This is a genomic window from Stenotrophomonas sp. Steno-C17, assembly GCF_056393165.1.
In genome coordinates this window covers 1-94790 of record NZ_JBWJPD010000019.1, presented here as the reverse complement: position 1 = coordinate 94790, position 94790 = coordinate 1, and the positions used below count along the sequence as shown (strand labels likewise).

The 94790-nt window shown below is 67.7% G+C and carries 79 protein-coding genes and 1 riboswitch; of the genes, 34 read left to right on the top strand and 45 right to left on the bottom strand.

The window, feature by feature from the left end; genetic code table 11:
* The first annotated feature begins 138 nt into the window (after positions 1–138).
* On the top strand, positions 139–984 hold the full coding sequence (locus AC06FA_RS16215; protein WP_478069206.1) for a SirB1 family protein: 846 nt from the start codon (positions 139–141) through the stop codon (positions 982–984).
* 35 nt (positions 985–1019) lie between these two features.
* On the opposite strand, the gene AC06FA_RS16210 is transcribed toward AC06FA_RS16215, so the two are convergent.
* Positions 1020–1244 (bottom strand): rubredoxin, encoded by a 225-nt coding sequence (locus tag AC06FA_RS16210; RefSeq protein WP_478069205.1) that lies wholly within the window; start codon positions 1242–1244, stop codon positions 1020–1022.
* A gap of 34 nt (positions 1245–1278) precedes the next feature.
* On the opposite strand from AC06FA_RS16210, the gene thiE reads away from it, so the two are divergent.
* Complete coding sequence (gene thiE, locus AC06FA_RS16205; RefSeq protein ID WP_478069204.1) at positions 1279–1905, top strand: thiamine phosphate synthase; 627 nt, start codon at positions 1279–1281, stop codon at positions 1903–1905.
* A 24-nt stretch (positions 1906–1929) separates the two neighbouring features.
* Entirely contained in the window at positions 1930–3219 is a 1290-nt protein-coding gene (hemL, locus tag AC06FA_RS16200) for a glutamate-1-semialdehyde 2,1-aminomutase (protein WP_478069203.1), read from the top strand.
* A gap of 69 nt (positions 3220–3288) precedes the next feature.
* Here hemL and azu read toward each other — a convergent pair whose 3' ends face one another.
* The gene (gene azu / locus AC06FA_RS16195; RefSeq protein WP_478069202.1) at positions 3289–3738 is read right to left on the bottom strand and encodes an azurin; all 450 of its coding nucleotides are present in this window, start codon (positions 3736–3738) and stop codon (positions 3289–3291) included.
* Positions 3739–3841: 103 nt separating this feature from the next.
* Here azu and AC06FA_RS16190 point away from each other — a divergent pair, with 103 nt between their 5' ends.
* Positions 3842–4450 (top strand): HAD-IA family hydrolase, encoded by a 609-nt coding sequence (locus tag AC06FA_RS16190; protein WP_478069201.1) that lies wholly within the window; start codon positions 3842–3844, stop codon positions 4448–4450.
* Positions 4451–4514: 64 nt separating this feature from the next.
* Here AC06FA_RS16190 and AC06FA_RS16185 read toward each other — a convergent pair whose 3' ends face one another.
* A complete protein-coding gene (locus AC06FA_RS16185; RefSeq protein WP_478069200.1) occupies positions 4515–5741 on the bottom strand; it encodes an acetylornithine transaminase in 1227 nt (408 codons plus the stop codon).
* Between the two features lie 63 nt (positions 5742–5804).
* On the opposite strand from AC06FA_RS16185, the gene AC06FA_RS16180 reads away from it, so the two are divergent.
* Positions 5805–6677, top strand: a complete 873-nt coding sequence (locus AC06FA_RS16180) for an ion transporter (RefSeq protein ID WP_478069199.1) — start codon at positions 5805–5807, stop codon at positions 6675–6677.
* A 45-nt stretch (positions 6678–6722) separates the two neighbouring features.
* Here AC06FA_RS16180 and AC06FA_RS16175 read toward each other — a convergent pair whose 3' ends face one another.
* The 3 genes from AC06FA_RS16175 to AC06FA_RS16165 all read right to left on the bottom strand — a co-directional run bounded on the left by AC06FA_RS16175 (position 6723) and on the right by AC06FA_RS16165 (position 9664).
* Positions 6723–7724 (bottom strand): YiiG family protein, encoded by a 1002-nt coding sequence (locus AC06FA_RS16175; RefSeq protein ID WP_478069198.1) that lies wholly within the window; start codon positions 7722–7724, stop codon positions 6723–6725.
* Between the two features lie 76 nt (positions 7725–7800).
* Positions 7801–8748: a DUF3829 domain-containing protein gene (locus AC06FA_RS16170; RefSeq protein WP_478069197.1), complete on the bottom strand. Its 948-nt coding sequence runs from the start codon at positions 8746–8748 to the stop codon at positions 7801–7803.
* Positions 8749–8845: 97 nt separating this feature from the next.
* On the bottom strand, positions 8846–9664 hold the full coding sequence (locus AC06FA_RS16165) for an SDR family oxidoreductase (protein WP_108763472.1): 819 nt from the start codon (positions 9662–9664) through the stop codon (positions 8846–8848).
* Positions 9665–9771: 107 nt separating this feature from the next.
* Here AC06FA_RS16165 and AC06FA_RS16160 point away from each other — a divergent pair, with 107 nt between their 5' ends.
* Positions 9772–10452, top strand: coding sequence for a hypothetical protein (locus AC06FA_RS16160; RefSeq protein ID WP_478069196.1), 681 nt, complete (start codon positions 9772–9774; stop codon positions 10450–10452).
* Positions 10453–10581: 129 nt separating this feature from the next.
* Here AC06FA_RS16160 and AC06FA_RS16155 read toward each other — a convergent pair whose 3' ends face one another.
* Complete coding sequence (locus tag AC06FA_RS16155) at positions 10582–11088, bottom strand: DUF2867 domain-containing protein (RefSeq protein ID WP_478069195.1); 507 nt, start codon at positions 11086–11088, stop codon at positions 10582–10584.
* The gene (locus tag AC06FA_RS16150) at positions 11085–11747 is read right to left on the bottom strand and encodes a serine/threonine-protein kinase (RefSeq protein WP_478069194.1); all 663 of its coding nucleotides are present in this window, start codon (positions 11745–11747) and stop codon (positions 11085–11087) included. Before AC06FA_RS16150 ends, AC06FA_RS16155 begins: the two co-directional genes overlap by 4 nt.
* A gap of 85 nt (positions 11748–11832) precedes the next feature.
* Between AC06FA_RS16150 and AC06FA_RS16145 the strand changes: the two genes are divergently transcribed.
* The gene (locus AC06FA_RS16145) at positions 11833–13833 is read left to right on the top strand and encodes a bifunctional DedA family/phosphatase PAP2 family protein (protein WP_478069193.1); all 2001 of its coding nucleotides are present in this window, start codon (positions 11833–11835) and stop codon (positions 13831–13833) included.
* Positions 13834–14059: 226 nt separating this feature from the next.
* On the opposite strand, the gene AC06FA_RS16140 is transcribed toward AC06FA_RS16145, so the two are convergent.
* From AC06FA_RS16140 to AC06FA_RS16130, 3 genes are all read right to left on the bottom strand, one after another.
* Entirely contained in the window at positions 14060–14638 is a 579-nt protein-coding gene (locus AC06FA_RS16140; protein ID WP_478069192.1) for an LON peptidase substrate-binding domain-containing protein, read from the bottom strand.
* Positions 14635–15999 carry a UDP-N-acetylmuramate:L-alanyl-gamma-D-glutamyl-meso-diaminopimelate ligase gene (mpl, locus tag AC06FA_RS16135; RefSeq protein ID WP_478069191.1) on the bottom strand — a complete coding sequence of 455 codons (1365 nt, stop codon included), beginning with the start codon at positions 15997–15999 and terminating at the stop codon, positions 14635–14637. The genes AC06FA_RS16140 and mpl overlap by 4 nt, the downstream gene beginning before the upstream one ends.
* Positions 16000–16329: 330 nt before the next feature.
* Positions 16330–16893, bottom strand: coding sequence for an adenylate kinase (locus AC06FA_RS16130; protein ID WP_108750628.1), 564 nt, complete (start codon positions 16891–16893; stop codon positions 16330–16332).
* A gap of 136 nt (positions 16894–17029) precedes the next feature.
* Here AC06FA_RS16130 and AC06FA_RS16125 point away from each other — a divergent pair, with 136 nt between their 5' ends.
* Positions 17030–18286 (top strand): 6-phosphofructokinase, encoded by a 1257-nt coding sequence (locus AC06FA_RS16125; RefSeq protein ID WP_478069190.1) that lies wholly within the window; start codon positions 17030–17032, stop codon positions 18284–18286.
* Between the two features lie 59 nt (positions 18287–18345).
* Here the strand turns inward: AC06FA_RS16125 and AC06FA_RS16120 are convergent, their stop codons facing one another.
* Positions 18346–18849 carry a hypothetical protein gene (locus AC06FA_RS16120; protein WP_478069189.1) on the bottom strand — a complete coding sequence of 168 codons (504 nt, stop codon included), beginning with the start codon at positions 18847–18849 and terminating at the stop codon, positions 18346–18348.
* 277 nt (positions 18850–19126) lie between these two features.
* Here AC06FA_RS16120 and AC06FA_RS16115 point away from each other — a divergent pair, with 277 nt between their 5' ends.
* The gene (locus tag AC06FA_RS16115) at positions 19127–21154 is read left to right on the top strand and encodes a sodium-translocating pyrophosphatase (RefSeq protein ID WP_478069188.1); all 2028 of its coding nucleotides are present in this window, start codon (positions 19127–19129) and stop codon (positions 21152–21154) included.
* A 136-nt stretch (positions 21155–21290) separates the two neighbouring features.
* Here the strand turns inward: AC06FA_RS16115 and AC06FA_RS16110 are convergent, their stop codons facing one another.
* The 5 genes from AC06FA_RS16110 to AC06FA_RS16090 are packed head-to-tail and all read right to left on the bottom strand — an operon-like array spanning position 21291 to position 24217.
* Positions 21291–22010 (bottom strand): energy transducer TonB, encoded by a 720-nt coding sequence (locus AC06FA_RS16110; RefSeq protein ID WP_478069187.1) that lies wholly within the window; start codon positions 22008–22010, stop codon positions 21291–21293.
* Positions 22007–22432: a TonB system transport protein ExbD gene (exbD, locus tag AC06FA_RS16105; protein WP_478069186.1), complete on the bottom strand. Its 426-nt coding sequence runs from the start codon at positions 22430–22432 to the stop codon at positions 22007–22009. The genes AC06FA_RS16110 and exbD overlap by 4 nt, the downstream gene beginning before the upstream one ends.
* A gap of 7 nt (positions 22433–22439) precedes the next feature.
* On the bottom strand, positions 22440–23147 hold the full coding sequence (gene exbB / locus AC06FA_RS16100; RefSeq protein ID WP_478069211.1) for a tonB-system energizer ExbB: 708 nt from the start codon (positions 23145–23147) through the stop codon (positions 22440–22442).
* Positions 23134–23598: a YbaN family protein gene (locus AC06FA_RS16095; RefSeq protein ID WP_478069185.1), complete on the bottom strand. Its 465-nt coding sequence runs from the start codon at positions 23596–23598 to the stop codon at positions 23134–23136. The genes exbB and AC06FA_RS16095 overlap by 14 nt, the downstream gene beginning before the upstream one ends.
* A 31-nt stretch (positions 23599–23629) precedes the next feature.
* Entirely contained in the window at positions 23630–24217 is a 588-nt protein-coding gene (locus tag AC06FA_RS16090) for a biliverdin-producing heme oxygenase (protein ID WP_478069184.1), read from the bottom strand.
* A gap of 105 nt (positions 24218–24322) precedes the next feature.
* Between AC06FA_RS16090 and AC06FA_RS16085 the strand changes: the two genes are divergently transcribed.
* The gene (locus AC06FA_RS16085; RefSeq protein ID WP_478069183.1) at positions 24323–24580 is read left to right on the top strand and encodes a DUF2789 domain-containing protein; all 258 of its coding nucleotides are present in this window, start codon (positions 24323–24325) and stop codon (positions 24578–24580) included.
* 66 nt (positions 24581–24646) lie between these two features.
* Here the strand turns inward: AC06FA_RS16085 and AC06FA_RS16080 are convergent, their stop codons facing one another.
* The 5 genes from AC06FA_RS16080 to AC06FA_RS16060 form a co-directional block, all read right to left on the bottom strand.
* The gene (locus AC06FA_RS16080) at positions 24647–27565 is read right to left on the bottom strand and encodes a TonB-dependent receptor (protein WP_478069182.1); all 2919 of its coding nucleotides are present in this window, start codon (positions 27563–27565) and stop codon (positions 24647–24649) included.
* A 183-nt stretch (positions 27566–27748) separates the two neighbouring features.
* Positions 27749–28690, bottom strand: coding sequence for a FecR family protein (locus AC06FA_RS16075; RefSeq protein WP_478069210.1), 942 nt, complete (start codon positions 28688–28690; stop codon positions 27749–27751).
* Between the two features lie 103 nt (positions 28691–28793).
* Complete coding sequence (locus AC06FA_RS16070; protein ID WP_478069181.1) at positions 28794–29294, bottom strand: RNA polymerase sigma factor; 501 nt, start codon at positions 29292–29294, stop codon at positions 28794–28796.
* Between the two features lie 79 nt (positions 29295–29373).
* Positions 29374–29850: a hypothetical protein gene (locus AC06FA_RS16065; protein ID WP_478069180.1), complete on the bottom strand. Its 477-nt coding sequence runs from the start codon at positions 29848–29850 to the stop codon at positions 29374–29376.
* A complete protein-coding gene (locus AC06FA_RS16060; RefSeq protein ID WP_478069179.1) occupies positions 29847–30341 on the bottom strand; it encodes a hypothetical protein in 495 nt (164 codons plus the stop codon). Before AC06FA_RS16060 ends, AC06FA_RS16065 begins: the two co-directional genes overlap by 4 nt.
* 183 nt (positions 30342–30524) lie before the next feature.
* Here AC06FA_RS16060 and ppa point away from each other — a divergent pair, with 183 nt between their 5' ends.
* Entirely contained in the window at positions 30525–31061 is a 537-nt protein-coding gene (gene ppa / locus AC06FA_RS16055) for an inorganic diphosphatase (protein ID WP_108754069.1), read from the top strand.
* Positions 31062–31212: 151 nt separating this feature from the next.
* Positions 31213–32334 carry an HDOD domain-containing protein gene (locus AC06FA_RS16050; protein ID WP_478069178.1) on the top strand — a complete coding sequence of 374 codons (1122 nt, stop codon included), beginning with the start codon at positions 31213–31215 and terminating at the stop codon, positions 32332–32334.
* Between the two features lie 62 nt (positions 32335–32396).
* On the opposite strand, the gene AC06FA_RS16045 is transcribed toward AC06FA_RS16050, so the two are convergent.
* The 7 genes from AC06FA_RS16045 to ggt all read right to left on the bottom strand — a co-directional run bounded on the left by AC06FA_RS16045 (position 32397) and on the right by ggt (position 43835).
* Positions 32397–32606, bottom strand: coding sequence for a hypothetical protein (locus AC06FA_RS16045; RefSeq protein ID WP_478069177.1), 210 nt, complete (start codon positions 32604–32606; stop codon positions 32397–32399).
* 213 nt (positions 32607–32819) lie between these two features.
* Positions 32820–35684 (bottom strand): TonB-dependent receptor domain-containing protein, encoded by a 2865-nt coding sequence (locus AC06FA_RS16040; RefSeq protein ID WP_478069176.1) that lies wholly within the window; start codon positions 35682–35684, stop codon positions 32820–32822.
* Between the two features lie 49 nt (positions 35685–35733).
* Positions 35734–36633 (bottom strand): helix-turn-helix transcriptional regulator, encoded by a 900-nt coding sequence (locus AC06FA_RS16035; protein WP_478069175.1) that lies wholly within the window; start codon positions 36631–36633, stop codon positions 35734–35736.
* A 115-nt stretch (positions 36634–36748) separates the two neighbouring features.
* Complete coding sequence (locus tag AC06FA_RS16030) at positions 36749–39052, bottom strand: winged helix-turn-helix domain-containing protein (protein WP_478069174.1); 2304 nt, start codon at positions 39050–39052, stop codon at positions 36749–36751.
* A 259-nt stretch (positions 39053–39311) separates the two neighbouring features.
* Positions 39312–39983: an ion channel gene (locus AC06FA_RS16025; RefSeq protein WP_312707346.1), complete on the bottom strand. Its 672-nt coding sequence runs from the start codon at positions 39981–39983 to the stop codon at positions 39312–39314.
* Between the two features lie 82 nt (positions 39984–40065).
* On the bottom strand, positions 40066–41910 hold the full coding sequence (gene thiC / locus AC06FA_RS16020; protein WP_478069173.1) for a phosphomethylpyrimidine synthase ThiC: 1845 nt from the start codon (positions 41908–41910) through the stop codon (positions 40066–40068).
* A gap of 83 nt (positions 41911–41993) precedes the next feature.
* A riboswitch (TPP riboswitch) is annotated at positions 41994–42094 on the bottom strand.
* A gap of 22 nt (positions 42095–42116) precedes the next feature.
* Positions 42117–43835: a gamma-glutamyltransferase gene (gene ggt, locus AC06FA_RS16015; RefSeq protein WP_478069172.1), complete on the bottom strand. Its 1719-nt coding sequence runs from the start codon at positions 43833–43835 to the stop codon at positions 42117–42119.
* A 778-nt stretch (positions 43836–44613) separates the two neighbouring features.
* Between ggt and ilvC the strand changes: the two genes are divergently transcribed.
* The 9 genes from ilvC to leuB all read left to right on the top strand — a co-directional run bounded on the left by ilvC (position 44614) and on the right by leuB (position 54264).
* A complete protein-coding gene (gene ilvC / locus AC06FA_RS16010) occupies positions 44614–45588 on the top strand; it encodes a ketol-acid reductoisomerase (RefSeq protein WP_478069171.1) in 975 nt (324 codons plus the stop codon).
* A gap of 38 nt (positions 45589–45626) precedes the next feature.
* The gene (ilvG, locus tag AC06FA_RS16005; RefSeq protein ID WP_478069170.1) at positions 45627–47363 is read left to right on the top strand and encodes an acetolactate synthase 2 catalytic subunit; all 1737 of its coding nucleotides are present in this window, start codon (positions 45627–45629) and stop codon (positions 47361–47363) included.
* On the top strand, positions 47347–47598 hold the full coding sequence (locus AC06FA_RS16000; protein WP_108750606.1) for an ACT domain-containing protein: 252 nt from the start codon (positions 47347–47349) through the stop codon (positions 47596–47598). The genes ilvG and AC06FA_RS16000 overlap by 17 nt, the downstream gene beginning before the upstream one ends.
* Positions 47599–47694: 96 nt before the next feature.
* Entirely contained in the window at positions 47695–48789 is a 1095-nt protein-coding gene (locus AC06FA_RS15995) for a threonine dehydratase (RefSeq protein WP_478069169.1), read from the top strand.
* Positions 48786–50369, top strand: coding sequence for a 2-isopropylmalate synthase (locus tag AC06FA_RS15990; protein WP_478069168.1), 1584 nt, complete (start codon positions 48786–48788; stop codon positions 50367–50369). Before AC06FA_RS15995 ends, AC06FA_RS15990 begins: the two co-directional genes overlap by 4 nt.
* Before the next feature lie 10 nt (positions 50370–50379).
* Complete coding sequence (locus tag AC06FA_RS15985; protein WP_478069167.1) at positions 50380–51156, top strand: class I SAM-dependent methyltransferase; 777 nt, start codon at positions 50380–50382, stop codon at positions 51154–51156.
* Positions 51157–51216: 60 nt separating this feature from the next.
* The gene (gene leuC / locus AC06FA_RS15980) at positions 51217–52635 is read left to right on the top strand and encodes a 3-isopropylmalate dehydratase large subunit (protein ID WP_478069166.1); all 1419 of its coding nucleotides are present in this window, start codon (positions 51217–51219) and stop codon (positions 52633–52635) included.
* Positions 52635–53213: a 3-isopropylmalate dehydratase small subunit gene (leuD, locus tag AC06FA_RS15975; RefSeq protein WP_006390726.1), complete on the top strand. Its 579-nt coding sequence runs from the start codon at positions 52635–52637 to the stop codon at positions 53211–53213. Before leuC ends, leuD begins: the two co-directional genes overlap by 1 nt.
* Entirely contained in the window at positions 53203–54264 is a 1062-nt protein-coding gene (gene leuB, locus AC06FA_RS15970) for a 3-isopropylmalate dehydrogenase (protein ID WP_478069165.1), read from the top strand. The genes leuD and leuB overlap by 11 nt, the downstream gene beginning before the upstream one ends.
* A 236-nt stretch (positions 54265–54500) precedes the next feature.
* Here the strand turns inward: leuB and AC06FA_RS15965 are convergent, their stop codons facing one another.
* The gene (locus AC06FA_RS15965) at positions 54501–55235 is read right to left on the bottom strand and encodes a hypothetical protein (RefSeq protein ID WP_478069164.1); all 735 of its coding nucleotides are present in this window, start codon (positions 55233–55235) and stop codon (positions 54501–54503) included.
* Between the two features lie 139 nt (positions 55236–55374).
* On the opposite strand from AC06FA_RS15965, the gene AC06FA_RS15960 reads away from it, so the two are divergent.
* Positions 55375–55704: a hypothetical protein gene (locus AC06FA_RS15960; protein ID WP_478069163.1), complete on the top strand. Its 330-nt coding sequence runs from the start codon at positions 55375–55377 to the stop codon at positions 55702–55704.
* Positions 55705–55834: 130 nt separating this feature from the next.
* Here the strand turns inward: AC06FA_RS15960 and AC06FA_RS15955 are convergent, their stop codons facing one another.
* Positions 55835–58996: an efflux RND transporter permease subunit gene (locus AC06FA_RS15955; protein WP_478069162.1), complete on the bottom strand. Its 3162-nt coding sequence runs from the start codon at positions 58994–58996 to the stop codon at positions 55835–55837.
* A 3-nt stretch (positions 58997–58999) separates the two neighbouring features.
* Entirely contained in the window at positions 59000–60121 is a 1122-nt protein-coding gene (locus tag AC06FA_RS15950) for an efflux RND transporter periplasmic adaptor subunit (protein ID WP_478069161.1), read from the bottom strand.
* Between the two features lie 121 nt (positions 60122–60242).
* On the opposite strand from AC06FA_RS15950, the gene AC06FA_RS15945 reads away from it, so the two are divergent.
* From AC06FA_RS15945 to AC06FA_RS15935, 3 genes are all read left to right on the top strand, one after another.
* A complete protein-coding gene (locus AC06FA_RS15945; protein WP_478069160.1) occupies positions 60243–60920 on the top strand; it encodes a TetR/AcrR family transcriptional regulator in 678 nt (225 codons plus the stop codon).
* Between the two features lie 140 nt (positions 60921–61060).
* Complete coding sequence (locus tag AC06FA_RS15940) at positions 61061–61708, top strand: protein-L-isoaspartate O-methyltransferase family protein (RefSeq protein WP_312707331.1); 648 nt, start codon at positions 61061–61063, stop codon at positions 61706–61708.
* 16 nt (positions 61709–61724) lie between these two features.
* A complete protein-coding gene (locus AC06FA_RS15935; RefSeq protein ID WP_478069159.1) occupies positions 61725–63083 on the top strand; it encodes a TolC family outer membrane protein in 1359 nt (452 codons plus the stop codon).
* A gap of 90 nt (positions 63084–63173) precedes the next feature.
* On the opposite strand, the gene AC06FA_RS15930 is transcribed toward AC06FA_RS15935, so the two are convergent.
* Together AC06FA_RS15930 and waaA are read right to left on the bottom strand one after the other, a co-directional pair.
* Positions 63174–64385, bottom strand: a complete 1212-nt coding sequence (locus AC06FA_RS15930; protein ID WP_478069158.1) for an amino acid transporter — start codon at positions 64383–64385, stop codon at positions 63174–63176.
* 204 nt (positions 64386–64589) lie between these two features.
* Positions 64590–65888, bottom strand: coding sequence for a lipid IV(A) 3-deoxy-D-manno-octulosonic acid transferase (gene waaA, locus AC06FA_RS15925; RefSeq protein ID WP_478069157.1), 1299 nt, complete (start codon positions 65886–65888; stop codon positions 64590–64592).
* A gap of 60 nt (positions 65889–65948) precedes the next feature.
* Between waaA and AC06FA_RS15920 the strand changes: the two genes are divergently transcribed.
* Complete coding sequence (locus AC06FA_RS15920) at positions 65949–66866, top strand: LpxL/LpxP family Kdo(2)-lipid IV(A) lauroyl/palmitoleoyl acyltransferase (RefSeq protein WP_478069156.1); 918 nt, start codon at positions 65949–65951, stop codon at positions 66864–66866.
* Positions 66867–66939: 73 nt separating this feature from the next.
* Here AC06FA_RS15920 and AC06FA_RS15915 read toward each other — a convergent pair whose 3' ends face one another.
* From AC06FA_RS15915 to AC06FA_RS15905, 3 genes are read right to left on the bottom strand one after another with little or no spacing between them, the layout of a single operon-like run.
* On the bottom strand, positions 66940–68271 hold the full coding sequence (locus tag AC06FA_RS15915) for an O-antigen ligase family protein (protein WP_478069155.1): 1332 nt from the start codon (positions 68269–68271) through the stop codon (positions 66940–66942).
* A complete protein-coding gene (locus AC06FA_RS15910; RefSeq protein ID WP_478069154.1) occupies positions 68252–69367 on the bottom strand; it encodes a glycosyltransferase in 1116 nt (371 codons plus the stop codon). Before AC06FA_RS15910 ends, AC06FA_RS15915 begins: the two co-directional genes overlap by 20 nt.
* A gap of 15 nt (positions 69368–69382) precedes the next feature.
* On the bottom strand, positions 69383–69580 hold the full coding sequence (locus tag AC06FA_RS15905; RefSeq protein WP_108750589.1) for a zinc-finger domain-containing protein: 198 nt from the start codon (positions 69578–69580) through the stop codon (positions 69383–69385).
* 393 nt (positions 69581–69973) lie between these two features.
* On the opposite strand from AC06FA_RS15905, the gene AC06FA_RS15900 reads away from it, so the two are divergent.
* Together AC06FA_RS15900 and AC06FA_RS15895 are read left to right on the top strand one after the other, a co-directional pair.
* Entirely contained in the window at positions 69974–73318 is a 3345-nt protein-coding gene (locus AC06FA_RS15900; protein ID WP_478069153.1) for a GH92 family glycosyl hydrolase, read from the top strand.
* 4 nt (positions 73319–73322) lie between these two features.
* Positions 73323–74057, top strand: a complete 735-nt coding sequence (locus AC06FA_RS15895; protein WP_478069152.1) for a basic secretory protein-like protein — start codon at positions 73323–73325, stop codon at positions 74055–74057.
* A 433-nt stretch (positions 74058–74490) separates the two neighbouring features.
* Here the strand turns inward: AC06FA_RS15895 and AC06FA_RS15890 are convergent, their stop codons facing one another.
* Together AC06FA_RS15890 and AC06FA_RS15885 are read right to left on the bottom strand one after the other, a co-directional pair.
* Positions 74491–76782 carry an NADP-dependent malic enzyme gene (locus AC06FA_RS15890; RefSeq protein WP_312707310.1) on the bottom strand — a complete coding sequence of 764 codons (2292 nt, stop codon included), beginning with the start codon at positions 76780–76782 and terminating at the stop codon, positions 74491–74493.
* Positions 76783–77010: 228 nt separating this feature from the next.
* Positions 77011–78366 (bottom strand): dicarboxylate/amino acid:cation symporter, encoded by a 1356-nt coding sequence (locus AC06FA_RS15885; protein WP_478069151.1) that lies wholly within the window; start codon positions 78364–78366, stop codon positions 77011–77013.
* Positions 78367–78687: 321 nt separating this feature from the next.
* On the opposite strand from AC06FA_RS15885, the gene AC06FA_RS15880 reads away from it, so the two are divergent.
* From AC06FA_RS15880 to AC06FA_RS15870, 3 genes are all read left to right on the top strand, one after another.
* Complete coding sequence (locus AC06FA_RS15880; protein WP_478069150.1) at positions 78688–79857, top strand: OprO/OprP family phosphate-selective porin; 1170 nt, start codon at positions 78688–78690, stop codon at positions 79855–79857.
* Between the two features lie 80 nt (positions 79858–79937).
* Positions 79938–82586, top strand: coding sequence for a hybrid sensor histidine kinase/response regulator (locus AC06FA_RS15875; protein WP_478069149.1), 2649 nt, complete (start codon positions 79938–79940; stop codon positions 82584–82586).
* 105 nt (positions 82587–82691) lie between these two features.
* Positions 82692–83528: an ankyrin repeat domain-containing protein gene (locus tag AC06FA_RS15870; RefSeq protein ID WP_478069148.1), complete on the top strand. Its 837-nt coding sequence runs from the start codon at positions 82692–82694 to the stop codon at positions 83526–83528.
* 113 nt (positions 83529–83641) lie between these two features.
* Here the strand turns inward: AC06FA_RS15870 and AC06FA_RS15865 are convergent, their stop codons facing one another.
* Genes AC06FA_RS15865 through AC06FA_RS15850 form a run of 4 tightly spaced genes read right to left on the bottom strand, consistent with a single transcriptional unit; the run spans position 83642 to position 87468 of the window.
* Positions 83642–84289, bottom strand: a complete 648-nt coding sequence (locus AC06FA_RS15865) for a response regulator (protein WP_108754101.1) — start codon at positions 84287–84289, stop codon at positions 83642–83644.
* A gap of 59 nt (positions 84290–84348) precedes the next feature.
* Positions 84349–85404 carry an ABC transporter substrate-binding protein gene (locus AC06FA_RS15860; RefSeq protein ID WP_478069147.1) on the bottom strand — a complete coding sequence of 352 codons (1056 nt, stop codon included), beginning with the start codon at positions 85402–85404 and terminating at the stop codon, positions 84349–84351.
* The gene (locus AC06FA_RS15855; protein WP_478069209.1) at positions 85401–86786 is read right to left on the bottom strand and encodes a sensor histidine kinase N-terminal domain-containing protein; all 1386 of its coding nucleotides are present in this window, start codon (positions 86784–86786) and stop codon (positions 85401–85403) included. Before AC06FA_RS15855 ends, AC06FA_RS15860 begins: the two co-directional genes overlap by 4 nt.
* Positions 86779–87468 carry a response regulator transcription factor gene (locus AC06FA_RS15850; protein ID WP_312707302.1) on the bottom strand — a complete coding sequence of 230 codons (690 nt, stop codon included), beginning with the start codon at positions 87466–87468 and terminating at the stop codon, positions 86779–86781. The genes AC06FA_RS15855 and AC06FA_RS15850 overlap by 8 nt, the downstream gene beginning before the upstream one ends.
* A gap of 272 nt (positions 87469–87740) precedes the next feature.
* Between AC06FA_RS15850 and AC06FA_RS15845 the strand changes: the two genes are divergently transcribed.
* From AC06FA_RS15845 to phbB, 3 genes are read left to right on the top strand one after another with little or no spacing between them, the layout of a single operon-like run.
* Positions 87741–88877 (top strand): OprO/OprP family phosphate-selective porin, encoded by a 1137-nt coding sequence (locus AC06FA_RS15845; RefSeq protein WP_478069208.1) that lies wholly within the window; start codon positions 87741–87743, stop codon positions 88875–88877.
* Positions 88878–88929: 52 nt separating this feature from the next.
* The gene (locus AC06FA_RS15840; RefSeq protein WP_478069207.1) at positions 88930–90258 is read left to right on the top strand and encodes a CitMHS family transporter; all 1329 of its coding nucleotides are present in this window, start codon (positions 88930–88932) and stop codon (positions 90256–90258) included.
* 25 nt (positions 90259–90283) lie between these two features.
* Positions 90284–91024, top strand: a complete 741-nt coding sequence (phbB, locus tag AC06FA_RS15835) for an acetoacetyl-CoA reductase (protein WP_108757118.1) — start codon at positions 90284–90286, stop codon at positions 91022–91024.
* Between the two features lie 117 nt (positions 91025–91141).
* Here the strand turns inward: phbB and AC06FA_RS15830 are convergent, their stop codons facing one another.
* Both AC06FA_RS15830 and AC06FA_RS15825 read right to left on the bottom strand, forming a co-directional pair.
* Positions 91142–92137 carry a DUF4274 domain-containing protein gene (locus AC06FA_RS15830; protein WP_478069146.1) on the bottom strand — a complete coding sequence of 332 codons (996 nt, stop codon included), beginning with the start codon at positions 92135–92137 and terminating at the stop codon, positions 91142–91144.
* A 109-nt stretch (positions 92138–92246) separates the two neighbouring features.
* Positions 92247–94538: a TonB-dependent receptor gene (locus AC06FA_RS15825; RefSeq protein WP_478069145.1), complete on the bottom strand. Its 2292-nt coding sequence runs from the start codon at positions 94536–94538 to the stop codon at positions 92247–92249.
* Positions 94539–94790 lie beyond the last annotated feature (252 nt).

Below are 94790 nucleotides of genomic sequence, written 5' to 3'. Positions count from 1 at the left end.
GCGCAACGGGCTCCGACCCCAGATGAATTTCGATATCTGACAAGTAGATGCACGCCATGCGTGGATGGCGGAACAACGACAAGCGGAATTCACGCCACACCGCTTGAAACCGCCTGCGATTGCCGCCAGTCTGTGGCCATGCAGGACCGGATCACACTCCCCGACTGGGATGCACTGGCCGACCTCGACGACGAGGCGCTGCCACTGTTGCCGACCGCGCTGCTGATCGCGCGCGATGAATACCCCGATCTTCAGCCAGGCGTGTACGAGGCACTGGTGCAGAGCCATGTCGATCACCTGCGCGCCGAGGTGGACACCATCGAGCGCTGGCCGTTGAAGATGGCCGCGGTCAACCGCCACCTGTTCGACGAACTGGGCTACAGCGGCGACCATCAGCAGTACTACGACCCCCGCAACAGCTACCTCAACCAGGTGTTCGAGCGGCGGCTGGGCAATCCGATCTCGCTGGCGCTGGTGCAGATGGAAGTGGCACGGCGGCTGGGCATTCCGCTGGACGGGGTGTCCTTCCCCGGCCATTTCCTGGTGCGGCTGCCGGTGGACGATGGCGTGCTGGTGATGGACCCGTTCAATGGTGGCCGCCCACTGGACGTGGACGAGCTGCGTGAACGCGCCAAATCACACCTGGGCGGGCAGGCGCCCGACGATCAGGTACTGGCACAGATCCTGGACCCGGCGCCGAGCCGGGCGATCCTGATCCGCATGCTGCGCAACCTGCATGGCGTGTACGCCGAGGCCGGCGAATGGGATCGGGCCGCGCGCAGTGCCGATCGCCTGCTGAAACTGGCTCCGGAACAGGACGATGCACTGCGCGACCGCGGCCTGGCCTATCTGCAGCTGGAGTACCTGGCTGGCGCACGCCACGACCTGGGGCAGTATCTGAAGCGCAACCCGGAGGCCAGTGATGCGCAGTGGCTGCGCGAGAAGCTGATCGACCTGGGCGGGCCGATGCCGCGGCTGCATTGACCGGTAGCGCCAGGCCACGCCCGGCGGGCCCGATCTCAATCGATTTCGACCATCTCGAAATCGTCCTTGGTCACCCCGCAATCCGGGCAGGTCCAGGTCTCGGGAATATCCTCCCAGCGCGTGCCCGGGGCGATGCCCTCTTCCGGCAACCCCTCGGCTTCGTGGTAGATGAAGCCGCAGACCACGCACATCCAGGTGCGCAAGGTGGTGGGGGTGGCATCGCTCATCGGATAATCAACGCTGGATTCACTGGCCGCCATTGTCCCACTGCGGCCCTTTCACCGGTAGCCATCCATGAACGCAGCTTCCCCGGCGCCCCGCGGCGTCTACCTGATCACCCCTGACGATGCGGACACCGCCCGCCTGCTGGCGCGCACCGAACCGCTGCTGGCGGCCGGCCCGACCTGGCTGCAGTACCGCAACAAGACCGCCAGCGACGCGCTGCGCCGGGAACAGGCCACCGCCCTGCAGGCGCTGTGCGCCGAGCACCGCGTGCCGCTGATCATCAATGACGACCCCGTGCTGGCCCAGGCCGTGGGCGCAGCCGGCGTGCATCTGGGCGGCACCGACGGCGACATTCCCAGCGCGCGGGCCCTGCTGGGCGATGCCGCCATCATCGGCGCGTCCTGCTACGACCAGGCGGTCAACGCCGAAAAGGCCGTCGCCGCAGGTGCCAGCTACGTGGCCTTCGGCGCGTTCTTCCCCACCACCACCAAGATCACCAGCAGCCGGGCCCACACCGACCTGCTGCGGCAAACCGCCGCACTGGGCGTGCCGCGGGTGGCGATCGGCGGGCTGACCCCGGACAATGTGGGTCCCATCATCGACGCCGGCGCCGATCTGGTGGCCGTGGTCAGCGGCATCTATGCCGCCCAGGACCCGGTCGCCACGCTGCAGGCCTACCTTGCCCGGTTCCGCTGAACCCGGCTCGCCCCAGGAAACCGCATGAACCACGATCAATCCCACGCCCTGTTCTCCCGCGCCCAGCAGCTGCTGCCCGGCGGCGTCAATTCGCCGGTGCGCGCGTTCAAATCGGTGGGCGGTGAACCGTTCTTCGTCGAGCGCGCCGACGGCGCCTACCTGTACGACGTGGACGGCAACCGCTACATCGACTACGTGGGCTCGTGGGGCCCGATGATCGTCGGCCACAACCACCCGGCCGTGCGCCAGGCGGTGAAGCGCGCGATCGACAACGGCCTGTCGTTCGGCGCGCCGTGCGCGGCCGAAGTGACCATGGCCGAGACCATCACCCGGCTGGTGCCGTCGTGCGAAATGGTGCGCATGGTCAATTCGGGCACCGAGGCCACGCTGTCGGCCATCCGCCTGGCGCGCGGCGCCACCGGCCGCAACCGCATCGTGAAGTTCGAAGGCTGCTACCACGGCCACGGCGATTCGTTCCTGGTGAAGGCCGGCAGCGGCATGCTGACGCTGGGCGTACCGACCTCGCCGGGCGTGCCCGCAGGCCTGAGCGAACTCACCCTGACCCTGCCCTACAACGATTTCGACGCCGCCACCGCGCTGTTTGACGCACAGGGCAGCGAGATCGCCGGCCTCATCATCGAACCGGTGGTGGGCAATGCCAACTGCATCCCGCCGCGCGACGGCTACCTGCAGCACCTGCGCGCGCTGTGCACGCAGCATGGCGCACTGCTGATCTTCGACGAAGTGATGACCGGTTTCCGCGTGGCCCTGGGCGGCGCGCAGGCGCACTACGGCATCACCCCGGACCTGACCACCTTCGGCAAGATCATCGGCGGCGGCATGCCGGTGGGTGCCTATGGTGGCCGCCGCGACCTGATGCAGCAGATCGCGCCGGCCGGCCCGATCTACCAGGCCGGCACGCTCAGCGGTAATCCGGTGGCGATGGCCGCCGGCCTGGCGATGCTGGAACTCGTCTCGCAGCCGGGCTTCCACGCCGACCTGGCCGAGCGCACCGCACGCCTGTGTGCCGGCCTGGAAGCGGCCGCCGCCGACACCGGCGTGGCCGTGACGACCACCCAGGTGGGCGCGATGTTCGGCCTGTTCTTCACCAGCGAGAAGGTGGAGACCTATGCCCAGGCCACCGCCTGCGATATTCCGGCGTTCAACCGCTTCTTCCACGCCATGCTGGAACAGGGCGTGTTCCTGGCCCCGTCGGCGTACGAAGCCGGTTTCATGTCCAGCGCGCACGACGACGCGGTGATCGAGGCAACCCTGGCCGCCGCACGCGTGGCGTTCAAGGCCGCCAAGGGGTAAGCACCCCGGGGGGGTGCCAACCTTGGTTGGCACCCTGCAGTCGAGCATGGCTCGACTCTACAAACGGCATCAACCGAAGACGAAGCTGCCCTTCATCATCGCGAAGTGCCCCGGGAACGAGCAGAAGAACGTGTAGTCACCGCCCTTCTGCAGGCCCTTGGTGGAAAACCGTACGCGCGTGCTCTGCCCGCCGCCAATCACCTTCGTATGCGCCAGCACCCGCTTGTCGGCCTTGGGCAGGTAACTGTCGGCCAGGCTCATGCGCATGCCCGCCAGCGCCACCGGCTGGTAATCGGCGGTGCGGGTCAGCACCCAGTTGTGGCCCATGGCGGTGGCCGCCAGCTTGCCGGTGTGGCGCAGGGTCAGGTCCACTTCGCTGCAGTCGGCGGCGACCTTGATCTGCCGGCTGCTGAAGGTCATCTGGTCGGTGCTGTCGATGCTGACCGCACAAACCCGCGCCATGGCCGACGGTGCGAACACCAGCGCCGCCAGTCCGATTGCCACTCCCCAAGCTTTCATCAACACGTCTCCTGCAGGTTCACCTTCATTCTAGGCAGTGACCGTGCGCACCGGCTGCGACAGGGTGTCGCATGCCGTGCGCACGCTGAGGCATGCTGCAGGCATGGAGATACGATTGTTGCTGCTGGATGTGGACGGCGTGCTGCTGCAGTACCAGCGCGCGCAGCGCGTGCTATACCTGGCGCAGGCCCTGCACCGCAGTACCGCACAGGTGCAGGCCGCGCTGTTCGACAGTGGGCTGGAAACCGCCTACGACGCCGGGCAGGTCAGCACCGATGACTATCTGGCACAGCTGGGCCGCGCATTGGATGTCAGCGTGGATGTGCCGACCTGGATTGCGGCCCGCCAGGCCGCGTGCCGGCCGCAGACCGCCGTGGTGCAGCGCCTGCTGGCCTTGGACAACGCTCTGCCGTTGGCGGTGCTGACCAACAACGGGCCGTTGATGGCGCAGGTGTTGCCGGCGTTGCTGCCGGAACTGCACCCGCGCCTGCAGCCGCGTGTGCTGTGCAGCGGCATGCTGGGCGGGCGCAAACCGGACCCGGCCGTGTTCAAGCGGGCCCTGCAGCGGCTGGATGCCGAGCCGGGCCACACGCTGTTCGTCGATGACCTGTTCACCAATGTGCGTGGCGCACGCGCGGCCGGGCTGCACGCCGAGACCGTGCGCGACGGGCGCGGGTTGGGGAAAGTGTTGAAGCGGTACCAGGTCAGGTAGCGCCGGGCCATGCCCGGCGTCCCTGTACCGCTGCGCTCGCCGGGCATGGCCCGGCGCTACCAGCTCAGCGCGCGGCGACGAACGCGGCGATGGCCGCGCGCAGGCGCTTCAGGCCTTCGGCCACTTCTTCATCGGTAATGTTCAGCGACGGCACGAAGCGCAGCACGTCCGGGCCGGCCTGCAGGGTCAGCAGGCCCTGGTCGGCGGCGTGGTCAAGGATCGCGCCGGCCTGGCCAGCGAAATCCTTGTTCAGTACGGCGCCCAGCATCAGGCCACGGCCACGCACGTCGCTGAAGATGTTGAATTCTTCGTTGATGCGGGCAAAGCCATCGCGCAGCGCCTTGGACTGGCGGCTGACGTTGGCGGCAATCTCGGCCGACCCCAGCTTGCGCAGCGCCACGCGGGCCACGGCAGCGGCCAGCGGGTTGCCACCGAAGGTGGTGCCATGCGCGCCGAACTGCATGGTTTCGGCCACCTTCGGGCCGGCCAGCATGGCGCCGATCGGGAAGCCGCCGCCCAGCGCCTTGGCCAGGGTGACCATGTCCGGCACCACATCGTCCTGCCAGTGCGCGAAGAGGGTACCGGTGCGGCCCATGCCGGCCTGGATCTCGTCCAGCACCAGCAGCGCGTTGTGCTGATCGCACAGCTCGCGCACGCGCTTGAGGAAGCCGGACTTGGCCGGCATCACCCCGCCCTCGCCCTGGATCGGCTCCAGCATCACTGCGGCCACGTCGCCGGCAGCCATCGCGGTTTCCAGCTGCACGTCATCGTTGAAGTCGATGTAGCGGAAGCCACCGGGCAGCGGCTCGTAGCCTTCCTGGTACTTCGGCTGGGCGGTGGCGGTCACCGCGCCCAGGGTGCGGCCGTGGAAGCTGCCGCGGAAGGTGATGATGACGCGCTTGTCGGCCGGGCGGCCCTGGCTGGATGCCCACTTGCGCACCATCTTGATCGCCACTTCATTGGCTTCGGCGCCGGAATTGCACAGGAACACGCGCTCGGCGAAGCGGCTGGCCTTCACCAGTTCTTCGGCCAGGTGCAGCGGCGGGGCGCTGTAGAACACGTTGCTGGTGTGCCACAGCTTGCCGGCCTGTTCCACCAGCGCGGCGGTCAGGTCGGGGTCGTTATGGCCCAGGCCGCACACGGCGATGCCGGCGGCCAGGTCGATGAATTCACGGCCCTGGCTGTCCCACACGCGGGCGCCCTGGCCTCGCTCCAACACCACCTGGCGGGGCTTGTAGACCGGCAGGTAGTAGTGCGAAAGGGAGATCAGCGGATCGGTAGCGGCGGTCATGGCAGTGGGCAGGATTCAGGAACCCCCATTCTCGCCCCCCAGCCCCTGCGGCACAATGCACTGATGCGACCGTTTTCCGCCCCCCAACTGAACCCCGCCACCGCCTCCGGCTGGCGCCGCACCTGGTTCGACATCATCTACCGGCACGACACCCGGCCCTCGCGCAATTTCGACCTGATCCTGGTGGTGGCCATCATCGCCAGCATCCTGGTGGTGATGATCGACAGCGTGCAGCACTTGCACGTGGCCTGGGCCAAAGGCCTGTACGTGCTGGAGTGGGGCTTCACCGCCCTGTTCACGATCGAGTACCTGCTGCGCCTGGCGGTGGTGAAACGCCCGCTGCGCTATGCCGTCAGCATCTGGGGAATCATCGACCTGCTGTCGATCCTGCCCGCCTACCTGTCGCTGTTCGTGCCCGGCGCGCAGAGCCTGCTGGTGGTGCGCGCGCTGCGCATCCTGCGCGTGTTCCGCATCCTCAAGCTGACCCGCTATATCGAAGAAAGCGGCATCCTGCTGCAGTCGCTGTGGCGCAGCCGGCGCAAGATCCTGCTGTTCCTGTTCACGGTCATCACCATCACCATCATCGCCGGCACCCTGATGTACGTGATCGAAGGCCCCGAGCACGGCTTCAGCAACATCCCGGCCAGCATGTACTGGGCGGTGGTGACCATGGCCACGGTCGGTTTCGGCGACATCGTGCCGCAGACCGTGCTGGGCCGTTTCGTCACGTCGGTGCTGATCCTGATCGGCTACAGCATCATCGCCGTGCCCACCGGCATCTACACCGCCGAACTGGCCAGCAGCATGCGCGAAGCCGAACTGGCCGCGCGCCGCGATGCCCGTGGTTGCCCGCACTGCGGGCTGGAAGGGCACGAACCCGACGCGCGGCACTGCCGCCGCTGCGGCCACGCCATTCCCGACAGCTTCAACACCTGACCCAAGCATGGGCTCCCGGCGGTCTACGCCGGGAGCCGGCCGCACTTACTGCCGGTTGCTCTCGCCCACCAGCACGTTGTAGGCCTGCAGCAGCTTGCCCGGCGAGCCGCTGGGAATGTCAGAGCCCTGCGCCAGCCACTTCTTTTCGATATCGGTGAAGGGGCGCTTGCCGGACACCCGCTCCAGGCGCCACTTCGCATCGCGCCGGAACGCTTCAGCATCGCTCTCGAAACTGGCCCACTGCATGCGGTCGGGCTCCTGCTCGCCCACCGCGGCATGCGCCTCGTCGGAGATGCGGTTGAACGTGTCCAGGCGCGCCTGCGCCTGCGCGATGTCCACCGGTTCTTCCAGCAACGACTGCAGCAACGCTTCGGCGTCGCGCATCATTGCCATGCGGTAGTACTCGCGGTTCAGTTCACCGCGCTGCTTCATGTCCTCGATCGCAGCATCCTGCTGGGCCTTGTTTTCGGCCTCCAGCGCATCGCTGAACGCCTGGCTGCGCTCGGCGAACGTGGACAGCGCGGCCATCAGGGGCCCATGCATGGCCTTGCCGCGCGCGAACGCGTCATCCTGGTAGTCCTCGCGGTCGTAGTAGTCGCTTGCCGCATGGGTGAGCGGCTGCAGCGCATGCAGGCTTTCCAGGTACGCCTGGGCGGCGGTGTCCAGCTCTGGCAGCGGCGGTCTCGCCGCCCGGGCGCTGGCGATATGCGCATCGCAGGCCTTCAGATCGTCGGCGGTCAGGTCGGGCGGCCCGATCGGACGCTCCTCGCGCCCACTGGGCCCGGCCTGCGGATCCTTCATCCAGCCGCTGTAGTACTTGATGCCCGCATGGATCCCACTGTCCACATCGTTGTAGCAGTCGATGTAGGCGTTGAGTTTGGCGGTCAGCGCCTGCTCGGCCTCATCGGCCGCCGAGCGGGTTGTGTCCTCGGCGGGCTTGCCCGCCGGGTCGCTGGCGGCGGCATTGCCCGGCGGCTTGCTGCACGCGGCCAGACAAAGGAGGACTGCGGCGGCCAGCACTGTGGTATGCAAAGGGTGCGTGTTCATGTCAGTTCCTTGCTGAAGGTAATGGGGGCGATCCCGCCCCGTGGGGTGCACGGTGCACCTGGATCTGCGTGGCACCTTACTGCGCAGCAGCGGCCTGCAGCGCCTCGTAGGCCTGCTCCACGGCATGCGCCGAGCCGCTGTCGAGCATCGTGGCGTCCAGCAGGGGCTGCTGTTCGCGGGGAAGACGCGCGCGCGCCGTCATCAACTGCAGTCGCACGTTCGCTTCCTGCAGGTACGCTGCGGCAGGCACGCCGATGACGTCCCATTCCTGCCCACCACCCTTGATGTGCGGCATTCTTCTACGTGCTTCATCGACCAGCGCGGCAAATGCGGCCACGCGCGGGCCGGCCACCTCCACGTTGAACTCTTCTTCCTCGGTGATGTCGTTGCGCAGGATGCGCGCCTCCAGCAGCAGGGCGATCCGGTAATACTCGCGGGTACGCCCGCTGCGGGCTTCCATGCCGCTCAGGCGAGCACGCGTGGCATGCTCGACTTCAGCGTCCAGCGCCTCGCTGAAGTGCATGCTGACCAGCATGAAATCGGTCAATGCATCCGAAAGGGGGACGTGCAACGCCTTGCCTCGGGCGAACGCATCGCGCCGGTATCCGCCGCTTGCGTAGTAGGCCGACGCCTCGTGGGCCAGGGGTTGCAACCGGCGCAGCGCGGCAAGATAGGTCTTGGCCGATGCGTCCAGCGCCGGCAGGGCCGGCTGCGCGGCGAAGCCGGCAGCAAAGGATTTTTCGCAGGCCTTCAGTTCGCGCGGGGTGATGTCCGCCGGGCCGACCGGGTCGGTCTCCAGGCCCGATGGGCCGACGCTGGGATCATCCATCCAGTACATGTACGGCCGCGTTCCAAGCAGGATGCGCGTATCGAGGGCATTGAAGCAGCCCACGTAGTGTTCAAGCTTGCGCTCGGCGGCCGCGCCCGCTGCATCGGCGCCGGCCGACGTGCCGCGACACGCCACCAGCACCAGCGCCAAGGCGACAGGCAACCCGAAGGCTGCAATGCGCAGCATCGTATCCATACGACCACATCCCTGTTGAAATCGGTTCCAGCCGAACATTCTAACGATCCGTGGCAGGCGCGGTCCTTGACGCCTGCCGCAGATCAGCGGCCGCACATCAGTCCAGGAACAGGTCCGGCAGCAGCGCGCGCGAAGGGTCGACGGCGTAGCCGGACAGATCGGTCACGCCCGCTTCGGCCAGCACCTCGTCGTCCAGCAGGAAGCGACCGTGGAAACCCGCCGCTTCGCGCACCAGCACCGCGTGCGCGGCGTCGGCCATGATCTGCGGGGTACGGCAGCCCGCCGCATCCACGCCGGGAATCATGTTGATCGCATCGGTGGCGATGACGGTACGCGGCCACAGCGCATTGACCGCCACGCCCTGGGGGCCGAACTCGGCCGCCAGGCCCAGGGTGACGAAGCTCATGCCCATCTTGGCCAGGGTGTAGCCGGTATGCGGTGCCCACCATTTCGGGTCCAGGCTGGGCGGCGGCGCCAGGGTCAGGATGTGCGGATTGGGCGCCTGCAGCAGGTACGGCAGGCAGGCCTGCGCGCACAGGAAACTGCCACGCGCGTTGACCTGCTGCATCAGATCGAAGCGCTTCATCGGCGTGTCCAGGGTGCCGCGCAGCCAGATCGCACTGGCGTTGTTGACCAGGATGTCGATGCCGCCGAAGGTGTCCACGGCCGCGGCGACGGCCGCCTGCACCTGGTCTTCTTCGCGGATGTCGCACTTCAGCGCCAGGCCCTGCCCGCCCGCGGCGGTGACCGCTTCGGCGGCGCTGTGGATGGTGCCGGGCAGCTTCGGGTTGGGCACCGACGATTTGGCCGCGATGGCCACGTTGGCGCCATCGCGCGCCGCACGCAGCGCGATCGCCAGGCCGATGCCACGCGAGGCGCCGGTGATGAAAAGGGTTTTGCCCTGCAGACTGCCCACGTTCCACACTCCAGCGTATGCAATGAGCCGCTAGTATGCCGCGCCGACGCCGGGTTCACCGCACGTTGACGATACTGGCGCCCCGGTCAACGCACGAGGTGTACGCCATGCGCCGTTCCCGTCTGCTGCTGCCAACCCTGAGCCTGGCCCTGCTGGCCGCCTGCCAGGGCCGCCCTCCGGAACCTGGCACCGACGCGGCCGGCGGTGATGCGCCTGCGGCATCCAAGGCCGCCGATGGGTCGTTGCGCTGGAGCGAAGCGGTGGTCTGGGATGGCGACCTCAACGCGTGCCGACAGGGCGACAGCGCGGCCACCCGAGACTGCCTGGCCAAGGCCATGCGCGATGGCGGGGCCAGCGCCGATGCCGTTGCCGCGGCGGGCCAACTTTCCAGCGCGGGCGAGCTGGCCTACGTGACCGCCTGGCATGAGCACGATGGTCTGGGTGTGGCCACGGTGGCCTATCCGTTCCGCGCCAATACCAACGAAGGCACGCGTCTGGTCGATGCATCCGGCAAGCGGATCGACGTGGATGCCGTGCAGCTGGATGACACCCTGCGTGCCGACCCGGCGGTGCAGGCGGTGCTGCAGGCCAACCCGCAGGCCACCCCGTTCCCACCGGCACAGGCCGCCGGCACCGCACCGCTGGATGGCGATGGCATCCGCCTGCTGTACCGCACGCCGCTGCGCGACTGCCATGCCTGCCCCGACGTGGGCCACCTGCAGATCGGCTACGACTTCGATGGGCAGCGCAACTTCATCGGCCAGCAGCTGGTGCCGGCCGCCCCGTGACGGGGCGGTAGCGTCGAGCCTGCTCGACGGGTGCTGCATCCACGCGTGGCGTGGATCTACTGTGCCGCCGGGCATCGCGTGGATCTACTGTTCCGCCGGGCATGGCCCGGCGCTACCGGGGGTTTGTCGTCAACGGTACGCCTGCACCTGCCGGCGCAGCAGGTGCGGCACGATCAGGCGGTGTATTGGCGCCACCGGCAGCATGTAGACGCGGCCGAACGCATTGTGGGTATGCACCACCGTGGCCACTTCCAGCAGATCGCCCCGCCACTGCAGGGCCAGCTGCACGCGCAGGTGGCGGTCGTCGTCTTCCAGCACGATGGCATCGTCGTCCAGCGACTGCAGGGTGAAGATGCCCAGGCGCTGGCCAGGCCGCGGGGCCACGGCCGCCTGCACCGCGCGCAGCGAGCCCAGGTCCTTCATTCCCAGCAAGGCCATGCCGCGGTTGCGCAGGCCCATCAGCCCATCGAACCACCCTGGGATGGTGGCCGCCATGTCGCGGTAGGCCTGCAGGGCGGTGCGTCCGTCGCGCCGGGTCTGCACCTGGCAGGCATGCACGAAGTCGGCACCGGGCAGCTGCGCGTGCAGCACACTGTCCGCGCCGGGCACCCGGGTCCGCACACGCGCTGCGGTCACGGCTTGGGCCCCTGCCCCTCGTTGTCTTCCCACTTCAGGATGCGCCGGGTGACAAACCGATATACCGGTTTGCCGGTGGCGAACCACAGTTCGCGTACCCACGAGGTGCGCTTGAGCACGCGTTTTTCCACCGGGGTCAGCGCTTCACGGCAGTACATGCGCTTGTGCTTGAGCAGGTGGCGCAGGTCTTCGCGCGCCAGCAGACGCATCCAGCGCGATCGCGGGTGGCCGATCACCGCCAGCTGGAAGTCGATCAGCGCCGGACGCCCATCTTCGGTCACCAGCCAGTTCGCTTCCTTGGCCAGGTCGTTGTGGGCCACGCCGCGGCGGTGCAATTGCTGCAGCAGGCGCCGCGCGGCATGGAACCAGGCCACATCGCCGCGTGGCGGGCGCTGGTACATGGCATCGCCGGCCATGAAGCTGCGGTCCAGGTGGTGGCCGTTCCAGGCCAGCAGCTGCGGCACGTCGGCCATGCCGTGGATGTGCTGCAGCGCGCGCGCTTCGCGGCGGGCCAGCCACCAGGCGGGCAGCCGCAGCCACAGCGGCGTGGCGCCCAGATCGCGGCGTACGAAACGGCCGTGCGGGCCTTCTACCAGCAGGATGCGGCCGAAGCTGTCGGCCTTCAAAGCGTGAAATGGAGCGTCGGGCGTGTACGGCATGAGGCCATTCTAGGCGATGGCGGCCGTTGCAAACGGTCACGAAGCGGCTGGGAACCAGTCACCTTCACGCCTCTATAATCGTGCAATGGACTCTTCATGGATCGACGCCACGCTCGCGTGGATTGCCGCTCACCCCGTTCTGGCGGGCGCGGTCATTTTTCTGATCGCCTTCTGCGATGCGGTCATCATTCTGGGCGCGATCGTGCCGGCACTGCCGTTGCTGTTCGCGGTGGGCGTGTTCATCGGCCTGGGGCAGATTTCCGGGCCGTATGCGGTGGCGGCAGCGGCACTGGGTGCCTTCGCCGGTGATGGCATCAGCTACTGGATCGGCCGCCGCTGGGGCGATCGCCTGCGCGGGGTGTGGCCGTTCAGCCGCTACCCGCAATTGCTGGACCGCGGCGAGAACCTGTTCCGCCGCAATGCGTTCAAGAGCATCCTGGTGGCCCGCTACGTCGGTGCCATCCGGCCGTTCGTGCCGGCCATCGCCGGCATGATGAACATGCCGGCCAGCCGCTACGTGCAGGCCAGCGGCATCGCCAGCATTTCCTGGGCGCTGCTGTTCCTGGCGCCCGGCTGGGTGCTGGGTGAAGCCTATGACGCGGTCGCTGCGGTGGCCGGGCGGCTGGTGGTGGTCATCGGCTTGCTGGTGGTGCTGATGGGCGTGGTCTGGGCGCTGGTGCTGTATGGCTACCGCTGGTCGGCCGCGCGCATGGACCATTGGCTGGCACGGCTGCTGGACTGGTCCAACCGCCACCCCACGCTGGGCCGCTATACGGTGGGCGTACTGGACCCGAAGCGCCGCGAATCGGTGCCCCTGGCAATGCTGGCGCTGATGCTGCTGGTGCTGGGCTGGGGCTGGTTCGCCCTGCTGACGGTAGTGGTGGCGCACGGCGAACCGCTGGCGGTCGACCTCTGGGTGCACCAGGCCATGCTGGCGCTGCGCAACCCGCTGGCCGACTACCCGATGGCGGCACTGGCCTCGCTGGGCGCCTGGCAGGTCCTGCTGCCCGCTACTGCTGCCGGCATGGGCTACCTGGTGTGGCGCCGGCGCTGGATGGCCGCCGCACACTGGCTGGCCGCGCTGGCCTTCGGCCTGGCCCTGACAATGCTGCTGGGTGCCACCGTGGACGTGGTGCGCCCGCTGGATGCCAGCAGCGGCTTCGGCTTCCCCTCGGTGTCGGTCACCATGGCCACCATCACCTTCGGCTTCTTCGCGGTGCTGATTGCGCGCGAGATGCCGGGGCGCACGCGCGTGTGGCCGTACCTGGTGTCGGGCATCGTGGTCAGCCTGATCGGCTTTGCCCGCCTGTACCTGGGCGCGCACTGGCTGAGCGATGTGATCGGCGGCATGTTGTTCGGCACGTTCTGGCTGCTGGTGCTGGGCATCGCCTACCGCCGCCGTTTCAACCGCTCGTTCTGGGTGAAGCCGGTGGCCTGGCTGTTCTATGGCGTGTTCGCGCTGGCCGCCATGTGGTACGCCCCGCGCAACATTCCGGTGAAGCTGCAGCGCTTCGAGCCGACCTTGCCTGCCCCGCTGGCGATGGATCTGCAGGCCTGGTGGCAGCGCGACTGGGCAAGCCTGCCGGCGCGCCGCAACGAATTCGACGATGACCAGCGTTGGCCGCTGGATGTGCAGGTGGCTGGCCCGCTGGCGCCGCTGCAGGCGCAGCTGGAAGCCCGCGGCTGGCAGGTGCAGGCGCAGGCCGGCTGGGAAGAAGCGCTGCTGATGCTGGACAAGAACACCGGCGCCGACGAGTTGCCGGTGCTGCCGGCCACGCTGGACACGCGGGTGGAAGCGCTGCTGATGGTGCGCCAGGGTGCGCGACCGGATGAGCGCTATGTGCTGCGTCTGTGGCCGGCACCGGTGCGGTTGCAGCCCGGTGCCGTGCCGCTGTGGATGGGCAGTGCGCAGACCCTGCGCTACGAGCGGCATTTCGAATGGATCGGCATGTGGCACCCGGTGCGCGGCGTCGATCCGGCCTTCAACGCGGTGAAGGATGCCGTGCAGGGCCTGCCACAGCGCGAGGACGTGCAGCGCGAGACCGGGCTGCCGGTGCTGCGGTTGCAGACCGCGCCGGCGGAGTAGATCCACGCCAAGCGTGGATGGCACCGCGAGCGTGCGCACCAAGGTGCGCACCTACCAAACGCAGGGCGGCGTAGATCCACGCCATGCGTGGATGGCACCCCGAGCGTGCGCACCAAGGTGCGCACCTACCAAACGCAGGCCTCTACGGCATCCGGTAGATCCACGCCATGCGTGGATGGCATGCCGAGCGTGCGCACCAAGGTGCGCACCTACCAAACGCAGGGGTTTACGGCATCCAGCCCAGCAGTTGCTGCAGGCGCTCGTGTGGGTCGTCCAGCTGCAGCAGCTGCAGGCGCTGCTGCTCGGCCAAGGGCAGCAGTTCGGCCAGGCGCCAGCCCACCCAGCTGGCCTGGTCCAGCAGGGCCGGGTTGGCCGGCGCATAGGCTTCGCCAGCCTGTTCGATGATGTGCCCCAGCACGGTGGCCAGCAATGCATGCTGCGGCCGCAGTTCGTCGTCAGGATCTTCGTCGCACCAGCGCACGTCGGCCACCACCAGGCCGTTGTCGCGCACCCGCGTGCGTTCGACATGGAAGCGGCGGGTGCCACGCAGGCGCAGCTGCAGCACGCCATCGGCGCCGACGTCGAAATCCTCGATGCGCACCTGCACGCCGTAGGCGGCCGGGGTGGCCGGCTCCCCCACTTCCTGGCCCGCCAGGATCAGGCACACGCCGAAGCCTTCGCCGCTGCGCCCGCAGTCGCGCACCAGATCCAGGTAGCGCCGTTCAAACACGCGCAGGCCGAGCACCGCGCCGGGCACCAGCGCGGTGTGCAGCGGGAACAGCGGCAGGGTCGTATCGGTGCTCATCGGTCCTGCAACGCGGCCAGCAGCCGGCGCGGCGCGGCGTCGAAGCCACCGTTGGACATGAACACCACGTGGTCGCCGCTGCGCACGTCGGCCTGCAACCGCGCCAGCAGGGCATCGGTATCGGGCACCGCGTGCGCCGTGCCGCGTACCGCGGCAATGACCGCGGCGGCATCCCAGGCCAGCTCCGGGCGGTGCAGGAACACGACCTCGTCGGCCAGTGCAAGCGAGGGCGCCAGTGCCTGCGCGTGGGCGCCGAGCCGCATCGAATTGCTGCGCGGCTCCATCGCCACCACGATGCGCGCATCACCCACCTTGGCGCGCAGGCCTTCCAGGGTGGTGGCGATCGCGGTCGGGTGGTGGGCGAAGTCGTCGTAGACGGTGATGCCGTCATGGCTGCCGATCACTTCCATGCGGCGCTTGACGCTGCGGAAGCGCGCCAGCGCAGGAATCACCTCGGCCGGGGCCACGCCCACGGCATGCGCGGCGGCCAGCGCGGCCAGACCGTTGAGCACGTTGTGGCGGCCCAGCAGCGACCACTGCACATCGCCCAGCGCCTGCCCGCGATGGTGCACGCGGAAGGCGCTGCCATCGGCGGCCAGCAGTTCGGCATGCCACTCCAGCGACGGATCGAAACCGAAGCGCTCGACCGGGGTCCAGCAGCCCATGGCCAGCACTTCGGCCAGGTACGGGTCTTCGCCATTGACGATCAGGCGGCCACGCGCGGGCACGGTGCGCACCAGGTGGTGGAACTGGCGCTGGATCGCGGCCACGTCGGGGAAGATGTCGGCGTGGTCGTACTCAAGGTTGTTGAGGATGGCCACCAGCGGCCGGTAGTGCACGAACTTGCTGCGCTTGTCGAAGAAGGCGGTGTCGTACTCGTCGGCCTCGACCACGAATTCGCGGCCCTGGCCCAGCCGCGCGGACACGCCGAAGTCCTCGGCCACCCCGCCGATCAGGAAGCCGGGCGCGCGGCCGGCGCTTTCCAGCAACCAGGTGAGGATGGTGGTGGTGGTGGTCTTGCCGTGGGTGCCGGCCACGGCCAGCGTGTCGCGCCCCGGCAGCACCTGTTCGGCCAGCCACTGCGCGCCGGAGATGTAGCGCTGGCCCTGGTCCAGCACCGCTTCCACCGCCGGATTGCCGCGCGAAAGGGCGTTGCCCACCACCACCTGGTCGGTGCCGGCCGGCACGCTGTCGGCCCGGTAGCCCTGGTCCAGGGTGATGCCCAGCTGTTCCAGCTGGGTGGACATGGGCGGGTAGATGGCCTGGTCGCTGCCACTGACCGCATGGCCCAGTTCCCGCGCCAGCGCGGCCACGCCGCCCATGAAGGTGCCGGCGATTGCAAGGATATGTACGTTGCTCATGAGCGGGGATTGTGACCGATCACGGCTGTATCGGGCCATTGTCAGCATCAGGGTCAGACAAGTCCTACATCCACTATGAGAAAAGTCCAATCGTCTGTCGGGGAATTCCTGATAGCGATGTTATGTGAACCCGTACACAATTCAGAACGCCAGCCGCAGTACCCGAACCGGTCCTACTCCCCAAGAGGCCATCCCCAAGGGAGCTCATGCTGCGGGGCCTTGAGCAAGCCTTTCGCTGGCGCCTATGAAACGACACAGGCCTGATCCGCAAGGATCAGGCCTGTGTTTTTTGTACCCGAAGGAGCCGGCAGCATGGCCGGCCCGCCGGACTCAGTGCTGGATCGCCGCCAGGATGCGGGCTTCGATCTCGTCCAGCTCGCCCACGCCATCGACGCGGGCCAGGGTGCCGCGGCCGGCGTAGAAGTCGACCACCGGGGCGGTCTGGTCGTTGTAGACCTGCAGGCGCTGGCGCACCGATTCGGGGTTGTCGTCGGCGCGGCCCTGCTCCTGGGCACGACCGGCAATGCGCTCGACCAGCAGCTCGGTGGCCACGTCCAGCTGCACCACCGCGTCCAGCGGCTTGCCGATCTTGGCCAGCAGGCCGTCCATCGCGTTGGCCTGGGCCACGTTGCGCGGGTAGCCGTCCAGGATGAAGCCCTTGGCGACGTCGGCCTGGGTCAGGCGCGACTCGAGCATGCCCAGCAGGATGTCATCGGACACCAGGTTGCCGGCATCCATCACCGCCTTGGCCTGCTTGCCCAGTTCCGAGCCCGCGGCGATTTCCGCGCGCAGCATGTCACCGGTCGAAATGTGGGCGATGCCCAGCTTTTCCTTCAGGCGCGTCGCCTGCGTCCCCTTGCCCGAACCGGGCGGTCCCAACAGAACCAATCGCATTGACCTGACTCCAACGTGTTGAAAACAAAGAAGGTTCGCGCACCGGACGGGCCGGTATCGCTGCACCGCAATAGCGCCACTTTACCGCATCCGGGTAATGTCCCTGCAATGTCCCCTCGTACCAGCAGGTAGAAGCATGCGCAATGGCACCCTCCTCTACGCTCAGTCCGGCGGCGTCACCGCAGTCATCAATGCCTCGGCGGCGGCCGTCATCGAACAGGCCCGGGCCAAGGGCATCAAGGTCCTGGCCGCCCGCAACGGCATCCTCGGTGCCCTGCGCGAAGAGCTGATCGACACCAGTAAAGAGAGTGCCGCGGCCATCCGCGCGCTGGCCCATACCCCGGGCGGCGCCTTCGGCTCGTGCCGATTCAAGCTGAAGTCGCTCGAGGCCGACCGTGCCCGTTACGACCGCTTGCTGGACGTGCTGCGTGCGCACGACGTGCGCTGGTTCCTGTACAACGGCGGCAACGATTCGGCCGACACCGCGCTGAAGGTTTCGCAGCTGGCCAAGGCGTCGGGCTACGAACTGACCTGCATCGGCGTGCCCAAGACCATCGACAACGACCTGGCCGTGACCGACACCTGCCCGGGCTTCGGTTCGGCCGCCAAGTACACCGCCGTTTCCGTGCGCGAAGCGGCATTGGACGTGGCAGCCATGGCCGAGACCTCCACCCGGGTGTTCATCTACGAGGCGATGGGCCGCCACGCCGGCTGGCTGGCGGCCGCCGCCGGCCTGGCCGGCAATGGCGACGACGAAGCCCCGCACATCATCCTGTTGCCCGAACGCGCCTACGACGAGGCCGCCTTCCTGGCCAAGGTGAAGGCGGTGGTGGAACGGGTGGGCTACTGCGTGGTGGTGGCCTCCGAAGGCATCGCCACTGCCGACGGCCGCTTCGTGGCCGACGCCGGTGGCAGCAAGGATTCGTTCGGGCATTCGCAGCTGGGCGGCGTGGCCGCGCACCTGGCAGGCCGGGTGAAGGACCAGCTGGGCCTGAAGGTGCACTGGGCGCTGCCCGACTACCTGCAACGCTCGGCCCGCCACCTGGCCAGCAGGACCGACTGGGAACAGGCGCAGGCGGTGGGCAAGGCCGCCGTGCAGCTGGCGCTGAAGGGCCAGAACGGGGTGATGCCGGTGATCGTGCGCAGCAGCGATGCGCCCTACCGCTGGAAGATCGAGGCCGCGCCGCTGTCGAAGATCGCCAACCACGAGAAGAAGATGCCGGCCGGCTTCATCCGCCGCGATGGCTTCGGCATCACCGCCAAGGCGCGCGCCTACCTGTCGCCGCTGATCAAGGGCGAAGCACCGCTGCCCTATGGCAGCAATGGCCTGCCCAAGTACGTCACGCTGAAGAACGTGGCGGTGAAGAAGAAGCTGCCGGCGTTCGAAGGCTAGACGCCCGTTCCGAACCGGGGTCGGATCCCGTTGCCTGCAACGGGCTCTGACCCCGCGGTCTACGGGCAGGCCTTGCCTTCCATCTGCAACTGCGCGGCGAACATCGTCACCTGCGGGATCTTGCCGGCGGCCGCCTGCTTCTTCGCTTCTTCCAGATAGATGCGCGACTGGCCCTGGCCATCCAGCGCCTGGGTGTTGTTCACCGGCAGCCGCCACACGCGCACCACCGCCTGCTGCGCCGGGCAGGCCGCGTTGGGTACGCGGATCACATCATTGAGCTTCCAGCCCTTGGCCGCGCTGGGCTGGGCCTTGGCGTAGTCGACGAAGCGCGCGCGCGGCTGGCACTGCTCGCTGGTGCGCACGGCGGCGAAGCGGTAGGGCTCGGCTGCCTGGCCGGTGAAAGCGCCTTCCAGGCGTGCGCAGGCTTCGGGAATCTGCCGCAGCGTGTGCGTGGCGCCTACCGCCTGCGGCGCACCGACGGCGCGCTGCAGCTCCGGGGTTTCGGCCGCCAGCGCCGGCAACGCCGGGGCGAGGACGGCGATCATCAACAGGGACAGGCGCATGGGCGTTCTCCTACGGGACTGTGCGCAGGCTTGCAGAGCGTGGCTTAACGGGGTGCAAAGGGGGGCGTCACGCTCGGTGGCAAGGGGTAGTCGAGCATGGCTCGACTCTACAAGTGGTGGGACGCATACTGCGGGCACCAGGGAATGCTGAACACCGCCATACGTTGGACGACCGTCATGGTCGGCACGGGTTGGTTCCAGGCTGCAGCCCGTCGTCCCCTTCGTGGTGAAGTTCATCGCCACTGGATGCTCACCATCCAATCTGCGGAGGGGTCTAATGCTGGAACGTCATGGGCTGTCACTGGCGCTGGGCTGCGCTGTCCTCGCCATCCTGTTTGGCATCGTCTCGGCGCGCTGGATCCTGCGCCAACCCACCGGCAACGAACGCATGGTCGCCATTGCAACGGCGATCCAGGAAGGCGCGCGCGCCTATCTGAACCGCCAGTACCTGACCATCGGCGTGGCCGGCGTGGTGCTGTTCGTGCTGGTCGGCGTGTTCCTGAGCTGGTACACGGCCATTGGCTTTGCCGTCGGTGCGGTGCTGTCCGGCGCGGCCGGCTACATCGGCATGAATGTGTCGGTGCGGGCCAACGTGCGCACGGCCGAAGCGGCGCGCCATGGCATCAGCGCGGCGATGGACGTGGCGTTCCGCGGCGGCGCGATCACCGGCATGCTGGTGGTCGGCCTGGGCCTGCTGGGCGTGGCCGGTTACTACGCGCTGCTGCTGCGGCTGGGGCTGTCGATGGACCAGGCCCTGCACGCGCTGGTGGGCCTGGCCTTCGGCTCGTCGCTGATCTCGATCTTCGCGCGACTGGGCGGCGGCATCTTCACCAAGGGCGCCGACGTCGGCGCCGATCTGGTCGGCAAGGTGGAAGCCGGCATTCCCGAGGATGACCCGCGCAACCCGGCGGTGATCGCCGACAACGTCGGCGACAACGTGGGCGACTGCGCCGGCATGGCCGCCGACCTGTTCGAAACCTATGCGGTGACGGTGATCGCCACCATGCTGCTGGGCAGCCTGATGCTGAGCGAAGCCGGCGCCAACGCGGTGCTGTATCCGCTGGTTCTGGGCGGGGTGTCGATCATCGCCTCGATCATCGGCGCGCTGTTCGTGAAGGTGAAGCCAGGCGGCTCGATCATGGGCGCGCTGTACAAGGGCGTGATCGTGTCCGGCGTGCTGGCGGCCATCGCGTTCTATCCGATCACCACCGGGCTGATGAGCGACAACGTGCACGGGCCGATCGCCCTGTACGGCTGCGCGCTGATCGGCCTGGTGCTTACCGGTCTGATCGTGTGGATCACCGAGTACTACACCGGCACCCAGTACAAGCCGGTGCAGCACGTGGCGCAGGCCTCGACCACCGGCCACGGCACCAACATCATCGCTGGCCTGGGCATTTCGATGAAGTCCACCGCCCTGCCCGTGGTGGCCGTGTGTGCGGCGATCTGGGGCGCCTACGCGCTGGCCGGCCTGTATGGCATCGCCATCGCCGCCACCGCCATGCTGTCGATGGCCGGCATGATCGTGGCACTGGATGCCTACGGGCCGATCACCGACAACGCCGGTGGCATTGCCGAGATGGCCGAGCTGCCTTCGGACATCCGCGACATCACCGATCCGCTGGATGCGGTGGGCAATACCACCAAGGCCGTCACCAAGGGCTATGCGATCGGCTCGGCGGCGCTGGCCGCGCTGGTGCTGTTCGCCGATTACACCCACAACCTGCAGGCGGCCAATCCCGGCCAGGAATTCCGCTTCGACCTGAGCGACCACACGGTGATCATCGGCCTGCTGATCGGCGGGCTGATTCCCTACCTGTTCGGCGCGATGGCGATGGAAGCGGTCGGCCGCGCAGCAGGCGCCGTGGTGGAAGAAGTGCGCCGGCAGTTCCGCGACATCCCCGGCATCATGCAGGGCACTGGCAAACCGCAGTACGACAAGGCCGTGGACATGCTGACCCGCTCGGCGATCCGCGAAATGATCGTGCCTTCGCTGCTGCCGGTGGCGGTTCCGGTGGTGGTCGGCCTGCTGCTGGGGCCACGCGCGCTGGGCGGCCTGCTGATCGGCACGATCGTGACCGGGTTGTTCGTGGCCATTTCCATGACCACCGGCGGCGGCGCCTGGGACAACGCCAAGAAGTACATCGAAGATGGCCACTTTGGCGGCAAGGGCAGCGACGCGCACAAGGCCGCAGTGACCGGCGATACCGTGGGTGATCCCTACAAGGACACCGCCGGCCCGGCGATCAACCCGCTGATCAAGATCATCAACATCGTGGCGCTGCTGCTGGTGCCGCTGCTGTAACGCCATGCGGGAACCGATGTGTAGAGTCGAGCTTGCTCGACTGCTTTTGGCCTTGCAAGAGCAGTCGAGCAAGCTCGACTCTACCGGCGGAAAGGGAGCCGACCCTGCAGTAGATCGACGCCATGCGTGGATGCGGTCAGCGCCCGCGCAGGAAGAACGACACCGGCACCATCACCTGCACCGGGTCGCCCGACACTTCAGCCGGCGGCGCCGGCACCGGGCTGGCACGCGCAACGGTATCCAGCGTTTCCTGGTCCAGCAGCGCATGGCCACTGCCGCGTTCAATACGCGCCGCCGAGACCCGTCCATCGCGGAACACCGCGAAGCGGACATACGCAACGCCCTGCTGGCGCAGGCGCTCGGACTGCCGTGGATAGCGCCGGTGATGCTGCAGGTGTCCCAGCAGCAGGGCCTGCCAGGTGGCATTGGCCGCGCTGCGCTGCCCCGCCGTGGTCTGCGCCGCTGCGTAGCGTTGCGCCGCCTCGGCAGCGACCTGCGGCGGCGCGCTGGTCTGCGCAACGTTGGCATCGGCGGTGTCCGCCGTAGGCGTCGGCTGCGGCGCACGCGGCGGCGGCAGATCGCCCTGCGGTTGCGGCGGCGCCTTGGGGTGTGCGTGCTGCACCGGCTTCGGTGTCTGCCGCTGCTGTTGCTGCTGCAGCGGCCCGGTGGCGACCTCGCGCGGCGGTGCAGGCGGCGCCTGTGCCATCGGCGCCAGTTCCAGCATCAACGCGGCCGGCGGCGCCACCGCAGCCACCGCTGGCGCGCGTGCATGCCAGCACCACACCGCGCTGATCAGCAGCGCGTGCACCAGCAGCACGATCGCCAGGCTGGTCGCCCAGCGCCGCAGTGTGCTCATCGCGCGCCCTGCTCCAGGCCCACCAGTGCCACCTTCAGATAGCCCGCCGCACGCAATGCATCCAGGGTCGCCATCAGTTCACCGTAGGCGACCTGCGTGTCAGCGCGCAGGTAGATGCGTTGTGCGGCATCACCATGGGTGGCGCCCTGCAACGCGGTGGCCAGCCCGTCGCGGGTGACCGCCTGCTCGCCCACCCGCAGTGACAGATCGGCCTGCACGGTCACATAGACCGGCGCCTGCTCGCCGGGCGTCGCCTGCGCGCTGCTGGCCGGCAGCTGCACCGGCACCGATACCGTGGCCAGCGGTGCGGCCACCATGAAGATGATCAGCAGTACCAGCATCACATCGATGAAGGGGGTGACGTTGATTTCATGCGCCTCTTCCGGCGTGTCGTCACGCTCGGACGCGGTCCTGATCGCCATGCCTGCCTCAACCGATGGCGCGCTGTGCAGCGCGGTCCAGGTCACGCGAGACCAGCTGCTGCACGCCCGCCGACAGATCGCCCAGCAGGCCACGCAGACCCGCCAGCACGCGACTGAAGTGGTTGTAGACCAGCACCGCCGGAATCGCCGCCACCAGACCCAACGCGGTGGCCAGCAGCGCCTCGGCGATGCCCGGTGCGACCACGGCCAGGTTCGTCGTGTTGCTGTGGGCGATGCCGATGAAACTGTTCATGATGCCCCACACCGTGCCGAACAGGCCCACGAACGGTGCCACCGCACCGATGCTGGCCAGCACGCCGATGCCGCGGCGCTGCACGCGTGCCGCCTCCAGTTCGATGCGGTCCAGGCGCGAAGCCACGCGCTCCTTGATGCCTGCGCCTTCGCCCAGACCGGCAGACAGCTGCAGTTCGCTGCGCGCTGCGGCCAACATGGCCGCGGCCGTGCCCTGCCCCAGCATGCCGCCCTCCTCGTGCGCAGGCAGCTGCGGCGCAGACAGCAACAGCGCGCGTGCCGCGCGCAGCGCACGCGCCTGGCGTTGCAGCTCCCAGCCCTTGGCCAGCAACACGGTCCAGGTGGCCAGCGAGGCCAGTGCCAGGGCGATCATCACGCCCTTCACCACCACATCGGCGGCCAGATACATCGCCCAGGGCGTCAGAGCGGTGGGGGCCATCGGAGCCAGGTCAGCAGGCAGCATCATCGTTACGTCCATCATCAGCAGCAGGGGCGGCGCGGCGGCGGCCGGCGCGCAGGTCGGCCGCGTCCATCTGCAGGCGCGGCGTGGGATCGGGGCGTGGCGCCGGGCGGCTGAGCACGTAGCCGGCGCTGAGCGCGAAGAACAGCCCGACGCCCAGCAGCAGGCGCCAGGACGGGTGCGCGCCCCAGCAGAACAGGGCGAAACCCAGCGCCATGCCCGCGCTGGCGAATGCCTTGCCCTTGCGCGATACCGCGCCCTGTTCGCGCCACAGGCGCAGCGACGGGCCATAGCGCGGGTGCGCCAGCAGGCGCTGCTCGAACTTCGGCGAACTGCGCGCGAAGCAGCCCACGGCCAGGATCAGGAAGATGGTGGTGGGCATCACCGGCAGCAGCGCGCCGATCACCCCCAACCCGACCATCAGCCAGCCCAGCACGAACCACAGCCAGCGCATCAGGCGTGCGCCTGCAGCGGCCTGTCAGCCATCAGCAGAACTCCCGCTCGACATGGCCATGCACACTGCGGAAGGCCGTATCGGCCGCGTCGATCACCTGCTGCTCCTGTTCAGCGGTCAGCACCACGGCATCCAGCGCAGCGGTGAATTCGCGCCAGTGGCGCGCGGCGCCATCGGGGTGCGCGGCCAGGTGACGCGCGCCGAAGTCGCGGTCCAAGCCCAGCGCCGCGGCCATCTTGTACAACACCGTGCCGCCCAGGTTGGAGCCTTCGGCCACGTACAGCCAGCCCAATGCGGCCGGCAGGGACAGGTCATCGCCCAGCGCGGCGATATCGGTACCGGGCAGGCTCTGCTCCAGGTCCTGCAGGTCGCGCCGTACCTGCTGCAGGCGGCGGCGCTCGTGCAGGTCCGGCAGCAGCGCATCCAGCGCCGGGTTGGCGTACAGCGCGTCGATGCTGCGGTGGAACCGGTACTGCACGCGCAGGAAGCGGGCGAAATTACCGCGGTTGGCGAAGATATCGCCGGCCATGATGCGCTTGTCCAGTGCGCCATGGCTGTCACGGGTGGCGGTCTTGAGCCGCACGCTGCGGCTGGTTTCGGAAGTCACGGAGGCGGTCATGCAGGGGAACCCGGGAATGCGTCGTGCAGTAGACGTCTGAACGGGGGATTTCCCCAAGCCCGCCAGCGTCGATAATGCAGGTTCCCAACCCGCCAGGTAGCGACCATGATCACCACCGAACCGCGCATGACCAACCTGTTCCTGCAGCTGGGCCTGGATGCCAGCGCCGAAGGCATCGCCCAGTTCATCCGCAGCCACCAGCTGGCCACCGAAGTGGAAGTGGCCGACGCGCCGTACTGGACCGATGCGCAGCGCCAGTTCCTGGCCGAATCGCTGGAAGCCGACGCCGCCTGGACCACCGTGGTGGATGAGCTGAATGAAGCGCTGCACGAAGATGCGGTGAAGGCCGCGCGCGGCCTGTAACGGCGCAGTCCGGGGTCAGAGCCCTTTCCGCAGGAAAGGGATCCGACCCCGGTGCCGGTCGGCCGATCAGTACCGCCAGGTCACCGCCAGGCGTGCGGTGCGGCCCGGGGCCGGCATCACGCCCAGTGCAAGCGGGTCCAGGTAGTAGCGGTCGGTCAGGTTGTCCACGTTCGCTTCCACCGACAGCTGGTCGTTGAAGGTCCAGCTGGCGAACACATCCACCAGCGTGGTCGGACGGTACAGCTGCTGGATGGCCGACAGGCCCACGTTCCATTCCTTGTCCAGCTTGCTGATCGGCCCGGCGTTGTGCACCACGCGGGTACCGAAGGTCAGGCGTTCGTCGAACAGGCGCGAGCCCAGGGTCAGGTTGACCATGTAGCGCGGCGGGTTCTGCGTATTGGTGTAGGACCCTTCGAAACCGCCGTCCACGCAATCGGGGGTGGCCGCCAGTTCGGCGTTCTTGCGCTGCACGCCATAGGCACGGCGTTCGGCCGCGATGTCCGGTGCGCAGGTCTTGGCCTTGAAGTAGTAGTGCGCGGACAGATCGGCAAACAGCATGCCGCTGTCATAGCTGGACTGGAATTCCAGGCCGGACACCTTGAACCGATCGATGTTGCGGATCAGCCCGGCCGACAGCGTGCGGTAATCGCGGGTAATCAGGTCGTCGATGCGGGTATCGAAGTAGGCCAGCTTCAGTGCCAAGCGATCGCCGGCGGTGAACAGGTCGTGGTGGATGGTGCTGGCGCCCAGTTCCCAGCTGTGTGCGGTTTCCGGCTTCAGTTCGGCCACCGGTCGTGCGGCGGTGAACAGCCCCAGGGTGGTCTCGAACAGGCTGGGCAGCTTGGTGCCTTCGGCGTACTTCAGGTAGACCATGGCGTCTTCGCTGAAGCGGAACGCCACGCTGGCGGTGGGCGAGAACGCGCTGTCGCGACGGCGGATCGGCTGCGACCAGGTCCAGCTGACCGGCACTTCATTGTCTTCCGGGGCATCGGCGTCGTAGAAGTTCCATCCGCCGATGTCGGCCACCGTGCCCTTCTTGTACGGCGAGGCCAGCAGCGAGGCCTGGGTGAAGTTGCCGTTGGCGTCGGGGTACCAGTTCAGCAGGGCGATGCGCTGTGCGCGCCACGACGGCAGCGCCGGGTTGCCGTTCAGCAGCTCGGTGTAGCGGTACTGGCCCTGCACTTCATAGGCGTCCACCGTGGCCAGGCGGTTGCGGTCGTGCACGTCCACGCGGTTCCAACGGCCACCGGCCATCAGTTCCCAGTGTTCGTTGGGCTCCCACTTCAGCGCGGCCACCGCGCTGTATTCCTTGCGCCAGGCGTTGCGCAGGAAGCGGTTGTTGACCAGGTCATCGTGCATGATCGGTCCGGAGCTGCCCGGCGCGATGTCTTCATCGCTGTAGGACAGACCGTAATCGAGGGTGAAGCGGCCGGCGCTGGTGTCGAAGATCGACGTATTGCTGGCATCCAGGCCGAAGCGCTTCTGTCGCAGCGGGTTGCGGTAGGCGTCCTTGTAGCCGGGGTTGCCGCTGAAGCTGGGCGCGTCGTACCACTGGGTCGGGCGATCGAAATACCACGGGGTGATGCCGGTCAGGCTGTTGTACATCACGCTGTCGGCGTCGGTGTACCAGGCATTCACGCGCAGGTCGATCAGTTCGCTGTCCGGGTTGAAGCGGTAGCGTGCGCTGTAGCTGTCCATGTCCACGTGGCCCGGGTCCCACTGCGGCACACGGTCGCGGTCCACACGGATGATCTGCGAGGCCATGATCTCGCCGGCCGTGCCTTCGTAACGGCGATAGCCCAGTTCCAGGGTCTGCGCGTCATTGATGCGCCAGGTGCCCTTCAGCAGGGCCGATTCCGAGCGCGAGGAGGTATTGAACACTTCGGTGCGCGGCGGGTTCAGCGGCGCCAGCGTGCGCCGGGTCTGCGGAAAATCGTCGTAGCCGTGCTTGCCGGAAAAGTAGTTGCCGTTGTCGCGGTAGGCGTAGGCCGCCACCAGGTCGAAGCGATCCCAGTGCCCAGCAGCGGCCACGTTGAAGAACTGGCTGCCGGTGGCGCTGCGGTCGGTGCGCGGCGCGGCATCGTAGCCGGGCAGGTTGTTGGCGCTGCCGTTGGCCAGGCCGCCGCGCACACGCACGCCCACGTCGCGGCCTTCGCGCAGCACGTCATCCACGTTCAGCGTTTCCATCTCGACCACGCCACCAATGCCGCCGGAGGCGTTGGCCTGCAGGCTGGGGCCCTTGGTGATGGTCAGGCGCGAGATCAGGTCGGGGTCGAGGTAGGTGCGCTGCGACTGGCCGGCGTAACCGCGGTAGGTATCCATGCTGGACTGGCCGCCGTCGATGATGACCGGAACCCGGCTCTGGCCCTGGATGCCACGGATGTTGACGTCGAAACCGTTGCCCACGCGCGGATCGCTCGCGGTGACACCGGCCACGCCCTTGACGATGTCGCCGGTGGACGTGCCGCGGAAGCGCTCCAGCGTGGTGCGGTTGAGCGTGCTGGTCGAACCCACCGTGCGGTAGCTGTCGAGCAGGCGCGCTTCGTCACTGACCGCACCGCCCTGCATCTGCTCGCCGGCCACGCTGAGCGTGTCGGTGACGATCACATCATCGCCGGCCTGCACCGGTGCGCCGGCTTCCAGCGTGACCGCATCGGGGCCCACCGGCCGCGCCAGCAGCCCCGTGCCCTGCAGCAACTGCGACAGCGCCTGGCTGGGCGACAGGGTGCCATCGACCGCCTGCGACGTGCGCCCGGAGGTGAGCGCGGCGGCATAGGCCACCTGCACGCCGGACTGGCGCATGTAGCTGCGCAGTGCTTCATCCAGCGGTTGCGCGGGAATGTCGAAGCGTTGCACGGCGGCGGCGCTGCGCGGCGTGGACTGGGCGAAGACGGCAGGTGCGGTGGCGGCCAGACCGGCGGCCAGCAGCGCGATGCACAGGCGGGACGGGCGCGGCGCACGGCCACGGCTGGGGAAGTCGTACATGGGAAACCTGTCAGGAGAGCGTTACCGCAGACGCGGCGTCATCCGCACGGAGTGCGGACACAACGACGTACGTGGCGGCGGCGGGTACGTTCGTGGAGTAAGACGGATGGGATGAGCGGAACCCCAAGGTGAATTCACCCACGCATGGCGTGGTCAGCGGATTCATCCACGCATGGCGTGGATCTACTGATGGACGATGGCCACGCCCAGCGGCCAACGGGTGACCCGCAGGCCGGCCGTGGCCGCCAGCGTATCCAGCGCCTGCTCGGGGCGGTCGATGCGCAGGGCGGCGCTGACCGGCGGCAGCGACGACAGATCACCACGCACCCAGGTCGGTCCACTGCGGTAGCGGCCCAGGCGCTGTATCGCTTCGGCCACCGATGCCTGTTCCAGCAGCAGTTCGCCGCGGCGCCAACTGCCGACCCCGTCGGTGGCGACATCCGGCAGACGCTGCACCCCGCTATGTGCGCCGTACGACGCACGCTGGCCGGCACGCAGATAGGTCCAGCCGCCGTCAACCGGGCTGGCTACGCGCACCTGCCCCTGCCCGACCTCGGCCTGCGCGCCCTGCCCTTGCCGTTCCACGGTGAAGGCGGTGGAGATGTCTTCGACCACGCCGTTGCCGGCCGACACGCTGAAACGGCGTTGTGCATCGGCAGCCACTTCGAACCAGGCGCGGCCGCGCAGCAGTTCGATGTGCCGTGCATCCGCGTCGAAACGCACGGCGATGGCGCTGTCGGCGTCCAGGACGGCGCGACTGCCATCGGGCAGGCGCACGTCCTGCACGAACTGCTGGCTGCGGTGGTCGGCCTGCAGGCGCAGCCAGGCGTCGGGCCACACCACCAGCAGCGCCACGACGGCCGCCGCGGCCATTGCCCAGCGCAGGCGGCGTGGGCGACGGCGCAGGGCGACCGCGGGCGCCGATGCCGGGCGCGGCCCCAGACTGCGCCATACCTGCCGTTCGTACTCGAACGCACGGCGGTGCCCGGGCTGCGCCAGCCAGTCTTCGAACGCCTGCATGCGCGCATCGCTGAGCTCGCCGGCCGCCAGCCAGGCGATCCAGTCACGGGCCTGCTCGGCCAAGGCAGCATCGGGGGCGGGTGAGGTCGGCAGGTGCGGGCTCATGGGCTGGCGGGTGGGCGCGTTCAATCGCGTTGCGGGGTGCGGGGACGCGTCTGCGCCCCCCTCTTCAAGACGTCTGCGGGCAGGTCGGCCCCAAGCTCGGCCATCATCGCCCTTCGCGGGCCCAGGCCAGGCGCTGCAGGGCCGCGCGCATGTGGTTTTCCACGGTGGTGACCGACACGCCCAGACGCCGTGCGATCTCGGCCTGGGTGAGACCCTGCAGGCGGTTGAGGCGGAAAATGGTCCGGGTGGGCTCTGGCAGATGGCCGGCGGCATCGAGCACACGCTGCAGTTCGTCCTGCGCCATCACCTGGGATTCGGTGGACACCTCGTCCTGTTCCTGCCACAGATAGTGGTCGGCCAGCAGGCGGTTGCGCCGCGTGGCCTCGCGGCCATGGTCGGTGGCCAGGTTGATCGCCAACCGGTACAGGTAGGCGCGCGGATTGTCGATCTGCTGCTGGCTGTCGACCCCGCGGGCCTTGAACCACACCGCCTGGATCACATCCTCGGCGCTGCTGTCGCTGCCGAGGATGCGCTGCACGCGGCGCAGCAGCGCCGGCCGTTCGCGGATCAGCAGTTCGGTCAGGGTGGCGGCATTGGAGGGCATGCGCGGTGGGGGCAGACAAGGGCGGCGCGCATGCTACTCCGTTGATGCGAATAAATCACGTTTGCATTGTCATCCGCCGTTACAGGCAGTCCGTCAGCCCGTCGTACACACTCTGGCCGCTCCCCGGCAGCGGCACATGCAGGACATCGTCGGCGGCGCTGGACTCCCATAGCGCCAGCAGCGCGTCCATGCGCGTGCCGGGGGCCACCGGCAGCACGCAGGCATAGCTGCCCTGATCGACGGCGATCCGGCCGGTGTGGCGCACCCAGGTTTCGCTGCCGGCAAAGGTCCAGACACAGCGGCCCACCACCCCGCTGTCGCGCTGCACCGAACAGCGCAGGCGCATCGGCCACAGGTTGTAGTACTGCCCCTCGCAGAAGGTGTCGCCGCAGACATTGTCGAACCCACGGCCAAGCAGGCGCTCGGCGGCCAGGAACCGCTCGTGCCCCAGTGCGGACGTCGGGTAGTCGCGTGCGTCAACGAAGGCGGGGCTGGCGTGGGCGGGGCCGGCAAGCAGCAACATCGCCAGCAGTGTTGATCCTGTCAGCGGCCTCATGCGCCTCTCCCCCGCGGCGTGCGCAGGCAGTCCGGCAGCGCGTCGAACAGGCCATGATCGAGGCCCGGCAAGGGCGCGGTCAGCCCCCCGGGCGCGTCCAGCGCGGCATGGAACGCTTCGACCGCCACCCCGGGCTGCAGCGGCACCGTACAGGCCCAGCGCGCGCTGTCCACCTCGACCACGCCCGTGTCGGCCTGCACCCGCAGCTCGCTGGCCGCGATCACCCAGACGCAGCGCTGCACGGTGCCGCGATGGGCCAGCACCGCGCAGCGGAACTCCATGACCCGGTAGTTGCTGTAGTCGCCTTCGCACCAGGTGTCGGCGCAGAGCGCACTGAACTGGCGCGCCAGCGCGTGCTCCAGGGCATAGCCTCGGTCCCAGTTGGCTTCGGAACGGGGGAAATCGATCAGATCCACGTGCAGCCCGCGCGCCAGTCCGGGCAACGAGGCAGAGAGCAGGAGGGCGCCGCAGCACCCGATCTTCCATCGCATGTCAGCACTCCAGGGGAACGAAGGTCCAGCCTGCGCCCGCCGCTGCGGGCGGCCCATCGGGGAACCCCGTGCCGGCCGGTGGGCAATGCGCGCCGCAGGGGGTGGGAACCGCCCCGCTGCACAGCGCCCGGCAAAGGCATAAAATGGGGGGCTAACCGTCTATACCCCCACCTGGAGCACACCATGGGTCTGGAACTCGTCTCGCCCGGCAAGAACCCGCCGGAAGAAATCAACGTCATCATCGAGATCCCGAAGGACTCGGAGCCGGTGAAGTACGAAGTGGACAAGGAAACCGGCGCGATCTTCGTCGACCGCATCCTGTCCACCCCGATGCGTTACCCGTGCAACTACGGCTACGTGCCCAGCACCCTGTGCGGCGACGGCGATCCGGCCGACGTGCTGGTGGTCCTGCCGCTGCCGCTGGTGCCCGGTTCGGTGGTGCGCTGCCGTCCGGTGGGCGTGCTGAAGATGAGCGATGAAGCCGGCAGCGACGAGAAGATCCTGGCCGTGCCGGTCTCGAAGATCTTCAGTGGCTATGCCCACGTTGAAGACATCGCCCAGGTGTCCAGCCACTGGCTGGAGCGCATCGGCCACTTCTTCGAGCACTACAAGGATCTGGAGAAGGGCAAGTGGGTCAAGCTTGACGGTTGGGGTGGCGCGGCCGAGGCCAAGCAGATCCTGATCGAGGCGCACCAGCGCCACCTGGACAACAAGGCCTGATCCTGAACAGGATCGCTCCGGCGCAGCCCGCAGGAGCGATCCTGATCACGTTTCATGACGGCGGTCCATCACTGTTGGCGCCGTATTAGGTAAATTGCGTCACTTCACACGTCTTCGACGCCCATCGTCGAGACAGCCAGGGGAATGTGTCGTGCGTATTCTGCTTGTAGGGGATGCAGCCAGCCTGCCGGCTGAGCTGTCCGAGTTCATTGCCGATCTTGGGGAAGACTGGCAGCCGTTGACCGCCACCGATGGCCACAGCGCGATGAGCGTGGTGGCCGCGCAGGGCGTGGATGCGGTGATCGTCTGCCCGCAGCTGCCCGATCTCAATGCCACCACGCTGCTGGGGCAGATCCGCACGCTGCGCCCGGAAACCATCCGCATCGCGCTGGTCGACGCCCAGCATGGCAACCGGCCACCGCCGGCGCGCCTGATCGGCGTGGCGCACCGCTTCCTGCCGCTGCCGCTGGCGCCGGAAGTGCTGCTGGAAGCGCTGACCAGCCTGGAAGAGCTGCGCGAGGTGCTGGACAGCCCGCGCCTGCGTGATGCCATCGGCCGCATCGAAAAGCTGCCCTCGCCGCCGCACCTGTACCTGAGCCTGACCCAGGCGCTGGAACACGACGACGAGACCGACAGCGCCGACGTGGCCAAGCTGGTGGCCGCCGACCCGGCGATCGCCGCCAAGGTGCTGCAGCTCTCCAATTCGGCCTTCTTCAGCCAGGGCCGCACCATTGCCGACCTGCGCACCGCAGTGACCCGGCTCGGCCTGGCCACCCTGCGTGACCTTGTGCTGGCCAGCGAAGTGTTCTCCGCGCCCACGCTGTCCGGGGCCGAACGCAACTCGCTGCAGCAGCGTGCGCTGATGGCCTCGCGCCTGGCGGCACGGCTGCTGCCCGAATCCAGTGCCGAGCTGGGCGCCACCGCCGCATTGCTGGCCGATATCGGCCTGCTGCTGCCGGGCGTGCGCAACGAACGCACCGAGCCCTCGCTGGGCGGCGATCCCCTGCCCGGCCATGCCGAGGCTGGGGCCTACCTGCTGGGCCTGTGGGGCCTGCCGATGCCGATCATCGAGGCCGTGGCCTTCCACCTGCAGCCGCAGCGCTCCACCACCCGCAGCTTCTGGGTGACCGGCGCGGTGCATGTGGCGTTGGCACTGGTGAACGGCGACCCGGTGGATGAGGACTACCTGCAGCGCGCGGGCGTGCTGAACAAGCTGCCGCAATGGCGCGAGCATGCCAACAGCCTGATGGGGCTGGTACCTACCGAAGCGTAAGGCCAGCACGCACAAAGGAAAGCGATCAGGGTGGCGCGTCGCGTGGACGCGCCACGTGCGCGTCAGCGCTGCGGGCAGGCATCCAGCACGCAGGCGCGCCACTTCAGCTGGCAGAGCGTTGCCGAACCGCCGGCAGCCAGGCATTCCTGGCGCACTTCTTCGCAGTAGACGCCGCCACCGCAGATGATCAGGTTCTGGGCAAAGGCCGAACCGGCCAGCGTGGCATAGATCAGCATGGCTGCAGAGAGCTTGTGCAAGAGCGTGGCTTTCATATCCATCTCCAAGCGTCCGTCATTGGACCGCCTCAATGTGCCGGATGCGACAGAGTGCGACCGTGATCGGACGCACCGTCTCTCCCTGCCCAGAATTCCCCTACAGAAGATTCAGGGAAATGCTGCTCACCCATGCCATGCATGCCGCACAAAGAAGAAGGGCGGACCTTGCGGTCCGCCCTCCTTGTACTGCGTGTTCCAGACTTCGATGGATCAGAAGCGCTGGGTGTACTTCAGGTAGTAGTAACGACCGATGTCGAAGCCGCCGTAGTACGAGAAGCTCGAGTTCGGCTGGCTGTACATGACCGGACCTTCGTGGTCGAACACGTTGTTCGCGCCGATCGAGATGGTGGCATCCCACGGTGCGTTGTAGCGCACCTGCAGATCGTGGAAGGTGTTCGAACCGACCTTGCGGCTCGGCTGGGCCAGGGTGTACGACGAGCTGAAGTCCGGCAGGTTGCACTCGCGGCCGCCTTCCAGATCGTACGAGCAGGCTTCCTTCATGCCGGAGTAGTAACGCACGCCCCAGTTCACGCCGAAGTCGCCGAAGCTCCAATCGACATTCAGGTTCGAACGCACGCGGAAGTTGCCTTCCCAACCGGTGAACTGCTCGACCGGGGTTTCAGCTTCGTTGTCAGCCTTGTATTCCAGGTAGTCAACGTAGGTGGTCTTCCAGTCGATCAGGAAGTTACCGAACGAGAACTCCGGCAGACGGTACTTGACGCCCAGGTCGTAACCGGCGGTTTCCTGGTAGCCACCGTTGACCAGGGTACGGGTCACGTCGACCACCTGGTTGGCGGTACGGCCGCTGGTGCCGCGCGAGAAGCGGTCGCAGGCGCCCTGGATGCCGAGCACGTAGCAGTTGTTCAGGATCGAGGTGACCGACTCAGCCGCGATGACGTCGTCGATGCGGATCTTCCACCAGTCCAGGCTGATGTCCAGGCCCTGCACGAAGTTCGGGCTGTAGACGAAGCCAGCGGTCCAGGTCTTGGAGGTTTCCGGCTTCAGCTCGGCGTTGGAACCGGACTCGAAGGCGCTGTAGGACTGGGTGCCCGGGCCGGTCGAGACTGCACCACCGGAGGTGATCTGGCGGAAGTCCGCCGGCACGCCAGCGGCGCCGCAGGCAGCAGCCACCGACGGGTTGCGTGCAGCCGAGCCGAAGGACGAATCACACGGATCGGTGTACGAGTCGTAGGTCTGCGACACGCCGCCGTACATGTTGGAGATGTTCGGTGCGCGGAAGCCGGTGGCGTAGGTACCACGGATCAGCAGGTCGTCGATCGGCTTCCACTTCAGGCCGAACTTCGAGTTGACCGTGTCACCGAAGGTGTTGTAGTCCGAGTAACGGCCCGCAACGTCCAGCGACAGTTCCTTGGCGAACGCAACGTCAGCCAGGATCGGCACGTTCAGTTCGAGGTAGAACTCGTCCAGCTCGTACTCACCCTTGGTCGGTGCGCCGGCCAGGTCGGTGCTCAGACCGGACTGCAGCAGCGCATCGGGGTTGTACTCGCCGCTTTCTTCGCGGTGCTCGTAACCTGCAGCGAAGGCCAGGTCGCCGGCCGGCAGGGTCGCGATGCTGCCCGACAGGTTGGCGCTGTAGACCTTGGTGGTGTTGGTGTAGGTGTCGTGGCTCGGCAGGAACAGGTAGTTCTGCAGGGCCGGGTCAGCCAGCGAGCCGGCTTCGGTCGAACCGTACGGTGCCAGCGGGTTCCACGGGGTGCAACCGGCGATCACCTTGCCCTCGACGCCGCAACGGGCAACGCCGCCCGCATCGACGAAGGACGGGCCGACGGCGTTCTGCACGTTCGGGATGAACAGGTTGCCGGTGCTGGTCTTGACGCCCTTGTTCTGGTTGTAGACGTAGCCCACATCCCAGTCGAAGTAACGGTCAGCGAACTGGAAGGAACCTTCCAGGCCAGCGCTGAAGCGGAAGGTTTCCTGCTCCGACTCGGTCTGGCGCGGCACTTCCGAGGTACGACGGATGAAGTTCGCATCCGTGTCCAGCGGGTTGTAGATGCTGTCAGCCGACAGAGCGGTGCCATAGACTTCCGACTGGTACGGGTAGCCCGCGATCTGCGAGGTGGCCGTACGCTTGGTGTACAGCATGCTTGCCGTACCGCGGATGTTGTCGGTGAAGTCGTAGTTGCCGTTGGCGAAGATCGAACGACGCTTCACCTTGTTCTGCAGCCACATTTCCTGGCTGGCATTGGTGTAGTCGGCCAGGCCGAAGTCGTGGAAGTCCGACAGCGAGGTGCCGGTGGCGCCCGGGTTACGGACGTACCAGTTGTCGTCGCCGTCGATCAGCACGCCCTGGTTGGTCGCAGCCGACCAGCCGTTGGCGCCTTCAGCTTCGGTCGGGAACGGGTGCCACTGGCCGTTGCCGTAGCGGCTGTAGCGACGGTCCTTGGCCTTCACTTCGTCCTGTTCGTTGTACTCGGCACCGAGCGTGATCGAGCCACGGTCGCCGGTCTGGCCATAGACGAAGTTGTAGGTCTGCTGCTCGCCATCACCCTGGCCGTACTGGCCGGTGTAGACGCTGGCTTCCAGACCGTCGAAGTTCTTGCGGGTGATGATGTTGATCACACCGGCGATGGCGTCGGAGCCGTAGATGGCCGAGGCGCCATCGGTCAGCACTTCAATGCGCTCGACGACCGAGGTCGGGATCGAGGCCAGATCGGTGTAACCACCGGTGCTGGTGCCCATGCGCTTGCCGTCCAGCAGCACCAGGGTGCGCTCCGGGCCGAGGTTGCGCAGATCGACGAACTGACCGCCGACTTCTTCGCCCGAGGACAGCGCATCGCTGCGGCTGATGGCCGGGGAGCCGGTGGCGGCCAGGTTCTGCACGATGTCAGCAACGCTGGTGAAGCCCTGCTTTTCGATATCGGCGCGCTGCAGCGCGATGACCGGCTGTGCGGTCTCCATGCTGGCCTGGCGGATACGCGAACCGGTGACCGAAATGCGGTCCAGGTCGGTGGTGCCGGAGGCCGCTTCCTGCGCGGAAGCAAAGGCCGGCGACAGCGCCAGCGCAATGCCGGCGGGCAGCAGGCCCAACCGCACTGCGGAATTACGAACGTTCATCAATCTCTCCAAGGTACGTGTTAGCAGCGTGTTAAAACACCCCAGCACGTTACGATTGCGTTGCAGCGCTGTATTTGCGCGACCCAACGAGAGACTTTGCTGATTTTGGCGGGAGCTTCGCACCGTCTTCACGGAAGCGCGATGCGGACGTGCCATAGCGGGCACGGAAGGCGCGCGCGAAGCTGCAGCAGTTGTCGAATCCACTGGCGGCAGCAACTTCACCGACCATCATGTCGGTGTCGCGCAGCAGATCGGCGGCACGCTCCAGACGCAGGCGCGCCGAAAGGGACTGCGGGCTTTCTTCATACAGGCTCTGGAACGTCTTGGACAGATACCAGCTGGAGAAGTTGGTCAGTTCGGCCAGTTCGCCGATGCGCACCACGCGGTGGCTGTTGCCTTCCAGGTACAGGCGCGCACGCTGCATGCGACCGAACACCTGGCGCTTGCGGCTGCGCGAGCGGCCCGGGCAACGCTGCACGTTGTCGGCCAGACCGCGCTGCAGGCCTGCCAGGTGCAGCAGCAGCGGACGCAGCGACTGCGCCGGCTGCCCGCTGGCCAGGGCATCACGCCACAGGCGCAGGGCCACGCGCGCATCGCCGCGGTTCATCTGCCCGCGGCCGGCATACAGCCCGCAGTCGGCCATTTCGGCCAGCGCGCGCAGCGCTTCGACGTTCAGGTTCAGGCCCACGCACAGACCGTTGCGACCGGCCTGCACCAGCGGGCGCGATTCCTTCTCGAACGCGATCCATTCGCCCTGGCGCAGCCGGAAGCGGCCTTCCTTCGCCTCCACCCACGAGGTGCCGCGCACCTGCATCCATACGGTGAAGCTGCTGCCGGCCGTCTGCAGGCTGCCCAGCCGGGCAACGCCCAGGCAGGTCGGGGCCACGTCATCGACAGCCTTGTCCAGCGAGACGGATTGGCCACGATCGGCCAGCGAGAGTTGACGCATGGGAGCACCACGGATTTGCCAAGTACAGGCCACCGTTTTGCCAAATCAGGTGCGTGCCGGTCAGGAAGAACCGCCGAGATCGCTACGAAATCGCTACGACGTCGGCACGAAAGAGTTACGAAGGACCTTTGTCGTTGAAAATCAACAACCTGGAGAAGGCCGGGAACAGCGGCGGCGGCGCTGCCGGCAGGCGCATGACGCCGATGTCGGCACCGTCGGACACGGCCAGGGCCAGATACAGGTCGCTGCCGTCGGCACTGGCGCTCAGCCCGTTGCCTGCGCTCAGGCGCTGCGCGTCCAGACAGCGCTCCGGCTCCTGCGTGCCACCCTGCACGCGGGTCAGCGTGGTGGAACACGCCGCGCTGCTGCCCAGGTAATCGATGCGCCCGTTGCCGGCCACGGCCCAGGTGCGGTAACGCCAGCGGCTGGGCCACGCGTCGCTGACCTGCTGCACGCTGGCCGCGTCCAGGCTGGGATTGACCGACCACAAGCCACTGGCGGCCAACCGCGTGAACAACACCCGGCCGCTGCTGCGGTCCAGACGGGCCTGCGAGACGCCCTCCAGACTGGCCAGGCGGCGCCACGGCTGGGTACTGCGATCGAACAGGCTCAGCTGCACCCGCTGCTGCGCATCGCGTTCCAGCACCAGCACCTGCTCGGCCGTTGCGCCGTACAGCGCCTGCAGCGGTTGCTGCACGGGCACCGGCAGCACCTGCAGGCGCTCATCGCGCGGGGCGATCTCATACACCACCGCCTGGCCGTGCTCGTCCCGCCCCACCACCAGCAACTGGCGGCTGTCAGGCGACCAGTCCGGCGCCTGCCGGCCTTCCGGGCGCAACCCTTCGATCGGCCGCAGCGAGTCGGGTCGCTGCATGTCGGCCCACCACAGGGCGAAGCTTCCCGAGCGGTCTGAACTGAACACCAGCTGCCGGCCGTCCGGCGCCACCATCGGCTGGCCATCGCGGCCACTGGACGCGAACAGGCGCTGCGCGGCACCGCCCTGCACCGGCGTGCGGAACATGCCGAACTGGGCGCGGCGGTGGACGAACGCGAGCATGTCGCCACGCCGCGAAACCGCCGGCCACTGCGCGTCGTCCAGGCCCGCGTCGCGCAACGTGCGGCGCTCCACGTCCAGGTAGTACAGGCGCGCCTCACTGTCCACGCGCCGCCCAAACACGATATGCCGCCCATCGCCCAGCCAGGCCCAGCCACGCAGCTCGGCGGCCTCGTTGGTCAGCTGTTCGGGCGTGCCGCCGTTGGCCGGCATGCGCCACAGGTCGCCCAGCTGCGGGTTGCGCGCGAACACCAGCCAGCGCCCATCGGGCGAATAGCGCGGTGCGTAGTCGAAATCATCTTCGCCGGCCGGGTACTGCAGCGCCCGCCACTGCCCGCTGGGCAGGTCGAGCACGCGGATGCCCCGGTGCGCATAGCGGCCGACCATGCTGCCGAACACCAGGCCGCGTCCGTCGGGGGTCCAGTCGAAACTGAGCAGCTCGGTGCCATCGCAGCGGGTAGCCTGGCGCAGCGCACCGCCGGTGGCGCTGGCGATCAGCACCTGGCAACTGCCGTCGGCGGCAAACCGCGCGAAGGCGATCTCTCGACCGTCCGGGGACCAGCTGGGGAAACGGTCGCTGGCACCGGCCGGCGGCTGTACCAACTGGCGGGCCGGCGCGTTGCCCGAGGTCTGCACCCGGATCGCACCGCCCGTGGTGCCGTCATCGTTGGCGCCTTCGTAGGCGACCTGCGAGCCATCGGGCGACAGCGTGGGATAGGTCTCGAAACCGGCGGTGGCGGTAATCAATCGATAGGGGCGCTCGGGACTGCCGATCACCCGCGTGCCGTCTTCCACCACCGCATCCAGCGGCGAGGTCGGCGCCGGACGGCGCAGCAGCAGCACAGTGAGCACCAGCAGCGCGACCAGCATGGCCACGCCCAGCACCAGCAGCAGGCGACGACGCCACAGGCGCAGGCTGCGCCGACGTACATCATGTGCATCGGCCGGCGGTACGTCCTCGCTGGCCGCGTCGTCCAAGGCTTCCGATGTTTCCGTCAGGCCTTCGCTGTCCTGCAGCGCCTGCACCGGCACCAGCAGCCGATAACCGGTCTTGGCAATGGTCTCGATGTACGCCTGGCCATTGTCTTCGCCGATGGCGAAGGCCTTGCGCAACTGGGTCACCGCCTGCGTCAGCACATCGTTGGTGGGCAGCGTATCGGGCCAGACTTCGGCGAACAGCTCTTCACGCGTGACCACGCGCCCAGGCTGGCGCAGCAACACGCGCAGCACGCCCAGCGCCTTCGGCGTCAGGCGTCGCGGACGACGCGCACCGGGCACCTCGACTTCACGTGAAGAGAGCGTCACTACGCATTCGCCTACGCGAACGCGGTCACACTCTGGCGACTGGCTTTCGTTGCTGTTCATTCGTTGCTAGAAGCTTGAAACACGTTGCAGATACCACGGGGCAGCGTTGTGCTTCCTTCCCTGCAACATCCAAAAGCCAGATTCCGCACAAACCATCGGCGCATACCGCAAAAAAAACGAAGCGCGCGAATACTAGCCTATGCAGGTTACCTCGCCTATCGCGTGGTGGACATCAGGCTCTCTCTCGCCGACGCATTCAGATAATAAGCAGCACCATTCGCGCCCTTCGGGGCGCGAAATTTTTATCTGGCGTTCATTTTCAGGAGCGCCGCAGCATGGTCAGTCCAACCAGCCGCGAAACCACCAAAGCGACGTACATAACGCCGGAAAACTGCTCCAGCATGACCAGTGCGCGTGCCTGTGGATGCAGCGGAACCACGTCGCTCAGGCCGACCCCGGACAGCAAGCTGAAGCTCAGATAAAGCAACTCCATCCACGTGCGCTGCAGGCCGCCGCCGGTGCCCTGGAAACTGCCCGGATACCACTGCTGGCATACAGCGAATGCGAACGCGAATCCCCACGCCAGCAATGTGAACGTAGCACCAACGGCGAACAGTTCATCGCGCGTGACCTTGTGGTCCTGCAGCATGTAGGCCGTCAGCGCGCCGGCGGTGTAGAAGTACAACAGGCTTTCCAGCAGCTGCGCGGTGATGGCCAGCCCCGGGTGATCCAGCAGCGCGGCGGCGATGGAAAACACCACCGAGGGAATGGCCAGCACCAGTGCCAGCCACGTGCCCAGTGGACTGCGCTGCACCACCCACAACGCCAGCCCCAGCACCGCCATGCCGAACACGCCCAACGCAGCGCGACCGCCAGCGGTTTCATCCAGTGCCGGATACAACAGCACCGCCAGCAACTGCGCGGCCAACAACCAGGCCGACGGGTGGCGGCGCGCGATGGCCAGCCAGCGGGTGGTCAGAGCAACGGGCATGGCGTCCTTCCCCAGAGCGATGGCGCGAGCATAGCCGGTCGCGCGTGAGAGAAGCCGCCGGGCATGGCCCGGCGCTCCCCGCTCAGCCCTGCTGGTAGACCTGCGCACCGGCCGCGCGGAACTGTGCCGATTTTTCCTGCATGCCGCTCTCGGCGTACTCGCGCACGTCCTGGGTGATCTTCATCGAACAGAAGTGCGGGCCACACATCGAACAGAAGTGCGCCAGCTTGTGTGCATCCTTGGGCAACGTCTCGTCGTGGAATTCCTTGGCCTTTTCCGGATCCAGGCCCAGGTGGAACTGGTCTTCCCAGCGGAATTCGAAGCGCGCCTTGCTGAGCGCGTTGTCACGCACCTGCGCACCCGGGTGGCCCTTGGCCAGGTCGGCCGCATGTGCGGCGATGCGGTAGGCCATGATGCCGTCGCGCACATCCTGGCGGTTGGGCAGGCCCAAGTGCTCCTTGGGCGTGACATAGCAGAGCATGGCGGTGCCGAACCAACCGATCATCGCCGCACCGATGGCACTGGTGATGTGGTCGTAGCCCGGCGCGATATCGGTGGTCAGCGGGCCGAGCGTGTAGAACGGCGCTTCGCCACACTCGCGCAGCTGCTTGTCCATGTTCTCCTTGATCAACTGCATCGGCACATGGCCGGGGCCTTCGATCATGGTCTGCACATCGTGCTTCCACGCGATCTTCGTCAACTCGCCCAGCGTTTCCAGTTCGCCGAACTGCGCGGCATCGTTGGCATCGGCAATGCAGCCCGGGCGCAGGCCATCACCCAGCGAGAAGGTCACGTCGTAGGCCTTCATGATCTCGCAGATGTCTTCGAAGTGCGTGTAGAGGAAATTCTCCTTGTGGTGGGCCAGGCACCACTTGGCCATGATCGAGCCACCGCGGCTGACGATGCCGGTCACCCGCTTGGCGGTGAGCGGAACATAGCGCAGCAGTACGCCGGCATGGATGGTGAAGTAGTCCACGCCCTGCTCGGCCTGTTCGATCAGCGTGTCGCGGAAAATCTCCCAGGTCAGCGCCTCGGCGCGACCGTCGACCTTCTCCAGCGCCTGGTAGATCGGCACCGTACCGATGGCCACCGGCGAATTGCGGATGATCCATTCCCGCGTTTCGTGGATGTGCTTGCCGGTGGAAAGATCCATCACCGTATCGCCGCCCCAGCGGATCGCCCAGACCAGCTTCTCCACCTCTTCGGCGATGCCGGAGGACACCGCACTGTTGCCGATGTTGGCGTTGATCTTGGTCAGGAAGTTGCGACCGATGATCATCGGCTCGCTTTCGGGGTGATTGATGTTGTTGGGCAGTACCGCGCGGCCACGAGCGATTTCATCACGCACGAATTCAGGCGTGATGATCTTCGGAATGGACGCGCCGAAGGATTCACCGGCGTGCTGCTGCAGCAGGCTGGCGTCACGGATATCCTGCAGCCGCTGGTTCTCGCGGATCGCCACGAACTCCATTTCCGGGGTGATGATGCCGCGCCGCGCGTAGTGCATCTGGGTCACGTTGGCCCCGGCCTTCGCGCGCCGCGGCAGGCTGCGCGCGGGGAAGCGCACCGCGTCCAGCTTCGGGTCGTGCTCGCGTTCGCGGCCGAAGCGCGAGCTGAGCGCATCGAGCGCTTCGGTGTCGGCACGTTCTTCGATCCAGCCACGGCGCAGCGCCGGCAGGCCCGTGGTCAGGTCGATGGTCGCCTGCGGATCGGTGTACGGACCGGAGGTGTCGTACACGGTCAGCGGCGCATTTTCCTCGCCACCGAACAGGGTGGGCGTGCGGGTCAGCGCGATCTCGCGCATGGGCACGCGAAGGTCGGGGCGCGAACCGGGCACGTGGATCTTGCGCGAACCGGCGATGGGCCGGGTAACTGACGCGGAAAGTTGCTGGGCCTGCTGCTGCAGATCGGAGGGCTGTGCGTTCATCGGGCATCGTCCAGGAAGGTCAGGGACGAAGCGGCGGCGCACTGCGCACCGCGCCCGGACGGTCCTTGGGCGGACTCCGGGCACGGCTGCACTGCAAAGCTTCCCTACGCCGGTATGAACCGGATCAGGTTCCAAGGGACTGTCTCAACCGTGGCCACTGGCCGCGGTACCCCCGCTTCTTGCTGCGTATTAGAGCACAGGCCGGGTCAGTAACCGGCGGCCTGGCCATCCTTGCGGCTTTCCGACGCACCGAAGTACACACCGCTTTCCGGATCGCGCAGGATGGCCTGGTAGCCACCATACGGGCCATCGGCAAACACCACGCGGTGGCCCTTGCGCATCAGGGCGCGCACGGTCTCGTAGGGGAAGCCGGTTTCCAGGTTCACTTCGCCGCCATCGCTCATGGCGGTGGCCTGGCCGGTCGGCTCGGTCGACCCTTCATGCTGGATGCGCGGCGCATCGCCGGCTTCCTGCAGGTTCATGCCGAAGTCGACCAGGTTCATCACGATCTGCGCATGGCCCTGCGGCTGCATCGCACCGCCCATCACGCCGAAGCTGGCATACGGCTTGCCGTCCTTGGTGATGAAGGCCGGAATGATGGTCTGGAACGGGCGCTTGCCCGGTGCGTAGCCGTTGGGATGGTTCTTCTGCAGCACGAACATCTCGCCGCGGTCCTGCAGGATGAAACCCAGCCCCGGTGGCGCCATGCCGCTGCCCATGCCGCGGTAGTTGGACTGGATGAGCGAGACCATCATGCCGTCGCTGTCGGCCACGGTCATGTAGATCGTGTCGCCCTGTTCGAGCTGTTTCGGCGTACCCGGCTGCACTTCCTTCAGCGCCTTGTCCATCGAGATCAGCGCGCGGCGCTGCGCGGCGTATTCCTTGGAAATCAGTTTCTGCACCGGTGCCGGCTGGAAGGCCATGTCGGCATAGAAGCGCGCGCGATCGGCGAAGGCCAGCTTCTTGGCTTCCACGAACAGGTGCACGTGCTCGGGCGAACCGAACGCGATCTTCGAGAAGTCGTAGCCTTCCAGCACGTTGAGGATCTGCAGCGCGGCAATGCCCTGGCTGTTCGGCGGCAGTTCCCACACGTCATAGCCCCGGTAGTTGCTGCTGACCGGCTCGACCCATTCACCGTGGTGGTCGGCCATGTCCTGGTAACTGAGATAACCGCCATTGGCCTTGAAATAATCCCCGATGGCGCGGGCCACGTCGCCCTTGTAGAACGCATCGCGGCCACCATCGGCGATTTTCTGCAGGGTGTCGGCCAGGTTCGGGTTCTTCCACATCTGGCCCTTGCGCGGGGCATGGCCGTCGATGGTGAACTGTTCGCTGAAGCCGGGATATTTCGACAGGCGCGGCACCGAACGATCCCAGTAGTAGGCAATCACTTCAGCCACCGGATGGCCCTCGCGCGCATACCGGATGGCCGGGGCCAGGTTGTCGGCCATCGGCTTGCGGCCAAAGCGGTCGTGCAGCGCGAACCAGCCGTCCACCGCGCCGGGTACCGATACCGGCAGCGGACCGGTGGCCGGAATCTCCTTCAGGCCACGGCGCTGGAACTCGGCCAGGGTGAGCGACTTCGGCGAACGCCCCGAGCCGTTGTAGCCGTACAGCTTCTGCGTCTTCGGATCCCACACGATGGCGAACAGGTCGCCGCCGATGCCGTTGCCGGTGGGCTCCATCAGACCCAGCGCCGCATTGGCGGCAATGGCGGCATCGACCGCCGAACCGCCTGCCTTCATCACGTCCAGCGCGATCTGGGTCGCCAGCGGCTGCGAGGTGGCGGCCATGGCATGCGGGGCGATGACTTCGGAGCGGGTGGCGAAGGTCTGGCCGGTGATGCGGTCGGCGGCACTGGACAGGGCGGGGACTGCGGCCAGCACGGCAGCGGCAAGCAGGGAGCGGGCAAGGCGTCGGGACACGGTTGGGTTCCGATGGAAGGGTGGTGACCTGATCTTCGCCGCTGTGGGGCGCGCGCGGTATCGGGCAGAGGTCATGGCGGCAGCGCTTCGGTGGGTGCGGACCTTGGCTGGCTTCGGGGAATCCAGTGCGGACCAAGGTCCGCACCTACCAGAGCGGGATGCGTGCACGGCTGCGGGCGTCGGTAAATCCAGGGCGGAATCACCGGCAAATCCGCGCAAAAAACCCGCTGAAAAGAGTGAATTCCGGTTCACCGAAACACTTTCAGCGGCAACCATCCTTGCGCCACAAGCCTTTGCGCCAGATACAGGCGAAACCGATGAAAAACCCGTTGCCAGGGTTGACACCGCGGAAATGGCTATGTTTCTCTCGATCCCATGCTGCAACGCCACCCGCCCCTGCGAACCGCCACTGAAGCCGCCGATTCCGGCGCCGCATCGCTGCGTTCGCTTCTCGTGCTCGTACTTATTAGCCAGCCCACAGGTGCGGGACGAGCCAGCGTGTAAGCAACAGACACACCGGAACTCGATCAGAAACCCGCACCCACCCTGGTGCGGGTTTTTTCATTTCAGGACCTGGTTTCACACGCAACCACTCAACCATCCAGCCACGACCATGCACACCGCCTCCCGCAAAACCCGGACCTGCTGCACCACGCCCTGCCGTGGTGGCTGTGCCCGTGCGATGCGCGGCGCCTCCTCCCCCGCTTTCCCCTGACCGGCCGGTACGTCGCTTCGACTGCCGGCCGTCTTTTTTCTTCCCAGCCAAGGAACCTCCCCCATGAGCACCAACTCCCTGCCCCAGACCAAGATCGCCGTCGTCGGTTACGGCAGCCAGGGCCGCGCCCACGCGCTGAACCTGCGTGAATCCGGCTTCGACGTGGTGGTAGGCCTGCGCCCGGGCGGCCCGACCGAAGCCAAGGCACAGGCCGATGGCTTCACCGTGGTGGCCCCGGCTGACGCCGTGAAGGATGCCGACCTGGTGGCCGTACTGACCCCGGACATGGTGCAGAAGAAGCTCTACAACGAGGTGCTGGCGCCGAACATGAAACAGGGCGCCTGCCTGTTGTTCGCCCACGGCCTGAACGTGCACTACGGCATGATCGAACCGCGCGCCGACCTGGACGTGGTGCTGGTGGCACCGAAGGGCCCGGGCGCGCTGGTCCGCCGCGAATACGAGATCGGTCGTGGCGTGCCGTGCATCTGGGCGGTCTACCAGGACGTCAGCGGCCAGGCGGCGCAGCACGCGCAGGCCTATGCGGCCGGCCTGGGCGGCGCACGCGCCAACCTGATCCAGACCACCTTCAAGGAAGAAACCGAAACGGATCTGTTCGGCGAGCAGGCCGTGCTGTGCGGCGGCGCCTCGGCCCTGGTGCAGGCCGGCTTCGAAACCCTGGTGGAAGCGGGTTACCAGCCGGAGATCGCCTATTACGAAGTGCTGCACGAACTGAAGCTGATCGTGGACCTGTTCTACGAAGGCGGCATCTCGCGGATGCTGGAATTCATCTCCGAAACCGCCCAGTACGGTGACTACGTGAGCGGCCCGCGGGTGATCGACGCCGGCACCAAGGAGCGCATGAAGGAAGTGCTGAAGGACATCCAGGACGGCACCTTCACCAAGAACTGGGTGGCCGAGTACGAAGCGGGCCTGCCGAACTACAACAAGTTCAAGCAGGCCGACCTGGAGCACCCGATCGAGAAGGTAGGCAAGGAACTGCGCGCCAAGATGGTCTGGTTGCAAGGACAGGCCGCGTAACCACGCGGCCTCCCCCACCCGCTTTGCAAGGTTCCCCCATGAACTCTTCCACACATCGCAGCGCGCCGCCCAACGGCGCGCGCTGGCTGACCCAGGCGCTGGAGGCCGAGGGTGTCCGCACGCTGTTCGGTTACCCGGGCGGCACCATCATGCCGTTCTACGACGCGCTGGTGGATTCGGCGCTGAAGCACATCCTGGTGCGCCACGAGCAGGGCGCGGCGCTGGCCGCCAATGGCTTTGCCCGCGCCAGCGGCCAGGTTGGCGTCTGCGTGGCGACCTCTGGCCCGGGCGCCTCCAACCTGGTGACCGGCATTGCCGATGCCATGCTGGATTCGGTGCCGATGGTCTGCATCACCGGCCAGGTGGGTACCCCGCTGCTGGGTACCGATGCTTTCCAGGAACTGGATGTGTTTGGCCTGACGATGCCCATCGTCAAGCACAGCTGGCTGGTGCGCAGTGTCGATGACCTGCCGCGCGTGGTGGCCGATGCCTTCCGCATCGCCCGCGAAGGCCGCCCCGGCCCGGTGCTGATCGACCTGCCCAAGGACGTGCAGCTGGCCGATGCCAGCCACCTGCCGGTGCATGTGCCGGCCAGCGTCGAGCCGCCGGCCGCCGCCGCCGATGCGGCCATCGCCGAGGCCATCGCCGCGCTGGCGGCGGCCGAAAAGCCGGTGGTCTACGCCGGTGGTGGCATCGCCCTGGGTGAGGCCGTGCAGGATCTGCGCGACTTCGTCGAAGCCAGCGGCATTCCCACCGTGATGACCCTGCGCGGGCTGGGTGCACTGCCGCCGCAGCACCCGCAGTCGCTGGGCATGCTGGGCATGCACGGCACCCGTGCGGCCAACATGGCCGTGCAGGACAGCGACCTGCTGCTGGTGCTGGGCGCGCGTTTCGATGACCGTGCCACCGGCAAGCTGGCCGAGTTCGCGCCGTTCGCCCGCGTGGTGCATATCGACGCTGACGCCTACGAGATCTCCAAACTGCGCAGCGCCGATGTGGCCGTGCCCGGCAACGTCGGCCACGCCATCCGCGCCCTGCGTGCGGCCTTCCCCTCCCCCCAGGCCCACCAGGACGCATGGCGCAAGCGCTGTGCACAGCACCGCGATCGCTTCGCCGCCCGCTACGACGCGCCGGGCCAGCACATCTACGCACCGGCCCTGCTGAAGCGCCTGAGCGAGCTGGCCCCGGCCGACGCGGTGATCGCCTGCGACGTGGGCCAGCACCAGATGTGGGTCGCCCAGCACTGCCGCTTCAACCACCCGCGCAACCACCTGACCAGCGGTGCGCTGGGCACCATGGGCTTCGGCCTGCCGGCAGCGATGGGCGCGCAGTTCGCCTGCCCCGACCGCACCGTGGTGCTGGTGTCCGGCGATGGCAGCTTCATGATGAACGTGCAGGAGCTGACCACCATTGCCCGCTGCCGCCTGCCGGTGAAGATCGTGCTGCTGGACAACAGTTCGCTGGGCATGGTGCGGCAGTGGCAGGAACTGTTCTTCGCCGAGCGTTACAGCGAGATCGACCTGTCCGACAACCCGGACTTCGTGGCCCTGGCCAAGGTGTTCGGCATTGCCGCCACCCGCATCGACACCCGCGACGACGTGGAAGGTGGCCTGGCCGCGCTGCTGGCCGAGCCGGGCCCGGCCCTGCTGCACGTGGCCATCGACGCCCGCGCCAACGTGTGGCCGCTGGTGCCGCCCAACACCGCCAACAGCACCATGCTGGAAAGCAACCCCGCCCACGCCCGCCAGGAGACCCCCAATGCAATACCGGCTTGACCTGGTGCTGCACCCGGCCGAAGGCGCGCTGCTGCGCGTGATCGGCATGGCCGAACGCCGCGGCTTTGCGCCGCGCGCGATCAGCGGCGCGCCGGTGGACAGCGACGAAGGCCGCTGGCACCTGCAGCTGGTGGTGGACGGGCAGCGCCCGGCCGAAACGCTGTGCCGGCAGATCGAAAAGATCTACGACTGCGTCTCGGTGCAGATCACCGCACTGGAAGGAGCGGCATCATGAACACCCGTACCGTAGAAACCACGGTGCCGGTACGGGGGCGTCTTCTTCGCCGCCCGTCCGCGCATGCGGCGCAGTGCCGCCGCCCGCAGGTGGCCCATGCCGGCCGCTGATGCCAGCACCGAAAGCGATGTCGGCGACGTAAGCGTTGCCGACGTACTGGCTGCGCAGGCCCGCCTGCGCCGCTTCCTGCCGCCTACCCCGCTGCACCATGCCGAACGCTTCGGCACCTGGCTGAAGCTGGAGAACCTGCAGCGCACCGGTTCGTACAAGGTGCGTGGTGCGCTGAATGCCCTGCTGGCCGGCCGCGAACGCGGCGATACCCGGCCGGTCATCTGCGCCTCGGCCGGCAACCACGCCCAGGGCGTGGCGTGGGCCGCCTACCGCCTGGACGTACCGGCCATCACCGTGATGCCGCATGGCGCACCGGCCACCAAGATTGCCGGTGTCGCCCACTGGGGCGCGACCGTGCGCCAGCACGGCAACAGCTATGACGAGGCCTATGCATTCGCCGTGGAGCTGGCGCAGCGCCACGGCTACCGTTTCCTGTCCGCGTTCGACGATGCCGACGTGATTGCCGGCCAGGGCACGGTCGGCATCGAACTGGCCGCCCACGCCATGGACGTGGTGATCGTGCCGATCGGCGGCGGTGGCCTGGCCTCCGGCGTGGCGCTGGCACTGAAGTCGCAGGGCGTGCGCGTGGTCGGCGCGCAGGTCGAGGGCGTCGATTCCATGGCGCGTGCGATCAGCGGTGACGTGCGCGAAATCGCACCGGTGCCGTCGCTGGCCGACGGCGTGCGGGTGAAGATTCCCGGCTTCCTGACCCGCCGCCTGTGCACCTCGCTGCTGGACGACGTGGTGATCGTGCGCGAAGCCGAACTGCGCGAAACGCTGGTGCGGCTGGCGCTGGAAGAACACATCATCGCCGAGGGCGCCGGTGCGCTGGCGCTGGCCGCCGGGCGCCGCGTGGCCGGCCGGCGCAAATGCGCGGTGGTGTCCGGCGGCAACATCGATGCCGGCGTGCTGGCGGGCCTGCTGACCGACGTCCGCCCGCGCCCGCCGCGCAAACCGCGCCGGCGCCGCGCCGAAGCGCCCCGTTCCCCCGCGCGCGCGCCCACCCGCGCCAGCGCCCCCATTGCTTCCCCTTCCCACCTGCAAGCCGCAACGCCCGCTGTCGAGGAGATTTCCCCATGACCACCATTGAACGAATTACCACCCCGCGCATCCGCATCTTCGACACCACCCTGCGTGACGGCGAGCAGTCCCCCGGCTGCAGCATGAGCCCGCCGCAGAAGCTGGTGATGGCGCGTGCGCTGGACGAACTGGGCGTGGACATCATCGAGACCGGCTTCCCGGCCAGCTCGCAGTCCGACCGCGAAGCGATGGCCCTGATCGGCCGTGAGCTGCGCCGCCCCAGCCTGACCCTGGCCGTGCTGTCGCGCTGCCTGCAGGCCGATATCGAAACCTCGGCGCGTGCCCTGGAAGCGGCCGTCAATCCGCGCCTGCACGTGTTCCTGTCAACCAGTCCGCTGCACCGCGAGCACAAGCTGCGCATGACCCGCGAGCAGGTACTGGAATCGGTGCGCAAGCACGTGACCCTGGCCCGCTCGTACATCGACGATGTGGAATTCTCGGCCGAGGACGCCACCCGTACCGAGCTGGACTACCTGATCGAAGTCTCGCGGGTGGCCATCGCCGCTGGTGCCACCACCATCAACCTGCCGGACACCGTGGGCTTCACCACCCCGGAAGAGATCCGCGCGATGTTCCAGCAGGTCATCGCCGGCGTGGCCGATGTCCCCAACGCAGCCAACGTGATCTTCAGTGCGCACTGCCATAACGACCTGGGCCTGGCCGTGGCCAACTCGCTGGCCGCCGTCGAAGGCGGTGCACGCCAGGTCGAGTGCACCATCAATGGCATCGGCGAGCGCGCCGGCAACTGCTCGCTGGAAGAGATCACCATGGCACTGAAGGTGCGCCAGGCCTTCTACGAGCAGGACACCGCCATCAACACCCCGCGCATCGTCGGCACCTCGCAGCTGCTGCAGCGTCTGGTCGGCATGCCGGTGCAGCGCAACAAGGCCATCGTCGGCGCCAATGCTTTCGCCCATGAATCGGGCATCCACCAGCACGGCATGCTGCGCCACCGCGGCACCTACGAAATCATGCGTCCGGAAGACGTGGGCTGGGAAGATTCGCAGATGGTGCTGGGCCGCCACAGCGGCCGCGCCGCGGTCGAGTCGCGCCTGCGTGCGCTGGGCTTCTGGCTGGAAGAAGACGAGCTGAAGCTGGTGTTCGAGCAGTTCAAGGGCCTGTGCGAACAGCAGCGCGTGGTGACCGATGCCGACCTGCAGACGCTGATGCAGGGCGGTTCCAATGCGCAGGGCTATCGCCTGGCCTCGATGACCATCAGCGATGTCGGCAGCCGCGCCAACGCCCTGGTGGAGCTGTCCGACCCGGAAGGCAACCGCGTGGCCGAGACCGCGCAGGGCGACGGCCCGGTCGATGCGCTGTTTGGCGCGCTGTCGGCCGCCACCGGCGTGCAGCTGATGCTGGACAGCTACCAGGTGCACAGCGTGGGCATCGGCGCCGATGCACGCGGCGAGGCCAACCTGAGCGTGCGCCATGAAGGCATCGAGTACGACGGCACCGGCACCAGCAAGGACATCATCGAAGCCTCGGCGCTGGCCTGGCTGGACGTGGCCAACCGCCTGCTGCGCCAGCGCCAGGCCGCCGCCAGCAGCACCGAAACCGCTACCCCCGCCACCGCCTGAGGACCGAGAGATGAGCGCCTTCGACACCCCCACCACGGCCTCGGCCGGCCAGCAGTGGAATGCCCAGGACTATGCGATCGACGCGGGTTTCGTGCCGCTGCTCGGCGGTGCGGTTGCGCGCCTGCTCGACCCGCGCGCCGGCGAGCGCATCCTGGACCTGGGCTGTGGCGATGGCGTACTCACCACCGAACTGGCGCTGAGCGGCGCCCGCCTGCATGGCGTGGATGCTTCACCGGAACTGGTCAATGCCGCGCGTGCGCGCGGCGTTGATGCGCAGGTGATGGATGGCCATGCACTGACCTTCAACACCGAGTTCGATGCGGTGTTCAGCAATGCCGCGCTGCATTGGATGGGCAACCCGGACCAGGTACTGGAAGGCGTGCGCCGTGCCCTGCGACCGGCTGGCCGCTTCGTCGCCGAATTCGGCGGCCATGGCAACGTGGCCACGATCATCGCCGCAGTGCAGGCCGCACGCGCCGCCCATGGCCACGGCGCCAGCGCGTTCCAGTGGTACTTCCCCACTGCCGATGCCTACGCCGACCGCCTGCGCCAGCACGGCTTCCAGGTGCAGCTGATCGAAACCACGCCGCGCCCGACCGCACTGCCGACCGGCGTGGCTGGCTGGCTGCGGGTGTTCGCCGCACCGCTGCTGGACGACCTGCCCGACCACGCCCGCGCCACCGTGCGCGAGGCCGCCACGGCGCTGCTGGCCGACCTGCCGCGCGATGCCTCGGGCCAGCCGCTGGCCGACTATGTACGCCTGCGCGTGCTCGCCCGCCGGCGCTGACTTGACCCGTCTGCAAACTTTATTGATGTTCGCTACTTCGTACTTCTGCCAGGCATACGCATGACTTCCGCACCCCGCACCCTGTACGACAAACTGTGGGACGCCCACGTGGTGGTTCCCGAATCCGACAGCGCCCCCGCCGTGCTGTACATCGACCTGCACCTGATCCACGAGGTCACCTCGCCGCAGGCCTTCACCGAGCTGCGCGCGCGCGGCCTGGCGCCGCGCCGCCCGGACCGCACCAAGGCGACGATGGACCACTCCACCCCGACCCTGCCGGCCGGTGCCGACGGCAAGCTGCCCTATGCCAGCGCCGCCTCCGAAGCGCAGGTCGCTACGCTGGCGCGCAACTGCGCCGAGTACGGCATCGAGCTGTTCGACATGGCCTCGGACAACCGTGGCATCGTCCATGTCATCGCGCCCGAGCAGGGCTTCACCCAGCCGGGCATGACCATCGTCTGCGGTGACAGCCACACCTCCACCCACGGGGCTTTCGGCTCGCTGGCCTTCGGCATCGGCACCAGCGAAGTAGGCCATGTGCTGGCCACGCAATGCCTGCTGCAGCGCAAGGCGAAGACGTTTGCGATCACCGTTGACGGCGTGCTGGCGCCCGGCGTCGGCGCCAAGGACGTGGTCCTGCACATCATCGGCGTGATCGGCGTGAACGGTGGCACCGGCCACGTGATCGAGTTCCGCGGCAGCACCATCGAAGCGATGGACATGGAACAGCGCATGACCCTGTGCAACATGTCCATCGAAGCAGGCGCGCGCGCCGGCATGGTCGCCCCCGACCAGGTCACCTTCGACTTCGTGGCCAACACCCCGCGCGGCCCCAAGGGCGCCGACTTCGATGCCGCCGTGGCGCGCTGGCAGCAGCTGCGCAGCGATGCAGGCGCACGCTTCGACAGCGAAGTGCACATCGACGCCGCCGACATCCGCCCGACCCTGACCTGGGGCACCCATCCGGGCACCGCCATCGCGGTGGACGCGCCGATCCCGGCCGCCAATGATGCCGCCGCGCAGAAGGGCCTGGATTACATGCATTTCCACGCCGGGCAGGCACTGGCTGGCACGCCGGTGGACGTGGTGTTCGTGGGCTCGTGCACCAACGGTCGCCTGAGCGACATGCGCGAAGTCGCCCAGGTGCTGCGCGGCCGCCACGTGGCCGACGGCGTGCGCATGCTGGTGGTGCCGGGTTCGGAAATCGTCAAGCGCCAGGCCGAAGCCGAAGGGATCCACGAGATCGTGCGCGCGGCCGGTGCCGAATGGCGCGAGCCGGGCTGCTCGATGTGCATCGCCATGAACGGTGACCTGGTCGCCCCCGGCCAGCTGGCCGTAAGCACCAGCAACCGCAACTTCGAGGGCCGCCAGGGCCCCGGTTCGCGCACCCTGCTGGCCTCGCCGATGAGCGCGGCCTGGGCCGCGGTGAAGGGCCAGGTGGCCGATACCCGCGACCTGTTCGCACAGGAGGTGGCGTGATGGCCGGTTTCCGTACCCTGACCTCGTCCAGCGTGGTGCTGGCGCAGACCAACATCGACACCGACCAGATCATTCCGGCGCGGTTCCTGTCCACCACCGAGCGCGCCGGCCTGGGCCGCAATGCGTTCAATGACTGGCGCTGGCAGGCCGACGGTTCGCCGGTGGCCGACTTCGCCTTCAACCAGCCGCACAACGCCGGCCGCAGCATCCTGCTGGCGGGCCGCAACTTCGGCTGCGGCTCTTCGCGCGAACATGCGCCCTGGGCGCTGACCGACCTGGGCCTGCGCGCCATCGTCAGCAGCGAGATTGCCGATATCTTCCGCGGCAATTCGCTGAAGAACGGCCTGCTGCCGATCGTGCTGGACGAAGCCGACGTGCAGGCGCTGATGCAGCGACCGGACGATGAACTGACCATCGACGTGGCCGCGCGCGAACTGCGCACGCCCGATGGTCGCGTCTATTCCTTCCCGCTGGATGGCTTCTCGCAGACCTGCCTGCTGGAAGGCGTGGACCAGTTGGGGTATCTGTTGGGCCGTGTCCCTGAAATCGAACGTTACGAGAGTGAGCATGCACGCTGAGATTGTTGTCCTGCCCGGTGATGGCATCGGCCCGGAAGTGGCCGCCGCCGCAGTTGCCGTCCTGAAGGCCGTCGCCGAACGCTTCAACCACACCTTCACCTTCAGCGAGCACGATATCGGTGGCATCGCCATCGACCGCCACGGTGAACCGCTGCCGGCCGCGACGCTGGCCGCCTGCCAGGCCGCGAACGCGGTGCTGCTGGGGGCCGTGGGTGGCCCGAAGTGGTCCGACCCGAATGCCAAGGTGCGCCCGGAACAGGGCCTGCTGGCGATCCGCAAGGCGCTGGGCCTGTACGCCAACCTGCGCCCGGTGCGTACCCACGAGGCCGCGCTGGGCGCTTCGCCGATCAAGGCCGAACTGCTGCAGGGCGTGGACTTCGTGGTGGTGCGCGAGCTGACCGGCGGCATCTACTTCGGCGACAAGACCCGCGATGCCGACAGTGCCAGCGACCTGTGCCGCTACACCGTGGCCGAGATCGAGCGCGTGCTGCGCAGCGCCTTCCGCCTGGCGCAGCAGCGCCGTGGCAAGGTCACCTCGGTGGACAAGGCCAACGTGCTGGAAACCTCGCGCCTGTGGCGTGACGTGGCCGCGCGCATCGGCCGCGAGGAGTTCCCGGACGTAGCGCTGGAACACCAGCTGGTCGACTCGATGGCCATGCACCTGCTGGCCAAGCCGCGCGAGTACGACGTGATCGTGACCGAGAACATGTTCGGCGACATCCTCACCGATGAGGCCTCGATGCTGGCCGGTTCGCTGGGCCTGCTGCCGTCGGCCTCGCTGGGTGAGCCGGGTGCGGTGGGCATCTACGAACCGATCCATGGTTCGGCGCCGGACATCGCCGGCAAGGGCATCGCCAACCCCTACGCGACGATCTTCAGCGCGGCGATGCTGCTGCGCCATTCGCTGGGGCTGGAAGCGGAAGCTGCCGCCGTCGAAGCAGCCGTGCATGCGGTGCTGGACGACGGCGTTTTCACCGCCGACCTGGCCGCCAAGGGCCAGGCCGTGAGCACGGCGGCCGCGACCGATGCGGTGCTGGCCAAGCTGGGCTGATCCGGCCTTCTTCGGATATTGCACGCAGCCACCCATGGGGTGGCTCTACCGGTAGATCCACGCCATGCGTAGATGCCCCAACCCGTGCCAACCAAGGTTGGCACCTACCAAAGCGGTGGATCCACGGCATGCGTGGGTGCTTCGGTAGAGTCGAGCCATGCTTGACTCATCCCATCATCGCGCGAAGAGCAGCCGAGCATGGCTCGGCTCTACAGAAAGCAGATCCCGCGAGCAGTTCACTCCGCGCCATGTGCGATAGCCGCCGATTCCGCTGAAATCTGGATGATGCCGTTGCACAGGTAGAACCGGCAGATGCCGCGTTGCTTGTCCATCAGACAATGGGACACGTTCCCCACGCGTCCCTCCACCTGCAGCGTCGACGCATCGAGCCTGACCGTGAAGGAACGCACGCCCTTGAAGCAGATCCATGCCGACACGCGCTGCTGCGACGCTTCCTCCCACAGCAGCAGCTGCATCCAGAATCTTCTGCGCGCAACATCGTAGGTAAACCCGCTCAGCACGGCGAAGAACAACAGGTCGTCGGGGCCCGTATCGAAGTCGGTCCACGCGCTGGAAGCGCTGGCGCCCGCCAGAGCGGGAGGCGCTGTTTCGTGAATGATCGATGCGAGCTGGCGGGCCGTGCATTCCAGCATGCCGCCGGTCAGGTACAGGCGGAATACGCCTGTCTCACGCAGGCCCTCGAAGTGGCCGTCCTGGACGTTGCCTGACCGTGCATTCTCGGACAGCTCGTGGCTGTCGAGCAGAAGGAACTGCGAATCCAGGCCATCGCAGGTGATATCCGCGCGCACGTCCCGGGGCAGGTCCCCGCTGACGCCACGAACCCGCACGACACAGCTCCGATCCACCAGCGAAACCTGCAGCGCCTCGATCGCCGTATCGTGCAGACTGATGTTTCCCAGCGGATATCGCCGGACCGGCCTGGCATCCATCGGCGGCGTGTCTTTCTCCATGGCCAGCGACGATAGCCGAAGTCATGCAGGCCGTCTAACCCGCCCACAGCGGGGCGACCCGACGCGGAAGACTGCCCTGCGCAAATGATGCAAGATGCGGGCGGCACCTCCATCCCCACTGCCAGGGAACACGACCACGATGACCCTCGACCTGATGAACGGCATTGCCTCAGGCGCAGCGTTGCTGCTTTCGGCAATTGCCGCCTGGATGCTGCACCGTCGGGTACGCACGCGCAGCAGCGCCGGATTGGCTTGGTCGACCACGGCCATGTGCCTGTGGCCCTTTGTGGCGACACCGGCCATGGCGGCGGTGGCGTATTACTCCGGCACCGCACTGCCAGAGGAGTGGGCCAATGCGCTGTGGCTGGCCGTCGACGAGTTCATTCCGATGGTGCTGACCGTGATGTCTGCGGTGTTCTTCCTGTTGGCGGTACGCGGGATCGCGCATCGGAAAGCGCCTGCGGCCTGAAGTGGCGCAGCCACCCATGGGGTGGCTCTACTGTGGAACCGCGCAGTAGAGCCACGCCGTGCGTGGATGCGGCCATCGATGCCAACCAAGGTTGGCACCTACCCGTGCAGATGGCTACAAACCCGGGGCGTTATGCCCCGGATTCGTCCGGCTTTACCCGGAACCAGGCGGCGTACAGCGCCGGCAGGAACACCAGGGTCAATACCGTGCCGACGATCAGGCCGCCCATGATCGAGATCGCCATCGAGCCGTAGAACGCGCTGCGCGACAGCGGAATCATCGCCAGCACCGCGGCCAGCGCGGTCAGCACGATCGGGCGGAAGCGGCGCACGGTCGCGTCGATGATCGCGTGCCAGCGATCATGCCCGGCGTCGATGTCCTGCTGGATCTGGTCGATCAGGATCACCGAGTTGCGCATGATCATGCCGGCCAGCGCGATCGTGCCCAGCAAGGCCACGAAACCGAACGGCGCGCGGAACAGCAGCAGGAACAGGGTGGCGCCGATGATGCCCAGCGGTGCGGTGACCAGCACCATCGCCGCGCGCGAGAAGCTGCGCAGCTGCAACATCAGCAGGGTGGCCACCACGATCAGGAACAGCGGCATGCCGGCCTTGATCGAATCCTGGCCGCGTGTGGAATCCTCCACCGAGCCACCGGTTTCCAGCAGGTAACCACTGGGCAGTCCGGCACGGATGTCGTCCAGGGTCGGCACGATCTGCTGCACCACATCGAGCGCCTGCATGCCATCGCTGATGTCGGCGCGCACGGTGACGGTCGGCAGGCGGTTGCGGTGCCAGATGATGCCGTCCTCGAAGGCATACTCCAGACGCGCGACCTGGGACAGGGTGACCGCCGTGCCGCCGCTGGTCGGAATGGCCAGGCTGCCCAGCAGGTCCAACTGCGCGCGCTCGTTGTCCGGCCCGCGCAGCAGCATCTCGATCTGGCGGTTGCCTTCACGGTAGGTGCTCACGCTCATGCCCGACAGCGAGCTACTGAGGAACTGGCTCACCTGCGCACTGCTTACCCCCAGCGCACGTGCACGGTCCTGGTCGATCACCAGCCGCACCACCTTGCTCGGCTCGCTCCAGTCCAGGTTCACGTTCATCACGTGCGGGTTCTGCCGCACCTTGGCTTCGACCTGGCGCGCGATGGCCTGCACCTGGGCGATGTGTTCGCCCGATACGCGCATCTGCACCGGGTAGCCGACCGGCGGGCCATTCTCCAGGCGCGTCACGCGCATCTGCACGTCCGGGAACTGCTGGATCACATCCTTCAGCATCCAGTCGCGGGTGCTCTCGCGGGCCTTGGCATCGTCGGTGAGCACTACGAACTGGGCGAAGTTGGTGGCCGGCAACTGCTGGTCCAGTGGCAGGTAGAAGCGCGGCGAACCGGCGCCCACGTAGGCCACGTAGTTGCTGATGCCAGCGCGGCCCTTCAGCAGCTTCTCCAGCTTGTCGGCCTGGGCCTGGGTGGCGGCCAGTGAAGCGCCTTCGGCCAGTTCGATGTCCACCATCAACTCAGGACGGGTGGAATCGGGGAAGAACTGCTGCGGCACGAAGCGGAACAGCAGCAGCGAGCCGACGAACAGCGCGAGGGTCGCGGCGATCACCCACCAGCGATGGCGCAGGCAGCGGTCGAGGAAGCCACGGAAACGCGTGTAGAAGCGGCCCTGGTACGGATCATGGTCGTGGCCGTGCTGTCTGGGCACGATCCAGCGCGCCAACGCCGGGTAGCGGTCGGCCCATTGCAGGCGGCGCGCATGCCAGCGCGCGGCCAGGGTTCCGGGTTTGGGCGGCTGCGGATTGAACAGGTCCGGCAGCATCTTGTCACCCAGGTACGGGATGAACAGCACTGCCGCAATCCACGACACCACCAGCGCGATGGTCACCACCTGGAACAGCGAGCGGGTGTATTCACCGGTACTGGACGCCGCCGTGGCGATCGGCAGGAAGCCGGCGGCGGTGATCAACGTACCGGTCAGCATCGGGAACGCGGTCGATTCCCAGGCGAAGCTGGCCGCGCGCAGGCGGTCGTAGCCCTGCTCCATCTTGGTGGCCATCATTTCCACCGCGATGATCGCATCGTCCACCAGCAGGCCCAGCGCCAGCACCAGCGCGCCCAGCGAGATCTTGTGCAGGCCAATATCGAAGTAGTGCATGACGAAGAAGGTCATCGCCAGCACCAGCGGGATGGTCACGCCCACCACCAGGCCGGTGCGCAGGCCCAGCGAGAAGAAGCTGACCAGCAGCACGATCACCACCGCCTCGGTCAGCACCTGCACGAACTCGCCCACCGACTCTTCCACCGCATGCGGCTGGTCGGAGACCTTGCGCAGCTGCATGCCCGCCGGCAGGGTTTTCTGCAGGCGCTCGAACTCGGCATCCAGGGTGGCCCCCAGCTTCAGGATGTCACCGCCGTCCTTCATCGCCACCGCCAGGCCGATCGCATCCTGGCCCATGAAGCGCATCTTCGGCGACGCCGGATCGGCAAAGCCGCGCTTGATCTCGGCAATGTCGCCCAGGTGCACGGTGCGCTCGCCGGCCTGGATCGGGAAGCGGCGGATGTCTTCGATCGAATCGAACTGCCCGGTCACGCGCAGCTGCACGCGGTCGCTCGGGGTCTCGAAGAAACTGGTGGCCGTCACCGCGTTCTGGTCAGCCAACGCCTGCTGCACCTGCTGCAGCGACACACCCAGCGTGGCCAGCTTGGTGTTGGACAATTCGATCCAGACCTTCTCGTCCTGCAGGCCGACCAGGTCGATCTTGCCCACGTCGGGCACGCGCTGCAGTTCCAGCTGGATGCGGTCGGCGTAGTCGCGCATCACGGCGTAGTCGAAGCCTTCGCCGGTCAATGCGTAGATATTGCCGAAGGTGTCGCCGAATTCATCGTTGTAGAACGGCCCGACGATCTCGCGCGGCAGCGTGGCACGGATATCGCCCACGCGCTTGCGCACCTGGTACCAGAGGTCGGGAATCTGCTTGGAACGCAGGCTGTCGCGGGCCATGAAGATCACCTGCGATTCGCCCTGGCGCGAGTACGAGCGGATGAACTCGTATTCGCCGGTGTTCATCAGCGCCTTCTCGATCGGCTCGGTCACCTGCCGCGACACCTGTTCGGCGGTGGCGCCCGGCCACATCGTGCGTATCACCATCGCCTTGAAGGTGAACGGTGGATCTTCGGACTGGCCCAGGTGCTTGTACGACCACGCGCCGATGATCGCGAAGGCCAGCATGGCGAACAGCACCAGCGGGCGGTTGCCCAGCGCCCACTCGGAAAGGTTGAAGCGGCGCATGGCTCAGTGTTCCTTGGCAGCGGTCGCGGTCGGCGCCAGCACCGGGCGGTTCTGACGATCGACCGGGGTCACCACCTGGCCTTCGCGCAGCAGGTGACCGCCCGCGGCCACGACCCAGTCGCTGGGGCCCACGCCGGACAGTACCGGCACCGCCTGCGCACCGTAGGCGCCTACCGTTACCTGCATTGCCTTCAGTGCACCGGTGGCCGGGTTGACCACCCAGACGCTGGCCTGGCCATCGGCGCCGCGCTGCACCGCAGCCAGCGGCAACTGCAGCCTGCCGCTGCGGCCTGCGGTGGCGAACACCCGTGCGCTCTGGCCCAGTTCCACCTCGCTCAGCGCTTCCGGCGCCAGGCTGACGCGGGTGGCATAGGTGCGTGCCTGCGCATCGGCCGCCGGGGCGATCTCACGCAGGGTGCCGGGCAGCATCTGGCCCGGGCGGTTCCACAGTTCCACCTGCACCGCCTGGCCCACTTGGTAATCGCGGATCGAGCTTTCCGGCAGCGCGATCAGCACTTCGCGGCCGCCATCGGCGGCCAGGGTGAACACCGTCTGCCCGGCACTGACCACCTGCCCGGCTTCGGCCTGGCGGCTGGCGATCACGCCGTCAGCCGGTGCCCGCAGCTGCGCGTACTCGGCCTGGTTGCGGGCCACGGCCAGGTTGGCCCGTGCGGCATTGGCCTGGCCCTGCGCGGCCTTGAACGCCGCGGTCTGCTGGTCCAGCGCCGAACGACTGACCAGCTGGTCTTCGGCCAGCTTGGCGTAGCGCTTCTGGTCATCGCGGGCGCGCACCAGATCGGCTTCGGCCGCCGCCAGTTGCGCCTGCGATGCCGCCGCCTGCGAGGCGTAGTCGGCCACGTCCAGTTCGGCCAGCAACTGGCCCTTCTTCACCCGTTGGCCGGCGTCCACGTGGCGCTTGACCAGGTTGCCGCCCACCCGGAACGACAGCGGGCTCTCCTGGCGCGCACGCACCTCGCCGGGATAGGCGGCCGCGGCCTGGCCGTCCTGGGTGAGCGGATGCACCACCAGCACCGGAATGGCCGGCGCCGGCTCGGCCGCCTGCTTGCCACACGCTGCCAGCACCACGGCCAGCGCACCTACGCCCAACCAACGCATGTTCTTCATGGCGATACGACCTGAAAGGAAATCCAGAAAACCGCGACGGCAACACTCTGTTACGCCACGGCCATTATTGAACCAGCCGGTATAGTATAAATATCGAACCGCGTGGTCTAGTATTACGGGAATGAATTCCCCCACCTCCCGCAAGCCGTCGGCCAAGCCTCCGGCGAAGGCTGCCGGGCCCGGGCGTCCGAAGGACCTGGGCAAGCGTGCCGCGATCCTGGAGGCCGCCAAAGTGCTGTTCATCGAACAGGGCTACAGCGGCGTCAGCATGGACAACATCGCGGCCCAGGCTGGCGTGTCGAAGCTGACCGTTTACAGCCATTTCGGCGACAAAGAGACCCTGTTCTCGCAGGCCGTGCAGTCCAAGTGCATCGAGATGCTGCCCGACGCGCTGTTCGTGGCTGACGCCGATGGCCCGCTGCGCGACCAGTTGCTGGGCATCGGCCATGCCTTCTTCGAGCTGATTACTTCCGACGCGGCGCTGTCGATCCAGCGGGTGATGATGGCCCCGGAAACCGACGCGCGCCTGCGCGAACTGTTCTGGCAGGCCGGTCCGCTGCGCACCTGCGAGGCGCTGGCCGAGTTCCTGCGCTCGCGCACGGCACGCGGCGAACTGGAGATCAGCGACTTTGCCCAGGCCGGCCAACAGTTCCTGACCCTGGTGAAGGGTGAGGTGCACATGCATATGATGTGCGGCATGCCATTGTCCCCGGCCGAGACCGACGCCACGACCCATGTGGCCGCCAGCGTCGATTTCTTCCTGCGCGCCTATGCTCCGCGAGGGGCTGGAAACCGCTGAACGCACCAACCTGAACGAACCGGAGGTCGCGATGACTTCCGGCACTGCGACCCCGGCCACCCGGCAGCTGATGCTCTGGGCGCGCCGCCGGCCTCCGGCACCGGTAAAATGGCCGGCCCACTGCGCTGGATTTGAACCTCATGACGATTGATTACGCCCACGCCCGCGAACTGATGGTGGAACAGCAGATCCGTCCCTGGGACGTGCTGGACATCAAGGTGCTCGACGTCCTGGCCCGCCTGCCGCGCGAGGCCTTTGTCGCCGACGCGCGCCGTGCCCTGGCCTACACCGATGTCGAACTGCCCATCGGCAACGGCCAGAAGATGATGAAGCCGGTGATCGAAGGCCGCACCCTGCAGGCGCTGGATCTGCAGCCGGGCGATGAAGTGCTGGAGATCGGTACCGGCAGCGGCTTCCTGGCCGCCTGCATCGGCGCGCTGGCGCGCGACGTGCTGAGCCTGGAAATCGACCCGGAACTGGCCGCCGCTGCGCGCGCGCGCCTGGACGCTTCCGGCCTGGGCACCAACGTGCGGGTGGAAGTGGCCGACGCCCTGACCTGGCAGACCGATCGCCGCTTCGACGTGATCTGTGTCACTGGCGCAGTGGACGTGGTGCCGTCACAGTTCGCCTCGTGGCTGCGTCCGGGTGGCCGCCTGTTCGTGATCCACGGCCGTTCGCCGGCCATGGAAGCGCTGCTGGTCAAGGCCGATGGCAGCACCGAATCGCTGTTCGAGACCGATATCGATTACCTGCGCGGTGCCGCCCCGGCACCCCAGTTCCACCTCTGAGTCCAAGGAAGCCGCAATGATCCGCCGATCCCTCGCTGTTGCGCTGGCCACTGCCCTGCTGCCGTTGTCTGCCCATGCCGCCGACCTGCTGCAGGTCTACGAAATGGCGCGCAACGGCGACCCGCAGCTGGCCGCTGCCGAATCGACCCGGCTGTACGACAAGGAAGGCGCCGTGCAGGCACGCGCCGCCCTGCTGCCGCAGATCAACGGCACGGCCGCGTTGAACCGCACGCGCAGCGAAGCCAATGCCGACGCCAACTCCGGCTCGGTGATGAGCAAGCGCCGCAGCTACACGGTCGATGGCAGCCAGACGCTGTTCAACTGGACCCAGATCAGCAACCTGCGTTCGCAGCGTGAGCTGAGCAAGGCGGCGGATTTCACCCTCGATTCGGCCAACGACAGCCTGATCGTGCGCACCTCGGCGGCCTACTTCAACGTGCTGGTGGCGATCGAATCGCTGACCGCCGCACAGACCAATGAAGCGGCCGCGAAGAAGCAGTTCGACTTCGCCGACAAGCGCCTGGAAGTGGGCCTGGCGCCGATCACCGACGTGCACGAAGCCCGCGCCCAGTACGACCAGGCGCGTGCCAACACCATCGTTGCGCAGAACACCCTGGCCGACAATTACCAGGCGCTGACCGAACTGACCGGCCAGCCGGTGGTGAACCTGCGCGGCCTGCCGGCCGATTTCCGTCCGGAAGTGCCGGCCAACCGCGGCAACATCGATGAACTGGTGACCCAGGCCAGCAGCCAGAACCCGGCGCTGAAGGCCCAGGAACTGAAGGTCAGCGCCGCCGAAGCCGGCGTTCAGGCGGCCCGTGGTGGCCACTACCCGACCCTGTCGCTGGGCGGCAGCTGGGGCAAGAGCGCAACCTGGGGTGACAGCACCGGTGCCGGTTCGCTGTCGCCCGATGCGCGCACCAACAGCATCGGCCTGACCCTGAACGTGCCGATCTTCTCCGGCGGCGCCACCCAGTCCGGTGTCCGCCAGGCGCTGGCCCAGCGTGACATCGCCCAGGACACCTACGAGCAGCAGAAGCGCGCCCTGGACCGCAACACCCGCAATGCCTACCAGACCCTGGTGCAGGGCATCAGCGAAGTGGAAGCTCGACGCCTGGCAGTGGTCTCCGCACAGAGCGCCTACGACGCTTCGCAGGTCGGCCTGGAAGTGGGCACCCGCACGGTGCTGGACGTGATCCAGAACCAGCGCATCCTGTTCTCGGCGCAGCTGGACTACGCCCAGGCCCGCTACACCTTCCTGCAGAACCGCCTGCTGCTGAGCCAGTCGCTGGGTTCGCTGGATGTGGCCGAGCTGCAGGACGTCAACCGCCTGCTGACCCAGGACGCGGGCACCCCGGCCACCACCACGCGCTGATTCCGCACGTTGCTGGCGGTACAGAAGAACCACCCGCAAGGGTGGTTTTTTTGTGCGGCAATGGCGCTGCCAGGCCGGCAGCGCGCGCGCTCACAGCAGCCGCTGCAGCAGCGGCAGCAGGCACAGCGCGGTGGCCAGGGGCGCGCGTACCCGGGCCCCGCCGGACTGCCGCACCTGCCCCGCACACACCGCCGCAAGTACAAGCAATGACACCGGCCCCGGCAGGCCGGGCAGCACGCCCTCGGGCAGCCACACCGCCAGCAGGGCCGCCAGCACCGCCAGCGACGCCACCACCGTCGCGCGCTGCAGCCCCGGGCGCTGCAGCCCTGCGGGGCAGCGTTGCGTGCACAGGGTGACCGCCAGCAACAGCAGCACCAGCTGCAGGGCCGCCAGGCCTGCGGCGCCGGCCGCCGGCAGCAGCGGCAGCAACCACTGCAGCGGTGCGATGCCCTGCAGGGCCACCGACAGCGGGCGGGTGCTGGCCAATGCCGGGAACGCCACCAGGCCGGACTGCAGCGCCGCCAGCACCATCAGCCACAGCATGGCCGCCGGCACGGCGATGCCGACCGCCAGCACCAGTTGCCGCCGCGGCCGCCACGCCAGCGAGGCCATGGCCAGCACCAGGCCCGCGCTGGCGAACACCGCCAGCAGCGGCACACTGGCGGCCAGCACCCCGCCCAGGCCGAACCGATACGGCGCCACGGCATGGGGCAGCCAGGGAATCCAGTGGGCGTAATGCACGTGGCGCGCGGCCAGCAGCACCAACAGCGCGCCAATGCCGAACTTCAGCGTGAGCAGGGCGCACGCCAGCAGCACCGCGCGACGCGGCCGCAGCAGGGCCATCGCCGCCGTGGCCAATACCAGCACCGCCGCCGCGATCTGCACCGGCAGCCATTGCCGCGGCTCGACGCCCACCACCGCGGCGGCCGCGTAGAGATGGCGCGCACCGGCCTGCGCTGCGCCCGCCACCGTGGCCACCAGTTCCAGCAGCAGCGCCAGCAGCAGCAGGTCCGCCACGCGCAGGCCCCACGCCGTGCGCAGCAGATCGTGCAGTGCGACTCCCTCGGGCGCCGCACGCAGGGCATCGCGCAGGCTGCACAGCACCAGCCACGCCCCCAGCGCGGCCAGCAGCAGGCTGAGCACGATGGCCGGCCCCGCCTGTGCCGCGGTGTGCTGGCCGACCAGCGCAATCACACTGCCGCCTGCCAGAAGCGTGAGCGCCAGCACCAGGACATGGTCGGTACCCAGTACACCGCCGGTTCGCACGGCGCCGCGCGCGACACCCCTGCAATCGCCGTTCATTGAAAGCTTCCTTGATGCCGACCAAGCGTGGTCGACAGCAGGCTGGCAGCGGCAACGGCCCGGCGGTATCGGGAAAAGGCACGCGTGTGCCGGCCTGTGATCAGAGACACGTCCACAGCGGCCAGCGCAGGCCAACTACGACATCGGCGCAGCCATCAAGCAAGCTTGATTCGGTCGTTCGCGACAGAGCGCCGCAATCGAGGGTCAGTCGCGCGGCGGCGGCAGGTGCGGTTCCACCAGTGCCACGGTGCGCTGCAGGGCGCCACGACCGTTGCTGACCAGGGTGCAGCCGGCATGCGCCATGTCCTCGCGCGCCTGCGCGTCCTGCAGCAGGTGCTGCAGGTGGTCGCCCACCGCCTGTACGTCGTCGCCGATCAGCAGCGCACCGGCCTCGCGCATGCGCCGGGAGATTTCCGCGAAATTGTGCAGGTGCGGACCGGTGACCGCGGCCGTGCCCAGCGCCGCCGGTTCCAGCAGGTTGTGCCCCCCGATGGCCTGCAGGCTGCCGCCGACGAAGGCCACCTGCGCACAGCCATAGAACGGCATCAGTTCGCCCAGGGTGTCGATCACGAACACATCGGTATCGGCCGCCGGCCAGCGCTGTGCGCGGCGGGTGGCCACGCGCCAGCCCTGTTCGCGGGCCAGCGCTTCCACCTTCGGAAAACGCTCTGGGTGGCGCGGTGCCCACAGCAGCAGCAGATCCGGGTGCTGCTGGCGCAGCCGCCGGTGCAGGTCGATCACCGCCTGCTCTTCGCCCTCGTGGGTGCTGGCCGCAATCCACACCGGACGGGTGCCCGGCACGCTCTGATGGAACTGCGTGATGAACGGCTGCACTTCGGGAATGGCGATGTCGAACTTCAGATTGCCCAGCGCCTGCACCTGTTCCGGCGCGGCGCCCAACTGCACGAAGCGCGCGGCATCGTCCTGCGACTGCGCGGCCACGCAGGTGACCGTGCGCAGGGCACGGCGGATCAGCGCGGCCAGCACGCGGTACCCCCGCAGCGACCGCGCCGACAGGCGGGCGTTGAGGATGTAGACCGGAATACGGCGGTCGCGGCAGCCGAACAGCATGTTGGGCCACAGCTCGGTTTCCAGGATCAGCGCCAGGCTGGGCTGGAAATGGCCGAGGAAGCGATTGACGCTGCCCGGCACGTCATACGGCAGGTAGACGTGATCCAGCGCATCGCCCCACAGCGCACGCACGCGCTCGGAACCGGTGGGGGTGATGGTGGTGATGACCCAGCGGATGTCCGGGCGCTGCTTGCGCAGGGCGTTCACCAGCGGTGCGGCCGCGTTCACTTCGCCCACCGACACCGCGTGCAGCCAGACCCGCGGCTGGCCGGTCGGCTGCGGGTAGGACGCATAGCGTTCATCCCAGCGCCGGAAGTATTCGCGGACCCGGAAGCCCCGCCACACCAGGTGGTACACGGTGATCGGCAGCAGGATGTAGAGCACGGCCGAGTACAGGCCGCGCAGGATCCATTCGACAGGGTCTTTACGCATGCGGCAAGGATACGGGACGCCCCCGGGAAAGACACGCGGCGGGGTTGGTAGAATGGCCGCATGTCCGATGCCTCCACCGCCGTCCGCCCCTCCCTGGCCGATCCCCGCAACTGGCCGATGTTCGCGGCGATGTTCGCTGCCTTCGGCATCGCCCGCCTGCCCTGGATGCTGCAGCGCGCGCTGGGGCGCGGGGTCGGCTGGATCACCTGGCGCCTGCTGGGCAGCCGCCGCCGCGCCGCCGAGGTCAACCTGAAGCTGTGCTTCCCCGAAAAGGACGAGGCCTGGCGCAACCGCCTGGTGCGCGACAGCTTCGACGCGCTGGGCGTGGGCATCTTCGAATGCGCGCGTTCCTGGTGGGGCAGCATCGACAGCATCCGCCCGCAGGTGCAGATCGAGGGTCTGGAACACCTGAAGCAGATGCAGGCCGAGGGCCGTGGCGTGCTGCTGGTGTCGGGCCACTTCATGACGCTGGAGATGTGCGGGCGCCTGCTGTGCGACCACGTCGACCTGTCGGGCATGTACCGCAAGCACAAGAACCCGGTGTACGAGTGGGCGGTGAAGTTCGGCCGGCTGCGCTATGCCAAGGCGATGTACGCCAACGAGGACATCCGCGCGACCGTGCGCCACCTGAAGAAGGGCGGCTTCCTGTGGTATGCCCCCGACCAGGACATGCGCGGCAAGGACACCGTGTTCGTGCCGTTCTTCGGCCATACCGCGGCCACGATCACCGCCACCCACCAGCTGGCACGCATGACCGGCTGCGCGGTCATTCCCTACTTCCACCGCCGTGAAGGCGGGAAGTATTTCCTGAAGATCGGCGCACCGCTGGACAACTTCCCCAGCGAAGACGTGGAAGCCGATACCACGCGGGTGAACCAGGCCATCGAACAGATGGTGCGCGAAGCACCGGACCAGTACCTGTGGATCCACCGGCGTTTCAAGCGCCAGCCTGGCGGCCGCAGCGATTTTTACAAGTAGATCCACGCCATGCGTGGATGATGTCCGGTCGCGCCCGTCACCGCGCCATCCACGCATGGCGTGGTTGGAACCATCACACCGCGTTGCGCGCCTCGTCCGGTTCGCGTGCCAGCAGCGTGCCGACGAACAGCGCGGCCAGCAGCACGGTGACCCCGCCCCAGAAGGTGGAGTAGAACGCCAGGTGGGTGTTCAACGGGAACACGGTGACGGCCAGCGCCAGCATGGCCGGTCGCGCGCGCTCACGCGCATCGGCCGGGGCGAAGCGCCACGCGCGCCAGGCCTGGGCCACGGCCGCCAGCCATAGCAGCAGGCCCAGCACACCGGTTTCGGCGAGGATTTCCAGCACGATCTGGTGGGCGTGCAGCGCAGGTTCGTTGCCCCACACCGCCGCGTCCTGCTCATGCACGCAGCCAGGATACGCATCGCGGAAGCCACGCGCGCCAACGCCATTGATCGGATGTTCTTCGATCATGCACACCGCCGCCGACCAGATGCGCGCGCGGCCGGACAGGGCCTGGTCCATGCCGTCGTCGGCACCGTCCCAGGCCATGGCAGTGCGCGCCACGCGCTCACGCAGCTGCGGCACGCTGGCGGTCAGCGCGGCGGCCGCCAGCAGGCCGGCCAGCGACAGCAGCAACAGGCGCTTCCACCCGAACTGGCGCAGACCGCTGTACAGCAGCACCAGGCCGAAGGTGATCCAGGACGCGCGCGAACCGGCCAGCAGCAGCACACCGCCCAGCGCGGCGGCACCCAGCAGCCAGCCCGCATGACCGAAGCGGCGCGCCAGCGGCAGCAGCAGGAAGGGCGACAGACTGGCCAGCACTTGGCCAAACTTCAGGTTGCACGGCCCCAGCGCGCCACTGAGGCGGTCGGCCAGCACGATCTCATCGGCCGGGCACAGACCATGCCCGCTGACTGCCTGCTTGAGCTGGTCCAGCGACCAGAACCACGGGCTGCTGCCGGCCAGTGCCTGCACCAGCGCGTCCAGGGTCCACAGGCCGGTGATGATCGCCAGCCCGCCCAGCGTCAGCCGGCGCCGCTGCGGCGTGGCCACGGCGATCGCCACCAGCCACATGAAGGGCAGATAGCGCAGGCCGGCGGCGGTCTTGGTCCAGGCGGCGGAGGGATCGATGGCATCGAACGCGGAAAATGCCTGCGGCAGCCAGTAGCCCAGGAACAGGATCGAGGTCAGCGCCCAGGCGGCGGGACTGAGCAGGTGCGGCCGATGCTGCAGCCGGCGCAGCACCATGCGCGCGGCGGCGTACAGCGCGCCCAGGCCCAGCACGGTTTCGGCGATGCCCGGCAAGGGCCACAGGGCCACATAGGCCAGCACCCACCAGGGCGCCCAGCGCCCGGCGCGATCATCGCGCAGGGCCGGGTTGGGGTCAGCCGGCAAGGTCGGCATAGAGGCGAAGGGTGTCGCGCTGCATGGCCTGCAGGGTAAACGGGATCCGCCCCGGCAACGACGGCGGTTGCGCCAGCAGGGCCAGCGCGCGTTCACGCAGGGCCTGCGCATCGCCCAGCGGCACTGCGCCCGACGGCTGCAGCTGCTGCAGCAGTTCGCCCACGCCGCCGTGGTTCCAGCCCAGCACCGGGCGGCCGACCGACAGGGCCTCGACCACCGTCCGGCCGAAGGCCTCGGGTTTGTCCGACAGCTGCAGCACCAGATCGCTGGCCGCGTAGGCCTGGGCGATGCGCGCAGTCGGTACGTCGATATGCACGGCCGCGGCGATGCCCAGTGCAGCCGCCTGCGCGCGCAGACCGGCCACGTAGGTTTCGCGGCCCGGCTCGTCGGTGCCCAGCATCCACAACTGCGCCGGCACACCGGCCGCATGCAGGTCGGCCAGCAGCTGCAGCGCGTGGGCGTGGCCCTTCAGCCGCGTGCCCCGGCCCGGCAGCAGCAGCACCGGACCTTCAGCCTGCGCCAGCCAGGGGTAATCCGCCGCCAGTGCCAGGCGCGGGCGACGATCGGCACGCGCCACGCGCGGGAACTGGCCCACGTCAACGCCGCGCGGAATCACCTGCAGCTGCGCGTCGGGCACGGTCGGGTAATGCGTGCGCACATAGTCGCGCACGGTATTGGACACGCAGATCACGCGTTCGCCGCTGGTCATCACCGCGCTGTAGCGGCTGGGCGAATTCAGGCCGTGAACGGTGGTGACCCAGTGCGGACGCTGCGCGGCCGGCAGCGCGCGGATCGCCGACAGGCCCAGCCACGCCGGCAGCCGCGAACGCGCGTGCACGATATCGGCACCCAGTTCGGCGAACAGGCGGCGCAGGGTCGGAATGTGGCGCAGGGTCAGCAGCGATTTGCGGCCGATATCCAGCGTCAGGTGCTCGGCGCCGCTGTCCAGCAACGGCTGCACCAGGCGCCCGCCGGCCGAGACCACCAGCGCACGATGGCCAGCAGCCACCAGCGCGGCGGCGATTTCAAGGGTGGAACGCTCGACGCCGCCGGAGTGCAGCGCCGGCAGCAACTGCACCACGGTCAATCGGCGCATCGAACGGCAGCCCGATCAGTCGGCCAGCACGAAGGTGGAGCCGCAGTACGGGCACTGCGCTTCACCGTTGGGCTCGTCTTCGATCGGCAGGTACACGCGCGGGTGCGAGTTCCACAGCGCCATTTCCGGGGTCGGGCAGCTCAGCGGCAGGTCGGCGCGGTGCACGGTGTAGCGCTTTTCGGCGTTGGCGGGCGCAGTGGCGGTATGGCTCATGGCGGGTGTCGATGAACGGATTGCGAGGGCTGCGATTCTAGCATCTGGGCCGGGCCAGCATTGCGCTGCAACAGGCGGCCCGATGTATTCCGCGGATTGGCGCCCGTGGGCTGGCAGCGGCCAGGACGGATTTCTTCAATCGATCCAAGCAGTTCCGGGCATACCGCGTGCTGTAGCGGATTTCCCGCATTTGGATCGAACTAAATGGCACTTGTCAGGGTGCGTATGCGTGTTGCAGCATCGGGACCCTCACAACCTGACCCGATCGCACGGCCCGCCCCCCACCGGACCTGCATCGCTCCCACGCTGCCTGTTGGCGGCACGGGCGGTGCTGTCCTGGGTGTTCGCCGATGCGGGTCCTGCCAGCCGCCTGCCTTACCCGGGAGACCCTGCATGACCCTGACCGATCCGCGCCGCGCCCTGCTTCCCCTCGCCCTGGCCCTGGCCTGTGCGACCACCGCGACGCCGGCGCTGGCGCAGGGCCTGCAGACCTCCTTCGAGCCGGGCGAACCGGCACCGCTGAAGGCCGATGGCCCGCTGCAGGTGCAGATCGGCACCGGCCCGGCGGCCCCGTATGCGGCCAAGCGCAACGCCGGCTACAGCGGCCTGCATGCCCTTCACTACCGTGGCGATGGCGGCCGCGCAACGCGCGAACTGTTCACCACCGATGTGACCATTGCCGCCGACACCACGCTGTCGTGGCTGCTGCTGCCGGAGATCGTCGGCAGCGATACCGTGGCCTCGACCTACGTATCGCTGGATCTGCGCCTGGACGATGGCAGCCGGATCTCGGCCAGCACCGCGCGCGACCAGCATGGCGTTGCCCTGGGCGCGACCGCGCAGGGCGATTCGAAGACGCTGTACCCGCAGCAGTGGGCGCGCAAGGCGGTACGCCTGGGCGATGTACCGGGCCTGCGTGGCCGTCGCGTGGTGGCCATCGAACTGGCCGTGGCCAGCGCCGACGGCGCGCCGGTCTCGGGCTGGATCGACGATGTGCGCCTGGATGCGCAGCCGCGCAACGTGCCGCAACGCGTATCGGACTGGGTGCTGACCACCCGCGGCACCCAGGCCAACGGCACCTTCTCGCGTGGCAACAATTTCCCGGCCACGGCGGTGCCGCACGGCTTCAACTTCTGGACGCCGGTGACCGATGCCGGTGCACTGAACTGGCTGTACCGCTGGAGCGAGCAGAACGATGCGAAGAACCGGCCGCAGCTGCAGGCGCTGGCACTCAGCCATCAGCCCAGCCCGTGGATGGGCGACCGCCAGACCTTCCAGGTGATGCCGTCGGCCAGCCGGGGCGTGCCCGAGGCCGACCGCAGCAAGCGCGCCCTGTCCTTCGACCGCAGCAACGAATCGGCGCGCCCGTACCGCTACGACGTGCGCTTCGACAACGGCATCGCAGCATCCATCGCGCCCACCGACCATGCGGCCCTGTTCCAGTTTGAATTTCCGCAGGGCGGCGATGCCAACCTGCTGTTCGACAACGTCGATGCGCGCGGCGGCCTGACCCTGGATGCGGCCACGCAGACCCTGAGTGGCTACACCGACACCCGCAGCGGCCTGTCCAACGGCGCCACCCGCATGTACGTGGTGGCCCGTTTCGACCGGCCGTGGCGCAGCAGTGGCCGCATCGATACCGGCCGCCCCACCGGCTACATCAAGTTCGACACCGCGCAGGGCCGCACGGTGACGATGCGCATCGCCACCTCGCTGATTTCGCTGGAGCAGGCACGGCACAACCTGGCACTGGAAATCGCCGACGCTGACAGCCTGGCCAGCGTGGCCGGGCGCGCCCAGGACGCCTGGGATGCACGCCTGTCGCGCTTCGATATCGGCCAGGCCAGCGACGACGCCAAGACCACGCTGTATTCCAACCTCTATCGCCTGTACCTGTACCCCAATTCCGGGCACGAGAACGCCGGCACCGCCGCCGCGCCGGATTGGCGTTATGCCAGCCAGGCCAGCGCCGAAGACAACAATACCGATGGCAGCGCCAGCCGCACGTTCGCGCCGGTGCGCGACGGCAAGGTGTATGTGAACAACGGCTTCTGGGACACCTTCCGTACGACCTGGCCGGCCTATGCGCTGTTCACCCCGGACGATGCCGGGCAGCTGGTGCAGGGCTTCATCGAGCAGTACCGCGCCGGTGGCTGGATCGCACGCTGGTCGTCGCCGGGCTATGCGGACCTGATGGTCGGCACCAGTTCCGACGTCGCCTTCGCCGATGCCTGGCTGAAGGGCATCGGCGGTTTCGATCCGACCGAGGCTTATGCCGCCGCGTTGAAGAACGCGACCGTGGTACCGCCGGACCGCCACGTCGGCCGCAAGGGCATGGACCGGTCCACGTTCCGCGGCTATGCCAGCGCCGATGTGCACGAAGGCATGTCGTGGACGATGGAGGGCGCATTGAATGACTTCGGCCTTGCCAACATGGCCCAGGCACTGGCGACGAAGGCGACCACGCCGTCCGCGCGCGAGCGCTACCGCACTGAGGCCGAGTACTTCCGTTACCGTGCCGCCGGCTACGCCACGGTGTTCGACCCGGCCGTGGGCTTCTTCCAGGGCCGCAAGGCCGATGGCAGCTGGCGCGTGGACGCCAAGGACTATGACCCGCGCGTGTGGGGCCACGACTACACCGAATCCAATGGCTGGACCTTCGCCTTCACCGCCGCACACGATGGCGAGGGCCTGGCCGCGCTGTACGGTGGCCGCGCGCAGCTGGCCGCCAAGCTGGACACGTTCTTTGCCACCCCGGAAACCGCCGCGAAGGAGTTCGCGGGTTCCTACGGCGGCATCATCCACGAGATGACCGAAGCGCGTGACGTGCGCATGGGCATGTATGCGCACAGCAACCAGCCGGCGCACCACATTCCGTGGATGTACCTGTACGCCGGGCAGCCGTGGAAGACCCAGCAGCACGTGCGCGAGATCCTGTCGCGGCTGTACGTGGGCAGCGAGATCGGCCAGGGCTACCCCGGTGACGAGGACAACGGTGAAACCTCGGCGTGGTACCTGTTCGCGTCGCTGGGGCTGTACCCGCTGCGCATGGGCGCGCCGGAGTACGTGATCGGTTCGCCGGCGTTCGCCCATGCACGGGTGGAACTGCAGGGCGGCGCGGTGCTGACCGTGAATGCCGAAAACAATTCGCCGGAGAACGTGTACGTGCAGTCGCTGAAGATCAATGGCACGCCGTGGACGAAGACCTGGGTGCCGCACGCGCTCATCGCCCAGGGCGCGACCCTGGACTTCGTGATGGGCCCGCAGCCGTCGCGCTGGGGCAGCGGCGCCGACGATGTTCCGCCGTCGCTGACCGCCACGGGGCAGCGCCCGCAGCTGCTGCACGACCTGCTGGGCAACAGCGCGCGCGCGACACTGGCCGATGGCCGTGCCCTGCCCGCCTTGACCGATGACGATGCCGCCACGGTGGCGGCACTGGGCGCCGGTGCGACCATCGACCTGACCGGCGGTGCCGATGGCGTGCCGACGATGTACACGTTGACCAGCGGCGATGGCGCGATCCGTGGCGGCCAGTGGGTGCTGGAAGCCCGCAGCGGCAACGGACGCTGGCGGGTGCTGGACCAGCGCGACGGCGAAGACTTCACCTCGCCCCGGCAGACCCGCCCGTTCCGCATCGCCGCGCCGGCCCGCTATGGCCAGTACCGCCTGCGCGTGATCGGTCCCGGCCGCCTGCAGTTGGCCGAAATCGAACTGCTGGCACCAGCCACCGTACAATGACGCCATGCGCCTTCGTCTGATCTCCCTGCTGTTACTTGCCCTGGCCCTGCCCGGTGTCGGCCAGGCCCAGACCCAGGCCTTCGATGGCCAGGTCAGCCGTGATGGCGTGACCCTGTATTACCAGGACGCCAGCGGCGCGCTGCCTGCACCGGTACGCAAGCGCATCATCGACACCTTCTACTTCGCCTACCTGCGCGAACGGGCGGATTTCCGCCCGGCTGCGCCGAACGAAGTGCGCATCGTGATCGATCCGGCCTACAACGGCGTGGCCTATGTCGGTGACAAGGACAAGGCGAGCACGATCACCATCAATCCGGGCTGGCTGCTGAAGCATCCCGATGACATCGACCTGGTCACGCACGAGGCGATGCACATCGTGCAGGGCTACCCCAGCTACGGCGACAAGCGCGTGCCGGGCTGGCTGGTGGAAGGCATTGCCGATTACGCACGCGACCGCTACGGCATGAACAACACCGCCGCTGGCTGGGCACTGCCGGTGAAGGTGGAAAAGGGCCAGACCGTGGAAAGCGGCTACCGGGTGACCGGTGCATTCCTGAAGTGGGCCGAGGGTGAGCACCCGGGCCTGGTGCTGGCGCTGGACAAGGCGCTGCGCGACGGCCGCTACGTGCCCGCGCTGTGGCAGAAGCAAACCGGCAAGGCGTTGCCGGCGTTGTGGACGCAGTACGCCAAGCCGCGCAGCGACGCCCCGCCCGCACCGGCGCGCCGCGGCAAGCGCTGAGGGCTGTCGCCCTGCGGGATACCCCGCCCCGCAGATACATGCGGGGAACCTCGACGGGTAGAGTCGACTGTCAGTCGACTAACGCGCGCAGCGCGGGGTTCTTCCGGCACCATGCAAACAGCAGTCGGCTGGGTAGAGTCGACTGTCAGTCGACTTCCGCGCGCAGCGCGGGGTTCTTCCAACACCATGCAAACAGCAGTCGGCTGGGTAGAGTCGACTGTCAGTCGACTTCCGCGCGCAGCGCGGGGTTCTTCCAACACCATGCGAAGCGCAGTCGACTAACAGTCGACTCTACCCACTTCCGCGGCGCGGGGTTCCTTCAGCGCCATGCGAAGAGCAGTCGACTAACAGTCGACTCTACCCACTTCCGCGGCGCGGAAATGGAAACGCGCCCCGTGGGGCGCGTTTCTGCTGCTGTCGCTGGAAAGAAGGCTTACGCCTTCTTTTCCGCTTCCAGCTGCTTGCGGATCTGCGCATCGACCGCGGCAATGGCGGACATGTTCAGGATCCGGCGCGAGGTCGCGCTGGTGGTCAGGATGTGCACCGGCTTGTTCACGCCCATCAGGATCGGGCCGATCGCCACGCCATCGGTGAACACGCGCACCAGGTTGTAGGCGATGTTGGCCGCTTCCAGGTTCGGCAGCACGAACAGGTTGGCACGGCCCTGCAGAGTCGAGCCCGGCAGCAGCTTCTGGCGCAGCGCTTCGTCCCACGCGGTGTCGCCCTGCATTTCGCCGTCCACGTTCAGGCGCGGGTTGCGCTTGAGCAGCATCTCGCGGACCTGGCGCATCTTCAGTGCGTCCTTGGAATCGTGGCTGCCGAAGTTGGAGTGCGACAGCAGCGCCACCTTCGGCTCGATGCCGAACAGCTTCATGCGGTAGGCCGCCTGCAGCGTGGCTTCGGTGATCTGCTCGGCCGTGGGGTCTTCCTGCACGTGGGTGTCCACGAAGAAGAACACGCCCTGCTGGTTGATCACGCCGGTCATGGCCGAGGTCGAGGTGACCTTCGATTCCAGCGGCAGCACGCTGCGCACGTAACCCAGCTTCTTGTGGAAGCGGCCGACGATGCCGGTCAGCATGGCATCGGCTTCGCCACGAGCAACCATCACCGCAGCGATCAGGGTCGGGCGCGAACGCATCAGGTTCTTCGCCGCGGCCACGGTCACGCCACGGCGGCCGGTCAGGCCGTGGTAGTACTGCCAGTATTCGTTGAAGCGCGGATCATCGTTGATGTTGGTGATCTCGATGTTCTCGCCCACCTTCAGGCGCAGGCCCAGGCGTTCGATGCGCGCTTCGATCACGTCCGGGCGGCCGATCAGGATCGGGTGCGCCAGGCCTTCATCGACCACGTTCTGCACCGCCTGCAGCACCACTTCCTCTTCACCTTCGGCATACACCACGCGCTGCTTGTCGGCGCGGGCGCGGTCGTAGACCGGCTTCATCATCAGGCTGGTGCGGTACACGAACTGCGACAGCTTCTGCCGGTAGGCATCCATGTCGGCAATCGGGCGCGCGGCCACGCCCGAATCCATCGCGGCCTGGGCCACGGCAGCGGACAGTTCCACCAGCAGGCGGCGGTCGAACGGACGCGGGATCAGGTATTCACGGCCGAAGCTGGGCGTGTCGCCGCCATAGGCCGAGCCCATGTCGGTGGCCGCACGGCGGGCCAGCGCGGCGATGGCGCGCACGCAGGCGATCTTCATTTCTTCGTTGATCGCGGTGGCGCCCACGTCCAGCGCGCCGCGGAACAGGTACGGGAAGCACAGCACGTTGTTGACCTGGTTCGGGTAGTCCGAACGGCCGGTGCCGATGATCGCGTCCGGGCGGGCGGCGCGCGCCTCTTCCGGCATGATTTCCGGGGTCGGGTTGGCCAGCGCGAAGATGACCGGGTCCGGCGCCATGGTCTTGACCATCTCGGCGGTCAGGATGCCCGGGGCCGACAGGCCCAGGAAGATATCCGCGCCGTTGACGATCTCGGCCAGGGTGCGCTTGTCGGTGTCGCGCGCATAGCGCTGCTTTTCCGGGTCCAGATCGGTACGGCCGGTGTGGATCACACCCTCGCGGTCGAAGGCCAGGATGTTTTCCGGCTTCAGGCCCAGCTGCACCAGCATGTTCACGCAGGAAATGCCGGCCGCGCCCATGCCCGTGGTCGCCAGCTTCACTTCCTCGATCTTCTTGCCGGTGATGGCCATGGCGTTGAGCACGGCGGCGCCGACGATGATCGCGGTGCCGTGCTGGTCGTCATGGAACACCGGAATCTTCATGCGCTCGCGCAGCTTGCGCTCGACCACGAAGCATTCCGGCGCCTTGATGTCTTCCAGGTTGATGCCGCCGAAGGTCGGCTCCAGCGAGGCGATGATGTCGACCAGCTTGTCCGGATCGGTTTCGTCCACTTCGATGTCGAACACATCGATGCCGGCGAACTTCTGGAACAGCACGCCCTTGCCTTCCATCACCGGCTTGCCGGCCAGCGGGCCGATGTTGCCCAGGCCCAGCACGGCGGTGCCGTTGGAAATGACCGCGACCAGGTTGCCGCGGGCGGTGAGTTCGCTGGCCTGCTGCGGGTCGGCCTTGATGGCTTCGCAGGCATAGGCCACGCCCGGCGAATAGGCCAACGACAGATCACGCTGGGTCAGCATCGGCTTGGTCGCAGCGACGCGGATCTTGCCCGGCGGCGACATGCGGTGGTAATCGAGGGCGGCCTGTTTGAAATCTTCGTTGGACATCGACGTGGGTTACATGAATGGGCAAGAGGGACAGGGGATGATACCCCCGTTGGAGGAGCTGGACCTGTCGCTATCCTGTCGCAACCATGCTGCGACCGCACAATTCCGTGCCGTATGCAACGATCCCGGTCCAGCGTGGGCGCCCTTGATGACAGCCAAGCGACGCCCTGAAACGCTGCGGGGCCGTGCCACTGTCGTGACCGGCCCCGCAGTACCACACACCTGGCGTCAGCCCTTGGCCGGCAAGGCCTCGGTCAGCACCGGGGCCACCGCATCGACCGGCGGCGGCAGCTCGCTTTCACGGCCGTCCAGCGCCAGCTTCAGGCGGTCGCGGTCCAGCGCGTTTTCCCAGCGCGACACCACCACGGTGGCCACCGCATTGCCGATGAAGTTGGTCAGCGAGCGGCATTCGCTCATGAAGCGGTCAACGCCCAGGATCAGCGCCATGCCGGCCACCGGCACTTCCGGCACCACGGCGAGGGTGGCGGCCAGGGTGATGAAGCCGGCGCCGGTGACGCCCGCTGCGCCCTTGGAGCTGAGCATGGCGACCAGCAGCAGTGCGATCTGGTGGCCCAGGCTCAGTTCGGTGTTGGTCGCCTGGGCGATGAACAGCGCCGCCAGGGTCATGTAGATGTTGGTGCCGTCCAGGTTGAACGAATAACCGGTGGGCACCACCAGGCCGACCACCGACTTGCTGCAGCCGGCGCGCTCCATCTTTTCCATCAGCGACGGCAGCGCCGACTCGGACGAGGAGGTGCCGAGCACCAGCAGCAGTTCGGCCTTCAGGTAACGGGCCAGCTTGAACACCGAGAACCCGCACAGGCGGCAGACCACGCCCAGGATGACCGCCACGAACAGGAAGGCGGTGATGTAGAACGAGCCCACCAGCCAGGCCAGGTTGACCAGAGAACCAACGCCGTACTTGCCGATGGTGAAGGCAATGGCACCGAAGGCGCCGATCGGGGCAGCCTTCATCAGGATGTGCACCAGCTTGAACACCGGCGCCACCAGCGCTTCCAGGAAGGCCTGGATCGGCTTGCCCTTCTCGCCCACCATGGCCAGCGCGATGCCGAACAGCACCGCTACGAACAGCACCTGCAGGATGTTGCCGTCCACGAAGGCGCTCAGCAGCGTCTTCGGGATGATGTCCATCAGGAAGCCGACCAGGGTCAGGTCATGCGACTTCTCGACGTAGCTGTGCACCGCGGTCTGGTCCAGCTCGGCCGGATTGATGTTCATGCCCGCGCCGGGCTGCACCACGTGCGCCACGACCATGCCCACGATCAGGGCCAGGGTGGAGAAGAACAGGAAGTACGCCATCGCCTTGGCGAACACGCGGCCCACCGTGCGCAGGTGGGTCATGCCGGCGATGCCGGTGACGATGGTCAGGAAGATGACCGGCGCGATGATCATCTTCACCAGGTTGATGAAGGCATCGCCCAGCGGCTTCATTTTCTCGCCGATCAGCGGCTCGTAATGGCCCAGGACGGCGCCCAGGATGATCGCCACGATCACCTGGAAGTACAGCTGGCGGTAGAGCGGCAACGGCTTGCTGGGCACCGGTGCGGTGGTCGGGATGTGCATGGCGGACTCCGGAAGGGGCGGTTCTGGCGCATACGGTTCCCGCCGTGGCGGGACCGTCTCCGTGGATCTGGGCGCGGCCCGGCGGTTAGCGCCGGCGCGACCAATGGACGCCTTTGTACGCGCCGGGCACGCCGGCGCAGATAACCTATTGGTACTAGCCCCCCGGTTCAGGCGGCTGCGGTGCCTACACTGGCGCCGTACCGACGCCCTCGGGGACGCCGGTGGCCCGAGCTGAACGGCCGGGCACGTTCCCGCGCAAGTTCCGGCCATCGCGGCCGTTGTTGTCCTGTCCACACGCAATCTGAGAGAGCCGCACCACCCATGCGCCCGATTCCCACCTTGCTGGCCCTGTCGCTGGCCGCACTGCCCGCCTTCGCCTCCGCCGCCGATTTCGACAACTGGCCGACCAAGTACACCTTCGGCGACGGCACCGAACTGGCCGCCACGGCCAACATCGCCTACGACTACAACGACTTCTCTTCGGCCAGCGGCATCGAGGATGACGATGCGGTGCGCCGCAAGGAGTTCGGCGCGACCCTGAAGAAGAAGGGCGTGTATGACGCGATGGTCTACTACGATTTCCAGGCCGATACCTGGCTGGACGTGTTCGTGCGCTTTGAAAGCAAGGCGTTCTTCGGCCGCGACGTGGGCCGCTTCCGCTTCGGCTACATGAAGACCCCGGTCGGCCTGGATGCCAACACCTCCTCGCGCGCCGGCAGCTTCCTGGAAACCGCGTTGCCGGTGCAGGCGTTCTACGCCGGCCGCCGCACGGGCGTGGAATGGGTGCTGGAACGCCCGCAGTACCTGCTGCAGGCCGGCGCCTACGGCGGCAAGGATCTGCAGGGTGACAACCCGGGCACCACCCAGGCCGTGCGCGCCGTGTGGACCCCGGTGAAGGCACCGGGTGACGTGGTCCACCTGGGCCTGGCCTATTCGCAGGAAAACCCGCGCGGCTACCACGATGGCCGCGATGTGCACCACGAAGCCAGCGCGCGTCTGCGTGCCCGCCCGGAAGCCGGCCTGACCGACATCCGCCTGGTGGATTCGGGCGCGCTGGTGACCGCCGACCAGATCCGCCGCACCGGCCTGGAAGGCATCTGGATCCGTGGCCCGTTCTCGCTGCAGGCCGAAGCGCTGCAGGCCACGGTCACCCGCAACGACGGCAAGCCCGACTACACCGGCCACGGCCAGTACGCGGCGGCCAGCTGGGTGCTGACCGGCGAATCGCGCCCGTACAACGCCGGCGCGGTGGCCAACATCAAGCCCGCCCACGACTACGGCGCGGTCGAACTGCTGGCCCGCTACAGCCGTCTGGACCTGGACGATGGCAGCATCCTGGGCGGCCGCCAGCACGACCTGACCATCGGCGCCAACTGGTACCTGACCAGCCACTTCAAGTTCCAGGCCAACTACGTGAAGGTCGACGCCAGCCGTCGCGGCGTGCGCAGCACCCCGGAAATCTTCGAACTGCGCGCGCAGATGCACTTCTGATCCGTTCCCCGGCACTTCCTTCCACAGTGCCTGCGGCGGGCGTGCTCCCCACGCCCGCCGCCCCTGCGTAGACTGCCGCCATGTACTGGCTCAGCCGCCATCGCCTGCTGTTGCTGACCCTGCTGGTCATGATCGGCGGTACCGTGCTGTGCGCGGTCGCGGCCGGACACTACGCCTGGCGCCGCGCGCTGGCCGCCGAAAGTGCGCAGGTGCAGCGCCAGCTGCAGTTGTACGGGCAGGGCCTGCAGCAGCGCATCGACCGCTTCGGCACATTGCCGCAGGTGATGGCGCTGGACCCGGACCTGCTGCAGGCGCTGCAGGCGCCGCTGTCGGCCAGCGAGCGGCAGCGCCTGAACCTGAAGCTGCAGCGCGCCAACCAGGTCACCCGCACCTCCACGCTGACCCTGGTCGGTCGCAATGGCGTGGCCGTGGCTGCCAGCAACTGGGACGAGCCGGCCAGCAACGTGGGCGAGGACTACAGTTACCGCCCCTACTACCAGCAAGCCATGGCCCATGGTCGCGGGCGCTTCTACGGCATCGGCATGACCACCAACGTGCCGGGCTACTTCATGTCCGAGGCGATCGTGGATGCGCAGGGCCAGCGCATCGGCGTGATCGTGATCAAGATCGAGCTGTCGGCGCTGGAACAGGAATGGCTGAGCAGCCCCGACGTGGTACTGGCCAGCGACAACCACGACGTGGTGTTCCTGGCCAACCGCGATGCCTGGCGCTACCGCCTGCTGCGCCCCCTGGGTGCCAGCGAGCGCCGCGAGATGCTGGCCGCGCGCCAGTACGCCGACCGTTCCCTGCAACCGCTGCGCGTGCGCACCGAAGACGTGCTGGCCGATGGCGGGCGCATGGTGCGCCTGCTGGACCCGGCGCTGGCCACGCCCATGCTGTGGCAGAGCCTGGCGCTGGACGATGAAGACTGGAGCCTGCACCTGCTGCACGATGCCAGTGCCGCCGGCAGTGCCGGCCGCGGTGCCGCCATCGCCGGTGCCGCCGCCTGGCTGGCGCTGGGCTTCCTGGTGCTGTTCGTGCAGCAGCGTCGGCGCTTGTCCAAGCACCGCCAGCGCAGCCGCCGCGAACTGGAAACCCTGCTGAAACAGCACGCGCAGGAACTGCGCACCGCCCAGGATGGCCTGCTGCAGGCGGCCACCGATGCCGACAGTGGGCTCAGCCGCAGCCTGGAACACCTGCCGCAGGGCGTGGTGGTGATCGACCGCGACCAGCGCCTGGTCGCCTGGAATTCGCGTTACGTCGAACTGTTCCGGTTCCCGCCGGGGCTGGTGCGGGTGGGCCGGCCGATCGAGGAACTGTTCCGCTTCAATGCACGCCGCGGCCTGCTCGGCCCGGGTCCGATCGACGAAGCCATCGAGCGCCGCCTGAACCACCTGCGCAGCGGCCGCCCGCACATGCGCGAAAGCGAGAAGGACGACGGCACCGTCCTTGAGATCCGCGGCAATCCCCTGCCCGACGGCGGCTTCGTCACCAGCTACGCGGACATCACCAGCTACAAGAACGCCGCGCGTGAACTGCGCTCGCTGGCCGACGCGCTGGAACACCGCGTGGCCGAGCGCACCCACGATCTGGACGAAGCGCGCCGCGAGGCCGAGCAGGCCAACCGCTACAAGACCCGCTTCGTGGCCTCGGCCGTGCACGACCTGCTGCAGCCGCTGAACGCCGCGCGCATGTTCGTGTCGGTGCTGCGCGGCCGCTTGAGCGGTGATGCGCGCGAACTGAGCGAACACGTGGATGCGGCCCTCGCCGCGCAGGACGCCATCCTCAACAGCCTGCTGGACATTTCACGGCTGGAATCGCGTGCGCTGCAGACCCGGGTGCGTGCATTCGCGCTGTCGCCGCTGCTGGAAACCCTGGCCCGTGAATTCGGCATGGCCGCGCAGGGCCGTGGCCTGCAGCTGGACTGGGTGGATACGCGCGCCATCGTGGTCAGTGATGAAGCGCTGCTGCGCCGCATCCTGCAGAACTTCCTGTCCAATGCGCTGCGCTACACCCCGCGCGGGCGCGTGCTGATCGGCTGCCGGCGCGTGGGTGACCACCTGCGCATCGAGGTGCACGACCAGGGCCCGGGCATTCCGGAAAGCCTGCAGGGTGAGATCTTCGAGGAGTTCCGCCGCTTGAACGACGGCGTGGAACAGGAGCGCGGCGCCGGCCTGGGCCTGGCCATCGTCGAGCGCATCGGCCGTCTGCTCGGCCACCGCATCAGCCTGCGCTCCACCCTGGGCAAGGGCAGCGTGTTCGCGGTAAGCGTGCCGCTGGGGCAGGCCGAGGACGTGGTGGTGCCAGCCCCCACGCCGGTGGTCGCCGCCGAACTGACCGACGACAGCCCGCTGCGCCAGTGCCGGGTGTGGAGCATCGACGATGATCCGCGCGTCTGCGCCGCCACCCGCGCCCTGCTGGAACGCTGGGGCTGCAACGTGGAGCTGGCCGATGGCCCGCAGGGGGCGCTGGAAATCGCCAGCGCGTTGAACGTGCCGCAGCTGTTGTTGCTGGACGTGCGCATGGGCCAGTGGCATGGCCCGGACCTGTACGAAGCGCTGTGCAGCCTGTGGCAGGCGCGGCCACCGGTGATTCTGGTGACCGCCGAGCGCGATGACGCGCTGAAGGCGCATGCCGCCGAGCAGGGCTGGGGCTTCCTGCCCAAGCCGGTGCGGCCGCCGGCCCTGCGCGCGTTGATGACGCAGATGTTGCTGCGGCATCGGGCGTAGAGTCGAGCTTGCTCGACTGCATTGCTCCGCTCGTTGTAGAGCCGAGCCCATGCTCGGCTGCATTGCCTACAATCGACAACCCTCCCCGTGCAAGGATCGCCAAGCATGCAGAAATCCCCGAAGGTGAAGATTCCCGCGGATATCTTTGAAGCAGCCTGGAACGCCAACGCAGCCGCCACCGCGGCCTTCCTCGCGGCCGGCGCAGACGTACACGCAGCGGATGCCTTTGGGTTCACCGCACTGGAACGGGCCGCATCCAGCCAGGACCGCGCGCCGATGGAACACACGCTCGCCACCCTGCGTCTGCTGATCGATGCCGGCAGTCCGCTGGAGCACGTGGGCGCGGGGGGACGCACGGCGTTGTTCCTGGCGGCAGAGTTTTCGCCAGACGGCCCCGAAGCGGTACAACTGCTGGTGGACGCCGGTGCACAGCCGGATGTCCGCGACGCGCATGGCAACCACATCGTGGAGAACGCCTGGTCGCCGCAGGTGAAATCCCTGCTGTCCGCCCTGACCGGCCACGCCATTCCCCCAGTGGTCGTGCGCAAGCCGGACCGGAAGATGTCCGCTGCGGCATGGACACTGGCACAGACGAAGATCAAGGCAGCGTTTGCCATTCTGGAATCGGACGGCATCGTCACCACCCGCGGATGCGGCGATACCCGCGACGACGCTGCCGACGACACCAATGAACTGTTCTGGCGCCGCGGTGGAACAGAAGCCGGCCTGAAGGGGTTCTGCTTCTATTCCGGCGATGACATGAAGCGCGTCAAGCGCACCAGTGATCTGTCCATCGGCTTCTGGGGCCCGCCCGACAGCGCGGCGATGGAGCGCATCGGCCAGGCCATCGTCGATGCCTTCGCCAGCGTCGGCCTGCCTGCCGAATGGGATGGCACGGAACGCATGCGGCCCTGCATCGATCTGCGTTCGCTCAGCGCCTGACGCACTTGGCGTCGAGATTGCTCGACGGCTTCGCCTCGTAGAGTCGAGCTTGCTCGACTGCTGTTGCCCGCCCAGTCGAGCAAGCTCGACTCTACAAAAGCAGCAGTGCGGGGTCAGATCCCGCCCGCGTCGCCTTCCGGCTCCAGCGCCTTCACCAGCACGGCGGCCTGGGTGCGGCTGTGGCATTCAAGCTTCTTCAGGATGGCGGTCACGTGCACTTTCACGGTGTTTTCGGCCAGGCCCAGTTCGTAGGCAATCTGCTTGTTCAGCAGGCCATCGGCCAGGCACAGCAGCACGCGGAACTGCTGCGGGGTGAGCTGGGCCAGGCGTGCGGCCAGCAGGGCGTCGGACTCGCTGCGCTCCGGCGCCATCGCCGGGAACCACAGGCTGCCGTCCAGTACCGCCTGCACCGCTTCGCCGATGGTTTCGGCCGGGGCCGACTTGGGAATGAAACCGGCGGCACCGAACTGCTGGGCGCGGCGGATCACCCGCGGGTGGTCGTTGGAGGACAGGATCACCACCGGGATGTCCGGGTGCGAGCCGCGCACATGCAGCAGCGCGGAAAAGCCGTGCGCGCCGGGCATGGTCAGGTCCAGCAGCACCAGGTCCACATCCGGCTGGGCGTCCAGCGCCTGTGCCAGCGCGTCGGCGCTGGCCACTTCGCGCACCTGGGCCAGCGGCAGGCTCTGCCGCAACGACTGCACCACCGCCGAACGCAGCAGCGGATGGTCGTCGGCGATCAGGATGGTGTATTCGCTCATGGGCCCATTGTACGGGCAGTGCCGCGCATCCGCCGGGCGGGGCCCGGCGCTACCCGGGCCTAGCGCCCGGCCGGCTCCACGCTGCTGCGCCAAGCATCCAGGAACTGGCGGCGCTTCAGTGCATCCAGGTAGACCAGCAGTCCGGGACCGAGCTGGATCGGGCGGCGGCTGCGGCCCGGCGCATCGTCGCTGCGCGCGTTGCCGGTGACGATCGGCATCAGCCGCGCCTCGCGTGACAGCACCTGCTGGCCACGCGGCGACAGCAGGTAATCGAGGAAGCGCCCGGCCTCTTCCGGGTGCGCGCCGGTGCGCGGAATCACCGCCGTGCGCAGCACCACCAGGGTGTAGTCCTCGGGTTCGACGATGGCCAGCGGCGCGCCGGCATCGATGCGCGCCTGCGCATACGAGCCCAGCACGTTGTAGACCAGCGACAACTGGCCACTGGCCACCTGGTCCAGCAGCACGCCGGTGCGCTCCTCGCGCACCACCGCGTTGTCGCCCAGCGCGCCCAGCAGTGCGCCGGCGATGCTGCCGCGCTGCGCATCCTGGGTGGCCAGCAGGTAGCCCACGCTGCTGCGTTCGATATCGTAGGTGCCGACCTTGCCACGCAGCGGCAGGCCCTCGGCACGCAGCAGGTCCAGCAGTTGCCGGCGCGTGCGCGGCGCCTTGGCCGCCGGCAGTGCGTGCTTGTTGTAGACCATCACCACCGGTTCGTAGCTGATACCGAACGCCTCGCTGCGCCACTGCGCCCACGCCGGCAGCGCGGCCGTCTGCGCCGAACGGTGCGGCACCGCGTGGCCATCGTTCACCAGCTTGGTCTGCAGGTCCATGCCGCTGGAAATCAGCAGGTCGGGCGAGTCGGGACCACTGCGGTCGCGCAGGTAACGCGCGTACAGGTCCTGGGTGATGATGTCCTCGTACACCACTTCGGTACCGGGGTGCAGACGCTGGTAATCGGCGATGACCTCGGCGAATACCTCGATATCGGTGGTGCCGTGGATGCGCAGCTGCGCCGTGGCCGCGCCCTGCGCGGGAAAGCGCCGTACATCGCCGGGCGCGGCCAGTGCGGGGGCAGCCAGCAACAGCGCCAGCGCGGCGGCGAACAGGCGGATCATGGAGTGCTCCGGGGCAGGCGGATGGTGGCCACCAGACCGCCCTGCGGGCGGTTGCTGAGGTCGATGTGGCCGTTGTGGCTGTCCACCACGCGCTTGACGATGGCCAGGCCCAGGCCGGCGCCACCGGCCGCCGCGCCTTCGCCGCGCGCAAAACGTTCGAACACGCGCCCGGCATCGGCCGCGGCAATGCCGGGGCCATGGTCGGCAATGGTCAGCACGGCCTGCCCGCCTTCCACGGTCAGCGCGATCTGCAGCGCGCCGTCGCCACCGTACTTCAGCGCGTTGTCGACCAGGTTCTTGATGGCCTCGCGCAGCAGCAGCGCATCGCCCTGCACCTGCACCGGTTCGGCGGTCATGGCCAGCTGCACGCGTGGCGCCGGCCCGGCCTGCGGCAGCGCTTCGTGCAGGGCCTGGTGCACGGTCTCGACCAGGTCCACCGGCGCAAAACGTTGCAGGTGCGAGCGATGGATCACGCTGGCATCGCTCAGCAGCTGGTTCAGCAGGCGGCTCATGTGGGTGGCATTGCGCTCGATCGCCAGCAGGCTGCGGCGCATGTCCTGCGGATCATCATCGTCCAGCGCCAACTGCGCCTGCGCGCGCAGCGCCGCCAGCGGCGTGCGCATCTGGTGCGCGGCTTCGGCCATGAACGCGCGCAGTGTCTCGTTGCTGCTGGACAGGCGCTCCATGAAACGGTTCAAGGCCGCGACCATCTGGTCCATTTCGCGCGGTACGCGCGCATCGAGCGGTTTCAGGTCGGACGGCTCGCGCCGCGACAACTCACGTTCCACACGTACCAGCGGACGGAACGCGCGATGCACGCCGAACGCCACCAGCGCCAGCAGCAGCCCGGACAGCACGCCGATGGCCAACAGCGCGCGGTTGACCATGTCCTGCGCCAACGCTTCGCGCGCACGCCGGGTCTGGCCCACCTGCACCTGCACGTCGCCCTGTGCAGACGCCGCCGCGAAACTGCGGCTGACCACCACGAAGCGCACGGTTTCACCGCTGTACGCGGCATCGAACAACTGCGGTTGCAGGCCCGGACGGCGCGGCGGCGCGGGCAGGTCACCGTAGCCGGTGATCAGGTTGCCGCGGCTGTCGGTCAGCCGGTAGAACACCCGGTCTTCTGCCGCCATCGACAGCAGGTCCAGTGCGGCATAGGGCAGATCCACCTGCCATTGGCCATCGACCAGCGCCACCGAATCGGCAATCGACAGCGCCGATGACACCAGCAGGTGGTCGTAGGACCGGTTGGCGGCACGCTGGCCGTAGTCGCGCGCGGCAAACAGCAGCGCCACCGCGAACACCGCCAGCAACCCACCCAGATACAGCAGCAGCGTGCGCCGCAATGAACCCGGCGCCGTGGCGCGTGCCTCAGCCATCGCCGTCGGTGCCGCCATCGGTGGGTTCCAGCAGATAGCCCACGCCACGCACGGTGGTGATGCGCACCGGTGCATCGGCCAGCTTCCTGCGCAGGCGCCCCACGTAGAGTTCGATCGCGTTCGGCCCGGCCTCGTCGTCGAAGCCGAACAGGCCGTTGCCGATCTCGTCCTTGCCCACCACCTGGCCCATGCGGCCCACCAGGATTTCCAGCAGACGGTATTCGCGGTTGGGCAGTTCGATCGGTTCACCATCCAGGGTGACACGGTGCGCCGCGTTGTCGAACTGGAAGCCGCCTACCTGCACCACCTCGCTGGCCTGGCCGCGCGCACGGCGCAGCAGCACGCGGCAACGCGCTTCGAATTCGCGGAAATCAAAGGGTTTGCCCAGGTAGTCGTCGGCGCCAACGTCGAGCGCCTGCACGCGGTCTTCGATGCCATCGCGCGCGGTCAGCATCAGCACCGGCGTGCTGTCACCGCGTTCGCGCATGCCGGCCAGCACGCGCAGGCCATCCAGCTTGGGCAGGCCGATATCCAGCACCACCAGATCGAAGCTCTGGTAGCGCAGCACGCTGGCGGCGGCCAGGCCGTCGGCCTGCCAGTCCACGGCGTGCCCGCTGCGGCGCATGCGGCGGATGATGGCATCGGCCAGGTCCGGGTTGTCTTCGACCAGCAGCAGGCGCATCGGCGGGAACAGAGGGACGCGGGGGGAAGCGAATGCTACCGCGTGCGGCGCGATGGCGTGTGGCGCGTGCATTCCGCCGGGCATGGCCCGGCGCTACCGGGGGCGCGGCGGCCGCGTTTACGCTGCACCGCACAAACCGCTGACAGGACGATGACAGCTACCGCAACCCAGACTGCGGCCGCGCACCATCCGGTGCCCACGATTGCCGCGCGCCTGGCGCGCACCTGGGAGGGTTTGTGGAATTGAAGTTTGCCTGGCAGCGCCCCGCCGCCATGATGGCCCTGGCTGCGCTGGCCGCGCCGGCCTTTGCTGAAGACGACCGGCCGGTCACGGCCACCGTCGGCGGCCGCCTGCACCTGGATTTCGCCACGTTCGACAACGACGACCGCGGCACCCCGAACAAGGACGACACCGAAGTACGCCGCGCCTGGCTGGATGTGTCCGGCAAGTTCTTCGTGGTCGACTACAAGATGGAAGCCGATTTTTCCGGCGACCGTGTGGAAGCCAAGGATGTCTACCTGAGCCGTGGCTTCGGCAGCGCCGGCCGGCTGACGGTGGGCCAGTTCAAGCAGTATTTCTCGCTGGATGACCGCACCGGGTCCAACTACGGCAGCTTCCTGGAGCGCGGCAACGCCGGTACCACGCTGGCGCCGCTGTACCGCTTGGGCGCGTCCTGGCAGGCCAATCCGGGCGATTTCACCTGGGCCGCCAGCGTCTACAGCCTGGAAAGCATCGACGCCGGGCAGGTGAAGGGCCGCGCCGCCGGTGGCCGCGTGACCTGGGCCCCGGCCCCCCGCGATGGCGACGTGCTGCACCTGGGCCTGTCGCTGGCCCGCGAGGCCTACGACAACCCTGGCGCAAGCGGTGCACCGGGGCTGAAGATCCGCCCGCGCCCGGCCGGCCACCTGTCCGATGAAAGCCGCCTGACCCTGGTCGATTTCTCTGCCGGCCGCGACACCGACGTCAACAAGTGGTCGCTGGAATACGCGCAGGTGCGCGGCCCACTGTCCTGGCAGGGTGAGTTCAGTGGCGCTACGTTCGATGACGGCGCCCAGCGCGGCGACGTGATGGCCGCCTACGGCATGCTGAGCTGGTTCGTGACCGGTGAGAGCCGCGCCTACGACCGCAAGACCGGCCGCTTCGCCAGGGTGAAGGACATCCGCCACAAGGCCGGCGCCTTCGAAGTGGCGCTGCGCTACGACCAGATGTGGGGCGCGCAGCACCTGGATGGCGCGCCCGACCTGCGCCGCGGCAGCACCGAAGCCTGGACGCTGGGCGGCAACTGGTACCTGCGCGACAACCTGCGCTTCATGTTGAACGTGATCGAGAGCCGCAACCGCGACCGCCTCGCCGGCGTCACGGTGGACCGCACGCGCGCGGTGACCGGCCGCCTGCAGTTCGACTTCTGACTCTCCCCTCTTCCCTTCCCCACGTCCTGTCTTCTCTAGGAGTCCGCAGATGATGCTGAGCATCCTCGGCTTTGGCATGGTCATTACGTTCATGTACTTGATCATGAGCAAACGACTGTCGCCGCTGGTCGCCCTGATCACCATCCCGATCATCTTCGCCCTGCTGGGCGGCTTCGGCGCCAACATCGACGAAATGATGCTGGAAGGCATCAAGAAAATCGCGCCGACCGGCGTGATGCTGATGTTCGCCATCCTGTACTTCGGGGTGATGATCGATGCGGGCCTGTTCGACCCGCTGGTGCGGGTGATCCTGCGCTTCGTCAAGGGCGATCCGATGAAGATCGTGCTCGGCACCGCGGTGCTGGCCATGCTGATCTCGCTCGATGGCGATGGCTCGACCACCTACATGATCACCGTGTCGGCGATGCTGCCGCTGTACCAGCGCCTGGGCATGAGCGCGCTGAACATGACCTGCGTGACCATCCTGGCCGGTGGCGTTATGAACCTGACCCCTTGGGGCGGCCCCACCGCGCGTGCTGCCACCGCGCTGCACGTGGATCCGGCCGATGTGTTCGTGCCGCTGATCCCGTCGATGGTGATCGCCTGCGCCGGCGTGCTGGTGCTGGCCTGGTACCTGGGCATGAAGGAACGCCGTCGCCTGGGCGTGGTCACCCTGCCGCAGGGCGGCAACTGGATGGACAGCACGGTATCGGACGACAACACCGCGCTGCCGTCGGTGGAGGACGCTGAGGACATCAAGCGGCCGAAGCTGCTGTGGGTGAATCTGGCGCTGACCCTGGCCCTGATGGGCGCACTGATCGCCGGCGTGCTGCCGATGCCGGTGCTGTTCATGGTCGGCTTCGCCATTGCCCTGGTCATCAACTACCCGAACCTGGCCGAACAGCGCCGCCGCGTGGTCAACCATGCCGGCAACGTGCTGTCGGTGGTGGCGCTGATCTTCGCGGCGGGCATCTTCACCGGCATCCTGAACAACACGGGCATGGTCGAGGCGATGTCGCGCAGCTTCCTGGCGATCATTCCCGATGCCTGGGGCCCGTACCTGGCGGTGATCACCGCACTGGCCTCGATGCCGTTCACCTTCTTCATGTCCAACGACGCCTTCTACTTCGGCGTGCTGCCGATCCTGTCCGAGGCCGCCGGCAACTACGGCATCACCCCGGTGGAAATGGCCCGCGCATCGCTGGCCGGGCAGCCGGTGCACCTGCTCAGCCCGCTGGTGCCTTCCACCTACCTGCTGGTGGGCCTGGCCAAGGTTGAGTTCGCCGACCACCAGAAGTTCACCCTGAAATGGGCGGTCGCCATTTCCCTGCTGCTGATGGTCGGTGGCCTGCTGTTCGGCCTGTATCCCTTCGCTGCCTGATCCACGTATCCAGGAGTCTTGTGCAATGACGCTTCGAATCGCTTACGTCACCAGCGGCATGGGCAGCGTGGGTACTGCCATCTGCCAGGGCCTGGCCCGTTCCGGCCACACGGTGGTGGCCGGCTGTGCACCGAACTCGCCGCGCAAGGCCAACTGGCTGCGCGAACAGCGCGAACAGGGCTTTGATTTCATCGCCTCGGAAGGCAACGCCACCGATTGGGCCTCCACCAGCGCCGCCTTTGCCAAGGTGCGCGCGGAAGTGGGCGAGATCGACGTGCTGGTGAACAACTCCGGCGGCAGCCGCGATCTGCTGTTCCGGCAGATGACCGTAGAGGACTGGAACGCGGTGATCGCCTCCAACCTCAACGCGCTGTTCAACCTGACCAAGCAGGTGGTCGACGGCATGGCCACGCGCGGCTGGGGCCGCATCATCAACATCGGTTCGGTAAGCGCCCACAAGGGGCAGATCGGCCAGGTGAACTACGCCACGGCCAAGGCCGCCATGCACGGGTTCAGCCGGGCACTGGCCGCTGAAGTGGCCTCGCGCGGCGTAACGGTGAACACTCTGTCGCCCGGCTACATCGCCAGCCAGGCGATCAGCAGCTTCCCGCCGGATGTACTGGACCGGCTGGCGGCATCGGTACCGGTACGCCGCCTGGGCCGGCCGGAGGAAGTGGCCGGGCTGGTGGGATGGCTGGCCTCGGACGAGGCTTCCTATGTGACCGGCGCCGACTACGCAGTCAATGGTGGGTTGTACATGGGCTGACCGGTTGGCGGGGTCAGAGCCCTTTCGCAGGCGAAAGGGATCCGTCCCCTGCCGCCGCCCCTGGGGTCAGATTCCTTTCGCGCGCGGAAGGGCTCTGACCCCGACGCGTTCTGCGATCTACCCGCGCGCCTGCACCAGTGCGGTGGCTACATCCTCCGGCAGGCCGGTGATGAAATCGACCTCATCGGACTCCTGCACGATCTGGCCGTCGCGCGGCAACCACATCGCTTCGGGAATCGCACGCAGCACCGGCCGACCGGGCCAAGGGGCCGGGAAACGCGGCCGGTTCTGTGCCAGGTCGAATCCCAGCCCCTGGTCTGCGTAGCCGCCCTCGGCCAGCCGTTGTTCGATGCTGCGCAGCACAGCGGCGGTGTGCCGGTGCGATACAGGAACATCGTCGACCGTGGCGAACGACACATACCAGGACGCCCCCAGGTTCCAGTACAGCGCCAGTGCGCTGGAGGCGGCCAACGACGGTTGTTCCAGCAGCCATTGCAGCGCATCCGACAACGTGTGGGTATCAGCGAACAGCATCAGCTGGTGACGCTGCTGCGGCGTGGCCTGCTGCAGGAATGGTTCGAGCACCGGCCAGCCCGCGTCCAACGCGGTCGCTGCGGGTGAGAGCGTCGGCGGCACGACCTCCGCCCAGATATCGACCTCGCCTGCGGTGGCATCACCGAGTGCCGGGCCGCGTTCGGGTACGAACGCCGCGGCCAGATCGTGCAGCTGCTGCGCGACCGCGAACGGCAGGCCATCGTCGTACGCCTCATCGACCGCCTCGGCAAACGGATCGCACGCCAGCCCATGGTCGGGGTAGAAGCCCTCCAGACACCGCTGTTCGATGCGGCGGACCAGCGCGTAGGCCTCCTGCTCGTGGCCAGGCACCTCGCTGGCGTCTGTGTACTGGGCGAACCGCGCGGCGCCCAGCGATGCATGCATCAGCAGTGCCGTGGCCCGGTCCAGATCGCGGTGCTCTGCCAGCCAGGCCAGCACCTCGGGGCTGTCGTCGTAGTTGCGCCGTGCAACGTAGATGTGGCGTTGTGCGGGCGAGGCGTTGCGCAGGTAGTCCTGCAGCAGGCGGCTGCAGGACGTGTGGTACTCGTCGGGGGTCACGTGGGGGTTCCGTGGCTCGGGGGCGCGTGCAGTCTAGCGGCCCGTTGCCCCGGGGTCAGAGCCCTTTCGCAGGCGAAAGGGATCCGACCCCGGCCATCACCCCATCGCATCAGAACTCGGCGGCGACGGTCATGAACACCTGGCGCGGTGCGCTGGCATGGATCGCGTAGCGCGTACCGTTCGGGTCGGTCGGTGCGAACGAGCTCAACTGCCCGGCGTAGCGCTTGTTGGTCAGGTTGGTGGCGTTCAACGAAACACGCACGTTGCGCAGGCCGAGCCCCGGGCCGAAGTCATACCCCGCACCGGCGTCGAAGGTGGTCACGCCCGGCACCGACTGGTCGTTGGTGTAGGTGTAGTAGCGCTTGCCGGTGTACTTGGCGCGCAGGCTGGCGAAGAAGCCATCACGGTTCCAGCTGATTTCACTGGATGCCATGCGCTGCGGCGTATCCACGGTGATCTTGCCGGCCACCGGCACGATCGCACCACCGGAGGTGTAGTTGTCTTCGTAGGTGGTCTTGTTCCAGGACAGCGCGTTGTACCACTGCAGGCCGTCGACCGGCTTCAGGATGAAGGTCAGCTCGGCGCCGTGGCTTTTCACCGAACCGACGTTGATGAAGCGCGTCACGCACTCCGGACGCGTGCCCACTTCGATGCTCGAGCACGGGTTCAGCGACAGCAGGCGATTGTCGAACGTCACGTTGTAGGCGGCGATGGAGGCCTGGTACTTCTCACCGAAGGTGCGGAAACCGGCTTCCAGGCTCTTGGACTTTTCCGGTTCCAGCCCGGCGCTGGCCGCGAACGATTCCGGCGACACCTGCAGCGGGCCACCGCTGCCACCACCCACGAAGGCGGCGATGTTTTCCGCGTACGAAGCGAACAGCTCGTTGTTGGCGTTGAGCTTGAAGCCCAGGCCCAGCTGCGGCAGCACCGATTCCTTGGCGGTGAGGGTGCCCGAAGCAATACTGGTTTCCACGCCGCCCTTCGCGGTGGCGCGCATGCGGGTGTTCGGGCTCTTGATGCCCACATCCACGGTCAGGCGCTGGTCGAGGAAGCGCATGCGGTCCTGCACGTAGAACTGGCGCGTGCGGATGTCGAAGTCCTGGTTGAACAGCAGGCGGTCAGGATTCTGCAGGTACAGATCGTCCAGGAATGGCCCGCTGATGTAGTAGAAATTGCGCGAGACGTTATGGTCGTTCTGCTCGTACCACAGGCCGGCTTCCAGCTCGTGGATGCCTACCGTCCACGACAGCGCGGCAGTCAGGCCATCGCGGTTGATGGTGTAGTTGGTGCTGCGGATCGAGATCGGCAGCATGCGGTCGGTGCCCGGGTAGGACGGCTGGCCCGGCGCCCACCAGTGGCCCTGGCCACGGTTGTCGTGGTGGTAGGCCAGCAGCTTCAGGCGGCCCTGCTCGCCCAGGCGCAGATCGGCATCGGCCGAGTACAGGTTGTCATCGCGCAGGGCGCGGCTCTGGTAGTAGGCATCATCGATACTGTTGACGCCGCCGCTGAAGGCACACTTGGCCGGGTCACGGGTGCCCGGTGCGCAGTAGGCTGCGGCCACGGCGCGGTCCCAGTCGGGCGCGTAGATGTTCCAGTCCCAGCCCAGGCCGCGCGCCAGCATGTCCTTGGACAGGTACGCATAGTTGGCCTGGCTGGCGCGCGAGGTCGCCACGAACGCACCGAAGCGATGGTCACCCACGTTCCATACCGCCTTGGCGTTGAACTGGCGGGTGGTCTGGTTCTGGTACGGCGCCGCCCACATGTCCTGGTCCTGGTGCACGCCGGACACGTACGCCGAGAAGCCATTGATATCGCCGGTATCCACGCGCAGGTAGCCGCGGCGCTGGTTGTCATCGCCCACGGTGATGCTGGCGCGGCCGCCGAATTCGGTGGACGGGTCCATCGAGAAGTACTGGATGGTGCCACCCAGGTTGCTGGTGGAGGCCACGCCCAGCGAGCCGATGCCCTGCGACAGTTCGGCGCCGGCCAGGTTTTCGGCGATGATCGCGCGGGCGATGCTCAGGCCGTTGTAGTTGCCGTAGCTGTTGTCGCCCAGCGGGATGCCGTCAAGCGTGTAGCCCAGGCGGCTCTTGTCGAAGCCGCGCAGGCTGATGGTCTGCGATTCTTCGTTGGCGCCGAAGGCATCATTGGACTGCACCGACACGCCGGGCAGGCGGTCGAGGATTTTCTGCCCGCTGGTGCCCGGCGGCAGTACCTGCTTGTCGACGGCGGTGATGCGCTGCACCTGGCGGGTTTCGCCCTGGCCGATCACGGACACGGTATCCAGCGTCTGCGCGCTCAGCGCGGCGTCGGTGCTGGCGTCGGTGGTTTCGGCGGCATGGGTGCTGGTGGCGGCGGAAAGCGCGATCGCTACGGCGATCGTCAGGTATCGGGTCTGCATGAGAGTCCATTGCATGGGGGAAGGCCGGCGCGTCTGCGCGCGGCGCGCCGACACTATGCGAATGGAAGATGAAAGGTTGTTTACGAAGCGGCGCGCGTGCTGCGGGCGGTGACGCGCGTCTCGTTTGTGAGGGTGGGTGTGTCGGCAGGGCTGCGCCCTGCCCCCCTGTAGAGTCGAGCCATGCTCGACTGAAGCAACGTCAAAAGCCTGCATTCCGTGGGATGGCGGGGTGGGTCCGGTTGCGGGGGACGC

Coding starts and splice junctions, on each gene's coding strand:
- AC06FA_RS16215 (WP_478069206.1), top strand. CDS start 139: ATGCAGGACCGGATCACACTCCCCGACTGGGATGCACTGGCCGACCTC.
- AC06FA_RS16210 (WP_478069205.1), bottom strand. CDS start 1,244: ATGGCGGCCAGTGAATCCAGCGTTGATTATCCGATGAGCGATGCCACC.
- thiE (WP_478069204.1), top strand. CDS start 1,279: ATGAACGCAGCTTCCCCGGCGCCCCGCGGCGTCTACCTGATCACCCCT.
- hemL (WP_478069203.1), top strand. CDS start 1,930: ATGAACCACGATCAATCCCACGCCCTGTTCTCCCGCGCCCAGCAGCTG.
- azu (WP_478069202.1), bottom strand. CDS start 3,738: ATGAAAGCTTGGGGAGTGGCAATCGGACTGGCGGCGCTGGTGTTCGCA.
- AC06FA_RS16190 (WP_478069201.1), top strand. CDS start 3,842: ATGGAGATACGATTGTTGCTGCTGGATGTGGACGGCGTGCTGCTGCAG.
- AC06FA_RS16185 (WP_478069200.1), bottom strand. CDS start 5,741: ATGACCGCCGCTACCGATCCGCTGATCTCCCTTTCGCACTACTACCTG.
- AC06FA_RS16180 (WP_478069199.1), top strand. CDS start 5,805: ATGCGACCGTTTTCCGCCCCCCAACTGAACCCCGCCACCGCCTCCGGC.
- AC06FA_RS16175 (WP_478069198.1), bottom strand. CDS start 7,724: ATGAACACGCACCCTTTGCATACCACAGTGCTGGCCGCCGCAGTCCTC.
- AC06FA_RS16170 (WP_478069197.1), bottom strand. CDS start 8,748: ATGGATACGATGCTGCGCATTGCAGCCTTCGGGTTGCCTGTCGCCTTG.
- AC06FA_RS16160 (WP_478069196.1), top strand. CDS start 9,772: ATGCGCCGTTCCCGTCTGCTGCTGCCAACCCTGAGCCTGGCCCTGCTG.
- AC06FA_RS16150 (WP_478069194.1), bottom strand. CDS start 11,747: ATGCCGTACACGCCCGACGCTCCATTTCACGCTTTGAAGGCCGACAGC.
- AC06FA_RS16145 (WP_478069193.1), top strand. CDS start 11,833: ATGGACTCTTCATGGATCGACGCCACGCTCGCGTGGATTGCCGCTCAC.
- AC06FA_RS16140 (WP_478069192.1), bottom strand. CDS start 14,638: ATGAGCACCGATACGACCCTGCCGCTGTTCCCGCTGCACACCGCGCTG.
- mpl (WP_478069191.1), bottom strand. CDS start 15,999: ATGAGCAACGTACATATCCTTGCAATCGCCGGCACCTTCATGGGCGGC.
- AC06FA_RS16130 (WP_108750628.1), bottom strand. CDS start 16,893: ATGCGATTGGTTCTGTTGGGACCGCCCGGTTCGGGCAAGGGGACGCAG.
- AC06FA_RS16125 (WP_478069190.1), top strand. CDS start 17,030: ATGCGCAATGGCACCCTCCTCTACGCTCAGTCCGGCGGCGTCACCGCA.
- AC06FA_RS16120 (WP_478069189.1), bottom strand. CDS start 18,849: ATGCGCCTGTCCCTGTTGATGATCGCCGTCCTCGCCCCGGCGTTGCCG.
- AC06FA_RS16115 (WP_478069188.1), top strand. CDS start 19,127: ATGCTGGAACGTCATGGGCTGTCACTGGCGCTGGGCTGCGCTGTCCTC.
- AC06FA_RS16110 (WP_478069187.1), bottom strand. CDS start 22,010: ATGAGCACACTGCGGCGCTGGGCGACCAGCCTGGCGATCGTGCTGCTG.
- exbD (WP_478069186.1), bottom strand. CDS start 22,432: ATGGCGATCAGGACCGCGTCCGAGCGTGACGACACGCCGGAAGAGGCG.
- exbB (WP_478069211.1), bottom strand. CDS start 23,147: ATGCTGCCTGCTGACCTGGCTCCGATGGCCCCCACCGCTCTGACGCCC.
- AC06FA_RS16095 (WP_478069185.1), bottom strand. CDS start 23,598: ATGCGCTGGCTGTGGTTCGTGCTGGGCTGGCTGATGGTCGGGTTGGGG.
- AC06FA_RS16090 (WP_478069184.1), bottom strand. CDS start 24,217: ATGACCGCCTCCGTGACTTCCGAAACCAGCCGCAGCGTGCGGCTCAAG.
- AC06FA_RS16085 (WP_478069183.1), top strand. CDS start 24,323: ATGATCACCACCGAACCGCGCATGACCAACCTGTTCCTGCAGCTGGGC.
- AC06FA_RS16080 (WP_478069182.1), bottom strand. CDS start 27,565: ATGTACGACTTCCCCAGCCGTGGCCGTGCGCCGCGCCCGTCCCGCCTG.
- AC06FA_RS16075 (WP_478069210.1), bottom strand. CDS start 28,690: ATGAGCCCGCACCTGCCGACCTCACCCGCCCCCGATGCTGCCTTGGCC.
- AC06FA_RS16070 (WP_478069181.1), bottom strand. CDS start 29,294: ATGCCCTCCAATGCCGCCACCCTGACCGAACTGCTGATCCGCGAACGG.
- AC06FA_RS16065 (WP_478069180.1), bottom strand. CDS start 29,850: ATGAGGCCGCTGACAGGATCAACACTGCTGGCGATGTTGCTGCTTGCC.
- AC06FA_RS16060 (WP_478069179.1), bottom strand. CDS start 30,341: ATGCGATGGAAGATCGGGTGCTGCGGCGCCCTCCTGCTCTCTGCCTCG.
- ppa (WP_108754069.1), top strand. CDS start 30,525: ATGGGTCTGGAACTCGTCTCGCCCGGCAAGAACCCGCCGGAAGAAATC.
- AC06FA_RS16045 (WP_478069177.1), bottom strand. CDS start 32,606: ATGAAAGCCACGCTCTTGCACAAGCTCTCTGCAGCCATGCTGATCTAT.
- AC06FA_RS16040 (WP_478069176.1), bottom strand. CDS start 35,684: ATGAACGTTCGTAATTCCGCAGTGCGGTTGGGCCTGCTGCCCGCCGGC.
- AC06FA_RS16035 (WP_478069175.1), bottom strand. CDS start 36,633: ATGCGTCAACTCTCGCTGGCCGATCGTGGCCAATCCGTCTCGCTGGAC.
- AC06FA_RS16030 (WP_478069174.1), bottom strand. CDS start 39,052: ATGAACAGCAACGAAAGCCAGTCGCCAGAGTGTGACCGCGTTCGCGTA.
- AC06FA_RS16025 (WP_312707346.1), bottom strand. CDS start 39,983: ATGCCCGTTGCTCTGACCACCCGCTGGCTGGCCATCGCGCGCCGCCAC.
- thiC (WP_478069173.1), bottom strand. CDS start 41,910: ATGAACGCACAGCCCTCCGATCTGCAGCAGCAGGCCCAGCAACTTTCC.
- ilvC (WP_478069171.1), top strand. CDS start 44,614: ATGAGCACCAACTCCCTGCCCCAGACCAAGATCGCCGTCGTCGGTTAC.
- ilvG (WP_478069170.1), top strand. CDS start 45,627: ATGAACTCTTCCACACATCGCAGCGCGCCGCCCAACGGCGCGCGCTGG.
- AC06FA_RS16000 (WP_108750606.1), top strand. CDS start 47,347: ATGCAATACCGGCTTGACCTGGTGCTGCACCCGGCCGAAGGCGCGCTG.
- AC06FA_RS15995 (WP_478069169.1), top strand. CDS start 47,695: ATGCCGGCCGCTGATGCCAGCACCGAAAGCGATGTCGGCGACGTAAGC.
- AC06FA_RS15990 (WP_478069168.1), top strand. CDS start 48,786: ATGACCACCATTGAACGAATTACCACCCCGCGCATCCGCATCTTCGAC.
- AC06FA_RS15985 (WP_478069167.1), top strand. CDS start 50,380: ATGAGCGCCTTCGACACCCCCACCACGGCCTCGGCCGGCCAGCAGTGG.
- leuC (WP_478069166.1), top strand. CDS start 51,217: ATGACTTCCGCACCCCGCACCCTGTACGACAAACTGTGGGACGCCCAC.
- leuD (WP_006390726.1), top strand. CDS start 52,635: ATGGCCGGTTTCCGTACCCTGACCTCGTCCAGCGTGGTGCTGGCGCAG.
- leuB (WP_478069165.1), top strand. CDS start 53,203: ATGCACGCTGAGATTGTTGTCCTGCCCGGTGATGGCATCGGCCCGGAA.
- AC06FA_RS15965 (WP_478069164.1), bottom strand. CDS start 55,235: ATGGAGAAAGACACGCCGCCGATGGATGCCAGGCCGGTCCGGCGATAT.
- AC06FA_RS15960 (WP_478069163.1), top strand. CDS start 55,375: ATGACCCTCGACCTGATGAACGGCATTGCCTCAGGCGCAGCGTTGCTG.
- AC06FA_RS15955 (WP_478069162.1), bottom strand. CDS start 58,996: ATGCGCCGCTTCAACCTTTCCGAGTGGGCGCTGGGCAACCGCCCGCTG.
- AC06FA_RS15950 (WP_478069161.1), bottom strand. CDS start 60,121: ATGAAGAACATGCGTTGGTTGGGCGTAGGTGCGCTGGCCGTGGTGCTG.
- AC06FA_RS15945 (WP_478069160.1), top strand. CDS start 60,243: ATGAATTCCCCCACCTCCCGCAAGCCGTCGGCCAAGCCTCCGGCGAAG.
- AC06FA_RS15940 (WP_312707331.1), top strand. CDS start 61,061: ATGACGATTGATTACGCCCACGCCCGCGAACTGATGGTGGAACAGCAG.
- AC06FA_RS15935 (WP_478069159.1), top strand. CDS start 61,725: ATGATCCGCCGATCCCTCGCTGTTGCGCTGGCCACTGCCCTGCTGCCG.
- AC06FA_RS15930 (WP_478069158.1), bottom strand. CDS start 64,385: ATGAACGGCGATTGCAGGGGTGTCGCGCGCGGCGCCGTGCGAACCGGC.
- waaA (WP_478069157.1), bottom strand. CDS start 65,888: ATGCGTAAAGACCCTGTCGAATGGATCCTGCGCGGCCTGTACTCGGCC.
- AC06FA_RS15920 (WP_478069156.1), top strand. CDS start 65,949: ATGTCCGATGCCTCCACCGCCGTCCGCCCCTCCCTGGCCGATCCCCGC.
- AC06FA_RS15915 (WP_478069155.1), bottom strand. CDS start 68,271: ATGCCGACCTTGCCGGCTGACCCCAACCCGGCCCTGCGCGATGATCGC.
- AC06FA_RS15910 (WP_478069154.1), bottom strand. CDS start 69,367: ATGCGCCGATTGACCGTGGTGCAGTTGCTGCCGGCGCTGCACTCCGGC.
- AC06FA_RS15905 (WP_108750589.1), bottom strand. CDS start 69,580: ATGAGCCATACCGCCACTGCGCCCGCCAACGCCGAAAAGCGCTACACC.
- AC06FA_RS15900 (WP_478069153.1), top strand. CDS start 69,974: ATGACCCTGACCGATCCGCGCCGCGCCCTGCTTCCCCTCGCCCTGGCC.
- AC06FA_RS15895 (WP_478069152.1), top strand. CDS start 73,323: ATGCGCCTTCGTCTGATCTCCCTGCTGTTACTTGCCCTGGCCCTGCCC.
- AC06FA_RS15890 (WP_312707310.1), bottom strand. CDS start 76,782: ATGTCCAACGAAGATTTCAAACAGGCCGCCCTCGATTACCACCGCATG.
- AC06FA_RS15885 (WP_478069151.1), bottom strand. CDS start 78,366: ATGCACATCCCGACCACCGCACCGGTGCCCAGCAAGCCGTTGCCGCTC.
- AC06FA_RS15880 (WP_478069150.1), top strand. CDS start 78,688: ATGCGCCCGATTCCCACCTTGCTGGCCCTGTCGCTGGCCGCACTGCCC.
- AC06FA_RS15875 (WP_478069149.1), top strand. CDS start 79,938: ATGTACTGGCTCAGCCGCCATCGCCTGCTGTTGCTGACCCTGCTGGTC.
- AC06FA_RS15870 (WP_478069148.1), top strand. CDS start 82,692: ATGCAGAAATCCCCGAAGGTGAAGATTCCCGCGGATATCTTTGAAGCA.
- AC06FA_RS15865 (WP_108754101.1), bottom strand. CDS start 84,289: ATGAGCGAATACACCATCCTGATCGCCGACGACCATCCGCTGCTGCGT.
- AC06FA_RS15860 (WP_478069147.1), bottom strand. CDS start 85,404: ATGATCCGCCTGTTCGCCGCCGCGCTGGCGCTGTTGCTGGCTGCCCCC.
- AC06FA_RS15855 (WP_478069209.1), bottom strand. CDS start 86,786: ATGGCTGAGGCACGCGCCACGGCGCCGGGTTCATTGCGGCGCACGCTG.
- AC06FA_RS15850 (WP_312707302.1), bottom strand. CDS start 87,468: ATGCGCCTGCTGCTGGTCGAAGACAACCCGGACCTGGCCGATGCCATC.
- AC06FA_RS15845 (WP_478069208.1), top strand. CDS start 87,741: ATGATGGCCCTGGCTGCGCTGGCCGCGCCGGCCTTTGCTGAAGACGAC.
- AC06FA_RS15840 (WP_478069207.1), top strand. CDS start 88,930: ATGCTGAGCATCCTCGGCTTTGGCATGGTCATTACGTTCATGTACTTG.
- phbB (WP_108757118.1), top strand. CDS start 90,284: ATGACGCTTCGAATCGCTTACGTCACCAGCGGCATGGGCAGCGTGGGT.
- AC06FA_RS15825 (WP_478069145.1), bottom strand. CDS start 94,538: ATGCAGACCCGATACCTGACGATCGCCGTAGCGATCGCGCTTTCCGCC.